The 114781-nt window shown below is 69.4% G+C and carries 96 protein-coding genes and 6 pseudogenes (1 of these 102 cut by a window edge); 45 read left to right on the top strand and 57 right to left on the bottom strand.

What is annotated here, in order from left to right:
• From ACIBF8_RS03805 to prfH, 4 genes are all read left to right on the top strand, one after another.
• Positions 1–410: the 3' portion of a class I SAM-dependent methyltransferase gene (locus ACIBF8_RS03805; RefSeq protein WP_396780815.1), read on the top strand. It extends 244 nt beyond the left edge of the window; 410 of the gene's 654 nt are visible here — the last part of the coding sequence; its start codon lies beyond the left edge, outside the window; the stop codon is at positions 408–410.
• Positions 411–635: 225 nt separating this feature from the next.
• Positions 636–1832, top strand: coding sequence for an ice-binding family protein (locus tag ACIBF8_RS03800; protein WP_396780813.1), 1197 nt, complete (start codon positions 636–638; stop codon positions 1830–1832).
• A gap of 285 nt (positions 1833–2117) precedes the next feature.
• The gene (locus tag ACIBF8_RS03795; protein WP_396780811.1) at positions 2118–3314 is read left to right on the top strand and encodes an RNA ligase RtcB family protein; all 1197 of its coding nucleotides are present in this window, start codon (positions 2118–2120) and stop codon (positions 3312–3314) included.
• Positions 3311–3925 (top strand): peptide chain release factor H, encoded by a 615-nt coding sequence (prfH, locus tag ACIBF8_RS03790; RefSeq protein ID WP_396780810.1) that lies wholly within the window; start codon positions 3311–3313, stop codon positions 3923–3925. Before ACIBF8_RS03795 ends, prfH begins: the two co-directional genes overlap by 4 nt.
• A gap of 4 nt (positions 3926–3929) precedes the next feature.
• On the opposite strand, the gene ACIBF8_RS03785 is transcribed toward prfH, so the two are convergent.
• Complete coding sequence (locus ACIBF8_RS03785) at positions 3930–4835, bottom strand: alpha/beta fold hydrolase (RefSeq protein WP_396780809.1); 906 nt, start codon at positions 4833–4835, stop codon at positions 3930–3932.
• 188 nt (positions 4836–5023) lie between these two features.
• Here ACIBF8_RS03785 and ACIBF8_RS03780 point away from each other — a divergent pair, with 188 nt between their 5' ends.
• The 6 genes from ACIBF8_RS03780 to ACIBF8_RS03755 all read left to right on the top strand — a co-directional run bounded on the left by ACIBF8_RS03780 (position 5024) and on the right by ACIBF8_RS03755 (position 12091).
• A complete protein-coding gene (locus ACIBF8_RS03780) occupies positions 5024–5854 on the top strand; it encodes a PIG-L family deacetylase (protein WP_396780808.1) in 831 nt (276 codons plus the stop codon).
• A gap of 399 nt (positions 5855–6253) precedes the next feature.
• A complete protein-coding gene (locus tag ACIBF8_RS03775) occupies positions 6254–7447 on the top strand; it encodes an endo-1,4-beta-xylanase (protein ID WP_396780807.1) in 1194 nt (397 codons plus the stop codon).
• Positions 7448–7647: 200 nt separating this feature from the next.
• Complete coding sequence (locus ACIBF8_RS03770; protein ID WP_396780806.1) at positions 7648–7989, top strand: ArsR/SmtB family transcription factor; 342 nt, start codon at positions 7648–7650, stop codon at positions 7987–7989.
• 359 nt (positions 7990–8348) lie between these two features.
• Positions 8349–10952 (top strand): hypothetical protein, encoded by a 2604-nt coding sequence (locus tag ACIBF8_RS03765; protein ID WP_396780805.1) that lies wholly within the window; start codon positions 8349–8351, stop codon positions 10950–10952.
• Positions 10953–10991: 39 nt separating this feature from the next.
• Positions 10992–11477 (top strand): nitroreductase/quinone reductase family protein, encoded by a 486-nt coding sequence (locus ACIBF8_RS03760; protein ID WP_396780803.1) that lies wholly within the window; start codon positions 10992–10994, stop codon positions 11475–11477.
• A gap of 179 nt (positions 11478–11656) precedes the next feature.
• A complete protein-coding gene (locus tag ACIBF8_RS03755) occupies positions 11657–12091 on the top strand; it encodes a DUF6223 family protein (RefSeq protein ID WP_396780801.1) in 435 nt (144 codons plus the stop codon).
• 60 nt (positions 12092–12151) lie between these two features.
• Here ACIBF8_RS03755 and ACIBF8_RS03750 read toward each other — a convergent pair whose 3' ends face one another.
• The 4 genes from ACIBF8_RS03750 to ACIBF8_RS03735 all read right to left on the bottom strand — a co-directional run bounded on the left by ACIBF8_RS03750 (position 12152) and on the right by ACIBF8_RS03735 (position 16641).
• On the bottom strand, positions 12152–12814 hold the full coding sequence (locus tag ACIBF8_RS03750) for a response regulator (protein ID WP_396780800.1): 663 nt from the start codon (positions 12812–12814) through the stop codon (positions 12152–12154).
• Positions 12811–13950 (bottom strand): sensor histidine kinase, encoded by a 1140-nt coding sequence (locus ACIBF8_RS03745; RefSeq protein ID WP_396780799.1) that lies wholly within the window; start codon positions 13948–13950, stop codon positions 12811–12813. Before ACIBF8_RS03745 ends, ACIBF8_RS03750 begins: the two co-directional genes overlap by 4 nt.
• A 71-nt stretch (positions 13951–14021) precedes the next feature.
• Positions 14022–15995: an ABC transporter ATP-binding protein gene (locus ACIBF8_RS03740; protein ID WP_396780798.1), complete on the bottom strand. Its 1974-nt coding sequence runs from the start codon at positions 15993–15995 to the stop codon at positions 14022–14024.
• A 154-nt stretch (positions 15996–16149) separates the two neighbouring features.
• The gene (locus ACIBF8_RS03735) at positions 16150–16641 is read right to left on the bottom strand and encodes a MarR family winged helix-turn-helix transcriptional regulator (protein ID WP_396780797.1); all 492 of its coding nucleotides are present in this window, start codon (positions 16639–16641) and stop codon (positions 16150–16152) included.
• Positions 16642–16748: 107 nt separating this feature from the next.
• Here ACIBF8_RS03735 and ACIBF8_RS03730 point away from each other — a divergent pair, with 107 nt between their 5' ends.
• Genes ACIBF8_RS03730 through ACIBF8_RS03720 form a run of 3 tightly spaced genes read left to right on the top strand, consistent with a single transcriptional unit; the run spans position 16749 to position 18758 of the window.
• Complete coding sequence (locus tag ACIBF8_RS03730) at positions 16749–17009, top strand: hypothetical protein (RefSeq protein ID WP_396780796.1); 261 nt, start codon at positions 16749–16751, stop codon at positions 17007–17009.
• Positions 17002–18030 carry an LLM class flavin-dependent oxidoreductase gene (locus tag ACIBF8_RS03725; protein WP_396780795.1) on the top strand — a complete coding sequence of 343 codons (1029 nt, stop codon included), beginning with the start codon at positions 17002–17004 and terminating at the stop codon, positions 18028–18030. Before ACIBF8_RS03730 ends, ACIBF8_RS03725 begins: the two co-directional genes overlap by 8 nt.
• Before the next feature lie 26 nt (positions 18031–18056).
• On the top strand, positions 18057–18758 hold the full coding sequence (locus ACIBF8_RS03720; protein WP_396780794.1) for an NADPH-dependent F420 reductase: 702 nt from the start codon (positions 18057–18059) through the stop codon (positions 18756–18758).
• Positions 18759–18782: 24 nt separating this feature from the next.
• On the opposite strand, the gene ACIBF8_RS03715 is transcribed toward ACIBF8_RS03720, so the two are convergent.
• The 6 genes from ACIBF8_RS03715 to ACIBF8_RS03690 form a co-directional block, all read right to left on the bottom strand.
• Positions 18783–21200 carry a tetratricopeptide repeat protein gene (locus tag ACIBF8_RS03715; protein WP_396780792.1) on the bottom strand — a complete coding sequence of 806 codons (2418 nt, stop codon included), beginning with the start codon at positions 21198–21200 and terminating at the stop codon, positions 18783–18785.
• 185 nt (positions 21201–21385) lie between these two features.
• Positions 21386–21766, bottom strand: a complete 381-nt coding sequence (locus tag ACIBF8_RS03710; protein ID WP_396780791.1) for a hypothetical protein — start codon at positions 21764–21766, stop codon at positions 21386–21388.
• A 279-nt stretch (positions 21767–22045) separates the two neighbouring features.
• Positions 22046–22984: a hypothetical protein gene (locus ACIBF8_RS03705; protein ID WP_396780790.1), complete on the bottom strand. Its 939-nt coding sequence runs from the start codon at positions 22982–22984 to the stop codon at positions 22046–22048.
• 61 nt (positions 22985–23045) lie between these two features.
• Positions 23046–23483 carry a hypothetical protein gene (locus ACIBF8_RS03700; protein ID WP_396780789.1) on the bottom strand — a complete coding sequence of 146 codons (438 nt, stop codon included), beginning with the start codon at positions 23481–23483 and terminating at the stop codon, positions 23046–23048.
• A 187-nt stretch (positions 23484–23670) separates the two neighbouring features.
• Entirely contained in the window at positions 23671–24426 is a 756-nt protein-coding gene (locus ACIBF8_RS03695; protein ID WP_396780788.1) for a tetratricopeptide repeat protein, read from the bottom strand.
• A complete protein-coding gene (locus ACIBF8_RS03690) occupies positions 24423–25121 on the bottom strand; it encodes a GNAT family N-acetyltransferase (protein ID WP_396780786.1) in 699 nt (232 codons plus the stop codon). Before ACIBF8_RS03690 ends, ACIBF8_RS03695 begins: the two co-directional genes overlap by 4 nt.
• Positions 25122–25396: 275 nt before the next feature.
• On the opposite strand from ACIBF8_RS03690, the gene ACIBF8_RS03685 reads away from it, so the two are divergent.
• The 5 genes and pseudogenes from ACIBF8_RS03685 to ACIBF8_RS03665 all read left to right on the top strand — a co-directional run bounded on the left by ACIBF8_RS03685 (position 25397) and on the right by ACIBF8_RS03665 (position 29006).
• Entirely contained in the window at positions 25397–25846 is a 450-nt protein-coding gene (locus tag ACIBF8_RS03685; protein ID WP_396780785.1) for an iron chaperone, read from the top strand.
• A gap of 130 nt (positions 25847–25976) precedes the next feature.
• A complete protein-coding gene (locus ACIBF8_RS03680) occupies positions 25977–26528 on the top strand; it encodes a hypothetical protein (protein WP_396780784.1) in 552 nt (183 codons plus the stop codon).
• A gap of 3 nt (positions 26529–26531) precedes the next feature.
• Positions 26532–27115: pseudogene (locus ACIBF8_RS03675) on the top strand (inositol monophosphatase family protein).
• A 114-nt stretch (positions 27116–27229) separates the two neighbouring features.
• Positions 27230–27634, top strand: coding sequence for a superoxide dismutase, Ni (gene sodN / locus ACIBF8_RS03670; RefSeq protein ID WP_396780783.1), 405 nt, complete (start codon positions 27230–27232; stop codon positions 27632–27634).
• Positions 27635–27695: 61 nt separating this feature from the next.
• The gene (locus ACIBF8_RS03665) at positions 27696–29006 is read left to right on the top strand and encodes a radical SAM protein (protein ID WP_396780782.1); all 1311 of its coding nucleotides are present in this window, start codon (positions 27696–27698) and stop codon (positions 29004–29006) included.
• A gap of 141 nt (positions 29007–29147) precedes the next feature.
• Here ACIBF8_RS03665 and ACIBF8_RS03660 read toward each other — a convergent pair whose 3' ends face one another.
• The 8 genes from ACIBF8_RS03660 to ACIBF8_RS03625 form a co-directional block, all read right to left on the bottom strand.
• The gene (locus ACIBF8_RS03660; RefSeq protein WP_396780781.1) at positions 29148–30227 is read right to left on the bottom strand and encodes a hypothetical protein; all 1080 of its coding nucleotides are present in this window, start codon (positions 30225–30227) and stop codon (positions 29148–29150) included.
• 59 nt (positions 30228–30286) lie between these two features.
• The gene (locus tag ACIBF8_RS03655) at positions 30287–30919 is read right to left on the bottom strand and encodes a hypothetical protein (RefSeq protein ID WP_396780780.1); all 633 of its coding nucleotides are present in this window, start codon (positions 30917–30919) and stop codon (positions 30287–30289) included.
• Positions 30920–30946: 27 nt separating this feature from the next.
• Complete coding sequence (locus tag ACIBF8_RS03650) at positions 30947–33367, bottom strand: family 43 glycosylhydrolase (RefSeq protein ID WP_396780779.1); 2421 nt, start codon at positions 33365–33367, stop codon at positions 30947–30949.
• Between the two features lie 202 nt (positions 33368–33569).
• Positions 33570–36035, bottom strand: coding sequence for a glycoside hydrolase 43 family protein (locus tag ACIBF8_RS03645; protein WP_396780778.1), 2466 nt, complete (start codon positions 36033–36035; stop codon positions 33570–33572).
• 350 nt (positions 36036–36385) lie between these two features.
• Positions 36386–37540 carry a serine hydrolase domain-containing protein gene (locus tag ACIBF8_RS03640; RefSeq protein WP_396780777.1) on the bottom strand — a complete coding sequence of 385 codons (1155 nt, stop codon included), beginning with the start codon at positions 37538–37540 and terminating at the stop codon, positions 36386–36388.
• A 3-nt stretch (positions 37541–37543) separates the two neighbouring features.
• A complete protein-coding gene (locus ACIBF8_RS03635; protein WP_396780776.1) occupies positions 37544–38368 on the bottom strand; it encodes a carbohydrate ABC transporter permease in 825 nt (274 codons plus the stop codon).
• Complete coding sequence (locus tag ACIBF8_RS03630; RefSeq protein ID WP_396780775.1) at positions 38365–39318, bottom strand: carbohydrate ABC transporter permease; 954 nt, start codon at positions 39316–39318, stop codon at positions 38365–38367. The genes ACIBF8_RS03635 and ACIBF8_RS03630 overlap by 4 nt, the downstream gene beginning before the upstream one ends.
• Positions 39315–40670, bottom strand: a complete 1356-nt coding sequence (locus ACIBF8_RS03625; RefSeq protein ID WP_396780774.1) for an ABC transporter substrate-binding protein — start codon at positions 40668–40670, stop codon at positions 39315–39317. Before ACIBF8_RS03625 ends, ACIBF8_RS03630 begins: the two co-directional genes overlap by 4 nt.
• Before the next feature lie 373 nt (positions 40671–41043).
• Here ACIBF8_RS03625 and ACIBF8_RS03620 point away from each other — a divergent pair, with 373 nt between their 5' ends.
• Together ACIBF8_RS03620 and ACIBF8_RS03615 are read left to right on the top strand one after the other, a co-directional pair.
• Positions 41044–42069 (top strand): LacI family DNA-binding transcriptional regulator, encoded by a 1026-nt coding sequence (locus tag ACIBF8_RS03620; RefSeq protein ID WP_396780773.1) that lies wholly within the window; start codon positions 41044–41046, stop codon positions 42067–42069.
• A 53-nt stretch (positions 42070–42122) separates the two neighbouring features.
• A pseudogene (locus tag ACIBF8_RS03615) lies at positions 42123–43097 on the top strand (family 43 glycosylhydrolase); the annotation flags it as partial.
• A gap of 62 nt (positions 43098–43159) precedes the next feature.
• On the opposite strand, the gene ACIBF8_RS03610 reads toward ACIBF8_RS03615, so the two are convergent.
• The 6 genes from ACIBF8_RS03610 to ACIBF8_RS03585 form a co-directional block, all read right to left on the bottom strand.
• Complete coding sequence (locus ACIBF8_RS03610) at positions 43160–45553, bottom strand: ricin-type beta-trefoil lectin domain protein (protein ID WP_396780772.1); 2394 nt, start codon at positions 45551–45553, stop codon at positions 43160–43162.
• A 79-nt stretch (positions 45554–45632) separates the two neighbouring features.
• The gene (locus tag ACIBF8_RS03605) at positions 45633–46484 is read right to left on the bottom strand and encodes a sugar phosphate isomerase/epimerase family protein (RefSeq protein ID WP_396780771.1); all 852 of its coding nucleotides are present in this window, start codon (positions 46482–46484) and stop codon (positions 45633–45635) included.
• Between the two features lie 7 nt (positions 46485–46491).
• Positions 46492–47673 (bottom strand): substrate-binding domain-containing protein, encoded by a 1182-nt coding sequence (locus ACIBF8_RS03600; RefSeq protein WP_396780770.1) that lies wholly within the window; start codon positions 47671–47673, stop codon positions 46492–46494.
• 13 nt (positions 47674–47686) lie between these two features.
• On the bottom strand, positions 47687–48670 hold the full coding sequence (locus tag ACIBF8_RS03595; RefSeq protein ID WP_396780769.1) for an ABC transporter permease: 984 nt from the start codon (positions 48668–48670) through the stop codon (positions 47687–47689).
• Between the two features lie 2 nt (positions 48671–48672).
• Positions 48673–49644 (bottom strand): ABC transporter permease, encoded by a 972-nt coding sequence (locus ACIBF8_RS03590; RefSeq protein ID WP_396780767.1) that lies wholly within the window; start codon positions 49642–49644, stop codon positions 48673–48675.
• Positions 49641–51152 carry a sugar ABC transporter ATP-binding protein gene (locus tag ACIBF8_RS03585; protein WP_396780766.1) on the bottom strand — a complete coding sequence of 504 codons (1512 nt, stop codon included), beginning with the start codon at positions 51150–51152 and terminating at the stop codon, positions 49641–49643. Before ACIBF8_RS03585 ends, ACIBF8_RS03590 begins: the two co-directional genes overlap by 4 nt.
• A gap of 524 nt (positions 51153–51676) precedes the next feature.
• Between ACIBF8_RS03585 and ACIBF8_RS03580 the strand changes: the two genes are divergently transcribed.
• Positions 51677–55228, top strand: coding sequence for a ThuA domain-containing protein (locus ACIBF8_RS03580; RefSeq protein ID WP_396780764.1), 3552 nt, complete (start codon positions 51677–51679; stop codon positions 55226–55228).
• Between the two features lie 123 nt (positions 55229–55351).
• Here the strand turns inward: ACIBF8_RS03580 and ACIBF8_RS03575 are convergent, their stop codons facing one another.
• From ACIBF8_RS03575 to ACIBF8_RS03540, 8 genes are all read right to left on the bottom strand, one after another.
• Positions 55352–56359, bottom strand: coding sequence for an aldo/keto reductase (locus ACIBF8_RS03575; RefSeq protein WP_396780763.1), 1008 nt, complete (start codon positions 56357–56359; stop codon positions 55352–55354).
• Positions 56356–57234 carry an amidohydrolase family protein gene (locus ACIBF8_RS03570; protein ID WP_396780762.1) on the bottom strand — a complete coding sequence of 293 codons (879 nt, stop codon included), beginning with the start codon at positions 57232–57234 and terminating at the stop codon, positions 56356–56358. Before ACIBF8_RS03570 ends, ACIBF8_RS03575 begins: the two co-directional genes overlap by 4 nt.
• Positions 57231–57992 (bottom strand): SDR family NAD(P)-dependent oxidoreductase, encoded by a 762-nt coding sequence (locus ACIBF8_RS03565; RefSeq protein WP_396780761.1) that lies wholly within the window; start codon positions 57990–57992, stop codon positions 57231–57233. The genes ACIBF8_RS03570 and ACIBF8_RS03565 overlap by 4 nt, the downstream gene beginning before the upstream one ends.
• A complete protein-coding gene (locus tag ACIBF8_RS03560) occupies positions 57989–59014 on the bottom strand; it encodes a zinc-binding dehydrogenase (protein ID WP_396780760.1) in 1026 nt (341 codons plus the stop codon). Before ACIBF8_RS03560 ends, ACIBF8_RS03565 begins: the two co-directional genes overlap by 4 nt.
• 105 nt (positions 59015–59119) lie before the next feature.
• Entirely contained in the window at positions 59120–60343 is a 1224-nt protein-coding gene (locus ACIBF8_RS03555; RefSeq protein ID WP_396780759.1) for a mandelate racemase/muconate lactonizing enzyme family protein, read from the bottom strand.
• A 1-nt stretch (position 60344) separates the two neighbouring features.
• Entirely contained in the window at positions 60345–61172 is an 828-nt protein-coding gene (locus tag ACIBF8_RS03550; protein WP_396780758.1) for a carbohydrate ABC transporter permease, read from the bottom strand.
• On the bottom strand, positions 61172–62152 hold the full coding sequence (locus ACIBF8_RS03545) for a carbohydrate ABC transporter permease (protein WP_396780757.1): 981 nt from the start codon (positions 62150–62152) through the stop codon (positions 61172–61174). Before ACIBF8_RS03545 ends, ACIBF8_RS03550 begins: the two co-directional genes overlap by 1 nt.
• Positions 62153–62156: 4 nt before the next feature.
• Complete coding sequence (locus ACIBF8_RS03540; protein WP_396780756.1) at positions 62157–63419, bottom strand: ABC transporter substrate-binding protein; 1263 nt, start codon at positions 63417–63419, stop codon at positions 62157–62159.
• 146 nt (positions 63420–63565) lie between these two features.
• On the opposite strand from ACIBF8_RS03540, the gene ACIBF8_RS03535 reads away from it, so the two are divergent.
• Positions 63566–64336 (top strand): FadR/GntR family transcriptional regulator, encoded by a 771-nt coding sequence (locus tag ACIBF8_RS03535; RefSeq protein WP_396780755.1) that lies wholly within the window; start codon positions 63566–63568, stop codon positions 64334–64336.
• A 109-nt stretch (positions 64337–64445) separates the two neighbouring features.
• Here the strand turns inward: ACIBF8_RS03535 and ACIBF8_RS03530 are convergent, their stop codons facing one another.
• The 3 genes from ACIBF8_RS03530 to ACIBF8_RS03520 all read right to left on the bottom strand — a co-directional run bounded on the left by ACIBF8_RS03530 (position 64446) and on the right by ACIBF8_RS03520 (position 69182).
• Positions 64446–65831 carry an RICIN domain-containing protein gene (locus tag ACIBF8_RS03530; protein WP_396780754.1) on the bottom strand — a complete coding sequence of 462 codons (1386 nt, stop codon included), beginning with the start codon at positions 65829–65831 and terminating at the stop codon, positions 64446–64448.
• A 482-nt stretch (positions 65832–66313) separates the two neighbouring features.
• Positions 66314–67771, bottom strand: a complete 1458-nt coding sequence (locus tag ACIBF8_RS03525; protein ID WP_396781240.1) for an endo-1,4-beta-xylanase — start codon at positions 67769–67771, stop codon at positions 66314–66316.
• Positions 67772–68174: 403 nt separating this feature from the next.
• Complete coding sequence (locus tag ACIBF8_RS03520; protein WP_396780753.1) at positions 68175–69182, bottom strand: PaaX family transcriptional regulator C-terminal domain-containing protein; 1008 nt, start codon at positions 69180–69182, stop codon at positions 68175–68177.
• Between the two features lie 251 nt (positions 69183–69433).
• Here ACIBF8_RS03520 and ACIBF8_RS03515 point away from each other — a divergent pair, with 251 nt between their 5' ends.
• Positions 69434–70753 carry a PHB depolymerase family esterase gene (locus tag ACIBF8_RS03515; RefSeq protein WP_396780752.1) on the top strand — a complete coding sequence of 440 codons (1320 nt, stop codon included), beginning with the start codon at positions 69434–69436 and terminating at the stop codon, positions 70751–70753.
• A gap of 83 nt (positions 70754–70836) precedes the next feature.
• On the opposite strand, the gene ACIBF8_RS03510 is transcribed toward ACIBF8_RS03515, so the two are convergent.
• Positions 70837–72405: an arabinofuranosidase catalytic domain-containing protein gene (locus ACIBF8_RS03510; protein ID WP_396780751.1), complete on the bottom strand. Its 1569-nt coding sequence runs from the start codon at positions 72403–72405 to the stop codon at positions 70837–70839.
• Between the two features lie 183 nt (positions 72406–72588).
• Positions 72589–74418, bottom strand: coding sequence for an RICIN domain-containing protein (locus ACIBF8_RS03505; RefSeq protein WP_396780750.1), 1830 nt, complete (start codon positions 74416–74418; stop codon positions 72589–72591).
• 299 nt (positions 74419–74717) lie between these two features.
• Between ACIBF8_RS03505 and ACIBF8_RS03500 the strand changes: the two genes are divergently transcribed.
• The 4 genes from ACIBF8_RS03500 to ACIBF8_RS03485 all read left to right on the top strand — a co-directional run bounded on the left by ACIBF8_RS03500 (position 74718) and on the right by ACIBF8_RS03485 (position 79508).
• On the top strand, positions 74718–75953 hold the full coding sequence (locus tag ACIBF8_RS03500; protein WP_396780749.1) for an extracellular solute-binding protein: 1236 nt from the start codon (positions 74718–74720) through the stop codon (positions 75951–75953).
• Between the two features lie 125 nt (positions 75954–76078).
• Positions 76079–76942 (top strand): carbohydrate ABC transporter permease, encoded by an 864-nt coding sequence (locus ACIBF8_RS03495; protein WP_396781239.1) that lies wholly within the window; start codon positions 76079–76081, stop codon positions 76940–76942.
• Positions 76939–77763, top strand: coding sequence for a carbohydrate ABC transporter permease (locus tag ACIBF8_RS03490; protein WP_396780748.1), 825 nt, complete (start codon positions 76939–76941; stop codon positions 77761–77763). The genes ACIBF8_RS03495 and ACIBF8_RS03490 overlap by 4 nt, the downstream gene beginning before the upstream one ends.
• 32 nt (positions 77764–77795) lie before the next feature.
• Entirely contained in the window at positions 77796–79508 is a 1713-nt protein-coding gene (locus ACIBF8_RS03485) for an amylo-alpha-1,6-glucosidase (protein WP_396780747.1), read from the top strand.
• A gap of 10 nt (positions 79509–79518) precedes the next feature.
• Here ACIBF8_RS03485 and ACIBF8_RS03480 read toward each other — a convergent pair whose 3' ends face one another.
• Entirely contained in the window at positions 79519–80532 is a 1014-nt protein-coding gene (locus ACIBF8_RS03480) for a LacI family DNA-binding transcriptional regulator (protein ID WP_396780746.1), read from the bottom strand.
• A gap of 205 nt (positions 80533–80737) precedes the next feature.
• On the opposite strand from ACIBF8_RS03480, the gene ACIBF8_RS03475 reads away from it, so the two are divergent.
• Positions 80738–82213 (top strand): arabinofuranosidase catalytic domain-containing protein, encoded by a 1476-nt coding sequence (locus ACIBF8_RS03475; protein WP_396780745.1) that lies wholly within the window; start codon positions 80738–80740, stop codon positions 82211–82213.
• A 308-nt stretch (positions 82214–82521) separates the two neighbouring features.
• Positions 82522–83475: a hypothetical protein gene (locus ACIBF8_RS03470; protein ID WP_396780744.1), complete on the top strand. Its 954-nt coding sequence runs from the start codon at positions 82522–82524 to the stop codon at positions 83473–83475.
• A 19-nt stretch (positions 83476–83494) separates the two neighbouring features.
• On the opposite strand, the gene ACIBF8_RS03465 is transcribed toward ACIBF8_RS03470, so the two are convergent.
• Genes ACIBF8_RS03465 through ACIBF8_RS03455 form a run of 3 tightly spaced genes read right to left on the bottom strand, consistent with a single transcriptional unit; the run spans position 83495 to position 85878 of the window.
• Positions 83495–84277 (bottom strand): MerR family transcriptional regulator, encoded by a 783-nt coding sequence (locus tag ACIBF8_RS03465; RefSeq protein ID WP_396780743.1) that lies wholly within the window; start codon positions 84275–84277, stop codon positions 83495–83497.
• Between the two features lie 45 nt (positions 84278–84322).
• Positions 84323–85084: an ABC transporter permease gene (locus ACIBF8_RS03460; RefSeq protein WP_396780742.1), complete on the bottom strand. Its 762-nt coding sequence runs from the start codon at positions 85082–85084 to the stop codon at positions 84323–84325.
• Positions 85081–85878: an ABC transporter ATP-binding protein gene (locus tag ACIBF8_RS03455; RefSeq protein ID WP_396780741.1), complete on the bottom strand. Its 798-nt coding sequence runs from the start codon at positions 85876–85878 to the stop codon at positions 85081–85083. Before ACIBF8_RS03455 ends, ACIBF8_RS03460 begins: the two co-directional genes overlap by 4 nt.
• Positions 85879–86057: 179 nt before the next feature.
• On the opposite strand from ACIBF8_RS03455, the gene ACIBF8_RS03450 reads away from it, so the two are divergent.
• Positions 86058–87512, top strand: coding sequence for an alkaline phosphatase PhoX (locus ACIBF8_RS03450; protein ID WP_396780740.1), 1455 nt, complete (start codon positions 86058–86060; stop codon positions 87510–87512).
• Positions 87513–87610: 98 nt separating this feature from the next.
• Here the strand turns inward: ACIBF8_RS03450 and ACIBF8_RS03445 are convergent, their stop codons facing one another.
• The 3 genes from ACIBF8_RS03445 to ACIBF8_RS03435 form a co-directional block, all read right to left on the bottom strand.
• On the bottom strand, positions 87611–88042 hold the full coding sequence (locus ACIBF8_RS03445) for a VOC family protein (protein WP_396780739.1): 432 nt from the start codon (positions 88040–88042) through the stop codon (positions 87611–87613).
• A gap of 333 nt (positions 88043–88375) precedes the next feature.
• Positions 88376–88750, bottom strand: a complete 375-nt coding sequence (locus tag ACIBF8_RS03440; protein ID WP_396780738.1) for a cupin domain-containing protein — start codon at positions 88748–88750, stop codon at positions 88376–88378.
• Positions 88751–89058: 308 nt separating this feature from the next.
• Positions 89059–89559, bottom strand: a complete 501-nt coding sequence (locus ACIBF8_RS03435; RefSeq protein WP_396780737.1) for a YcxB family protein — start codon at positions 89557–89559, stop codon at positions 89059–89061.
• A 159-nt stretch (positions 89560–89718) separates the two neighbouring features.
• On the opposite strand from ACIBF8_RS03435, the gene ACIBF8_RS03430 reads away from it, so the two are divergent.
• The 4 genes from ACIBF8_RS03430 to ACIBF8_RS03415 all read left to right on the top strand — a co-directional run bounded on the left by ACIBF8_RS03430 (position 89719) and on the right by ACIBF8_RS03415 (position 92876).
• Positions 89719–90309, top strand: a complete 591-nt coding sequence (locus tag ACIBF8_RS03430) for a DinB family protein (protein WP_396780736.1) — start codon at positions 89719–89721, stop codon at positions 90307–90309.
• The gene (locus ACIBF8_RS03425; RefSeq protein WP_396780735.1) at positions 90306–90590 is read left to right on the top strand and encodes a hypothetical protein; all 285 of its coding nucleotides are present in this window, start codon (positions 90306–90308) and stop codon (positions 90588–90590) included. Before ACIBF8_RS03430 ends, ACIBF8_RS03425 begins: the two co-directional genes overlap by 4 nt.
• A gap of 116 nt (positions 90591–90706) precedes the next feature.
• Positions 90707–91576, top strand: coding sequence for a fructosamine kinase family protein (locus tag ACIBF8_RS03420; protein ID WP_396780734.1), 870 nt, complete (start codon positions 90707–90709; stop codon positions 91574–91576).
• Positions 91577–91622: 46 nt separating this feature from the next.
• Positions 91623–92876 carry an MFS transporter gene (locus tag ACIBF8_RS03415; protein WP_396780733.1) on the top strand — a complete coding sequence of 418 codons (1254 nt, stop codon included), beginning with the start codon at positions 91623–91625 and terminating at the stop codon, positions 92874–92876.
• Positions 92877–92982: 106 nt separating this feature from the next.
• Here the strand turns inward: ACIBF8_RS03415 and ACIBF8_RS03410 are convergent, their stop codons facing one another.
• The 3 genes and pseudogenes from ACIBF8_RS03410 to ACIBF8_RS03400 all read right to left on the bottom strand — a co-directional run bounded on the left by ACIBF8_RS03410 (position 92983) and on the right by ACIBF8_RS03400 (position 95426).
• A complete protein-coding gene (locus ACIBF8_RS03410; protein ID WP_396780732.1) occupies positions 92983–93588 on the bottom strand; it encodes a YdeI family protein in 606 nt (201 codons plus the stop codon).
• Between the two features lie 9 nt (positions 93589–93597).
• Positions 93598–94071 (bottom strand): annotated as a pseudogene (locus ACIBF8_RS03405) (helix-turn-helix domain-containing protein); the annotation flags it as partial.
• 149 nt (positions 94072–94220) lie between these two features.
• On the bottom strand, positions 94221–95426 hold the full coding sequence (locus ACIBF8_RS03400; protein ID WP_396780731.1) for an MFS transporter: 1206 nt from the start codon (positions 95424–95426) through the stop codon (positions 94221–94223).
• 72 nt (positions 95427–95498) lie between these two features.
• Here ACIBF8_RS03400 and ACIBF8_RS03395 point away from each other — a divergent pair, with 72 nt between their 5' ends.
• From ACIBF8_RS03395 to ACIBF8_RS03385, 3 genes and pseudogenes are all read left to right on the top strand, one after another.
• Positions 95499–96341, top strand: a complete 843-nt coding sequence (locus tag ACIBF8_RS03395; RefSeq protein WP_396780730.1) for a LysR family transcriptional regulator — start codon at positions 95499–95501, stop codon at positions 96339–96341.
• A 322-nt stretch (positions 96342–96663) separates the two neighbouring features.
• Positions 96664–96939, top strand: a pseudogene (locus tag ACIBF8_RS03390) (response regulator transcription factor); the annotation flags it as partial.
• Positions 96940–96996: 57 nt separating this feature from the next.
• Positions 96997–97860 carry a TIGR03620 family F420-dependent LLM class oxidoreductase gene (locus ACIBF8_RS03385; RefSeq protein ID WP_396780729.1) on the top strand — a complete coding sequence of 288 codons (864 nt, stop codon included), beginning with the start codon at positions 96997–96999 and terminating at the stop codon, positions 97858–97860.
• A gap of 46 nt (positions 97861–97906) precedes the next feature.
• On the opposite strand, the gene ACIBF8_RS03380 is transcribed toward ACIBF8_RS03385, so the two are convergent.
• Positions 97907–98842, bottom strand: a complete 936-nt coding sequence (locus ACIBF8_RS03380; protein WP_396780728.1) for an oxidoreductase — start codon at positions 98840–98842, stop codon at positions 97907–97909.
• A gap of 56 nt (positions 98843–98898) precedes the next feature.
• Between ACIBF8_RS03380 and ACIBF8_RS03375 the strand changes: the two genes are divergently transcribed.
• Both ACIBF8_RS03375 and ACIBF8_RS03370 read left to right on the top strand, forming a co-directional pair.
• Positions 98899–99342, top strand: a complete 444-nt coding sequence (locus ACIBF8_RS03375) for a MerR family transcriptional regulator (RefSeq protein WP_396780727.1) — start codon at positions 98899–98901, stop codon at positions 99340–99342.
• Between the two features lie 259 nt (positions 99343–99601).
• A complete protein-coding gene (locus tag ACIBF8_RS03370) occupies positions 99602–100687 on the top strand; it encodes a hypothetical protein (RefSeq protein WP_396780726.1) in 1086 nt (361 codons plus the stop codon).
• A 940-nt stretch (positions 100688–101627) separates the two neighbouring features.
• Here ACIBF8_RS03370 and ACIBF8_RS03365 read toward each other — a convergent pair.
• The 3 genes and pseudogenes from ACIBF8_RS03365 to ACIBF8_RS03355 all read right to left on the bottom strand — a co-directional run bounded on the left by ACIBF8_RS03365 (position 101628) and on the right by ACIBF8_RS03355 (position 105148).
• Positions 101628–102995, bottom strand: a complete 1368-nt coding sequence (locus ACIBF8_RS03365) for a pyridoxal phosphate-dependent decarboxylase family protein (protein ID WP_396780725.1) — start codon at positions 102993–102995, stop codon at positions 101628–101630.
• Between the two features lie 55 nt (positions 102996–103050).
• Positions 103051–103392, bottom strand: a pseudogene (locus ACIBF8_RS03360) (glycosyl hydrolase 53 family protein); the annotation flags it as partial.
• Between the two features lie 337 nt (positions 103393–103729).
• Complete coding sequence (locus tag ACIBF8_RS03355; protein WP_396780724.1) at positions 103730–105148, bottom strand: FAD-binding oxidoreductase; 1419 nt, start codon at positions 105146–105148, stop codon at positions 103730–103732.
• 443 nt (positions 105149–105591) lie between these two features.
• Here ACIBF8_RS03355 and ACIBF8_RS03350 point away from each other — a divergent pair, with 443 nt between their 5' ends.
• On the top strand, positions 105592–105765 hold the full coding sequence (locus ACIBF8_RS03350; protein ID WP_396780723.1) for a hypothetical protein: 174 nt from the start codon (positions 105592–105594) through the stop codon (positions 105763–105765).
• Positions 105766–106277: 512 nt separating this feature from the next.
• Here ACIBF8_RS03350 and ACIBF8_RS03345 read toward each other — a convergent pair.
• Positions 106278–106652 carry a DUF4259 domain-containing protein gene (locus ACIBF8_RS03345; protein WP_396780722.1) on the bottom strand — a complete coding sequence of 125 codons (375 nt, stop codon included), beginning with the start codon at positions 106650–106652 and terminating at the stop codon, positions 106278–106280.
• Positions 106653–107317: 665 nt separating this feature from the next.
• On the opposite strand from ACIBF8_RS03345, the gene ACIBF8_RS03340 reads away from it, so the two are divergent.
• Positions 107318–107752, top strand: coding sequence for a hypothetical protein (locus tag ACIBF8_RS03340; protein ID WP_396780721.1), 435 nt, complete (start codon positions 107318–107320; stop codon positions 107750–107752).
• Between the two features lie 172 nt (positions 107753–107924).
• Here ACIBF8_RS03340 and ACIBF8_RS03335 read toward each other — a convergent pair whose 3' ends face one another.
• The 3 genes from ACIBF8_RS03335 to ACIBF8_RS03325 all read right to left on the bottom strand — a co-directional run bounded on the left by ACIBF8_RS03335 (position 107925) and on the right by ACIBF8_RS03325 (position 109856).
• Positions 107925–108380, bottom strand: coding sequence for a hypothetical protein (locus ACIBF8_RS03335; RefSeq protein ID WP_396780720.1), 456 nt, complete (start codon positions 108378–108380; stop codon positions 107925–107927).
• Between the two features lie 269 nt (positions 108381–108649).
• Entirely contained in the window at positions 108650–108904 is a 255-nt protein-coding gene (locus ACIBF8_RS03330; RefSeq protein ID WP_396780719.1) for a hypothetical protein, read from the bottom strand.
• Positions 108905–109193: 289 nt separating this feature from the next.
• Complete coding sequence (locus tag ACIBF8_RS03325; protein WP_396780718.1) at positions 109194–109856, bottom strand: hypothetical protein; 663 nt, start codon at positions 109854–109856, stop codon at positions 109194–109196.
• A 279-nt stretch (positions 109857–110135) separates the two neighbouring features.
• On the opposite strand from ACIBF8_RS03325, the gene ACIBF8_RS03320 reads away from it, so the two are divergent.
• Positions 110136–111065: a MerR family transcriptional regulator gene (locus ACIBF8_RS03320; RefSeq protein WP_396780717.1), complete on the top strand. Its 930-nt coding sequence runs from the start codon at positions 110136–110138 to the stop codon at positions 111063–111065.
• Positions 111066–111154: 89 nt separating this feature from the next.
• On the opposite strand, the gene ACIBF8_RS03315 is transcribed toward ACIBF8_RS03320, so the two are convergent.
• Positions 111155–112102 carry a helix-turn-helix domain-containing protein gene (locus tag ACIBF8_RS03315; RefSeq protein ID WP_396780716.1) on the bottom strand — a complete coding sequence of 316 codons (948 nt, stop codon included), beginning with the start codon at positions 112100–112102 and terminating at the stop codon, positions 111155–111157.
• Between the two features lie 100 nt (positions 112103–112202).
• Here ACIBF8_RS03315 and ACIBF8_RS03310 point away from each other — a divergent pair, with 100 nt between their 5' ends.
• From ACIBF8_RS03310 to ACIBF8_RS03300, 3 genes and pseudogenes are all read left to right on the top strand, one after another.
• Complete coding sequence (locus ACIBF8_RS03310; RefSeq protein ID WP_396780715.1) at positions 112203–113246, top strand: saccharopine dehydrogenase family protein; 1044 nt, start codon at positions 112203–112205, stop codon at positions 113244–113246.
• An 88-nt stretch (positions 113247–113334) separates the two neighbouring features.
• A pseudogene (locus ACIBF8_RS03305) lies at positions 113335–113559 on the top strand (transcriptional regulator); the annotation flags it as partial.
• A gap of 431 nt (positions 113560–113990) precedes the next feature.
• Positions 113991–114781 (top strand): transposase (locus tag ACIBF8_RS03300; RefSeq protein ID WP_396780714.1); only part of this gene is annotated, 791 nt, incomplete at its 3' end.

The following is a 114781-nucleotide window of genomic DNA, read 5'->3' as shown; positions in this document are numbered from 1 at the left end:
CGGTTCCGGTCACTGTCGTCGACGGTCTGTCCGATGCGCTGCCCGCCGGGGACGGCGAGTTCGACGCGGCCGTGGTCGCGTTGGTGTTGTGTACCGTGCCCGATCAGCCGAGCGCGTTGGCCGAGATCAGCCGGGTGCTGCGCCCCGGAGGCCAGGTTCGGTTCTTCGAGCATGTGGCCGCCGAGGAGACCACCGGTCTGCACCGCGCCCAGCGAATCGTCGACGCCACACTGTGGCCGAAGCTGTTCGCGGGCTGCCACACCAACCGCGACACCCTCACCGCCATCAGATCGGCAGGCTTCCAGTTGGAGGAGCTGCGCCGGTTCCGTTTCCCGGCCACCAGCAACAGCCCCTCCTCGCCCTGCGTGCTTGGCCGCGCGATCAGACCGGCCGAGACGGTCCAGCACTAGCTCGACTGCCACGCGCGCTGCCCGGCCTTTCGCGAAACCCGGAAACGAGAACGCGAACGTCCGTCCAATTCGCATAGACGGTTTAGGTTATTGTCCCGTTTTGCCCTCATCTGCCTGCCCGACGTGATGTGGTGGTCACCGCGCTCATCGGCGCCATACAGGCCGTATCACGCAGGACACGGCACGCGAGCCTCTCCTGCGAGTAGTACTCACGGAGGGTGTTCTGTGACAGCTAACCCAAAGTTTCGGCTACGGCGGCGGGCGCTCGTGCCCACGCTCGCCGCTGGCGCCGCCGCCACGGTGGCGGCCAGCCTGCTGCTCTTCAGCTCGACCGCGGCCAACGCGCAGGAAGCACCGGTCAACCTGGGCACCGCGGCTGACTTCTCCGTCCTGGCCGGGGCGGAGCCCACCAACACAGGCCCCAGCTTCCTGGCCCAGAGTCTCGGGCGGTTCCCCGGAAACACCGCATCCGGGTTCGAGACGGCAACCATCGGCGGCGAGGTTCACCTCGGCGACGCGGTCGCCCTGCAGGCGCAGAGCGACCTGACCATCGCCTACAACGATGCCGCCGGCCGGACGCCGTTCACCAACCTTCCGGCGGAGTTGGGCGGCAACACGCTCAACGAAGGTGTCTACCGGATCGGGGCGGCCCAGCTGACCGGAACGTTGACGCTCAACGGCCAGGGTGACCCGTCGGCCGTCTTCATTTTCCAGGTCGACTCCTCGCTGACGACGGCGTCAAACAGCAGCGTCGTCCTGATCAACGGGGCTTCGGCCTGCAACGTGTTCTGGCAGATCGGTAGCTCGGCGACGATCGGCACGGGCACCACCTTCGTGGGCACGATCATGGCTCAGGCCGCGATCACGTTGGCCACGGGCGCGACGCTTCAGGGCCGCGCGCTCGCGCGGACCGCTGCCGTCACCCTCGACACCAACGTCATCACCGCGCCGATCTGCGCTGGACCGACCGGCCCGCCCGGACCCACCGGCCCGCCCGGACCCACCGGTCCACCCGGACCCACCGGTCCACCCGGACCGTCCGGTCCGCCCGGTAGCCCCGGAGCACCCGGCAGCCCCGGAGCACCCGGCAGCCCCGGCGCACCCGGCAGCCCCGGCGCACCCGGCAGCCCCGGCGCACCCGGCGCACCCGGTAGCCCCGGAGCACCCGGCGCACCCGGTAGCCCCGGAGCACCCGGCGCACCCGGTAGCCCCGGAGCACCTGGTCCGTCCGGACCCCCCGGAGCGCCCGGCGCACCTGGCAGCCCTGGCGCTCCCGGTCAGCCTGGTGGCGGTGGCAAGCGTCCCATCCTGCCGGTGACCGGCGGGGGTGTGGTCCCGACCATGACCAGCGTCGGGAGTGCGATGGTCGTGCTGGGTGCGGTCGCGTTCTTCCTCGCACGGCGGCGACGCCTGGAGTCCTGACCGGCGGCCCGGCCGGCGTCGTGTCGGCCGAGCCACGTGACGGCGTCGGCCCACTCCCCATCGGGAGTGGGCCGACGCCGCGTACTCCGGTTACCAGGGCAAGTCCGAGACGGTCGGCCAGCCACGCCGCAGGGGGGTGGAAATCGCTTGTCGTGCCCGGCGCGGTCGGTGAGAGTACGTCCATGACGTACTGACGGACACCACCCCCTGCTCCGCGCCACCGGTGACGCCTCCCGGTGGCCGTGACGCCGTCCGTTCCTCGTTCTCAGCGCGAAGTGAGCCTCCTTGTCCCAGCACCACCTCCCTCGGGAGTCCCTGCCCCCGTCCGCCCCGACCACCCCGGCCACCGTCACGGTGTTCGCCTCTCCCGCGAGTTGGATCGAATCCGAAGCGCTCGCGCAGTGCCAGCAGGTCGCCGCCCTGGACGGCATGCTGCACGTCGCCGGGATGCCGGACCTGCACCCCGGCAAGGGCGCGCCCATCGGCGCGGCCATGGCGTCGACCGTCCTGTACCCGTTCCTGGTGGGCTCCGACATCGGCTGCGGCATCGCCGTGTTCCCGATCAGACTCAAACGTGCCGTACCGGAACGGCTCGCCGCCCGGTTCCCCGACCTCGACCAGGCGCTCGACCCGGTACGGGATGCCGACGATCCCGCCTGGGCCGTCGTCGACGGTGACGTTCCGGCCGGTCACCTGGACGGTCTCGGGACGGTGGGCCGGGGCAACCACTTCGTGGAGCTGGCCCGGGTCGACACCATCCTCGACGTACGGCACGCAACCCGGCTCGGGCTCGACGCGGGCGATCTCGTGCTCATCGTGCACAGCGGTTCCCGTGGTCTGGGCGAGCGGATCCTACGGGCGCACACCGAGGTGCACGGCGCGGGGGCGGCCCCTGACCCGGCCGCCTACCTGGCCGTACACGACGACGCCGTGCGCTGGGGCTCGCTCAACCGCCGGGTGCTGGCCGCCCGGGTCGCGCACGCGTTGGGGGCCGCGCCCGCCGCGCCGATCGTCGACCAGTGCCACAACCTGGTCGAGGTTCGGGACGGGGTCTACCTGCACCGCAAGGGCGCGGCACCGGGTGACGGTCGCGATGTCCTCGTCGCCGGCACGCGGGGGACACCGTCCTACCTGGTGGCCGCCCACGCCGGCCCGGAGGCCAACCATTCCGTGGCGCACGGTGCCGGCCGGAAGATGTCCCGCGCCGACGCCCTGCGGCGGGGCCGGGCCAAGCACACGGTCGAGGAGCTGCGGCGTACGCCCGTGGGTTCGCTGGTGGTGTGCGGCGACCGGCAGTTGCTCTTCGAGGAGGCGCCCACGGCGTACAAGCGCATCGAGCAGGTGATCGCCGACCTGGTCGCGCACCAGCTGGCCACGCCGGTGGTCAGCACGACTCCCCTGGTCACCTACAAGACGCCCGATCTCGGGTCCGCCGCAGGGGCGGACCGGCGGGGCCACCGTGGACGGCGGGGACGGTCGTGAGCGTGCTCCTGCTGCTGTCGGCCGGGCGTGGCCCCCGGGAGTGCGCCTGGGCACTGGGACAGCTGTTGCACCGGCTGCTGCGGGACGGCACCCGCCGAGGTCTGACCATCGAGCGGGTCGAGTCGGTGCCCGGTGACCGTCGCGGCACGTACCGGTCGGTGCTGGTCCGGATCTCCGGCGCCGACGCCGAGGCGTTCGCCACCTCCTGGACCGGAACGCTGTGCTGGCAGGCCCCCAGCCCGTACCGGTCGGGCACCGGCCGGAAGAACTGGTACGTCACCGCCCAGCCGCCGGAACGCGACGCTGAGCCGACGACGTTCCGCGAGGCGGACGTCGACATCGTCGGCTGCCGCACCGGCGGTCCGGGTGGTCAGCACCGGAACAAGGCCAGCACGGCGGTACGCGCGACGCACCGCCCCTCGGGCATCGTGGTCGTGGTGGACGAGGAGCGGCAGTTCAGTCTCAACCGCCGGATCGCCCTGCACCTGCTGCGTCAACGCGTCGAGCACGACGACGAGGCGGCACGGCGGGCGGTCACCACCGCCCGGTGGCGCATCCACGACGGGCTGATTCGCGGCGATCCGGTGCGGGTGGAACGGCCGACGCCCTAGCGGCTCAGACCTCCAGCACCGCGTCGGCGAAGGCCTGCGGCGCCTCCTGTGGCAGGTTGTGCCCAACACCGCCCCCGACGGTTCGGTGCTCGTACCGGCCGGCGAACTGCTTGCCGTAGACGGTGGGCTCCAGGTGCGGTGCCCCGTTGGCATCCCCCTCCAGGGAGATGCTGGGCACCGTGATCTTCGGCTTCGCGGCCAGCCGCTGCTCGATCTCGTCGTACTGCGGCTCGCCGTCGGCGAGGGCGAGCCGCCAGCGGTAGTTGTGGATGACGATGTCGACGTGGTCGGGGTTGTCGAACGCCGCCGCGCTGCGGTCGAACATCGCGTCGTCGAACGTCCACTGGGGCGACGCGGTGTGCCAGATCAGCTTGGCGAAGTCGCGCCGGTTCTTGTCGTACCCTTCGCGACCGCGCTCGGTGGCGAAGTAGTACTGGTACCACCACGCGAACTCCACCTTCGGCGGCAACGGCACCGTGCCCGACTTCTGCCCGTCGATCAGGTACCCGCTCACCGAGACCAGCCCCCGGCAGCGTTCGGGCCACAGCGCGGCGACGACATCGGCGGTCCGCGCGCCCCAGTCGAACCCGGCGAGCTTCGCGGCGTCGATCTTCAGGGCGTCCATCAGGGCGATGAGGTCGAGCCCCATGGCCGCCGGTTCACCGTTTCGCATGGTGTCGTCGGAGCGGAACCGGGTCGTGCCGTAGCCCCGCAGGTACGGGACGACGACCCGGTGACCGGCGGCGGTGAGCAGCGGTACGACGTCGACGAAGCTGTGGATGTCGTAGGGCCACCCGTGCAGGAGGATCACCGCGTCCCCGTCGGGCGGCCCGGCGTCCACGTATCCGACGTTCAGGACTCCGGCCTCGACCTGTCGCAGGTCGGTGAACCCGCCAGCGGCCCTTGCCATCGATTGTCTCCCCGCGTCCGGACCTGCTCAGGGTGCTGATCAGGCCCGAATCTAGCGACCCGCCAAGGGCCTGATCACCGTTCAGACAAGGACCGTTCAGCGGCTGTCGGACTGGGTAGGATGCCCGATCCGCCGGCGTTCCCGGTGCAGGTCGTGGGGCCGTAACCGGCTGACCGTAGGGTGACGGCATGGCTGAGCGACCTCTGACCCTGATGGCGGTGCACGCCCACCCCGACGACGAGGCGACGAGCACCGGCGGCGTCCTTGCCCGCTATGCCGCCGAGGGGGTCACCACAGTGCTGGTGACCTGCACCGACGGGCGATGTGGGGACGGCCCGGATGGGGTCAAGCCGGGCGAGGAGGGGCACGACCCGGCCGCCGTCGTGGCGATGCGCCAGGCCGAGCTGGAGGCCAGCTGCGCGACGCTGAACGTCACCCACCTGGAGACCCTCGGCTACGCCGATTCCGGAATGATGGGCTGGCCGACCAACGACCTTCCCGGCGCGTTCTGGACGACGCCGGTGGCGGAGGCGGCGGGCCGGCTCGCGGAGCTGATCCGGCAGTACCAGCCGGACGTGATCGTCACCTACGACGAGAACGGTTTCTACGGTCACCCGGACCACATCCAGGCCCATCGGATCACCATGGCCGCCGTCGAGCAGACGGACGTCCCGGCGAAGGTCTACTGGACGACCGTGCCGCGTACGGCGTTCGCCGAGTTCGGTCGGATCATGAAGGAGCTCGGTGTCGAGTGGGCCGAGCCGGATGCGGCCGCCGGGCCGGGCCCGCAGCTCGGCCTGCCGGATGACGAGATCACCACCTGGGTCGACACGAGCAAGTACGGCGCCCAGAAGTTCGGCGCGCTGGCCACGCACGCCAGCCAGACCGAGAACATTTTCTTCCTGCAACTGGGCCAGGAGCGGTTCACCGAGCTGATGGGTGTGGAGACCTTCCTGCGGGTCCGGGACCGGACCGGCGCGCCGACCCCCGAGGACGACCTCTTCGCCGGCCTGCGCTGACCGGCCCGCAGCAGTCCCCGTAGCGACACCGGGCGTCGTCGGTCACCGCGTCGACGACGCCCGCTGCCGCGCGCTCCGGGGTGACGTCACCGTGGGCCGGCGCATCCTGCCGCGGCAACCCCGCGCCTGCGCCCCGTCGCCGGTCGCCGGTCGCCGGTCGCCGGTCGCCGGTCGCCGGAAGTTTCGGCTGCAAGCCACCGAGGACCGGGCAGCTCATCCGACCAATTTCCGGAAGTTTTCGGCGTTGACGCCCAGACATCGACCGGCCTAACGTTTCGAGCGGGTTTCCGATTTCCGGCCGGAACTACCGGCGTCACGCAGCCACGTCCCGGTCAGTAGCACCGAACCCTGACCTTCTAGATCGACATCTATCTATTGATCGTTCGGAGAGGAAGGCACATGAGGTTAAGACAGTGGTCGACCGTCGGCCTGGTCGCCGTCGCGACCGTCGCGGCGCTGAACACGGTGCCGGCGACCGCGAGCCGGCCGTACGACCCCACGGCGCAGACCCTCGCCGCCCTCGGCCTGCGCCACGGACTGCACGTCGGCACCGCGGTGAACATGGACGCCCTCAACGACGCCGCCGACCCGCAGTACCGCAAGCTGGCCTCCACCGAGTTCGCCTCGGTCACCGCCGAGAACGTGATGAAGTGGGAGAGCCTGGAGCCCACCCGCGGCACCTACAACTGGGCGCCGGCCGACCAACTCGTCGACTTCGCCAAGCGCAACCGGCAGAGCGTGCGTGGCCACGTGCTGGTCTGGCACAACCAGCTGCCCGCCTGGCTGACCAGTGGCGTCGCAGACGGCTCCATCAGCAAGCAGGAGTTGCGCGAGCTGCTGCGCAAGCACATCACCACCGTGGTCAACCGCTACAAGGGCAAGATCTGGCAGTGGGACGTGGTCAACGAGGCGGTCAGCGACCCGTGGGACACCCCGTCGACCCTGCACTACAAGGGCTTCTGGGCACAGAACCTCGGCCCCGGCTACATCGCCGACGCGTTCCGCTGGGCGCGGGCCGCCGACCCCAAGGCCCTGCTGTTCTACAACGACTACAACATCGAGGCGTTCGGCTCCGGCAATCCGGCGGACGACAAGACCCAGTTCGTCTACGACATGACCAAGAGCCTGCGCGCCCAGGGTGTCCCGATCGACGGTGTCGGCTCGCAGGGCCACCTGGGCACCCAGTACGGCAACTTCGACACCCTCCAGGTGACCGCCGCGCTGAAGAAGTTCAGCGGGCTCGGTGTCGCGACCGCGTTCACCGAGGTCGACGTCCGCAGCCAGCTGACGGAGGCCGTCCAGGCGGGCAACTCGGAGGAGATCAATCCCCGGCTACAGGCGTCGGCCGCCAACTTCAGCGTGCTGATGAAGGCGTGCCTCGCCGTGCGGAGCTGCCTGTCGTACACGGTCTGGGGTTTCAGTGACAACCATTCCTGGGTGCCGGGCTGGTTCGACGACCCGCCGGAGGGCCTGGCCACCATCTACGACGAGAACTACCAGCCCAAGCGGGCGTACCAGGAGCTGAAGTCCGACCTGATCTTCGCTGGGCCGCCGTACGTCCTCCCCCGCATCGCACCCAAACCCCGCCGCTGACGCGCACGACGCCGTAGGGCCGTGTGGAGCTTCGCGGAAGCTCCACACGGCCCGAGCGCCACCACGGACGTCGACGTTCGGCTCACGTTCGGTCGTTCCGGTCGGCCATCCGGACGCCATCGGAGGACTGGTGCCGGTTCTGCCGGTTTATTGATGGTGTTGGTGTCACTATGGCAGGCGTGGGAACTGCGAAAACTGCCATGCCTGCGATCTCGCCGCTCACCGGCGATCCCATCAAGCGGGCCGATGCCGAGCGGCTAGCGGGGGTGCTGAAGGCCTTCGCCGATCCAGCGCGACTCCGACTGCTCAGCCTGATCCAGTCCGCGCCCGAAGGTGAGGCGTCCGTGAGTGACCTCACCTCGGCGCTCAATCTCTCCCAGCCGACCGTGAGTCATCACCTTCGGATCCTCACCGAGGCCGGTCTGCTCGAACGCGACAAGCGCGGCGTCTGGGCGTACTACCGCCTGGTGCCCGCCGCGATCGCGCAGATCGCCGACCTGTTGACGCCGCCCCGGAAGCGGGCGACGAAGAGGGTCCGCTGACCGGCGGGACGCTGACTCGGCCGCTCCGATCTCAGTCGGACGCGCCGCCCACGGCGGGCCTGTCGGCGGCGGAGACGCGGGCTGTGCGCGGTCGTTTCAGGCCACTCGACGCAGGGAACTGCCCCGACGGTCTTCGACGACCAGGGGTGGGAGGGCACCAGCGGCAACGCGGCCATCCTCGACTGGGTGCTCCGTGACGGCGTACGCACCATCGACGCCTGGCAACGGTAGTCGCAACGCCGATCAGCCGAACGGCTCGCTCCAAGGTCGGATCATGGACAACGGGATGCGTTCCGCGATCGTGCCCGGAGACTGGGTTCACGATCCACAGTGCGCGACCGACCTGGATGTGGCAGCTGATGAAGGTTTCTCCCCCGGGCAGCGGCACGCACCGCGACGGCCCACCGCATGCCGGCGAGCTGTTCACCGACCGGGAGACCGAATCCCAGGCGTTCAAGTCGACGCTGAGCCGTTTTCGCCAGCTGCTCGACAGCGACGACGAGGTCGGGGTCGCCCGCCACAACGTGTTGACCTTCTACGGCCTGGGTGGCATCGGCAAGACCGCTCTCTCCGAACGGTTGCAGGCCTGGGTTCGTCACGATCTTCCGCTGGTCAACGGCTGGGGGCCAGCTCCGGCCACCAACGTCGACGCGACTGCCCGCATCGACCTGCACGGCTCGGCCGGCCGCATGGATCCTCCGGCCGCACTGCTCGCGTTGCGGGCCGGTGCGGCCAGCATCCGGCGCCGTTGGCCCCTGTTCGATCTGGCGTTCGCGGCCTACTGGTCGGCCCTGCGTCCCGGCGAGTCGCTGCCACGCTTCCGGGGGCGGGACGAGCTTGAGAACTCCGTGGCGGAGACGGTGGGCGAGGTGCTCAAGGACCTCGGTTCGCTGGCGGACCTCGCCGGTGGCACGGCCGCCTCGCTCGGGGTGCGTGGGGTCCGAAAGGTGGTCGGCGAACTCCGGCGCCGGCGTGACCTGCGACTCGCCGTCGACGCGTTTCCGGGCTTCGCGGATTTCCTGCTCCGTTGCGCCGACGAACCGAGCCCCACCGAGCCTCGACCCGCCCTGGCCTGCGAGCTCGCCGCAGCTCTGTCGTGGGAGCTGGCCCAGATGGCTCCGTCGCCTCTGCTGGCGGTGTTCGTCGACACGACCGAGCGGCTCGCCCTGGACCCGCGACGGGTCTCGGAGGGACACCTCAACCGGCTGATCCACGGCATGCCGAACGTGTTGTTCGTGCTGATCGGGCGCGATCTGCTGGACTGGTACGACGAGGCCCGGGTCGGCCTTCCGTACCGCGGCCCGTGGACCTGGCCAGGGCTCGTGCCGGGCGCTGCGGACAACCCTCGGCAGCATCTCGTGGGCAACCTCTCCCCCTCGGACACCCGGGCGCTGATTCGGCGTGGACGCGCCCAGCTCGACCTGCCGATGAGCGATGACGTCGTCGAACACCTGGTCCGAGCCTCGGCCGGGCTGCCGCAGTATCTGGAACTGGCCCGACAGGTCGCCATCTCGATCAAGGATGCCGGGGTTGGCCGCCAGGTGAAGGCCCCGGACGTCACCGGCTCCCTCGGTTCGCTGGTGATGCGCATCCTCGACGACGTCCCGGCCGACGAGCAACGGGCGATCCGGGCGGCGTGCCTGTTCCGGGTCTTCGACACCCACCTGATGGCCGCCGCGGCGGACGTCGACCACGGGTGCGCCGAGCGGGCCGTTCGGCGTCCGATGATCGACCACCACCACGGCGACCGCTTCCCGTACCGGATCCACGACGCCGTGCGGGAGGCGATCCGCCGAACCGACCACCAGATCGCCGGCGGCTGGGCCGAGCGCGACTGGGAGCTGGCCGCTGGTCGGGCCGCCGCGGCAGTCCGACGTCTGCATGACGACGCCAAGGAGCGCGAGGACAATCGCGAGGTCCTGGACCTGATCGGGGTGGCCATCGTGCTGGTGTGCGAGCAGAGCACGACGCTGGAGCCAGCCCCGAGCGAGAACTACGCGGACTGGCTGTCACGCGCCATCGTGTTCAGCCCGTCGGTGCAGGGCCTACGGTCCCGGGTGCCGGCATCGAGCCGCACCGAGTACGGCCGCCTGGTGCTGAACTTCATCGCGGCCAAGTCCATCGAGACACCGATGGACGAGCGACTGAGCCTGCTCCGCGAGATCTTCGACTCCGATCATCCCCTCCGGGCAGCCGCGGGCCGCCACCTCGGCTACACCCTGCGGTTGCGCCAGCGCTGGGACGAGGCGCTCACCGTCTTCGACGAGCTGGTCGCCGCCAAACCCACGCCACTGCACCGGGGGCAGCGCCCCCAGGTGCTGAGCCTGGCCCGGCGGTTCAGGGATGCCGACCAGGCCGCGCAGGGGCTCCCCGTGCAGAACTTCATCACGCGGGTGGCGGAGTACGCACACGGTCGACCGGAGCGCTACTTCGCCGAGATCGCCGACAAGATGGCACAGCTGCGTGGGGCCGGACGCCAGCGGGAGTATCTGGAAGAGGTCGGCACACTGCTGATGCGGCGGGCGTTCTTCCGCGGCGAGGTGAGCGCCGACGAGATGCTCGCCTTCGCCGATCAGGCCGACCTCTCCGGCCACCTGGTCGCGACCCGCTCCGCGCTGCTGACCACGGTCCTGCTCGGGCGCTCGGACCCGACGGAGATCGCGCTGGCCATCGACCGGCTACGGACCCTGGACGAGGCGTCGATGGGCGAGATCGGATACCGCTACGCACTCGCCGAATGCTGCACCGCACTGATCGTCGGCGCCCGCGACCGGCTGGAGCGACTACGAGACGAGCTCAGCCTGCTGACATCGCGGAGCCGCTCGATGATCCCGGTCGAGTGTTACCTGGAGTCGGTCGGCCTGCCACTGCCCGCCCAGCCAACCCAGTGGCTCGAACCCGCCGAGGACGTGACGCGGCGTTGGGCCGACCACTTCGCGGCGTACGCCGCACGTCACAGGTGATGCCAGCCCATCAACATTCGTCGTCAGGGGAGGTTCGTCATGTCGGACGGTCAGGTAACGAAGACGCCGTGGCTTCCGCCGCGTTGGTTCATCCGTCTGGCCTGGGTGGTGCACCGGGGCCTGTACCGGGTCACCGGCCGCCGGGTCGGGCTGTGGCGACCGCGCGAGAACCGCTGGGGCACGCTGCGGCTGACCACGGTCGGGCGGCGCACCGGTCAGCAGCGCAGCGTCATCATCGCGTACTTCGAGGATGGCCCGAACCTGGTCGGGGTGGCGATGAACGGGTGGGGTGAGGGCGCCCCCGCCTGGTGGCTCAACCTTCAGGCCCGCCCGGATGCGTCCGTCGAACTGGCCGAGGGGCGGCGGCTGGTCCGCGGTCGGGCCGCCACCGCCGACGAGCGGTCGCGACTGTGGCCGCTCTGGCGCGCGGCAGACACGAACTTCGAGGCCCACGCGGCGCGGCGGCGGTCCGAGACCACAGTGGTGGTGCTGGAGCCCAGATCGGATGGCGACACCCTGGCCTGATGGCGCAACCCGTGACCTGGTCGCCCAGCGGATCCGAGGGAGACAACCGCGGCGTTACGACGTGCCGACCGCGTACATCCCGGGTGGTAGGCCCATCGGCAACTCCGGCATGACGACTCACGCCCGGTCCGATACCTAGGCTGCCGCGTGTACCTGTCATGCGACCGAGGGGATCCACGATGTCCGTTCGTCACCTGCTCGCCACCGCCGTAACCGCCCCGCTCGGGGGGATCGCGCTAGCCGCACCGGCAGCCGCGCACGTTTCGGTCCAGCCGACCGCCGCCACTGCTCTCTCCATGAGCTCCGGGCGTTTAGGTGCCAGTGTGGCCGTCCTGCTCGGGCTGGTCGGCGCCGTCATCGGAGGGCTGGCTCTGGCCCGCCCCACCAGTCGCATCGGTACCGGCTCCGGAAACCTCGGGGGCGTCCTGGCCCTGGCGGCGGGGTTGATCAGCATCGGGCTCGGTGGGCTGGTGGTGGCCACCTCCGACAGTGGTATCGGCACGGGTAACGGGCGGGGCGGGGCATTCGTTGCCCTGGCGGTTGGACTGGTCGGCGTGGTCCTCGGCGGGCTGGCCCTGGTCCGCGCCCGCCGTACCCCTCGGCTGACCAGCTGACCGGTCAGGACGCGGGGCGGTGTCCCGGTGGTGGCTCTGCCGGCCCGCCGGAGGCCGTCGTCAGGAGCGGGCGAGCCAACCAGGCACGGTCAGGCCGGACTCATAGGCGAGGATCACCAACTGGGCTCGGTCTCGGGCACCCGCCTTGGTCATGATCCGGCTGACATGGGTCTTGGCGGTGGCCGGGCTCAGCACCAACCGCGCCGCGATCTCGTCGTTGGAGAGCCCGGCGGCGACCAACGTCAGCACCTCACGCTCCCGCTCGGTGAGCACGCCCAGTCGCGGCCCAGGGTCGGGGTGCGTGGCCCGGGCCGCGAACTCGGCGATCAGCCGGCGGGTGATCGACGGCGCGATCAGCGCGTCGCCCCGGGCCACCACCCGCACGCCGTGGATCAACTCCGCAGGCTCGGTGTCCTTGACCAGGAAGCCGCTGGCACCGGCCCGCAGCGCGCCGTAGACGTAGTCGTCCAGGTCGAACGTGGTCAGAATGATGACGCGAGCATCGGACCTCGCGACGATCTCACCCGTGGCAGCCAGGCCGTCCAGCCCGGGCATCCGGATGTCCATCAGGACGACATCCGGTCGCAGTTGCCGGGCCAGCCGCACCGCCTCGATCCCGTCCGCGGCCTCGCCCACCACCTCGATGCCGTCTTCACCATCGAGGATGGACCGGAAGCCGGCGCGTACCAGGGTCTGGTCGTCGACGAGCAGCAGCCGGATCACGTCTGCTCTCCCTTCGGTGCCGGGCGGGGCCGCATCGGCAGACGGGCGTGGACCCGGAAGCCGCCGTCCGGCTGCGAGCCCGTGGTCAGCGAACCGCCGAGTGCCAGTGCCCGGTCACGCATTCCGCGGATGCCGCTGCCGGGCGTACCCGGTTGGCCGGTGCCGTCGTCCTCGACCTCCACGATCACGTCGTCGTGATCGGGCCGGACCCGGACCACCGCGGCGGTGGCGCTCGCGTGCCGCGCGACGTTGGTGAGCGCCTCCTGGACGATCCGATACACCGCCAGGTCGACCTCCGGCGGCAGCGACCGGGTCTCGGCCAACTCGGTGCGGATCTCCAACTCTGGCCGACCAGCCGTCCTGATGAGGTCGTCGAGGCGGGTCAGACCGGGTGCGGGCACGACCGCCGGGGCGCCCTCCTGCCGCAGTGCGCCCAGCGTCGCGCGCAACTCACTCAACGTCTCCTTGCTGGCCTGCTTGATCGCGGTGAGCGCCTGCCCGGTGCGGACCGGATCCGGTCGGTGCAACGCGGCGCTGGCCTGCACATTGATCAGTGACAGGTGGTGGCCGAGCACGTCGTGCAACTCCCGGGCGATGCGCAGCCGCTCCTCGGTGGCCCGGCGCCGAGCCTCCTCCTCCAGCCGCTGCTCGGCGACGACCGCTCGGGCCTGCGCCTCGGCGAGGTAGGCGCGGCGGTTGCGGGTCACGCCGACGATGACCGCGACGAGCCAACCGGCGTGCAGCAGCGTCGCCCCGTTCATGGTGTTCGGGGACCGGTTGTAACTGTCCGCCATGGCGAAGGCGATCACCGAGGCGAGACCGAGCCCGATGGCGACCGTGAGATGTCCCTCGTCGACAACGGTGTAGAGCGCCACGACGAACACCAGCATGATGGGACCGGGCCGGTGCAGCAACGCCCCGTACGCACCGACGGCAGCCAGCGCCACGACGCCCACCGGCACCGGGTAGCGGCGACGGACGTACAGCGCGCTGGCGGAGAGCAGCACCGCCAGCAGCGCGGCCCATTCGGCGGCGGTGTCGATGCCGCGTGACTGCACCACCAGGCCGACGACGGCGACCAGGCCAACGGCGAGCGCCAGGGCCACGTTCGCCGTCCGGCCCCGCCACCCTGACATGCGCCGAAGCCTAGCCCTCCGCTGGTGAGCGGGAGAAGGTCTGACGGGCAGGCTGCCCGGGGCGGTGCGAGTCAGTGGGAGATCGGGCGGTGCCGCTGGCTCGCCGTCAGGTTCGCGTCGTAGCCGGCAGCCTGGAGGGCGAACAGTTCGGCGTACCGGCCGCCGGTGGCGACGAGGTCGGCGTGCGTGCCGGCTTCGACCAGCCGGCCGTGGTGCAGGACGAAGATCCGGTCGGCGTGCCGGACGTTCGCGAGCCGGTGCGTGATGAGGATCGTGGTGGCCCGACCTCTCCGGTCCCGAATGGCCTGGAACAGGGCGTCCTCGGCGCGGGGGTCGAGTGCGGACGACGGCTCGTCCATGATCAGCAGCTCGGCGTCGCGCAGGAAGCCACGGGCCGCGGTGATGCGCTGCCACTGCCCACCGGAGAGGTCCTGGCCTCGCGCGAAGGTCCGGTCGAGCAGCGTCTCGTACCCGTGGGGAAGCTCGTTGATCATGTCGTGGGCGACCGCGCGGCCGGCGGCGGCCTCGATGCGATCCTGCCGGGGTTCGCTGTCGACGTCGCCGATGGCGATGTTCGTGGCCGCGGTGAACGGCCATTTGTGGTATTCCTGCGTCACCACCGCGATGCGGGCCCGCAACCCGTGCACATCCCAGTCGGACAGTGGTCGGCCGTTCCATTCGATACTGCCCTCGGTGGGGGCGCGGAGGCTGGCGATCATCGCGGCGAGGGTCGTCTTGCCCGAGCCGTTCTCCCCGACGAACGCGACCGTCTGCCCGGCGGTGATCGTCAACGTAACGCCGTCGACGGCCGGGGTGTCCCGATCGGGATAGCGCAGACTGACCTCGTTGACGGCCAACTCCCGCAGCCGTTCGGGCTCGGCCGCCGCCACGGGTCCCGTGCCGTCCGGGAGATAGGCGCCGGCCCGGGTCATGAAGCCGGTGTAGTCACCGAAGTGCTGCCCCTCGGTGTAGACGTGGTCGACCTGGAAGGTGGCGATGGCCAGGGAGCGTTGCGCGGACTGCACCGCGATGACGCAGGTCGCCGCCGCGGCGAGCGGGATCTGCCCATTGAGGAGCAGTAACCCGAGCAGGGCGTAGACGGTGCCGGTGGCGACGCCACCGATGATCGCCCCAACCGTGGTGGTCGTGGTGACCCGCCGGGCCAGGGCGAGCTGGATGTCGGTCTCCACCCGCATCACCCGGTCGTACTGGTCGAGCAGGAACCGGCGCAGCCCGTACGAGCGCAGTTCCGGGGCCGAGGCACGTTCGGCCATCAGTTTGTGCAGCAGCCACAGTCGACGCCGGCGCACCGATCCGGCGGTGTACGTCTGGTAGCGCAGATGCCCGGCCCGCAACGACGCCCACGCGGTGGGCACGGTGGCGACCAGCAGCGCCAGTAACAGCAGCGGGTGGATGATGATCACCGCGGCCGCCACGGCGAGCAGCCCGGCCAGCCCGGCGAGCAGGTTCATCGACGCCTGCACCAGCCCGATCGTCGACTCGGTGCCTCGGGAGGCGCGTTCCATGTCATCCGCGAACGCGTCGGCGTCGAACGCCTCCAACCGCACCGCGGTCGACACTTCGAACAGTCCCCGCTCCACCTCGCGGCTCACCCGAGGCGTCAACCCGTTCTGCGCGTACCCGGTGGCGATGCCCATCCCCGCGCGGAGCGCGACCGTCGCGGCCAGCACGGCCAGCGCGGGCAGCGCGGCCCGCACCTTGTCCGCGGTCGGCCCGCCGGCGAACAGCTCCACCAACACCCGCTGGGTGGCCAACAGGCCGAAGGCCGCCATCATCCCCGCGCCGACCGTCGCCACGGCCACCACACCGGTACGGAGTCGGTCCGCGTGCCAACTGATGCCCAGGGCGGTCCAGACGAGCCTGGGCAGCTCCGCGAAGACGGCGAAGACGCCGGCCTCCGCGCGCGCCCGCACTCCCGTTTCCCACCACATCTCCCGCAGTTCGGGCAGCACCGACTCCGTGCGCCCGCGGTGAGACGTACCTGGTGCGAGGCGGTTGGCCGCTGCGGTGGCGGTCTCGGTCATGGGCGTACCTCCCGGGCGGAGCAGCCGTCGCCATCCGTCGGACCGGCGGAGTGGCGGCTTTCTGGAGGATTGGACCACCCGGATGTAGCTCTCGGCAATCGCCTGCACACTCGCAGTCATAGATGTGCTGTCGGCGGGGCGGCGGGGCGGTGCCTCACTCCGCGCGCGGGACGTCGAGGTGCGCTCGCAGTGCCGCGGCGATCTCGCCCGCCGCGACGATCTGGTCCGGGGTGAGGGCGTCGACGAAGAGTTCACGAATGGCGCGCAGGTGCGGAAAGGTGGCCTTTCCGAACGCCTCGGCTCCGGCCGCCGTGAGCAACACCTCCGCCCCACGGGGGACGGTCGCGCACTCCTGGCGGCGGATCAGGCCGCGCCGCTCCATCCGCCCCAGATGGTGGGAGAGCCGGCTCCGCTCCCAGCCGATGTGCGAAGCGAGCTCGGACGACCGCATCGTCTGGCCCTGCGCCTCGCTGAGGGCGAGGAGAACGGCGTAGTCCCCGGTCGAGAGCGAGGAATCGGCCTGCAGGCGGGACTCGAGCCGAGAGCCGAGTGCGGCCGTCGTCTCGATGAAGTCCCGCCAGATCCGCAGCTCGTCGGCGGTGGGGAGTTGACGCCCTCCCCGGCGGGCGGGTGTGGCCTCCGTCATCTCACTCTCCTGGAATTGACGTGTCAATTGCCAAGTTAGCATTATTGACACGTCAACCGGTAGGTCCGCTTCCGTGGGCGCCGGCGGATTGCACCGAGGAGGAGACGATGGCAGCTGCAGACTTCGAGCTGGGGCTCAACTCGTTCGGGGAGGTGGCCACCGATGGCGACCGGGTCCTGAGCGACGCCGAGACCGTACGGCAGAAGATCACCAAGGTCGCTCGCGACCTGCGGCTGAGCCGCTTCGACCTGAAATACGACATCATGCACCTCCCCCGCGACGCACGCGCGCGCACCATCGAACTGCTCGGCAGCGAGGTAGCGCCGCGGGTTCGCGAGTTGCTGGCAAAGGAGCACACCAATGTCTGACCTTCTGTTCGGCCTCGACACGTTCGGCGACGTACCGCAGGACGACTCCGGCAAGCTCGTCTCCCACGCCGCGGCGATCCGGCAGGTCGTCGACGAGGCGGTACTCGCCGACCAACTCGGCGTCGACGTCATCGCCCTGGGCGAGCACCACCGGCCGGAGTACTCGGTCTCGACGCCCGAGACGGTGCTGGCCGGAATCGCCACCCGTACCTCGCGGATCCGGCTGGCCTCCGGCGTGACCGTGCTGAGTTCGGACGACCCGGTCCGGGTGTTCCAGCGCTTCGCCACGGTCGACGCGCTGTCGAACGGCCGGGCCGAGGTCATCCTCGGTCGCGGCTCGTTCACCGAGTCGTTCCCGCTCTTCGGGTACGACCTGCGCGACTACGACACGCTGTTCGAGGAGAAGATCGAACTGTTCGTGAAGTTGCTGGACGAGAAGCCGGTCACCTGGAGCGGCACCCTGCGCGCCCCGCTGGAGAACGCCGACGTCTTCCCGAAGACCGAGTCGGGTCACCTGGACACCTGGGTCGGCGTCGGTGGCTCGCCGCAGTCGGTCGTCCGCACCGCCCAGTACGGGCTTCCGCTCATGCTCGCCATCATCGGCGGCGCACCCGAGCGCTTCGCACCCTACATCGACCTGTACCGGCGGGCGGCCGACCAGCTCGGCACGACCGCGCACCCGGTCGGGATGCACTCACCCGGCTTCATCGCCGACACCGACGAGGAGGCCAAGGAAATTTACTGGCCGCACTACCGGATCATGCGCAACCGAATCGGCAAACTGCGCGGCTGGCCGCCGATCCGCCGGCAGGAGTTCGACTCCGAGGTGGAGAACGGCTCCCTCTACATCGGCTCACCGGAGACCGTGGCCCGCCGGATGGCCCGCGCGATCCGCAGCCTGGGCGTCGGCCGGTTCGACCTCATCTACTCGGCCGGAGCGCAACCAGCGAGCGCCCGGATGCGCGCCGTGGAGCTGTACGGCTCAAAGGTGATCCCCATGGTCCGCGACCTGCTGGCCTGACCGGCACTGCCCAGCGAAAGGACGACATGAACAACAACGATCGGAGCCGGCCGGCGACGCTCGGCATCCTCGGGGCCGGCAAGGTGGGCACAGTGCTCGCCCGGCTCGCCGTCGCCGCCGGCTACCGGGTACGGGTCGCCGGCTCCGGCGACCCGGCGAAGATCGCCCTCACCGTCGAGGTCCTCGCCCCGGGAGCCGAGGCCACCACGGCGATCGACGCGGCGACCGACGCCGACATCGTCATCCTCGCCCTGCCGCTGGGCAAGTACCGCAGCATTCCCGTCGAGGCGTTGCGGGGCAAGCTCGTCGTCGATGCCATGAACTACTGGTGGGAGATCGACGGCATCCGCGAGGACCTCACCGACCCGCGTACCTCGTCGAGCGAGATCGTCCAGGCGTTCCTGCCCGGCTCGCGCGTCGTCAAGGCGTTCAACCACATGGGCTATCACGATCTGGAGGACGAGGCCCGGCCGGCGGGGACGACCGGCCGTAAGGCCATCGCGATCGCCGGCGACGACACCACTGACCTCACCGAGGTCGCGGCCCTCGTGAACGCGCTCGGCTTCGATCCGGTCGTCGCCGGCCCGCTGGCCGAGGGGGTACGGCTCGAACCGGGCAGCGAGTTGTTCGGTGCCAACGTCAGCGCCGACGAGGTACGCGCCATGCTCGACCGCTTCCCGGAGTCGGAGCGTGGACGGACCATCACCGCTGCCCGAGCCTCGACCTGACCCGGCGCCTAGGGCGTCCCGATCTCAACCGCTCACCCGGTCAGCCTGGTCCCGGCTCTGCCGCGCCCGGCTGAGGGTGGCCTTGGCCGTGGCCAGCCAGTAGGGCGAGTGCACCTCGGTCCAGATGGCGACCGCCACCTGGGCACGGCGTTGGGCGAGATCCGGTCTCCCGGCCGACAACTGGGCTTCGGCCAGGCAGTGCAACGCGGCCGCCTCTCCCCAGCGGTTCGCCGCGGCACGGTAAACCCAGAGACATTCGGCCAGAACGCGCCGGCCCTCGGCCTCCTTGCCCTGTTTGACGAGGACATCACCGAGCCAGCACCTGGCGTGAGTCGCGGTCAACTGGTCGCCCAGCGACAGGCTGATCCGCTCGGCGGTGCGGTAATGCCGCTCCGCCGCGGCGTAGTCGGCGCGCAGCCGGCTGATCTGCCCGAGGCAGCGCCAGGCCTGCGCTTGCCCCGGCAGGTAGCCGATGGCCTCGCTGCGCCGCAGGCTCTCGTCGAACACCGCCACCGCTTCGTCGTGGCGGCCCTGCTCCATCAGCGTGACACCGAGGCCGGTCGTCGCGTAGATCAGGCAGTTGTCGTTGCCAGCAGCGCGCGCGAGGTCGATGGCCCTGGCGAAAAGCTCCTCCGCTTCGGCGTACCTGCTCTGCAGCCGGTAGAGGTAGCCGAGCCCGGCCGAGGTACTGGCGATGCGCGCCTCGTCGGCGGGATCAAGCATCGCGATCGCCGCGCGGTAATGGTGTTCCGCGGCCGGGTAGTCGTCCACAATGGTCGACAGTTCACCCAGGTTCCGCCGCAGGCTGGCCCCGACTGGACCATCGGCCACCGAACCCATCGCGCGGGTGTGCAGGTGCAACCAGTCGTCGAAGTAGCCCGACAGTTGCATGAATGGCGCGAGGGCCACGATCAGGCCAGCCGCGGGAAGCGGCACGGACGAGAGCATGTCCTCGGCGAGCGTCTTGAGGAATCCGTACTCGTCCTTGAACCAGGCGAGCGGATCGTCCAGGACCGCGTCTCGCGTCTGCACGCTGAACGACCAGGGCGGGGCAGCGAACGGCACCTCGTCGAAGTCCGTGTTGATACGGATGCCCGCGGCGCACGCGAGACTCAACGCGCCGCCGAGCATCCGCAGCCTCGCCCGCTCGGTCTGCGCCGGCGTGAGGATCTGCGCAGCCTTGTCCCGTGAGAACGCCGCGACCAGGTCGTGCATCTGGTAACGCGGTACCGCGTTGTCGGTGTAGTGCACCAACAGCAGGTGCAACTCCACCAGGTCGTCGAGAAGCTTCGTCGCGTCAGCGGGCGAGGTGTCCATCAGCGCCGCGAGAGCCCACGGGGCGAAGTCGACTGTGTTGATCTGTGCCAGATAGGACAGTGCCTCCTGCTGGTCTCTGGACAGTGCCCCATACGTCAGCTCGATGCTGGCGCGTACCGCCACGTCGCCCACGGTCAGCTCGTCAAGCTTCCGATGCTCGTCGGCAAGGGCCCTGGCCAGAGCGCCCAGCGGCATGTCCGGACGGGCGGCCAGGCGCGCCCCGGCGATCCACACGGCCAGTGGAAGGCGGTCGCATCGATTGACGATCTGAAACGCCGAGGGTTGTTCCCGACCGACCCGCTCCGCACCGATCATGCGTTTGACCATCTCCAACGCTTCCGGCTCACTGAGCAGTCTCAGCGGCACCCGAAAGCCGTCCAGACCGGGTAGGACGCTCCGGCTGGTGACGATGGTGGCGGTCCTCGGCCCCGAGGCGATGAGCGCCTGGACCTCGCGGTCGGCAGCCGCATTGTCGAGAACGATGAGTACGCTTCGCTGCGCGAGCAGGCTGCGGTAGAGGTTGATGCGCTCTTCGAGCGCGGCGGGCACCGAGTGGCTGCTGACGCCGAGGGTGCGGAGAAAGACACCGAGAACGTGCCAGGAGACGCCCGACTGGGGGTGCGGGCCCCGCAGATCGGCGAACAGTTGCCCGTCCGGGAAGTGCTCGACGGCCTGTTGTGCCAGCCGGACGGCGAGGGTGGTCTTCCCCACCCCGGCCGGGCCGGTGATCAGCACCGTACGCGTGCCCTGCCCCTCGGCCTTCAGGATGTGGCCGGCTCTGGCCAGTTCCGCCTTGCGCCCCACGAAGGAGGTGGGCCCGCTGGGCAGCAGATACGGCGTGACGAGGCCCGCCCTGCTGACAGCGGCACCGTCAGCGGTGGGCTCTCCCTCGACCTCCAGCTGAGCCAGTTGCCGACGCAGTCGTACCCACTCCGCCACCTCGTCCGGCGGCAGCTCACACGCCTCTGCGATGGCGATCACGATGTCCATCGACGGCAGCGTTGGTCGGGTGAGGGCCGAACCCAGGGTGCTCGCGGGCAGCACCCGCCCTTTGTCCCGGGCGAGACGGGCCAGATCACGGAAGGAGCGCCCCGACCATGCTTTCAGCTGGCGGAGCGCTGCCACATATTCCTCTGGGGTGGTTGCTCTGCTGGGTACGGGTGCTCGATCTGGCACAGCGAGAAGTGTAACTGGCTCGATCAGCCGCACCGTCGTGGCGATTTCGGACTCAGGCCAGTAGGAGCCCGTTGCCGATCATCGCCCGGTGCGGCGTAGTCACCCTCGCGGTGCCGGTTGTCTCGTCGGCGCGATCAGACGCCGCAGGCCAACGTGGTCGTCGACGTCTTGGACGAGCCGGTGGCGGCGTTGTAGATCGCGCCCTTGAAGGTGGTGCTGGCCGTACCAGAGCACGTGTGACTGACGGAGCGGCTCCTGTTGCCGCCGAAGGTGGAGTAGTTCAGCAACTGCCAGCTCGCGCCATTCCAGACGAAGAGCTGCGTCTCCCAGGTGGAGGAGGCGGCGCAACCCGCGGTGGTGCCCGTGGTGACCGCCCTACCGGAACTCTTGACCGGCGTCGAGATGGTCCAACTACAGGCCGCCTGGGCGGGCTGGACGGCGGCCAGCGACGCCCCGGCTCCCAGAACGCAAGCCCCCGCGACCACGACCCCCCGTTGCCACAATGTGCGCGTCATGGTTCATCCCTTTCAGTTAGCTGATCCGTTCGCTGACGCAGAACTAGTTGTTGTAACGCCCTCCACGGTGACCACCCGGAGCAGCCCGCGCGCCGTGCAACCAGAACCGCACGCTGGTTGTGCCACGTCCCGCCGTGGTAGAGCTGGTTCCTCCACCGCCTGATGGCATGAGGCGAGCCAATCATCACCACTAATCTCCAACAAGACATCAGGGTGTACGAACCTGTACGGAGCTGTACCGAACAAGAGAAGACGGTGGTCGATCAGCGTTTCACCGAATCAGTCGATCGGCGAAGTGCCCAACACCCGCGCGGCGTTACGGGCTCTCGTGTGCAGAAGTGCCGACACGGTTTCGATGTCGGATCTGTGCTCGGCGAGGATCGCGTTCTCGAACTCGGCGACTAGATACCTGAGGATGCCGGTCAAGTTGGTCTCGGTGCGGCAGGCGCGGTCGGCGACCACGGTGGCGACCTCCGCGCTGGACGGCGGCGTGCTCGGCTGCGCACCGCGAGCGTTCCACCGTGGGTCGGAGGCCGCGGCGTCCGGGTCGCGGTAGCGGTGGCCGTCCCGGGCCATGCACTCGCTCCACGAGCGCAGGACCGACTGGTAGCGCGGGTCGGCCATGGCCCGGTCCGCGGCTCGGCCTTCAAGCCATTCGATGGCGAGATGTGGCTCTACGGAAGGATCGACCGCAGCGAGGATGGGTCGCTCTCCGGTGCCGTTGATCTCACGCTCGGCGGCACCGTCGCAGCCGCCGGTGGGCACGGCCAGCGCACCATGCGAAGCGGTCTGACCGAAGTAGACCGAAGTCTGCTCGGCTGGGATGAGCAGGTGCCTCCTACCTCGACGGGCTGCGGTCGACATCTCGTCGGCGAAACCCGGCGGGCCCACATAGCCGTGCTGGCGCACGTCGTACATTCCCTGCCAGTAAAGCTGCGTCGCGTGCACCGGATACTTCAGCGGTGCTGCCTCCGGCACGTCCAGGTGCAGGCCGAACTCCGCCATGCACTCCTCCATCAGCCTGTAGAGCGCGCGCGATACCTGGACGCCACCCGCCGGCGAGAGCTCGTACGCGTCGAACGGCAGACTCAGATCCACGACCGCTCCGGGCTCATGGGATATCACCGGCACGGACGTCACCTCAGCCTCGGGCGCGGAGCAGCCCAACAGCAGGACGGCCGGCAGAGCCAGTGCCACCAGGTGTCTCAGCCTCGACATCGTCCCCTCCCTCGCGATTGGGGTGGCCTGCCCGGTACGGCACCGGGCAGGCCACCAACCACTACTTCCAGGTGGACGCGCCGCCGTAGTAGACGGTGCCGGACCCCGGGTTACGGCTGTACTTGGCCTGCACGATCGAGGTCTCCGTGTCCCGAACCCCGGCGGTGTAGTCGGGGGACCAGCCGGAGCTGCCGTCGCGCCGTCCGCACTGGTAGAGGCTGTTGTTCGGGGTGTACCTCCAGATCAGCGCCACCAGGCCGCTGAACTCGGGGTTGTAGACCTTCGCCCAGGCGAACCAACGTCCGGAGTACTGGCCCTGGTTAACGCGGATATACGCGCCGTTCGCACCCGGGATGGTGTACTGGGTGCCCGAGACGGCGGTGATGTTGCTAGCCAGGTTGGGATTGGACAGCCAGTTCCCGCAGAACGTCGGTTCGTCCGCCATCGCCGGCGGGGCTGCCGCGACAGTGGCGCCCATTGCGAGAAGTCCGGCCGTCACCATTGTCATGATCCTTGTGCGCATCACTGCTCCCCTTCGTCGCACATCGGCGGCGATCGGGCGCACAGCCCGCCCGCCGTGGCTGGAGAACAGTTTTGCCGCTGCTCGAGCCGCACAGTGCTGTCCCGAACGGCCTCGAACGATCACGAACGGCACCGGCGCCCCGGACCATCAGACTCAGCGCGGGTCAGCCGGCGCGGAAAGCCGCCCGCGGTTCGAGGAGTTGGCCTACGGCGTACTCCTGGTCGAAGGTGGTCGGGCCGAGCGCTTCCATCGCGGCGGCGCGCATCCGGGCGAGGTCCGCCGCGTCGTCCGGGTCCGGTACCTGACCGAGCGCCGCGAACGCGGCATCCGCGACACCGATCATCCGCGCCGCGCGCGGGTGGTCACCCTCGGCGGACGCGAGCGCGGCGCCCGCAACGCAGACGTACGGCACGAAGTCGTCCCAGCCGTTGTGGAACACCCGCTCGCGGTTCTCCGCGAACAGCGTTCGCGCCGCGTCGAGGTTGCCCAGCCCCAGCTCGCAGAACGCGAGGTTGTGATACTCGGAGTTGACCGTCTTGGGTTGGCCGAGCGTCTCGTTGAGCGCGATGCTCTCCCGGTACAGGTCCCGAGCACGAACCAAGTCGCCGGACATCCGCGCGATGCCGGCCAGCACGTGCCTCGGCCGTTCCTCAAGGCTGCGGTCGCCGGAGCGCAGCGCCACCTCCAGGGCCTCCCGCGCCCGGGCTTCCCCGCCCGGCAGATCACCGCCGCGAATGGCGACCCGGGCGAGGCTGTACCGGGCCTCCACCTCACCTGCCGGGTCGCCGGCCGCCTGGGCCCGTGCGATCTCGGCCTCGCTCATCCGCACCACCGCGTTGGTCTCGCCCCGCCGGAAGGCCGAACGCACGCTCTCACTGAAGCCCATGGCCGTCTCCCCCATCACGAATAGTTCGGTCACCCCGCCGCGAACATGGTCCAGGTCTCCACGAGCACGAAGCCCATCGACTCGTACAGCGGCCGGCCCATCGGGCTGCTCTGCAGGTAGGCGGCGTCCGCGCCGGCCGCGATGCCATCGCGCAGCACCGTTTCGGTGAGCGTCCGGCCGAGGCCACGGCCCCGGGCGGACGGTACGACGCCGATGTTGAACACGCCGATCACGCCGGGGGTCCGCATTCCGAGGGCGGTGCCGATGGCTCGGTCGGACTCCTCGGCCAGGTAGCCGGTCATGCCGTCGGTGTCGAGCACCGCACCGCCCATCAACGAGCCGAAGGCGCCTTCGGGGACCTCGAAGCTCTCGGTGAAAGCGTCGGTGTACCTGTCGCTCTCATCGGCGCCAACCCGGCGTACCGGGGTCCGCTGGGTCGAGCCAGGCCGGAACACGATGTCGTCCGTGGCGCAGGCCAGGAAGGGCAGGGTGTGGCGTTCGCGCAGCCCGTGCCGGGCCGCGAGGTCGACGAGCGCGGCGCTGGCCTCGCCCCGAACCATGATCGACCAGTGCGGGACCTGCCTGGCGACCTCGGTGGCCAACCCGTCGAGCGACCCGAGATCCGGGTCGGTGGTCAGGTCGTGCACCCCGTTGAGCGACGCGATGCCGGCGTGGGTGATCGCCGCACGAGCGGTGCCCCGTTCGGCGTACCCACCGTTCGGGGTCACCCGACAGAGGGCCTCGATGGCGTCGGAGTACGCCGTCGCCAGCCGGTCGGCGGTGGTGGTGGTGGCTCATGCTTGCTCTCCCCCATGCAACGGTCATCCTGCCAACGCCGCCAACCTAGCCAGCGAGCAGGTACCCGAGCAAACGTGACGATTCGGGCGGCTGACAGGGCTCCGCACCGATCAGGAATCGAGAAGCCCCGGGACCGGGGTCCGGCCTAGCCTTTCCCCAGGCAGCCGGCAGCACGCCCAGCCTGACGACGAGAGGGAGACCGGACATGTCCGCGAAGACCACCGCCACCGCATCCGACGGCTTCAGCGCCGAGGAGCGCGCCGCGATGAAGGAGCGCGCCGCCGAGCTGCGCGCCGAGGGCAAGAAGGGCGCCAAGAAGGCCGACGGGCTGCAAGCGGTCCTCGACCGGATCGCGCAGATGGAGCCGGAGGACCGCGCGCTCGCCGAGCGCGTACACGTGACAGTGACCGCCGCCGCCCCGGACCTGTCGCCCAAGACCTGGTACGGGATGCCCTCCTACGCGAATGAGGACGGCAAGATCGTGGTGTTCTTCCAGGACTCCGGGAAGTTCAACTACCGGTACTCCACGCTGGGCTTCCAGGACACGGCCAACCTCGACGACGGAGACCTCTGGCCGGTGGCGTACGCGCTGCAGAAGTGGAGCCCCGCGGTGGAGAAGAAGATCACCGCGCTGGTGCGGGCAGCGGTTTCCTGAGCTACCGCCGCTGTATCCACCCCTCGGCAGGGCATCGGACGACCCGCACCGGTGGCCCTTCCCTGGCCCGACCGGTCTGCGGTGCGCGATGATCGGGGCCGGCGACCGAGGGAGGCACCGTGCGAACGATGTGGCGCAGGCCACCAGCGGCGACCCGAGTAGCCCGGTGACGGCCCGGGCCGGTCAGGCGTTCGACACCGGTCGGGCGGTGTCCGACGTCGAGACGTTGCTCGCCGAGGACCTACCCAGGGACGGCGCCCCGGTCCGGGAGGGAGTTCCGGCGTCCGGGGAGTGGACCGGCACCCGCGGGGCGGGCTTTCGGATCATTCCGATCTGGGAGGGCGAAGACCTCACGGGTGTGTACGGCATCGAGTGGAACGAGGCCGAGGATGCCGCGATGGCGAACCTGGCCCTCGTCGTCGGCGAGTTGGACCGCCGGTGGGGCCCGCACCGCAAGGTCTCCATGCGGGTACCGCTGTTCCGGAAGCAGGCCGGCACACCGATGCCGGCGCTGTTCCAATCTCTGTCCGACATGGACTGCTACGGCGACCTCACGGTCTGGGGCCCGACTGCGGCCGAAGGTCGGTGGGTCGCGGTCTCGGTCAACCAGTGCGACGGTGACGCCCCGATGATCATGACGGCGGTGGTCAGTCAGTTCACGATCACCGAACTGTCGGAGTGACGAGTGCCAATAACAGATCATGCCTTGGCCGTCGCGGCTGCGGAGGCGGGAGCCGTGGTCGTCCGCGCTCGATACGGGTCGCCGCTGACCCGCTTCGGGAAGATCGGAAACGACTTCGCCACCACCGCCGACATCGAGGCAGAGAAGGCCATCCTCGACGTCCTGCGCCGGGAGCGTCCGCACGACGCCGTGCTGGGTGAGGAGAGCGGGCACACGGGCACGGGCGACAACGGACGCACCTGGCTGGTCGACCCCCTGTGCGGCACGTTGAACTACGCCGCCCGCACCATGCTGGTCTCAGTCAACGTCGCGCTGCACACCGGGGCGGGCAGCGCCGTGGCCGCGTCGGCGGACCCGTTCAGCGGTGAGGTGTTCTGGACCGACGGCAGTGCCGCGTACGTCCGCTGCGCTGGCACGGACGAGCGACTTGTCCCGTCGGCCGAGTCGTTCTCTGCCAAGCAGCCGGTTGCGTGGTCACCGGGCTCGACGGCGAACCGCTGCACACCGGTGGAAATGGTCTCGTCGTGGCCGCCGACGAGCAGACACACGCCGCCCTGCTGACCCTCATCCGGAGACAGCGCTCGTGATCGACTCGACCTTGACATGAAGTGCGGTTGAGGTTCTAGCGTCCCTAGATGATCACGTCAGGGCCTCCGCGTCCGGACGTACGTCACCCGAGCACGACCGTCGAAGGGATTCTGATGTACCTTTCCCGCCTGCTCCGCCCGCGGACCGTCGCGAGCGCCCACTGCGACCTGCCCTGCGGCGTCTACGACCCGGCCCAGGCCCGAATCGAGGCCGAGTCGATCAAGGCGATCTCCGAGAAGTACCAGGCCAGCGACGATCCGGAGTTCCGCACTCGTTCCCTGCTCATCAAGGAGCAGCGAGCCGAGCTGGTCAAGCACCACCTCTGGGTGCTGTGGACCGACTACTTCAAGGCGCCACACTTCGAGAAGTACCCCCAGCTGCACGGCCTCTTCAACGAGGCGACCAAGCTGGCGGGTGCCGGCGGCGCGAAGGGAACCGCGGACCCGGCGGTCGCCGAGCAGCTCCTCCTGAAGATCGACGAGATCTCGAAGATCTTCTGGGAGACCAAGCAGAGCTGACCAGCCGCAACCGGGTGGCGCGGGCCACCCGGTTCGGCGTACCACGTTCGGGAGGAACCGCATGGCGTCGCGCACCGACCTCATCGAAGAGTTGATGGGCCGTTTCCCACACGTACCGCGAGAGGCCGTCCTCAAAGAGGACCTGCTCCGCGGCGGACTCGCCTTCGACGACGCGGCACTGACCGACAACGAGAACGGCACCGTCAAGCCGAAGTCGTACTTCATCTTCTCCTTCGACCACCGGACGCTGCCGGAGCTGGGAACGGCCGCGCTACGCCGGCCACCGGAGGAGATCGTGCTCACCGGGGGCCCGTACGAGCTGCGTCGTACCGTCGTCTCGGTCCGCATCAACCCCAGCTCGCCGTACCGCGTCGGCACCGACAGCGACGGTCGACTGCGCCTGTTCCTGGACGGACGGCCGATCGCCGAGGTCGGGCTGCCGCCGATGCCGGCGTACTACCGCCACACGCTCGCCAACGGCAAGTCGGTGATGGAGGTGGCCCCGACGATCCAGTGGGGATACCTCATCTACCTGACCGCGTTCCGGGTCTGTCAGTACTTCGGCGCCAAGGAGGAGTGCCAGTACTGCGACATCAACCACAACTGGCGGCAGCACAAGCAGGCTGGTCGGCCCTACACCGGGGTCAAACCCGTGGACGAGGTCCTGGAAGCCCTGGAGATCATCGACCGGTACGACACCGACCGTGCGTCGCAGGCGTACACGCTGACCGGCGGCAGCATCACCTCGCAGGTCAACGGGCTGGCCGAGGCGGACTTCTACGGGCAGTACGCGCAGGCCATCGAGGAGCGGTTCCCGGGGCGGTGGATCGGCAAGGTCGTCGCCCAGGCGCTGCCCCGAGCCGACGTGCAGCGGTTCCACGACTACGGGATCCGCATCTACCACCCCAACTACGAGGTGTGGGACAAACGGCTGTTCGAGTTGTACTGCCCGGGCAAGGAGCGGTACGTCGGCCGGGAGGAGTGGCACCGCCGCATCCTCGACTCCGCCGAGGTGTTCGGCCCGCGTAACGTGATCCCGAACTTCGTGGCGGGCGTCGAGATGGCCGCCCCGCACGGCTTCACGAGCGTGGACGAGGCGATCGACTCCACCGCCGAGGGGCTCGACTACTTCATGTCCCGAGGCATCACGCCCCGGTTCACCACCTGGTGCCCGGAGCCCACCACGCCGCTCGGCCGGACGAACCCGCAGGGTGCGCCGCTCGAATACCACGTCCGCCTGCTGGAGGTCTACCGGGCGACCATGGACGCCCACGGCCTGTCCAGCCCACCCGGCTACGGTCCCGCCGGACCGGGGCGAGCGGTCTTCTCGGTCAGCTCCTTCATGGACACCCTGCCGTCCACGGATTCGTGACGGACGTTCGCGGACGGGAGCGGCACACCATGCCGTTCCCGCCCGCGCGCTCCACTAGCTCGCGTACGACCTTCCATTCGTTTGGTGTGCATCGCGGACCTGCCGAACGATCCGGCAGCGCGATCTCGTCGCGTGGTGGGGTCAGCGGTGCGCGTCGCCCGGGTCCGGCTCGCCACCGGCGGGCGTACCCCCGACGAGCACGGACTCCTGGCCCTCCTGCCGGCCCTCCTGCCGGGCGCGGGCGAGCAGCCCGGCCAGCCGACGCCGGCGGTGCCGGGCCGCCGCCCGCAGGCCGAGAAGCAGTACGGCGAGCAGACCCAGCAGTGCGAGCTGTGCCCACGGGACGATCCAGGTGGTGACGGTGGCGGAGACCGGTCGGAGGTCCGCCCCGGCCGGACCGTCACCGAGCAGGGCCGGCGACGTGGTGACGGTCGTCCGTAGGCGTCCCAGGGCCCAGACCCCCTCGACCCGGGTCTGCACCGTCCGACTACCGCCGGGAAGCAACTCCTCGACGGCGCTGGTGGCGTCGTGGCTGGTCCGGCCGAGAAGATCGGACATCGCCACCCGACTCGTGCCGCTGACCCAGACGTTGCCGTCGTTCTCCACGGTGTAGCGGACCCGCACCGTGCCACCGGCGAAGGGATTCCACGACGGCGAGTACGTCGCGGCGAGGCCCCGGACGGCCAGGGCCGCCCGCGCGTCGCCGTTGACCCGCACCATGACCCGGAACCCGACTCGGCTCTCGACGTTGACCGTGCCTCCGGTGCTGGTGACGGTCGCGGCGATGCCGGCCGGGTGGTCGCCCGGTGTGGCGCTTCTGGGCACCGTGATCGTGAACGGCACCACCCTCGTCTCGTTGGGGCCGACGGTGACCTTCTCCTGCACGTCGATCCAGGTGCCGCCGTCGACCGAGGGCCGGTCGGAGGAGAGCATGTTGAAGCGGCCCTTGTCGGTGAGGTAGCCGTCGGCCGCCTTCAGCGAGAAGGCGACAGCGGTGCGACTGAAGTTCCGTACCGCCAGGTGTTCGGTCACGGCCTGCCCCGGGTCGAGGCTGGCGTTGATCCACCGGCGCTGGTCCGGGCCGTTCGCGGTGGCCGGTTGGACCGTCCAGGTCAGGGCCTTCGGGTCCGGTTCCGCAGCCGCCGCGGTCGGCGCGGACGCAACCGTGAGGAACGCGACGGCGAGGACGACGAGCGCCCGGCGCAGCGGGGTGACGGTCATGAGGCGGCCCTTCGGCACGGGGCTGGGCGGGGGCCCAATCCGGGCCCCCGCCCAGGCCACTACTCGAACAGTGACAGCGTGAGCGTGGAGCTGTACTCGCCGGCGGCGACCTCCACGGGGGTCCGCAGATACAGGTCGGCGTTGACCGAGTACGAGCCGCTGACGACGGCCTCCGAGTCGAAGGCCGAGACCAGCAGTTCCTGGTCGACGAGGCCGACGTTGTTGCCCGGCTGGGTTGGCTCGTCCATGCTGGTCACCACCTCCTCGCCCTCGGTGACCAGGCCGGTCTCCCCGCCGTCGAGCAGGCGTGGCTTCCAGCCGAAGTGGTCGGCGGTGATCGGCGCCTGGCCGGCGGCGCCCGCGAAGTCGGTCGCGCTGCCGAGCACCGCCCAGCTGGCGCCGTCGGGCACCTCGTCGGCGACCCGGGTGTCGGTGACCGTCACCGTCGGCAGCGTACCGACGAACTGGCGAACCAGCAGGGTCGAGCCGTCCTCGGACAGCGCGACGGAGTCGCCGGCGATCGACAGGGCGAGCACGCCCGGTTCCCTGATCTCGTCGATGTCGACAGTGACCCGCACGCTGGCGTCGTCACCGGGCTCGGCCAGGGCGGGCGACGGCAGGACCGCCGCTCCGGTCAGGACGGCGCCGGCCGCACAGGCCGCGAGCAGTTGCCGTCGTTTGTATGTGTTCATGTGATCTCCGTTCTCCGCGTGAAGGGGTTATCCGCCGCAGGTGCCGGCGGGGTGTTGCACGGTGCGGACGGTCGTCACGTCCCGCCCGCCGATGGCCCCGGTCACCCGGACCGTCGCCGAACCCGCCGGCACGGACGCGGCCCGGCTGTTGAACGACTGGTAGGCGCTCGCGCCCGGCGCGACAACCGCGAACGACCGCTCGCCGTACGGCGTCTCCAGGGTGATTCCCACCGGCGCGTCATGGTCGTTACGGGCCTGCACCGCCACGTACGCCTTGCCACCCACGCAGCGCGTGGATGCGGTGACGGTGACCGGTAGGTCGACGGTGGCCGCCTGGAAGGCCCAGTTGTCGATCTCGAAGAGGTCGACGCCAGCCGGGCCGGTGTAGGTGAAGTAGACGTCGTGCACGCCGCTGACGCCCGCAAGCTGGGCGGTCACCTCGGCCCACTGGCCGACCGGCGTGTCCACCGCGACCGTGCCGACGACGGGGCCGTTGACGTCGTCCAACCGGACCTGGACCTGCCCACCAGCGGCGAGCGCACGCACCCGCGCCGTCAGGCTCTGCGCGCCGGTGTCGCCGAAGTTCACCGACGACAGCGCCGTCCAGTCGCCGTTGTCGATGTCGCGGACCACCAGGTTCGGCGCCGCGCCACCGAACTGGGCGGAACTGCCGTCGACCTTCGTGGTCGCGACACCCTTGCTCCAGCCGAAGGTCTCGGCCTCGAAGACCCGGTACGGGTCGAAGTCGCGGACCTGGTCCACGCCGGCGTAGGTGCCGACGACCTGCTGGATCGTGCCGTCCGGATTGAACGTCAGTTCCTGGATGTGCGGGCTGCGGTACCCCTGGGTGGTGTTGCCGTTGATGCGCTTGTTCAGCGTCGGGGCGTGGTAGGTGAAGTAGTACTTGCCCCCGAACTCGAACACCGACTGGTGGTTGTTGCCACCGGTGCCGGCCCCGAAGAACTGCGACTGGTTCGGGAAGAGCACGCCGGCGTAGGTCTCCTTCGGCCACGACATCGGGTCGTCGGAGATCATGTAGCCGATCTGACCACCCCCGGGGTAGCCGGGCAGCGGCTGCTGGCTGCCGCCGAAGTCGTTCCCGCCGAAGTGCGAGGAGTACGAGAAGTAGTACCTGCCCTCGCGCTTGAAGACGTGACCCGCTTCGAAGGCGACCGGGGCGTCGACCACCGCCGCCGTCCCCTCGGTCGCCACCATGGTGTCGGCGAGTTCGATCGCCCGGAGGTTCTTCGGGTTGTTGAAGCGCTCGGCCGGCGGCATGCTCGTCGACGCCGGACCACCACCGAAGTAGAGGTACGGCTGGCCGTCGTCATCCACGAACGGAGCCGGGTCGAACTTCCACGCGACGTCCTCGGCACCCGGGGTGCTGCCATTGATCAGCGTGCTGGTGCGCTCGCTGGTCCACGGGCCGAGCGGCGACGCACCCGTGATCACATTGCTGGAGCCACCGCCGTTGGCGTAGTAGAGGAAGAACTTCTCCACACCGTTCACCACCTTCTTGGTGATGCCCGGCGCCCACGAGTTGGCGGTGAACGGCGCCACCCCGTTCGGACCGGCGACCTGGATCTCACCGTGGTCCGTCCAGTTCACGAGGTCCTCCGAGGAGATCACCGTGATCTGGTTGATGTCGCCGTAGTTGATCCCCGGCGAGACGCCCGTGGTGGGGTTCGGGGCGTACCCCTGAGTGTCGTTGGTCAGGTACATGTAGACCCGGCCGTCGTGCACGAAGCCGAAACCGTCAGCACCGAACTTGTGCCCGATCAACGGGTTGTGCTCCCCGGGCAGTTTGCCGACCACCTCGATGGTCTTCGACGCCGGTGGGGGCGGCGCGGCGCCGACCACCGACACGTCGTCGAGCTTGAAGTCCATGAGGTGCAGAGCCGGGTCCGTGGACGGCGTGCTGGTCCAGGGGGTCTCGAAGAACAGGCGCGCCGTCGACACGCTCTGCCCGGCCGGAATCGTGAACGTCCCGTTGAACTGCGCCCACTGGCCCTTCGTCGCGGTCACGCTGACGAGGTTGGTGTAGGTGCCACCGCCGTAGTGCATGGTGGCGAAGAACTGCTTCGTGGCCGGTCCGCTCGCGTTCTCGTACTTGATGCGGGCCGTGAGGGTGTACGCCTGACCCGCCTGCACCTTGCCGCTGAGGTCCTGCATCGGCCCGGATCCGGTGGTCGTACGGCTGGTGACCAGCGCCGCGTTCGCGCCGGAGAAGGCGTCCGAGGTGGCCGACAACTGGGCGCTGTCGGCGGCGTTTCCGTTGTTGACGAACCAGTTGGTCAGGCCGTCCTCAAACCCGCCGTTGACGACGAGATTCGTGTCGGCGGCCTGGACGGGTGCCGCCCCGGTGACGAATCCGGTGGCCAGCATCAGGCCGACTGTGGCGACCGCCGCGACCCGTCCTCGGGTCGCCCGTCGCATTCGGTGTTCCACGAGACATCCTCCTTCATCTCTGACGTGCGGTCATCGGTGTACGGGGGATCGGTGGTGTGCTTCCGTGGGTGGTCCGGACATCAGGGGCCGACCGTCGCCACCGGTCCGACCGGGGCCGGCGGCGCGGGACAGCCCCGCTGCTCCGCGCCGCCCGACCGGGCGCCGGTGGTACTGGTCGGTGAGCCGAGGGCTCGTGGTGGGGTTATCCGCCGCAGGCGCTGGCGGGGTGCGATGCGGTGCGTACCGTGGTCACGTCCCGGCCGGCGACCGTCCCGGTGACCCGGACGGTGGCCGAGCCGGCCGCCACCGACGCCGCACGGGTGTTGAACGACTGGTAGACGCTCGCCCCCGGCGGGACGGCCGCGAACGACCGGTTCCCGTACGCGGTTTCCACGGTGATCTCGACCGGCTCGGTCGAGTCGTTGCGCGCCTGCACCGCCACGTACGCCTTGCCACCCAGGCAGCGCACCTGGGCGGTGGCCGTCACGGGCAGCGCCGCCAGCACTCCGAGTCGGGCCAACTGGTAGCTGAGCGCCCGCTCCGGCGCGTCGATCTGGTTCTGGGTGCCGAACTGGCCGGCCCGTGCCGACGTCGCCGCCGCGAGCGCGGACTGCGTCGCGGCCCAGGCGTCCGCCGGGTAGTGGCGCGCGTCGAGCGCCTGCGCGTGGGCGATGGCCGCGTCGAGGGCGGTGGTGTCCAGCGGCCGGCCCTGCGCGGTCAACACGTCACTGAGCAGGTAGTCGTCGAAGTCGACGTGGCCGCCGCTCTCCTGGGTCGCGTAGTTGAACAGACCCACCCGGTGGCCCATGAAGTGCGCAAGGCTGCCGTCGAGCGCCTGCGGGCCGACCCGGTTGCCGAGCCGGGTCCACTGGATCCCGTCCAGGCTGTAGTAGAACGTCGTCCACAGTTGGCCGACCGGCGAGGAGAAGTCGAGGTCCGCCTTCACGTGCACCTCGGTCGCGGCGCCCAGCGACACCGTCGTGCCCGCCACGAACGTCTCCAGCGTCGACTGGTCGAGGTCGACCGCGAACGGCTGCGACCGGTTCACGACGCCGAGGGTGTTGGCACCGTCGACGCGCTTCACCGCGACGTAGGAGAACCCACGGTTGTAGGCCGCCAGGCCCGCGACGTCGCCGTTGCGCATCCCGGAGATGTCCATCCGGGTCTGCACCGACTGCCGTGGCCCGAACGTCCGCTGCGAGAGCGTGTTGCGGGCCTCCTCGAACCACGCCAGCTCGGCCCGGTTGGACAGCTTCGTGTAGACGTACTGGCCGGTGACGACCTTGCCGGCGGTCAACCGCAACCAGCCGTCGCGGTCGGTGAGCGACCAGTACCGGTTGTCCGGGCCGTGGTTCCACTCCCACGCCAGATCCAGCCGCGATCCGTTGGGGGCAATCTCCGCCGGGTCGAGCGGTGCCGGCACGGTCCACTGCTCGTCCTGGTACGCCTTGTGCGGCGCGTCGTTGGCGAAGTCGTCCGAGGCGACGATGCTCTTCTGCCGCTCGAACGCCTCCTCGGCCGGGCTGAGCCGGATCGGCTTGTCGAACAGGCCGTTGACCGGCACGACCCCGCCTGTGCCGAAGGTCGGCCACCCGTTCTGCCAGGTGGCGGGGATGAGCGCCGGGATCCGGCCGATCGGGAAGGTGTCCCGGAAGAACATGCCGTACCAGTCGGTCCCGCCTCCCGCGCGGCTGATCGGCACCAGGCTGCCCTGCGCGAAGCCGTTGGAGTTGAGCACTCCGCGCGCCTCGTAGGTGTTGACACCACCGGCCGACGTGTAGCGGCCGAGCAGGTCCTTCGACCGGAACATGACGACCTGGCGCCCCTGCCCGGACGGCCAGGTGATGATGACGGCGTAGTACCAACCGTCGATGTAGTAGAACTGGGCGCCCTCGAACAGGCCGCCGATGAACGGCTGCCCGGCGTAGTTGCTCGCCGTGAAGATGTTCGGGTAGTCCTGCGCGATGGCCGTCAGGTCGGCGTTGAGGCGTACGGCGCTGGTGCCGCCGGAGCCGTAGAAGATGTACGGGGTGCCGTCGACGTCGAAGAAGAGCGACGGGTCGTGCAGGCTACGACCGAGCGCGGTGCGCTGCCAGGTGCCGTTCTCGATGTCGTCGGTGCGGTAGAGGTACGCCCCGTTGAGGTTGTTGGTGTTGAAGGCGACGTAGAACATGCCGTCGTGGTAGCGCAGCGACGACGCCCACTGGCCCTGGCCGTACGAGTTCTGGCCGTTGCGCAGCGAGAAGGCGTCGCCGATGCTCGCCCGGTCGAAGACGTAGTTGACGATCTCCCAGTTGACCAGGTCGTACGACTTCATGATCGGCGCGCCCGGGCTCAGGTGCATCGTCGTGCTGATCATGTAATAGACGTCGCGACCCTCGTCGTTCTCGGCGGCCGGTACGCGTTCCACGCTGATGTCCGGCACGTCGGCGTTGAGCAGCGGCACCGAGTAGGTGCCGGCACCGGTGTCGGTCGACGTGTACGACGACCGGGGCGACCACCCGTCGGCACCGTGCGCGACGGCGGGGCCGGTCACCAGGCCCGCACCGACGAGGACGGCGACGGATGCGAGCGCGCACAGTGGACGAAAACGACGGGAGCGCACTGTGGACGCCAGCCGGGTCAACGCATGCACGGCGTGGCGGGTGGCGGCGTTCAGGCTGTTCACAGCAGATGTGCGGGCGGAGTTCAGGACACGCGAGCGGATCGGCACGACCAAGGCGAGCTCCAAACGCGAGAGCGGCGTGAAGGCCATCGTGTTATCGCTAACAACGCCTGTCAAGACTATCGATGAAACGTGCCCGAAGTATCCCCGTAACACCACCCACCCTCCACAGTGGACAGCCCGCCCCACCGCCACCCGCCCCGGCCCCGGCCCGCGCCCCGGCCCCGGCCCCGGCCCCGGCCCCGGCCCCGGCCCCGGCCCCGGCCCCGGTGATCATGAAGTTGTTGCCACCGACCACGGCGTGTCAGGGCAATAACTTCATGATCACCGAGGCCGTACTGGTCCGGTCCGCCTCAGGCTTGGAGGCAGGAGCGGACCGCGGCGGTGAGCCGGTTGGCGCGCTCGTCGCCCATCCCACGCATCTGGTTGACCACGTAGCCGAAGCCCACCCGATGCTCGGCGTCGGCGAAGGCCAGGTTGCCGCCCGCGCCGTCGTGGCCGAAGCTGCGCTCACCCAGCAACGGCCGGGCCGGTGGCGAGTGCAGCAGGAAGCCGGTCCCCCAGCGCTGCCCGGTGTCCGGTGGGCCGTGCCGCTGCTGGCCACGCGACCGTACGACGACCGCGTCGTCCACTGACGCGGGTGTGAGCAGCGGCCCACCCCGGAGGTCGGATACGCAGGCCGCGTAGAGGCGCGCGAGACCGTCGGCGGTGCTCACCGCGCCCGCGCCGGGAACGCCGGCCGCCCGGATGGTCTGGTCGTTGAAGCTCACCAGGCCGTCGGCGTCGGCGGGGAAGGCGAAGGCGCCCCCCATGGTGATGCCCCGTTCGGCGACCGGGTCCACGAACGGCTCGGGGTCCGGCGGCGGCGCCAGGTTCCAGGCGACGGTGTCACTCTCGGCGGCGGACAGCCCGAGCCAGGTGTGCAGGCCGAGCGGTGCCGCGATGGCGTCGGCGAAGAACGCGCCGGGTAGTTGGCCGGTGATGCGGTGGATCACCTCCCCGACCAGCCAGCCGTAGGTCATCGAGTGGTAGCCGTGCGCGGTGCCCGGCTCCCACAACGGGGCCTGTGCCTCGATCGCCTTGATGACCGGGTCCCAGGCCAGGACCTCGTCGAGGGTCAGGGCCCGGTCCACCGCGGGCAGACCGGCCTGGTGCGTGAGCAGCCAACGCACCGGCATCTGCGCCTTGCCGTGCTGCCCGAACTCCGGCCAGTAGCGCGTCACCGGGGCGTCGAGGTCGAGCCGACCCTGTTGGACCAGCAGATAGGCGCAGATCGCCAGGATTCCCTTGGTGCAGGAGAAGACGACGACCGGCGTGTGCACGCCCCAGGGCCGGCCGGTACGGGTGTCGGCCACCCCGCCGTACAGGTCGACGACCTTGCGGCCCCGCACGTAGACGGTGACTGCGGCGCCGACCTCACCCCGGGAGGTGAAGTTGTCGCGGAAGACGTCGGCGACGCGCCCGTAGCGTTCGTCGACGTCGCCGTGGATCTGCGGTTGTGTGCCCACTGCCTACCCCTTCACTGACCCCTGGATCAGGGCCTTGATGAACTGTCGCTGGAAGATCAGAAACACGATGAGGGTGGGCGTGAGGATCAGCAGCGACCCGGCACACAGCAGCACCAGATCGGTGCCCCACTGGCCCTGGAACGCGCCCAGCGCCCCGGCCATGGTGCGTTTGGTGGCGTCGTCGACGAGGACGATGGCGAGCAGGAACTGGTTCCACGTCCAGAGGAACATCAGGATCGTCAGTGAGGCGATCGCCGGCCGGGCGAGCGGCACCTGGACCCGCCAGAACAACTGCCACGTGCTGCTGCCGTCCACCCGGGCCGCCTCGGACAGCTCGACCGGCACGTTGGTGAAGTGCGCCCGCATCCAGAACACCGCGAACGGCATGTACAGCCCGATCAGCGGCAGGATGATGGCCCACCGGGTGTTGAGCAGGCCGAGATCCTGCATCTGGTAGTACAGCGGGGTGACGACGGCCTCGAAGGGCAGGGTCAGCCCGAGCAGGAGCAGGCCGAAGACGAGTCGGCCGCCGGGCACCCGCAGCTGACCGAGCCCGAAGCCGGCCATGGTCGCGATGAGCACCGACACCGGCACCACACCGGCCACGATGAGCAGACTGGAGCGCAGCAGGGCGCCCATGTTGGCGGCGGTGAAGGCGTCGGCGAAGTTCCCCCACTGCGGGTCGGACGGCCACTCAAGGCCGTTGGGCACGGTGCCGCGCGGCTGCAACGCCGCCGAGAGCATGCTCACGAACGGCAGCAGGGTGACGAGGATCAGGGCGATCAGGAAGATCCGGCCGGTCACCTGTTCGCGTCGGCTCAGGTTCACGGCTTCTCCCCTCGGGTCAGTCGCTGGATCGGCAGGACACACGCCAGCACCAGCAGCATGAGTACGACGGCGAGCGCCGAGGCGAGCCCGACCTGCCGCTGCGAGAAGGCCAGCCGATAGATCTCCAGGCCCGGCACGGTGGTCTGGAGACCGGGGCCACCACTGGTGGAGATGTAGACGATGTCGAAGCTCGCCAGGGCCGCGATGATCGTCACGGTGAGGCAGACCCCGATCTCCTGGCGCAGGCTGGGCAGGGTCACGGCGAGGAACTCGCGTACCGGCCCGGCACCGTCCAGCCGGGCGGCCTCGTACAGCGCCGGATCGATCTTGCTCATGCCGGTGACCAGCAGAATCGTGCAGAGGCCGAGCAGGACCCAGGCCCCGATGACACCCACGGCGGGCAGCGCCGTGTCGAAGTCGCCGAGCCACGCGCGGGCGACGCCACCCAGCCCGACCGCGCGCAGCACCTGGTTGACCAGACCGTTCGACGAGAGCAACCAGCTCCAGGCGATGCCCGCCGCCACCAGGGGGATGACCTGCGGCAGGAACAGGATGGTCCGGACGACCGTGCCGAACGCGCCGGTCGTGATCCGCCGGACCATGCTCGCCACCAACAGCCCGAGCGCGACGGGGACGAAGCTGAAGAAGACGATCAGGACGACCGCGTTGCCGATGATTTTCAGCAGGTCGCTGTCGGTGAAGACGGTGAGGTAGTTGTCCAGGCCCACCCAGCGGGCCACCCCGATCCCGTTCCAGTCGTAGAGCGAGTACTGCAGCGTCAGGACGAGCGGACGCAGGACGAACACCGCGTACATCACCAGGGCGGGCAGGACGTACAACCAGCCGGTCCCGGCCGCGCGGGCCCACCGGAACCGGTGAGCCCGCGTGGGGGTCGGACGGGCGCGACGATCGTCGCGCCCGGTTGGTGCGCTGCCGAGGGCAGACGTCATCGGGACAGTTCCTTCTGATACTCGGCCTGGACCGCCTTCACGTACCCCTCGGGCGTCTGCTGGCCGGCGACCAGCTTCTGCAGCTCCGGCGTGATCGCGGCGGCGAAGATGCCGCCGGTCGCGTTGGCGGTGAAGTCCACCGCGCCGTTCTCCGCGCCGAGCTGCTGCGACGCCTTGAGGGTCTCGGCGAGCACGGTGTTCGGGGCCGCGGCCGGCACCGGCAGGTCGCTCGGACCGCCGGGGCTGGAGCCGCCGACCGTCACCGAGATTTCCCGAGCCTTGGCGTTGGTGTGCACCCAGTTCAGGAAGAACGCGGCGGCGTCGGGGTTCTTGGCCTTGGCGGAGACACCGAAGGTGTTGGGGGCGGACATCGCCACGTGCTTGCCGCCGGGGGACTCGGTGGGGAAGAGGAAGAAGCCCACGTTGCCGGGCATCGCCTTGTCGAGGTTGGCCGACTCCCAGTCGCCGTTGAACATGAACAGGCCGTTGCCCTTCTGGAACTCCCCCACCATGCCCGCGTAGTCCAGGGCGTTGGCGTCCTTCGGGAAGTAGCCGGCCTGTGCCCACTTCTGAATGGTCTGGGTGGCCTTCAGCGCGGCCGGGGTGTCGAACGTGGCCCCCGGCTTCTGGAAGATCCAGTCCGCGACCTGGGTCGGGTCACCGAACTGGTTCTGCAGCGCCTGGTGCGGGAAGTTGATGCCCGCGGTGTTCTTGTTGAACTGCATGATCGGCTGGACCCCGCCGGCCTTCGCCTTCGCCAGCAGCTGCTCGAACTCGGCGACCGTGGCCGGCGGCTGGGTCATGCCGATCTGGCTGGCCAGCTTCTTGTTGTAGAACACGCCGGTGACGCTGTAGCCGAGCCCCATCCCGAACAGCGAGCCGGTGCCCCTGGTGTTCTCCCCGACGCGCAGCTGCACGAGCTGCGAGGCGGGGAACTTGTCCCAGCCGTACGCGGTGAAGTACGGGTCGAGGTTCTTGAGCAGGTCGTCCTTGACCAGGTCGACCATGGTGGGGAGTCGGATGATGTCGGGCGAGTTGTCCGAGGCCATCACCCGGGGCGCGTTCTCCACGATCACCGTGAACTGGTCCTCGCGGATGTTGAACTTGACGTTCGAGTGCTGCTTGGAGAACTCGTCGGCCAGCGCCTTGGCCAGCGGGAAGCCGGTCTCCGCGTACATCTCCAGGGTGATCGGGTCGGTCCCCAGCTCGGTCTTGACGGCGGCGTCCGGCTTCGTGTTCGACGACCGGTCCTCCCCCGGTGCGCTGCACGCCGTCGCGGTCATCCCAACCGCCAGCAGCGACGCGAGGATCACCGTTCTCCGTCGCGGAAGCTTTGTCAGCAATTCTGCCATTTCATGACTCCTTGACATCTCCACGCGTCCCGCGGCACAGGGGCCGCGCGACGGCTCCACCGGGACCACCGCGACCGGGTGGCGGCACGACACGTGCGTCGTGACCAGTCGCCCGGGCGCAGCACCCGTACCGTCAGCAAAAAGGAACCCGGCACGGCCACCGAAGGCGCCTCTGGATGCACCAGAAGTGGTCGCTAAACTGATTTAGCAGAGCATGCGCGTGGCACGGGAAGCTGTCAAGGACAACTTGGCAACGGTGCGGAAACGTCGGGTTCACACCACGCCCGACCTGACCGGCGCTGGATCCCCGACGGCGACGCATCATGATGGGCAGGAGCGGCGCCTGTGGCACCGCGCCTGATTCGGAGGACTGATGGGCCGCAACAGAGCAACACTCGCCGATGTCGCGCGCAGGGCCGGGCTGTCCAAGACCGCCGCGTCGATGGTGCTCAACGGCAGAGAGGGCACCCGGCTCTCGGCCGAGGCGCACCAGCGCGTGTTCGCCGCCGCCGAGGAACTCGGCTACCGGCCCAATCTCGCCGCGCGCAGCCTGCGTACCCGCAAGACCGCCACCATCGCGTTCGTCTCCGACATCGTGGCCACCACCCGGTTCGCCGGCGACCTCATCCGCGGCGCCCTCGACGCGGCCCGCGAACGGGACCACGTCCTGCTCATCACCGAGACGCAGGGCGACGCCACCTTCGAGCAGTACGCCATCGAGGCCGTTCTCGACCGGCAGGTCGACGGGGTGATCTACGCGGCGATGGCGACCCGCCGGCTGACCGTGCCGGCGGCCATCCTCGGCGGCCCGGTGGTGCTGCTCAACGCCACGAGTCCCGACGGCCTGCCCAGCGTGCTCCCCGACGACGAGGGGGCCGGCCGCTCCGTCGCCGCCGCCCTGCTGGAGCTTGGCCACCGGGACGCGATCGCGCTCATCGGCCGTAACCGGCTCAAGGAGGACGACCCCGAGGTCTCGCTCGCCGCCCGGGCCCGGCTGCACGGAATCCAGCAGACGCTGGGCGACGCCGGCGTCAGCCTCCTGACCGAGTGCTTCTGCACCGAATGGTTGCCCGAGCACGGTTACGCCGCCATGCGCAGCCTGCTGAGCAAGCCGAAGCGCCCCAGCGCGATCATCTGCATGAACGACCGGCTGGCCTTCGGCGCCTACCAGGCGCTCGGCGAGGCGGGGCTGACCGTTCCGGAGGACATCTCGGTCATCTCGTTCGACGACGACCCGATCGCCGCCTGGCTGCGCCCCAGCCTGGCCACCACGGCACTGCCGCACGAGCAGATGGGACGACGCGCGGTCGAACTGCTCCTGGACGGGGGCGCCACCCCGCCTTCGCTGGTTCCGATGCCCCTGCGCCGACGCCGGTCCCTGGCACCTCCGGCCAGCTGACCACCAGCCCCCGTGCGCTTCCACCGAACCGGCCGTGACCGACGCTAAAACGGTTTAGTGCTAGGTTTCCGACCATGCTTCGTCTACCCGACCACTGGGTGTGGGACAGCTGGTACGCGCGCGACGACAACGGCCTCTGGCACGTGTTCTTCCTGCGCGCATCCCGCGCCCTGCACGATCCGCACCGCCGCCACCGCCGGGCCACGATCGGCCACGCCGTCTCGGCGGATCTGCGCTCGTGGCGCCTGGTCGCCGACGCCGTGGTCCCCGCCGACGCGCCCAGTTGGGACGACCTGGCGACCTGGACCGGCTGCACGGTCCGCGGGCCGGACGGACGGTGGTACCTCTACTACACCGGGGTCGGTCGCGCCGAGGACGGGCTCGTGCAACGCATCGGGCTGGCCGTCTCCGACGATCTGACCACCTGGCACCGACACGGCACCGAGCCGATCGTCCAGGCCGACCCCACCTGGTACGAGCTGCTCGACAAGGACCTGTGGTACGAGCAGGCGTGGCGTGACCCGTGGGTGTTTCCCGACCCCGACGGCAAGGGGTGGCACATGCTCATCACCGCCCGCGCCAACACGGGGCCGGCGAACACCCGGGGCGTCGTCGGTCACGCCACCTCCACCGACCTCGTCACCTGGACCGTCGGGCCGCCGCTGTCGGCGCCGGCCGGCTTCGGTCACCTCGAGGTGCCCCAGGTCGCGGTCCTCGACGGGCAGCCGCTGCTGCTCTTCTCCACCGACGCCAGCGGCAGCGCTCGACGCGACGACCACCGGATCTGGGTGGCGAGCGGCGAGAGCACCCTCGGCCCGTGGGACGTCGCGTCCGCCCAGCCGTTCACCCACCCGCACCTGTACGCGCCCCGGCTGGTCCCCGGCCCTGGCGACGACTGGTCGCTCATCGGTTTCCTCGACCACGTCGACGACTCGTTCGTCGGGGAACTCACCGATCCCATCCCGGTCCGCTACGAGGCCGCGACCGGGTTGATCGTGGACCCGGCGAGGGTGAGCGCCGGGCGGTGAACACACAGGTCCGGGCCGAGGCGTGTCGCCCGGCCCGGACCCGTCGGTGTCCGGTTCCTAGGTCAGCTGCGCACCTGCCACTGCTGGTTCGCCCCGCCGTTGCAGGACCACAGGATCAGCTTCGTGCCGTTCGCCGTCCCGGCACCGTTCGCGTCCAGGCAGAGGCCCGACTGCACGCCGGTGATCGTGCCGTTGGCGTTGATGGTCCACTGCTGGTTGGCCTGACCGTTGCAGTCCCAGATCACCACCGTGGTGCCGTTGCTGGTGCCCTGGCCGGAGGCGTCCAGGCACTTGGTGCCGTAGACCATGAGCTGCCGGCTGGCCGTGTGGGTCCACCGCTGGTTGGTGGCCCCACTGATGCAGTCCCAGATCTGGGCCTGCGTGCCGTTGGTCGTGCTGGAGTTGCCGATCTCGGCACAGCGGCCCGACTGGACGCCCACGAGCTGCACGTTCTGCGGGTTGGTGCTGCCGCCGCTCTGCACCCCGGCCGCGTTGATCACCGTCTGCGCGCCCGACGGCCAGTTGCCGTTGCTGACCGTGACGTTGCCGTTGACGACGTTGCCCCGGTCGCCGTTCGTCACGTTCGTGCTGTTGTTCGTCGACCAGTTGTTGGTGACGGTGAAGTTGCCCATGTTCTCCGCGTACCAGTAGTTGGCGGTGGCCCAGGTGCCGGTGGAGGAGAACACGTTGTTGCGGGCGGTGTAGTAGCGGGAGCCCTCGTCGAAGTAGAGCCCGAACCAGCCGTTGGTCCGCAGGCAGTAGTTCTGGTTGATGGTTCCGCCCGGGTTCGCCGACAGCGTGTAGATGCAGCCGCCGTCGGTCATCTGCTGCATGACGTCGTGGACGTAGTTGCCGATGACCTGGTTGTTGGCCGCGGTGGTGGCCGTCGTGTACCGCGGCTGGTAGTTGTACAGCCCCCGGTTCGCGTAGTGCTGACTGCCGCCGGCGTCGTTGGCACCCCAGCCGTAGCCGACCGACAGGCCGGTGTACGGCATGTTGTAGACCTCGTTGTGCGAGACCAGCGCCGTGTTCACGTACGTGGTCAGGATCGAGACCACGCCCCGGTACTCCAGGCCGAGATCGTGCACCCGGTTGTTGCTGATGGTGATGTTGCGGTTGACCATCCGCTGGTCGCTGGGGTGGTGGGCGTCGGCCCGCACGCCACCGACCACGATGCCGCCGGCGGAGTTGCGGGCGATCTCGGAACGGGTGACGGTGATGTTGCTGGCACCCAGGCCGACACCGCTGGCGTGGGCGTTGGCGTCGTTGCCGATGCCGATGGCCGTCTGCCCGAGGTTCACGAACTGGGAGTCGCTGAAGGTGATGGTGTTGGCCGCGGAGACCTGCACGGCGCCGGGCATCTGGTTCCAGTTCGGGCGGGTGGCCTCGAACTGGGGGCAGCCCGCCTGGCAGGAGGTCAGCGCGTCGGACGGGCGGGACCAGGTGCCGGTGATGTGGGCGCCGGTCTGCTGGTCGGCGAAGCCGTTGCTGCTGCTGGGGCCGAGCCAGCTGGTGCCGGTGAAGGTGATGCCGCTGAACGAGATGTGGTGCGCCGGCGCGTCGTACGTGCCGCCGACGTTGACCAGGGACTGCAACTGCGGCAGCTCGACGCTGACCGAGCTCATGTTCTGCCCGGCGAGCGGGATGTAGTTGAGCTGGCCGCTGCCCGGGTTGAGATACCACTCCCCCGCCGAGTCCAGGAACTCGTACGCGTTGGCCAGGTAGAAGGGGCCGGCGCGGTGCGGGCTGGAGAGGGTGTCGAACCCGAAGGTGTTGTTGTTCCACGCGGGCTGCTGCATCGTCAGGAAGTTTCCGCTGATGCTCTGCACCGGGGAGTACCGGTCGGTGAACGAGCCGACGCTCTCCACCTCGACCCGGTTCTGGTTGCCGAGATTGTTCAGGTAGCTCAGAGCGCTGTTGGTGAACCGCATGCCGGTCGTGGTGAAGGTGAAGTCGGACCGGTTGACGGCGGTCCGCGCCCGCGTGGCGACGGCCCCGTTCACGTAGAGCTGACGGGAGTCGAGCCCGGCGGGAACGCTGGCCCGCCAGATGTTCTTCCCGGAGTCGACGAGCGACCAACCGGTGACCGACCGGGCGCCGGTGATCGTCGGACGCGCGCCGGCGGCCGCCCGCCAGATCACCTGATAGCCGTTGTTGCCCGAGTCGGCGGCGGTGAACCGCAGCGGCGACGAGAGCCGGTACGCGCCACCGGCCAACTCCACGACGATGTCGCCGGACATCGTGCTGTTGATCGCCCGTACCGCGGTCTGCGCCGCGGTCAGCGAACACGGTTGGCTGGCCGAGCAGCTGGTGCCGGTGCCGGTGGGTGACGCGTAGAGGGTGGTGGTGGCCGCGAGGGCCGGGGACGCCGAGGCGGTCACCGCGACCAGGGCGGTCACCGCTGTCGCGGCGGCGCCGGCCAGCAGTCGACGCAGCGGCGGAAGGGACGAGGACACGGGACGGTGCTCCTGACGTGAGAGGGGATGGGGGTGGGCGGACGGCCTCGACGAGCGTGGGGGTGTCGGGCCGTCGCGGTCATCCGAGAAGCTCCCGGAGATAGCGCAGGCCGTCGGTGGCGAGACGGTCCTGCGAGGGGGCCAACGGACGCCAGATCGCGGCGGCGGTGGCGATGGTCTCGTTCTCCGCCGTGAACGACTCGATGCAGATCGAGCCCTGGTATCCGGTGTCCCGCAGAACGGTGAAGAAGCGGGGCCAGTCGAAGTGGTCAGCGCCGGGAGCGCCCCGGTTCGTGCCGCTGACCTGGACGTGCTTGATGTGCCGGCCGGCGACGGCGAGCGCCGCGTAGGGGTCGGCCTCCTCGATGTTCATGTGGTAGGTATCGATCATGATGCCGACGCTCGGTGGCAGACCGTCGATCAGCTCGACGGTCTGCTCGATCGTGTTGACGACGCTCGTCTCGTAGCGGTTCAACGCCTCGACACCGATGCTCACGCCGCACTCGCCCGCCTGCTCGGCCACCGGCGCGAGGGCGCGCCGGAAATCGGCGTAGCAGGCCGCCCGGGCCGCCGGTGACATCCGCCAGGTGCGGCCGACCGAGGCGTACACGGGGCCGCCGACGCATCCCGCGCCGACGGCCGCCGCGCTCGCCACGCAGCCCTTGAGGTACGCCACCGTCGCCTCGACCACGTCCGGTGCAGCGTCGACCAGTTCCCGCCCCGGCGGGGTGACCGCACAGACGCCGACGGCGACGAGGCCGTGCGCCGCCAGCAGGTCCCGGGTACGGATCGGGTCCCAGTCGCCGGGCTGCTCGATCGGCAGTTCGACCGCGTCGAAGCCGAACGCGGCGATCCGCGGGATCAGCTCGGCGAGGGCCTCGTCGTCGACCGGCGAGGCCCACACCCAGGGATTGACACCGATGGCGTACACCAGACCCCTACTTCCAGCGCTGCGGGTAACCGGGCAGGTCGGTGCAGCCGCACATCGCGTAGTGCAGCGGCGGCATGCTCGGGTCGAGGTACTGGTCCAGGTTGTCCTGGGTGACGGTCGGCTGCGGCAGCTTCCACGGGCTGGACACCTGCTGGCCGTCGAGGATCCGCAGCGCCGCGATGATCGGCGTACGCCACTGGTAGGTCGGGTAGGTCGGCGCGATGGCGGTGAGCTTCTTGTCCTTCCAGACCTTCAGGAAGTCGAGCTGGTCCTCGCCGTTCATCGGCGGGACGGGCTTGCCCGCGTCCTGGAACGCCTCGACCGCCGCGACGGCCACCGCCCCGGCGTCCATCCAGACACCGTCGATCGTGCCGTACCGCTGGATGTAGTCGTCGACGATCTTCTTGGTCTTCGCCGGGTCACCGTCGGTGAACTCGACGCCGACGACGTCGACCTTCGCCTTGTCGAACGCCACCTTCGCCGCCGACCAGCGGGTCTCCAGGACGTCGACGCCGGGCAGGATCCGCAGGGCGAGGACCTTGCCGCCGGGCTTCATCTTCTGGCTGACGAACTCGGCCCCGACGTGGCCGAAACCGTAACCGCCGATGGGGTTGATGAACGTCACCGGGCACTTGGTGTTGACACCACGGTCGAAGACCACGACCGGCAGCCCGGCCTGGCAGGCCGCCTCGACGGCCGGGGTGAGCGTGGCGGTGGTGTTCGGCGAGACGATGAGCGCGTCGCAGCCCTTGCCGAGCAGGTCGTTGATGTCCGCGATCTGCTTCTGGTCCTTACCCTCGGCATCGACGTGCACGAAATCCTTGATGCGGCTCTTCTGGGCCTCGACCTCGGCCTGCATGGTCTTGAACCCGACCTGTCGCCACGGGTTGTTCAGGGCCGCGTTCGAGAAGCAGATCTTGTGCGGGCCGGCCTTCTTGAACTTGGCGGTGTCGACCATCGTCGGGTTGAGCACCTGCTCCCACGGCTTGTCGGCCGGGCCCGTCGGTGCCGCGTCGAGCAGCGCGAGCTCGGCGTCGTAGTCGGCCTGCACGAAGAACTTCGACTGGTCCCCGGTGCCCGAACCAGCGGCGGACGCACTCCCCGAAGGACTTGCGGCCGGCTCATCGGTGGCACAGGCGGCGAGGGACAGCAGGGTGACAGCGGCCAGCGCCGCTATGGAACGTCGCACTATGGTTTCCCCTTTATCTCGACGAAGAACGCGTTGCCGAGACCGCCACGGCGAGCAGGATGATCCCGCCCTGGACGGTCGATCTGAGGGCGCCGGAGACGCCGTAGAAATTCATGAGGGCGAACAGCAGTTCCAGGGTCAGCGCGCCCAGCATCGCCCCGACGACCGCGCCGCGGCCTCCACCGAGCGCCACGCCACCGAGGACGACCGCGGTGATCGCGCCGAATTCCAGACCCGCGCCGGCCTGGAACGACACGCCGCTGTAGCCGCCCAGCAGGATCGCCGCCATCGCCGCCGCGAGCCCGCTGAGGATGAAGGCGATGGTCCGGGTACGCCAGACGCGTACGCCGCTCAGCTCGGCGGTGCGCGGGTTGTCGCCGACGGCGACCAGCGTCCGGCCGAAGTCGGACCGCATCAGCAGCACGGCCGCCACTGCCAGGACCACCAGGACCAGCAGCGCGTACGGCACGCGGCCCAGCACCGGAACGTCCTCGAAGGCCCGCCGGCCGAACCGCCGGAACTCCTCGGAGAGCCCACCCTTGGGGGCGCCGTCGGACCACAGGTAGACCGCGCCGACGAGGATCAGGAACATGCCGAGCGTGGTGATGAACGACGGCACCCGCAGCCGTGTCGTGACGAGACCGTTGACGAGCCCGACGAGTGCTCCGAACGCGAGCAGGAGCAGCACCACCGGCCAGGTACGCGCCGGGTCGCTGTCGATCAGCCGGGCGGCGACCACCACCTGCGCGGTGACCAGGGACCCGACCGAGAGATCGAACTCACCGGAGACGATCACGAAGTACTGACCGGCGGCGAGCAGGATGATCGGCGCCGAACGACCGAGGAACGACATCAGCGACGGCGGGGCCAGGAAGTCGGGCTGCCGAATGCCGACGAGCACCAACAGCACCGCGAGAATCGCGAGGATCGGCAGGACACCACCGGGGCGTACCCGCGGCAGACGCAGCGGCAGGGAACGGGACTGGACGGTCTGCATGGCTAGGCCGCCTTTCGCATGGCCCGGCGGGCATAGACGGCGACCGCGGCGATGATGATGACGCCCCGGATCACCTGCTTGAAGAAGGCGTCCACCTCGAGCTGGTTGAAGATGGCGTCGATGCTGGCGAGCAGCAACACCCCGCCGACCGTGCCGACGACGCCGCCACGCCCACCGGCGAGGGCCGTTCCACCGATCACCACCGCGGCGATCGACTCCAGGTCGTAGAGGCCCTCGGTGCCGACGCGCGGAGCGCCCGAGCCGAGCCGACTGGCGAGGTAGATGCCGGCGAGCCCCGCGCACATCGAGCACAGCACGTGCGCGGTGACGAGGATCCGGTCGTTGCGGACGCCGGAGAGCCGGGCCACCTCCGGATCCCCGCCGACGGCGACCAGATGGTGGCCGAAACGGGTCCGCGAGAGCGCGAACCAGGCCGCCGCGGTCACGGCGACCAACAGCAGGAACGACACCGGCACCGGCCCGATGCGCTGGTAGCCGAGCGACTGCACGAGCGAGGGTGCGGTAGCGCCGGCCGGGCCGTCGTAGCCGTTGTCCAGGTAGCCCTTGAGCAGCAAGCCGACGCCGAGGGTCGCGATGAACGCGTTGACCCGGAACCTGGTGACGAGGATCCCGTTGAGCAACCCGACGCCGGCGCTGACGACGAGCACCAGCCCGATCGCCGGCAACACCGCACCGTCGCTGCCGTTCATCGTCTCGGCGGCGACGAGGGTGCTGAGGCTGATCACGTACGCCACCGAGAGGTCGAGCGAGCCGCCCAGGATGACCAGGGTCTGGCCGACCGCGACCAACCCGAGGCCGGCCGCGACGTGCAGCAGACTCACCGTCGTGGACTGGTTGAAGAGCTGACCGCCGTCGAGCAGGACGACCAGCCAGCCGATCGCGAGGGTCAGGGTCAGGGCCACGAAGACGCCCGGTACGGGACGCCGGGCCGGCCGGAGCGACAAAGCAGTCATGCGACTGCCTCCCGTGCGGTCCCGACCGCCAACGCGACGACCTCCTCCTCGGTCGCGCCGGCGGGCAGCTCGCCCGCGACGCGGCCGTCGCGCATGACGACGATCCGGTCACTCATCCCCAGCAGCTCCGGCAGGTCGGACGAGATCATCAGCACGGCCGCGCCATCGCGGGCGAGGCGGCGGACGAGGTCGTGGATGGCTGACTTGGCGCCCACGTCGATGCCCCGGGTCGGCTCGTCGAAGAGCAGGATCCGCGGGTTGAGCGCGAGCCACCGGGCCAGCACGACCTTCTGCTGGTTGCCCCCGGACAGGAAGCGGATCTCCTGGTCGTCACCGGCGGAGCGGACCTCCACGGCGGCCAGCAACTCACGCACCCGGACGGTGCGGGCCGCACGACCGGACCGCGCCGCGAAGACGGCCCGGCTGGCGAGCAGCGCGTTGTCCAGCACCGACTGCCGGGGGACGATCCCCTCGCCCTTGCGGTCCTCGGTGACGTAGGCGATGCCGGCCCGCATGGCGGTGCGGGGCGAGCGCAGTCGGACCGGCCGGTCGTCGAGCGTGACGTCGCCGGTCGTGAACGGCGACACCCCGAAGATCGCACGGGCCAGTGCGGACCGCCCGGAGCCCTGTAGGCCGCCGATGCCGAGCACCTCGCCAGCGCGCAACTGGAGGTTGACGTCGCGCAGCTTCCGGTTTCCGGCGTCGCGGAGGTTGAGCCGTACCGGACCGCGGTCCTCGGGGGTGGCCCGGTCCGGGTAGTAGCTGGACAGTTCCCGGCCGACCATGTGCCGTACCAACTGGTCGGCGGTGGTGTCCGCGGTGTCCACGGTGGTGACCCGGCGGCCGTCCTTGAGGACGGTGATCCGACCGGACAGGTCGAAGACCTCGGCGAGCCGGTGCGAGACGTACAGCAGCCCGATGCCCCGCTGCTGGAGCCGGCGCACCAGGCCGTAGAGCAGCTCGACCTCGTGGTCGGCGAGCGCGGCGGTCGGCTCGTCCATGATGAGCAGCCGCGCGTCCAGGGCGAGCGCCTTGGCGATCTCGACGACCTGCTGCTGCGCGACACCCAACCGCCCCACCCGGGCGTCGGCGGGTAACGTCGTCTCACCGATCGAGGCGAGCAGCCGCGTGGTGCGGTCGAGCATCTCCCGCCGATCGACGAGCCCGCGCCGGACCGGCTCGTGCCCCAGGTAGACGTTCTCCGCGACGGTGCGCTCCGGGAGCAGGTTGAACTCCTGGTGGATGATGCCGATGCCGGCCCGCTGGGCGTCACGGGGGCCACGGAACGTACGCGCCGCGCCCGCGAACTCGACAGTGCCCTCGTCCGGGGCGTACCCGCCCGAGACGATCTTCATGAGGGTCGACTTCCCGGCACCGTTCTCACCGACCACGGCGTGCACCTCGCCCGGCACGACATCGAGGTCGACACCGTCGAGGACGCGGACCCCGAGGAAGGACTTGCCGATGCCCCGAAGGGTGAGTAACGGCGTCGGCGGCGGATCTGACATCCCGAATGCCCTCACAGACAGTAGTCATCTACAAGATTCGATGGAACTTTACGGCGACTTCGAGGAGCTGGGCATCGAACTTTCGTAGCCATCGACGGATGTTCAGTTCTTGCGTTGAGAACATTTCCTTGACATCGAGGAAACATCACACGTATGAAGATAGATGTTTGGATGGAGGTCCGCAATCCTCGACCGGGGCTGATTGCCAGGGCCGCAGCTCGAGCGGCAGCGACGCCGCAGCGAGGGAGTCGATCACGGCCGTCGTCACCTGGGCAGAACGTCGGACGTTACTCCATCAATTGACAGTCACCTATTCCTAGCTCATCCTGACCCCGTGGATCACCGGACGAGACCCACAGTCAACGTCACTGTCTGTGACGCCCCCCGGGTCTGACTGCCGTCTTCGGCGAACGGCACGAGGACCGACCACCACCCTCGTGCCGTCGCGCGCGTCCAGGCACAACCTGACGCACCGCGAGGCCCGTGGTCGCTATCGGAGTTGCCCGTCCAACCTAGGAGACGCCATGCGTCGCAACACATTGCTCATCTCAGTGATCGCCGGCCTGTTGCTGGCGCTCGGACTCGCTCCACCCGCGTCGGCGGCCCCGGCCTTCCGCGCCCTGCTGTTCACCAAGACCGCCGGCTACCGGCACGACTCGATCCCCGCCGGGATCTCGATGTTCCAGCAACAGGCCGCGGCAAACAACTTCGAGCTGGTGCATACCGAGGACTCGAGCGTCTTCACCGCCAGCAACCTGGCGACCTTCGACGTCATCATCATGTTCCAGACCTCCGGCATGGTCTGGACCTCGGCGGCCCAGCGCCAGGCGGTGGAGGGTTATCTCGCCAGCGGCAAGGGCATCGTCGGCATCCACAACGCCACCGACATGGGCATCGAGTCCGAGTACCCGTGGTGGGACCAGACCATCAACGGCGGGGCCCACATGCCCGAGCACTCCCCCGGCGTCCTGCCCGGCACCGCCATCGTCGCCGACAAGAAGCACCCGTCGACGGCCGGCCTGCCGGATCGGTGGAACCGCAGCGAGGAGTGGTACAACTTCGACGCCAACCCGCGCGGCAACGTGCACGTCCTGGTGACCGCGGACGAGCGCACGTACAACCCCGGGCCCCGGGCGATGGGGCCGGACCACCCGATCTCCTGGTGTCGTAACGCCGGTGGCGGGCGGGTGTGGGCCACCGCGATGGGCCATGCGATCGCCTCCTACAGCGAGACGAACTTCCAGAACCACGTCCTCGGTGGCGTGCGGTGGGCCGCCGGCAACCTCGCCGGCGACTGCGGCGGCACCGTCTGGGGCAACTTCGAGAAGCGCACCCTCGACGACAACACCGTCGACCCGATGGCGATGGGTGTGGCGCCGGACGGCCGCGTCTTCTACGTCCAGCGCGGCGGCCAGGTGAAAATCTTCAAGCCCTCCACCAACAGCACCGTGACCGCCGGCACGCTCAGCGTCTACACCGGCGGCGAGGACGGCCTCACCGGCATGGCGCTGGACCCCAACTTCGCCAGCAACGGGTACATCTACCTGTACCACTCGCCGGCCAGCAGCAGCACCGACATCAACCGGGTCTCCCGCTACACGGTCAGCGGCGACACGCTGAACACGTCCAGCGGTGTGACGATCATCGACATCCCGGCGTACCGGGACCGCACGTTCCCGGAGCCCGGCCATACCGGCGGCTACATCGAGTTCGGCCCGGACGGCAACCTCTACATCGGCACCGGTGACGACACGCCGCCGAACCTCGACCCCAACTGGCAGGGCTACGCCCCGCTGGACTGGCGCTCGGGCAAGTCCAACCTGGACGCCGCCCGGACCGCGGGCAACACCAACGACCTGCGCGGCAAGCTGCTGCGCATCCGCCCCTCGGCCAGCGGTGGCTACACCATCCCGACCGGCAACCTCTACCCGCAGGGCACGGCGCAGACCAAGCCGGAAATCTACGCGATGGGCTTCCGCAACCCGTTCCGCTTCTCGATCGACGCGGCCACCGGCTGGGTCTACCTGGCCGACTACGGACCGGACCGCAACCCGCCCACCACGAACCGGGGGCCCGAGGGCCTGGTCGAGCTCAACGTGATCAAGACCCCCGGCAACTACGGCTGGCCGTTCTGCCACGGTGACAACCAGCCCTACGCGCCGTTCAACCCGGACACCGGTGTGGTCGGCTCGAAGTTCAACTGCTCGGCGCCGGTCAACAACTCGCCCAACAACACCGGCCTGACCAGCTTGAAGCCGGTCGTCGCCCCGAACATGTGGTACGGCTACGGCACCTCGCCGACCTTCCCGGAGCTCGGCTCCGGCGGCTCCGCGCCGATGGGTGGGCCGGTCTACCGCTACGACCCGGCGAACCCGTCCCCGACGAAGTTCCCGCCCTACTACGACGGCGTGCACTTCTTCTACGAGTGGGCGCGCAACTACGTCAAGGAGGTGCACTTCGACTCCGCCTCGGCGGTGACCCGCACCAACCCGTTCCTACCCAACACCCGGTTCAACAAGCCGATGGACATGGAGTTCGGCAAGGACGGTTCGCTCTACCTGCTGGAGTGGGGCACCAACTTCGGTGGCGGCAACAGCGACTCCGGGCTCTACCGGATCGACTACATCCAGGGCGGCCGGTCACCGATCGCCAAGGCCACCGGCACACCCACCAGTGGTAGAGCACCGCTCACCGTCCAGTTCAGCAGTGCCGGCACGGCCGACCCGGACCCGGGCAACACGCTGAGCTACCAGTGGACGTTCGGCGACGGCACCACCTCCACCGCGGCCAACCCGTCGAAGGTGTACACCGCCAACGGCAACTACACCGCGCAGTTGAAGGTCACCGACAACACCGGCAAGACAGGCTTCGCCAACGTCCAGATCACCGTCGGCAACAGCGCACCGGTGCTCACCATCACCACCCCGCCCAACGGAGGCATGCTCACCTTCGGTGACCGGGTGCCGTACCAGATCACCGTGACCGACCCGGACGGCGGAACGGTCGACTGCTCGAAGGTGTTCCTCAACCCGGCGCTGGGTCACGACGACCACGCACACGAGACCACCGAGTACCCGGGCTGCTCGGGGACCATCTCCACCGACCTGCTCGGCGGGCACCCCGACGGCGCCAACCTGTTCTACGTGCTGAACGCCCGGTACACCGACAGCGGCGGCGCGGGCGGCGCGGCCCCGCTCACCGGGACGGCCCAGGCGATCCTGCAACCGAAGCACAAGCAGGCCGAGTACTTCACCAGCCAGTCCGGCATCCGGGTCGTCGATCAGGCGGCGGCGGAGAGCACCAAGCGCGTCGGTGACATCTCCAACAACGACTGGATCGCGTTCAGCCCGATGAGTCTGTCGGGCATCTCGACCGTCAGTTACCGGCTGTCGTCGCCCTCCGGTGGCGGCTCGATCGAGCTGCGCGCCGGCTCGCCGACCGGCACGCTGCTGGCCACCACGGCGGTGCCCGGCACCGGCGGGTGGGACAACTACCAGTCCACGACACCGGTGAGCGTCGCCGCTCTCGGCGGAACCCAGACGCTCTACATGGTGTTCAAGGGCAGCACCAACAACTGGTTCGACCTGGACTCGTTCACCTTCGGCGGCAACGGTGTCGGGACACCCACCAACGGCGGCGGCGGTCTGGCGGGCAAGACCTATACGGTCACGGCACAGCACAGCGGAAAGCTGATGGACGTCAGCGGTGTCTCCACCGCCGACGGCGCCCAGATCACCCAGTGGGCCGCCACCGGTGGCAACAACCAGAGGTGGCAGGCGGTCGACGCTGGTAGCGGCGCGGTCTACCTGAAGGCGGTGCACAGCGGCAAGTGCGTCGAGGTGGTCGGCAGTTCCACCGCGGCGGGCGCCTTCCTCCAGCAGGCCACCTGCAACAACGGCAACCAGCAGAAGTTCACCGCAATCGCGACCGGAACCTCCGGCGTGTACACGGTGCGCAACGTGCTGAGCGGGCTGTGCGTGGACGTCAACGGCGCTTCCACCGCCGACGGCGCCCGGCTGTTGCAGTGGACCTGCCACAGTGCCGCCAACCAGCAGTGGCGGTTCACCGCGGTGTGACCCGCAGCAGTTCGCGGTAACAGATGACGTCCCGGTCGGGACCGGTGTCCGAAGATCGGAGCCGGTCCCGGCCGGGACGTCGCCGTCGCATCCGCGGGTGCAGAGCAAAGGTGGGAGTCGTCGTCAGTCGGGCAGGATCGAAGAGTGCCGACCGGCCGGCGCGGCGAGCAGTCCGGCCGCCGCCAGCTCGTCCCACAACTCCTCCGGCACGACGACGCCGGACCGTCGCACCGTCTCGACCACCTGCGCCTCGGTGCGGACGCCGACCACCGTCGACACCACGGCCGGATGCCGGCGGACGAAGGCGAGCGCCGCCTGCGGCAGGGTCACCCCGTACGTCTCGCAGATCGTGGCGATCCGCCGCGCCCGCTCGATCACCGCCGCCGGGGCCTGCTGGTAGTTGTAGACGGCGTCAGCCGGCGGCCGGTCCCGCGAGAGCAGCCCCGAGTTGTAGACGCCCGCGATGACCACGCCCACCCCCCGGCTCTCGGCGGCCGGCAGCAGGTCGACGGCGGCGCCCTGTTCGAGCAGGGTGTACCGCCCGGCGCACATCATGACGTCGACGTCGGTCTCCCGCACGAACCGCGCCAGCATCGCCGACTGGTTCATGCCGGCGCCGATGGCACCCACGACGCCCTGGTCCCGCAGGTCGATCAGGGCGGGTACGGCCTCCTGTGCGGCCTGCTCCCAGTGGTCGTCCGGGTCGTGCAGGTAGACGATGTCGATCCGGTCCAGCCCGGTCCGTTCCAAGCTGGCCTCGATGGAACGGAGCACGCCGTCGTGGCTGAAGTCCCACACCCGCCGGTGGGTCGCGGGCACGTCGAACCCGTCGGAGTCCCGCAGGTGCGCGTCCTCGGGCGACGGCACCAGGAGCCGCCCGACCTTCGTCGACACCACGTACTCGTCGCGCGGCCGTTGGCGCAACGCGGCACCGAGACGACGCTCGGACAACCCGAGGCCGTAGTGCGGTGCGGTGTCGAAGTAGCGGACGCCCGCCGCCCAGGCGGCGTCGACCGCCGAGGCGAACTCCTCGTCCGTCGTCGTCCGGTACAGGTTGCCGCCCTGGGCCGCGCCGAAGCCCAGCTCGGTGAGCCGTACCTCCGGGCGACGCGGCAGTGCGCGGACCATCATGACGCCTCCAACCCGTAGACGCGGCGTGCCGTCCCGCCCCAGACCGACGCCTGGTCGGCCTCGTCCAGCCCGGCCAGCAACTCCGCCAGGGTGTCGACCCACCGCTGGTACGAGCTGGCGAGCAGGCAGACCGGCCAGTCCGAGCCGAACATCAGTCGGTCCGGCCCGAACGCGTCGAGCGCGTCCTCGACGGCGGGTCGCAGGTCCCCCGGCGTCCAGTGCGGGAGCGGCACCTCCGTCACCAGCCCGGAGAGCTTCGCCGTCGTGTTGGGTGAGGCCGCCGACGCCCGCAGGTCGCGGCGCCACTCCGCCAGCTCCGGCCGGCCGAGCGCGGGCTTGCCGAGGTGGTCGAGGACGAAGCGCACCTCGGGCAGGTCGCGCGTGAGACGCGCGGCCATGGGGAGTTGGTGCTGGCGTACCAGCAGGTCGAAGACGAGGCCGGCGGCGCCGACCGCGGCAATCCCCCGACGGACGTCCGGACGGTCCAGGTACGCCGGGTCGCTCTCGGACTGCACGAGGTGGCGGATGCCGACGAGACGCTCCCCGCCCCGGGCGTCCCGCAGCCGGTCGAGACGGTCGGTGACATCGTCGGCGGTCAGGTCCACCCAGCCGACGACCCCACGAACCAGGGTGTCCTCGGCCGCCACGCCCAACAGGTCCGCCGTCTCCGTCTCGGAGGCGATGGACTGCACCACCACTGTCGCGGTGACGCCGGCCGCCCGGGCCAGCGGGGCGAGATCGGCGGGTTCGAAGTCGGCGTCGATGGCCGCCATGGTCACCGGGTCGATCCACGGCTGCGGATGCCGCGCCCGGACCCAGAGGTGGTGGTGTGCGTCGATGATCCCGGGGCGGCCGGGCTCCAGTGCGCCCGTCATCGGCCCAACCAGCCGCCGTCGACGGGCAGCACCACGCCGTTGACGTAGTCCGACGCGGTCGACGCCAGGAACACCGTGGCACCGCCCAGATCGTCGGCCCGGCCCCACCGCCCGGCCGGGATCCGGCCGAGGATCGCCTGGTTGCGGTCGGGGTCGTCGCGCAGCGCCTGGGTGTTGTCGGTGGCGATGTAGCCGGGGGCGATGGCGTTGACGTTCACCCCGTGCGCCGCCCACTCGTTCGCCAGCGCCTTGGTGAGGCCGGCCACCCCCGACTTGGACGCGGCGTAACCGGGGACGGTGATGCCGCCCTGGAAACTCAACAGCGACGCGGTGAAGATGATCTTCCCTCGGCCGCGCTCGACCATCGTCCGGCCGATCTCCCGGCTCAGCACGAACTGGCTGCTGAGGTTCACCTCGATCACCTGGTCCCACATCTCGTCCGGGTGCTCCGCAGCCGGGGTCCGGGCGATCGTGCCGCCGTTGTTCACCAGGATGTCGACCGGCCCGAGCGCGATGATGTCGCGGGCCAACCGGTGCACGGCCGCCCGGTCGCCGAGGTCCGCCCGCAGCGCGGTGAACCGGCGGCCGGCGGCGCGCACGCGGCGCTCGACCTCGCTGCCCTCCGCCTCGAGCTGGGCGGAGACGCCCACGATGTCGGCACCGGCCAGGGCCAGGGCCTCGGCCATGGCGAGGCCGATGCCGCGCCGCGCCCCGGTCACGACGGCGGTCCGTCCGGACAGGTCGAACAACGTCGTCACTGGTTACCCTCCCGCACATCGAGCAGCACCTTCATGATGCCGCCACCCTCCAGCGCCGCGAAGGCCGCGCTGGCGGCCTCGACCGGCTCGACCCGGGAGATGAGCTGCCGTGCCGGGATCGCACCCGACGCGACCAGCCGGATCGCCTCCACCATGTCGTCGCGCTGATAGAGCCGGGCACCGAGGAGTTCCAGCTCACGCCAGAAGAACCGGTGCAGGTTGACCTCCCGGGGCTGGGGATGGATAGCCACCATGACCAGCCGCCCGCGAGTGGTGAGGACGTCGACCGCCGTGGTGACCCCGGCCGCGGCGCCGGACACCTCGAAGGCGATGTCGGCGCCCGCGCCGTCGGTGCGGTCGTTGACCAGCGCCACGACATCCGTCGATCGCGGGTCGACGGTTTCGATCCCGATCCCTTCCGCCACCTCGCGTCGGAACGGGTCCAGCTCGACGAGGAGCACCCGGGCGCCCCGGCTCCGCGCGACGGTGGCGATGAGGACCCCGACCGGGCCACCGCCGACCACGACCACCTGGTCGTCGGCGGTCACGTTCCCCCGGCGTACGTCGTGCACCGCGACCGCGACCGGCTCGACGAGCGCGGCGTGGTCGAGCGGCAACTCCTCCGGCAGCGGCAGGACCAGCTCCACCGGCACCGTCCAGGACGACTGCATGGCGCCCGGTGAATCGATGCCGAGGAAGTTCATCGCGTGGCAGACGTGGGAGTTTCCCCGCTGGCAGGCCGCACACCGTCCGCAGGGACGGGTCGGCATCACGGTGACGGCCTGACCGACGGTCCAGCCGGTCACGTCCTCGCCGACAGCCGCGATCCGCCCGGACATCTCGTGTCCGATGATCGCGGAGCCGCCGACCCGGGCGTCCATGTCGCCGTGGTAGATGTGCAGATCCGTGCCGCAGATCCCGGTGTACGCCACCTCGATGCGTACCTGGCCGCGGCCCGGTGGCTCCGGGTCACGGTCCTCGATTCCGAGGTCTCGCGCGCCCCGGTAGACGACTGCCTTCATCGTTCCTCCGTCTCGACGGTCGGTACGTCGGTCGTGCCGACCGGGCATGGCCGTGGGTGCACCGCCCTCGCGATGCACCCACGCCTTCCGGTTCTGGTGGTCAGCTCAGTGCCGTACGGTCGGCGACACCTCGTTGTGGGAGTTCAGCGGCACGACCGGCACCTGGCGGGCGGGGAGCACGCCGTCCACCCCGCCCAGCAGTCGCCGACCGGCCCGCTCCGGCCGGACGTTGGGGCTCTCGGCCGTCTGCGCCTGCGGGCTGCGGTTAACCGCCCGGATCCGTTCCTCGTCCACCCGGACCCCGAGCCCGGGTGAGTCGCCGAGGATGAAGGCGCCATCCTCGACGTGCAGATCGATGGAGACGCCGACCGGTGGATGCAGGTCCTGCAACTCGCTGGTCAGGTGGTTCGGCACCGAGGTCGCGGCGTGCAGCAGCCCGATCGGGCTGTTGCCGATCGGGCTGACCGGCAGGTCGTGGGCGTGGGCCAGGGCGGACGTCCGCAGGAAGTGGGTGACCCCCCAGACGGCCGCCATCTGGACGACGTCGACCGCGCCAGCGGCGATCAGCGGCCGATACTGTTCGAGCCCGGTGAGGTTCTCCCCGGTGGCTACCGACGCGCAAACTCCTCGGCTGACCGCGGCGAGACCTTCGGCGTCCCAGCGTCGGACCGGTTCCTCGATCCAGATGAGGTCCAGGGTGCGCTCCAGTTCGCAGACGTGCCGGACGGCCTGCTTGCGGGTCCACGCCTCGTTGACGTCGAGCATCAGACCCGGCCGCCGGCCGTGCCCGGCCTGGGTCAGGACGTCCCTGACCAGGCCGAGCCGGTGCCGGTCGCTCTCGATGTCGAGGCCGCCCTTGAGCTTGGCGGCGCGCAGGCCGTGGCTCGCGTAGACCTCGTACTCCGCGACGAGTTCATCGTCGGTGAGCCCGATGTCCAGGCCGGAGGCGTAGGCGTTGACCCGCCGGTCACGTCCGCCCAGCAGCCGCCAGAGTGGTTCGCCGGCGGCCTGCGCCTTGATGTCCCAGAGGGCGGTGTCCAGGGCGCCGATGGTGCCGAAGACCGGCCCTGCGTGGCCCGCCTTGAAGGTGTGCCGCAACATGCGGTCGTACAGGGACGTCACGGCACGGGGATCCTCACCCTCGATTGCTGCGAAGATCCGCTCGATCTCGACGTGCGGCCCGAGGCCGACTCCCGAGATGCCCTCGTCGGTGTCGACGACGACGATCGAGACGGGGACCACCCCATCGGCGAACACCCCGTTGGCATCGCCGACGGGCCGCCCCCATTCCTGAACCGTGCTGAGCGTCCGATATCCCGTGATCCGCATGTCAACCCTTCGTGGAACCGGCGGCGACGCCGTCGGCAATTTGGCGCTGGAGGAACAGGTAGACCAACAGGACGGGTATCGCGGCGATCAGCACCCCAGAGGCGAAGGTGGGGATGTTGTCGGAGTACTGCCCGCGCAACGAGGTCACACCGATCATGAGCGTCCGGTGCTCGGCCGAGGGCATCATCACCAACGCCATGAGGACGTCGTTCCAGCAGAACAGGGCGTTGAGGATGCCGACCGACAACAGTGCCGGGGTGCCCAGCGGCAGCATGATCCGGCGGTACACGCCGTACACGGTGTTGCCGTCGATCCGCGCGGCGTCGACGATCTCCGGCGGGATGCCCCGGTAGTAACTCGTCATGAGAAAGACCGTGAAGGGCAGGAACTGGGCCACGTAGACCAGGATCAGGCCGGGGTACGTGTCGATGAGCGCGGTGTCCGCCATGATCCGAGCGAGCGGCACCATGATCACCTGGAACGGGATGAAGAGCCCCGCAAGGCATCCGAGGAACAACGCCGACGAGCCGCGAAACCGCAGCTGACTCAGGGCGAAGCCGGCCATCGACCCGAACAGCAGCAGCAGGAGCACCGACACCGTCACCACGAGCAGCGAGTTGACGAAGTAGCGGCCCATGCCGACGCTGTTCCACGCCGTGCTGATGTTCTCCCAGCGCACCGCGTCGGTCAGGCCGAACCGGTCGAGGATGTAGTCACGCCGGGTCTTCATCGCGACGTTGGCGGTGAAGAGCAGGGGGTAGATCGTCGCCAGGGCGAGCAGCGACATGGGGATGGCGATCAGCCACCGTCCCAGGCGGAGGCGAGACATCAGTCCTCCTTTCCGGATCGTTCGAGCAGCTTGATCTGGAGAAGCCCCACGACGAGCATGATCATGAAGAGGATCGTCGAGGCTGCCGAGGCGAGAGCCGGACGGTTCATCTGGCCCTGCTGCTTCCAGATGTAGAACTCCGGTAGGTACGTCGACCCCTCCGGCCCGCCGCTGGTCATCACGAAGAGCAGCCCGAACATCGAGGTCAGCATCCCGATCATCGTGGTCACGAAGACGAACTGGATGGTGCGCGAGAGGCCCGGGACGATCACGTGCCAGACCACCTGGCGGAGCGACGCCCCGTCCACCCGGGCAGCGTCCAGCAGTGCGGGGTCCAGCGTGGCGAACCCGGCGAGGAACACGACCAGGGCCATGCCGAAGGTGGCCCAGATATGCACGCCCACCACCATGAACATCGCGATGTCCGGGTCCCCGAGCCAGTCCACCGGCCCGACACCGAACGACCCGAGGACGGCGTTGAGCGGGCCGTCGAAGGCGAGCAGCAGGTTGAAGATCGCACCGACGATGACCGGCGACAGCACCGCCGGGAAGAAGTAGACGCTCCGGTAGAAGCGGTGGCCCGGCACCCGGAGGTAGATGAACGTCGCGAGCAGACCGGGGATCGCCACCGCCACCGGCAGCAGAAGCACCAGCAGCCCGACGTTTTTCAGCGCGGTCTGGAACAGCGGGTCGGCGAAGAGCTCGCGATAGTTGCCGAAACCAACCGCCGTCCCGTTCTGCGCGCCGTCACCGGTGAACGAGAAGTTGACGCCGAGAATCAGCGGGTAGAGCCGCAACAGCACGATGATCAGGACGGCCGGGGCGACCAGGATGTACGGGGCGTAGCGCTCGGCTCCCCGGCCGCCGCGGGTGCGACGGGGTTGTGCGCCACTGCGATGCGCGGCGGGGGTGGCCGCCGCCCCGCCGGCCCGTCCGGCCGAAGCCGGACGGACCGACGGTTGCGTGTTTCCGATCGGCACGAGGTCAGCCCGCCTGGTCGGAAGCGGCCAACTGCTTCACCACCTCGTCGACGGTGATCGAACCGCTGAGCAGCTGCTGGGAGAGGCGCCCCATCAGGTCGATCGTCTTCGAGGAGAGCGCCACGTGCAGCGCCGGCTTACCGGTCTTCAGCTCGCTGACGATCGTGGTGGCGGCCGGACCGGCCTGCGACACGTCGATGGTCGTGTCGGCGGCGATCGCGCCGGCATCGGCGTAGAAGGCCTTCAACGCGTCGGCCGAGCTCAGCGAGCGCACCAGGTCGGCGGCGACCTTCGGGTCCTTCGTCCACTTGGCGACCGCGTATCCGATGCCGCCGTCGTACGGCAGGGTCGGAGTGGTGCCGGCGGTGACGACCGGGGCCTTCATGACGCCGAGCTTCTCCGGGGTCAGGAACTCGTTGAAGTCCTGCCAGTGCCCCACGTCCGACATCAGCCCCATCACGTGGGCGGCCTTACCGGACTGGAAGAGCGCGAAGGAATCGTTGAACATCGCGGTCGAGTTGGCCCCGTCGCTGTTCATCTTCTTGTCGCCGGTCTCCTTCCAGAGCTGGAAGAGCCGCTTGACGTTGGCCGAGTTCCAGTCGCGCTTGCCGGCGATCCAAGCGTCGTACTCCGCGGCGGTGAGGGTCGTCGAGCCCATGCTGGAGAGCCAGAACTGGATGCCGACGCCCTCCTTGTTGCCGAGGGCGAAGCACTTGGAACCGGCCTTGGCGATGGCGGCGCAGTCGGCGACGAACTTGTCCCACGTGGTGGCCGGGCTGGCCGGGTCGAGGTTCGCCTTCTGGTAGATCGTCTTGTTGTAGTAGATGGGGTAACCCTGGAGCGTCACCGGGGCGGCGTAGGTCTTGCCGTCCTTGGCGAAGGCGTCCCAGCCGGCCAACCGCTGCTTGTCCTCGGCCACGTACTCGTCGAGGGGCACCAGCGCGTCCACCCGGTCGCGGATCTGGCCGCCACCGTTGAACAGCATGACGTCCGGGCCCTTGCCGGACTGGATCGCCGCACCGAGCAGGGTGTAGTACTGGTCGAAGGGCTGTGCGACGAACTCGACCTCGACGTCGGCGTGCTTCTTCTTGAAGTCGGCCTTGGCCTTGTCCAGATAGGATTTGGCGAACGGCTCGCCGGACTTCCAGTCCCACACCACCAACTTGCCGTCCGAGCTGGTTGACTTGCCCGAATCGCTAGCACTTCCACAACCGGCCAGGGCCAGGCCCACAACGAGGACGGCCGACCATATTGCGCGCTGTCTCATCAGTTGTCACCTCTATATGGGGGGTGGCCGGCGGGTACCCCGCGAGCCAATGTTGACCGGAAGGTAACTCGTATGACGTGTGACGTCAACACTCGGCCGTACACTGACCCAGACGTCGTGCCACGGCGAGCCATTCGGAGGGGGACATGACGCCACCGCAGGAGACAGCCCTGAACAGCCCGGCAACCCCGGCGTGGGTGCGTCGACCGACCAACCTCGCCAGGGCGGTCACCGCCGAACTGGTGGAGCGCATCGTCCGCGGCGTGCACCCGTCCGGGACGTCCCTACCCCCCGAGCCGATCCTCTGCGAGACCTTCGGCGTGAGCCGGACCGTCGTGCGGGAGGCAGTGAAGATCCTTCAGGAGAAGGGGCTCGTGCAGGTCCGCCAGGGCGCCGGCACCATGGTCACCCCGCCGTCCCACTGGGACATGCTCGACGAGTTGGTCCTCGCGGCCACCATCGCGGTGGACGACAGCCTCGCCATCCTGGACGACCTGGTCGTCACCCGACGGGTGCTGGAGTCCGACATGGCGAACGTCGCCGCCCGCCTCGCCGACGCCGACACCATCGATCGACTGCGGGCCATGGTGGACCGGATGGACGAACTCGTCGACGACCACGTCACCTACCACGACCACGACCGGGCCTTCCATGACACGATCATGCAGGCATCCGGGAACCGCATCGCCCGTGGCGTCGTACGCGCGCTGGAGAGCCAGGTCATCAACACCGCTCGCTACATGGGCCGGACCGAACGCGCGTTGTGCGTCGCGTCCAACCAGGGCCACCGACGCATCTACGAGCGCATCGCCGCCCACGACTCCAACGGTGCCGCCGAGGCGATGTTCACCCACATCACCGAGGCCTGGCTGGTTCGTCGCAGTGGCTCGGGCAGCCCGGTTCGCCTGCAACGCTGACCGCCGAAACAACGCTGACCGTCGAGACAACGTTGACCGTCGCGGGCACCGGCACGGCGCCCACCCCCGAGGCACGGGAGCAGGCGCCGCCACCCGAGACCGACCAGCCCTACGAGAACTGGGCGAAGAATCTCCAGATCTCACCCTTGGTCCAGGTCGTGATGCCGCTCTCGGCGTAGGTGCCGTCCACCGGGCCCGGCATGTGACCGTTGTCGTACGCGGCCCACTGCACCGGGTACCCGGCCCGGCAACCCGAGTAGGCGGTCGTGATGTGGGTACGGCTGCCGGTTGCCGGCTCGCGCGGGCTCTGCGCCGTGCAACCGTTGTTCCGGACGAAGGTGTCGCGCAGCGCCCGACCCTGGGAGATGTTCAGGACGTTGTCCGTGATGCCGTGCAGCCCGAAGTACGCGATCGGCTGCGTACCGCCGCTGCACCCGCTGATCTGCGCACCGGAGATGACCGCGACGGCCCGGAAGACGGTGGCCCGCGCGCACGCGACGGCGTAGCTCATGCCACCACCCCAGCTGAAGCCGAGCGCGAACCGCTGCCGCGGATTGACGCAGAGGCTGCTCTCGATCCGGCTGATCATGTCGTCGACGAAGGTGATGTCCTCACCGCCGGCGTTGCCCCAGCCGTTGCCGAACCCCTGGGGCGCGACCAGGATCGCGCTGTTGTTCGACTGCTCCTGCTGCCCGTAGTAGGACCATGCGGCACCGCTGGTGCCGCCGGAGGAGATGTCCTGCATGGTGCCGCCGCGCCAGTGGAAGGCGAAGATCAGCCGGTAGGGGTTGCTGTTGTTGTAGTTGGCCGGCACCCGCAGGATGAAGGTGCGGCTCTTGCCGTTGCTCTGGATCGTGTGCGTGCCGCTGGACAGCGTCGGCGCCTTGCCACACCCACTACCACCCGACGGCGGCGGGTTTCCGCCGTCGACGGGGACGAGTTGCCACTGCTGGTTGGCGCCGTTCCAGTCGGCGTACTGCACGATGTTTCCGCCGTCGGCGGTGGACGCGCCCTGCACCTCGACGGCCTTGCTGCTGTGCCGGCTGATCAGCCGCACGTAGCCGCCGTCCGAGTCGGCCAGCCGGAACTGCTGGTTCGTCCCGTTGAGGTCGGACCACTGCACGATCGCACCGCCGTCGGCGGTGGAGAAGTTGCTGACATCGAGCACCTTGCCCGAGTGCCGCGACTTGATCCGGTAGTAGCCACTCCCGGAGTCGACGAACTGCCACTGCTGGTTGGCACCGTTGTTGCGCGTCCACTGGCTGATCCGTGCGCCGTCGTTGGTGGCCGAGGCGTACAGGTCCAGGGCCTTGCCGCTGTTGCGGTTGACCAGGGTGTACCAGGCGTTGGTGTCCACGGTCGCTGCCGCCGCGGGCGCCGCGTTGACCGCGACGAGTGCGCTGGCTGCCATGACCGTGGCCGCCGCCGCAGCCAACCCTGACCGCCAGCGACGTCTCTGTCGAGAGGCGGGACGAGCCTCACCGAGGGCATTCATGGTCCACTCCTTCGATCGGGGTCACCACGAGCAGAACGCCCGCGCGTGCCCTGGCGTGTGTGCCGGCGACTTGGTGGTGGCGTCAGCACGTCTGGGGTGTTGTGCGGGCGACCTGCGACCAGCGGCGCGCGTCGATGGCGATGCCACGATCCGGGCTCGAAGCAGGCCCGTGCCGAGCCGCGCGGTGCGACACCCTGGCTCCCGGCAGCCGCGTGGCCCGCGGGTGAAAATTAGCGCTAACGACGTCATACGTCAAACGATTGGTATCGATCCGATCGGTGGCTCGGCGGCGGCCCTACGACATCAGCCTCGGGACCTGGGTCGACTCGATGGGCACGCACCGACACGGCGAAACGGACCACCTGACGCATTGGATGTATCGCTCACAGTGGGTGGGGCCCGAGCCGCTACGACTGCGTGACGGCCGCGGCGGCCCGCCTGATGGGCGGGCCGCCGTTCGTCACCTCTCGCCCGACCGGTCGCTAGCCGATGCGGACCAGTTGCCACTGCTGGTTGTTGCCACCCCAGTCGGTGTACTGGACGACGTTTCCACCGTCGGCAGTGGACGCGCCCTGCACCTCGACGGCCTTGTTGCTGTTGCGGTTGATCAACCGCACGTAACCGTCGGCCGAATTGGCGATTCGGAACTGCTGGTTCGTGCCGTTGAGGTCGGACCACTGCACGATTGCGCCACCGTCGGCGGTGGAGAAGTTGCTGACGTCGAGCACCTTGCTGGAGTTACGGGACTTCACCCGGTAGTAGCCACCCCCCGAGTCGACGAACTGCCACTGCTGGTTGTTGCCGTTGTTGCGGGTCCACTGGCTGATGCGCGCCCCGTCGGTGGTGGCCGAGGCGTACACGTCCAGCGCCTTGCCGCTGTTCCGGTTCAGCAACACGTACCAGGCGCTGGTGTCCACTCCGGTGCCCGGCGGGGGCGTCGTGGGTGGGGTGGAGCCGCCGTTGAGGGCATCCAGAACGGCGGTGTACGCGGCCTTCTTGTTGCCGTTGCAGTCGAACAGCAGAGCGTTGTCGGAACCCCGCCACGAGTCGCAGTCCCGCACACCCCAGGTGGTGATGCCCGTGCAGCGGGACACGGCCAGGCAGGCGCGGGTGACGGCACCGAAGATGTTGGCCTGGTTGCCGCCGGTCATCACGTCCAGCTCGGTGATCTGCACGTCCACACCAAGATCAGCGAAACGCTGCAGGTTCGCCTGGTAGTCACCCGCCAACGAGGTACCCAGGTGCGACTGGAACCCCACACAGTCAATCGGCACCCCACGGGACCTGAAGTCCCGCACCATGTTGTAGATACCGGTCGACTTCGCGTTGATCCCATCGGTGTTGTAGTCGTTGTAACACAACTTCGCACCCGGATCCGCCGCCCGCGCCGCCCGGAACGCCGCCTCGATCCAGTCATTGCCGGTACGCTGCAGGTTCGAATCACGCCGCCCACCGGAACCACCATCGGCGAACGCCTCGTTCACCACATCCCACGAATGAATCTTCCCCCGAAAGTGCGTCGCCACCTGCGTAACGTGATTGATCGCCGCGTTACGCAACGCGCTACCCGACATGCCCTGCGCCCAACCCGGCTGCTGCGCGTGCCACAACAACGCGTGACCCCGCACACTCATCCCATTGGCCTGCGCGTGACTGACCAAACGATCACCACCGGTATAGCTGAACCGACCCTGCTGCGGCTCGGTGGCGTCCCACTTCATCTCGTTCTCGGCCACGACACTGTTGAACTCACGGTTCAAAATCGTCGTGTACGCACTGGTGGACAGCTTGCCCGTCGCGACCGCCGCGCCGAAGTAACGGCCCTTCTCCGCCGCTGCCGCCTTCAACGTCGTGCCGGCGCCGACTGCGGGAGTCAGCGCCACCGTCATGCCGGTGGTGAGGGCGACGGCGAGGGTCGCCGCTGCCAGCATCGTTCTCATGGGTTTCATGTCGTTCCCTTTTCAGTGGTTGCATCGGTGGTGGTGATGTGCCACTTCGCTCGGGACAGCCGGAAGGGACGGTCATCCTGGCCGCCCGGCAACAGCGCGCTGTTCGAGCGGGCTGCCGCCGGCAACTGCCGGGTCCCGAGGTGACGTCCGCATGCCCTGGGGGGACGCCGCGATCCGAGGTATGACCCGCGCGCCTCGCCCGGTGAGCCACGCAGAGGCCGTCCTCTATATCGAGAGTGAGCGATAACATGTCGTTCGTCAAGACGTAACGAGGCGTTCACGACGATCCGCCGGAACGCCCCGTTTCGCCCGGTACACACCACCCACACCAGCCGCTGCGCCGCTTCTGTTATCGCTCACAGGAAAGCCGCAGGAGATCGATGGTGGCCGCTGCTTACAAGCTCTCGGCGGCCGAGCTGCCCTGAGCCGGCTCGGCCGGGTTCTCGTCGCCGCGCACCCCGGCCAGCATGTCGCCGGTGGTGTGGGCCTCGATGCCGGGCTGCGCGCCGTCGGCGAACCGCGCAACGACCGCCCGGACGTGTCGCTCGGCGGACGCGGCGAGCCCGTCGTAGACAGCCCCGAACAACTCCCGTGCCGACCGCCGCAGCCACTCTCGTGGGAGGAGCTCCACGGGCAGCTGTGGATCGAGGACGGGGAAACGCCGGAAGGTGTCCATGACCTCGGTCCGGGCCCGTACCGCCGCCGCACCGTCGACCTGCCCCGACGCCACACCGGGCAGCAGCGGGGTCCAACGCCGGAGGAACGCCTCGTAGCTCCGACTGATGGCCTCGATGTCCCAGGCCTCGATCGGCGCCCGGTGAATGGCCGAGGCGAGCGCGGTCTGCCGCCCGCGAAACACCGTCACGGCACCGAGGGTGAGCCGATCGAGCCGAGCCCGAGCCAGCGGAGTCAGTTCGCGTGGCGAGATCCACAGCCCGTCGTACAGCGGCGCGTAACCGAGCCAGCGGAGCTGCGCCCGCAGGGCCCGCCGCTGCGCACTCCGGTCCTGCGGCAGCGAGAAGGCGACGATCGTCCAGCATCCGTCCCACCGCGCCGTCGAGCTGGTGGAGGCGAGAATCCAGTGGGCCCCGGCGGAAAGGTTGGCTGCGGCCGCCTGGCTGAGCCGATAGGAACTGTGCCGCCCCAGTCGGCTGCCCTCCAGCACGCCGCGGCGGGCCAACCGGCTGATCGCGGTACGCGCTCCGGCCGTCGTCACACCGGTCTCCGCGAGCAACGCAACGATGGCCGCGGACGGGAGGGCGACCCGGGTCCGCAGGGTGTAGTCCGCCAGCAGGGTCACCGCGACTCCCTGAGGTGAGTTGCCGACCTGCCTCCGGGGCAGCCGGAGTGAGTGGTCTCCGTCGTCGGGATAGATCTCGTCGATGTCGAAGGGGCTTGCCACAGGCGCTCCGTGCTCCGCAGGGACGGTATGACGACTGTAGACGGCCCGCCGCAACTCATATTGAATAGAGAAACATCGATTGACACTTGTAGGTCCGAAGGGAACACTAATTGCCACGCGACGCCATCCGAAGCCGGGCAGGGCGAGCCACAGGTAGCGGGCATCGTGCGATCACCGCGGGAGTCGGGCAGACCCGCGACCGGGTCGCGCGGCCAATCCCAGCCTGCACAGGCAATCGAAGGAGTCGTCAGTTGAAAATCAGAAGGAAACTGCTGCTCACCCTCGCCGCGTCGCTGGTGGCGACGGGCCTCGTGGTCCCCACGATCGGGCCCGCGTACGCGGCGTCGCTGGCCGAGGTGACCAGCTTCGGCGACAACCCGGGCCGGATGCGCATGCATGTCTACGTGCCGGACAATCGTCCGAGCCGGCCCGCGGTCGTGGTGGCCATGCACGGCTGCGGAGGGTCCGGCCCCGGCTTCTACTCCGGGAGCGAGTTCGCCAGCCTCGCCGACCGCTACGGATTCATCGTGATCTACCCGTCCGCCACCCAGCAGGCCGGGTTCGGCAACTGCTTCGACGTCTGGTCGGACGCCGCCAAGCGACGTGGCGGCGGCAGCGACCCAGTGTCGATCGTCTCGATGATCCGGTACGTGCAACAGCAGTACGCGGCGGACCCGGACCGGGTCTACGCCACCGGCAGTTCGTCCGGCGGCATGATGACCAACCACATGCTGGCCCTCTACCCCGACCTGTTCAAGGCGGGCGCCGCGTTCATGGGCGTGCCGTACAACTGCTTCCTGAACGCGGCGGACTACCCGCCGACCAGCAGCCAGTGCACCGGCGGAAACATGAACCGGACGCCGCAGCAGTGGGGCGACGCGGTCCGCCAGGCGTACCCCGGTTATTCCGGCCCCCGCCCTCGGGTGCAACTGTGGCACGGCACCAACGACACGCTCGTGCCGTACTCCTTGTTGCAGGAGGCGATCGAGCAGTGGACCAACGTGTTCGGGTTGAGCCAGACACCCACCTCCACCGACACGCCCCAGGCCAACTGGAACCGACGCCGGTACGCCGACAGCAGCGGCACCGTCCAGGTCGAGGCGTACAGCATCCAGGGTGCCGGGCACAGCCTGCCCTCCGGCGGCATGGCCGCGTCGGCCATCGCGTTCTTCGGGCTGACCAACTCCAGCACGCCGCCCCCGACCACGCCACCCCCGACGACTCCGCCGCCGACCACCCCGCCGCCGGCTTCCGGTGCCTGTCGGGTCGCGATCGACGTCAACGCGTGGAACACCGGGCTGACCGAGAACCTCACCATCACGAACACCGGCACCGGTGCCGTCAACGGCTGGTCGCTCGTCTTCACCCTGCCGGGCGGCCAGACCATCACCTCGGGTTGGAACGCCTCCTACTCGCCGAACTCGGGCCAGGTGACGGCCCGGAACGCCGCCTACAACGGCAGCATCCCCGCCAACGGATCGGTGAGCATCGGCTTCCAGGCCACGCACACCGGCAACACCGCCCGGCCGACGTCGTTCACCCTCAACGGCGCGTCCTGCGCGGTCGCCTGACCCCGGGTTGACATCGACGGGAGCGTGCGCCGGTCACCACCTCCGTGGCGACCGGCGCACCACCCGTTCGGGCGTTGCCGGGCTCAGCGGTAACCGGCGGTCACCACGCTGGCCTGCACCGCGTTCTCGGTCGCGTCGGACGGATAACCGGCGACCATCGCCCCCTCGTAGAAGGTGCCGGCGCTCAGGTTGGCGCCACCGTCGGGCTTGCAGCAGTCACCGCCACTGCCCAGGATGATCGCGCCCTGCTTCTTCATCGGGCTGTATCCCGGCGGGAGCGAGCCGTCGTACAGCGTGTAGAGGCTGCCGGACTGGGCGTCGCTGCCCTTGATGGCGAAGCGGGTCGTGCCGTTGTTCTTGAGCGTGGCGGTGACGAACTTGCTGGTGAACGCCCGTTGGTTCGGGTTCCAGGAGCTGCTGCCGCCCGGGAAGAGACCCCATTCGAGGTCGGCCTGCACCCAGGGCCCGCTGCCGGAGCAGCCGCCGAACCAGCACTGCTTGCTGAAGTTGATGGCGTCCATCGCCCCGGCGGCGTCGGCCTTCCTGGTCGTCTCGCTGTTGCCATAGTCGAAGCAGCAGCCGCTGTTGACGTGGGTCCCGCTGGTCACCATGTACATGCCCTCGGGCGCCGCGCCGGTCGGCACACCGGTGAGGTGCCCGTCGCGCCAGTAGCTGTTACCGGGATTGATGTAGAGCGAGTACGCCTTCGCGCCGCCGACGGTCAACGACTCCGAGGTCGCGATTGCCGGCTTGCTCTGGGGGGAGCCCGGGACCACGCTCGACCCCTGGTACCAGAGGTCGTTACCACGCCCGGACTGGTCGAAGATGACCGTGATCACGCAGGTCGTGCCGGAGCAGAACGAGTCCTGGGTCGCCGCGTTGGCCGTGCCGCCCGTACCCGTGAGCCCGATGTTGCGGGTCGTGTTGTCCGACGAGCGCCGGACCTGGTAGAGGTTGCCGGCGTACGCCGCAAAGAGCGCCCGCGTGGTGCTGTGCGCCGCGATGCACGGGGTGCCGCCGGAGGCGTAGATGTCGCACGGGCGCGCACCGGTCGGCGGGTTGGTCGGTGGCGGGGTGGTGGTCGGCGAGGCCCACTGCTGGTTGGCACCGCCGTTGCAGGCCCAAAGGATGATTTTGGTGCCGTTCGCGGTGGCGGCGCCGAAGGCGTCGAGGCAGAGCCCGGACTGCACGCCGGTGATGGTGCCGTTGCTGTTGACGTTCCACTGTTGGTTGTTCTGCCCGTTGCAGTCCCAGATGATCACCTGGGTGCCGTTGGTGGTGCCCCGGCCGGAGGCGTCCAGGCACTTGTTGCCGTACGCCTGGAGTTGCCTGGTCGACGTCCACGTCCAGGTCTGGCCGGCAGTGCCGTTGCAGTCCCAGAGTTGCGTCTGGGTGCCGTTGGTGGTGCCGGAGTTGGGCACTTCGAGGCAACGGCCGGACGGCGTACCGACGATCGGGGTGCTCTGCCCCGGTTGGATAGCGGCCGCCAACACGGCCGCCTCGGCGGTCGGCGCGGGGGCACCGGGGGTGGCGCCGACACCGACGAGAACACCGACCAGAGCACCCGCCAGGGCGGTCAGGCGTCGGGCTCGGTGCCGTCTCGGGATGAGTTCACGGGCCTCTCCTGGCCCGACGGGGAACGGGTTTCGCACGAGGGGCTCCTCGGAGTCGTGGAAGCGCGGGGGCGTCGACGCGCCAGGGAGGGCGGTAGCGGTGGCGAATCGATTCGCAGCGAATGGTATGACCTTTGTTTAATTTATGTCAATGAATGCGGTTGCCGGGTGGTGCGCTGGCCGTTGGGCGGACGACCAGCGCATCTCCTTCCCCCGGGATGTCTACCGCCCCAGGAGCCGCCACGTCTGGTTCAGCGGGCTGCCCTGGTTGGCCGCCCTGCAGGTCCACTGGTGCACCAGCGCGCCGGCCGCCGTGGAGACCGTGCTGACGTCGACACACTTGCCACTGTGTCGGGCAACGAGCTGGTAGTCGTGTGAATCGTTGCCCGAGTAGGTCACCTTGCGCAGCGTGAACTGCTGGTTGAGGCCGTTCAGGCAGGTCCACTGGTGCACGGCCGCGCCGTCGGCGGTGGACACGCCGCTCACATCGAGGCACTTACCGCTCTGCTGGTTGACCACCGTGTAGGTGTTGGCCACGCCGGCGACCGGCCGGAAGTTCCAGAGCTGCTGGTCACCGCCGTCGCAGTAGTTCTGCTGCTGGACGTTGCCGTCGGCGGTGCTCAGACCGGGGTTGTTCAGGCACTGCTGCGAGTGCTGGGCCACCGCCACCGACTGGAAGCCACCCTCCGAGGGGGGCAGCAGCGTGACGGTGTAGGTATCGGTCTGGTTGGTGTACGGCAGAGTCACGGTGGCGTTGTTGTTGGACACCCCGACCACGCTGTTCGAGACGGTGATCGGCCCGGCCACCGCACCGCCACCGTTGTGCGGGATGCGTTGGGTGAGGACCCGGACCTGGTTGTTCTGGACGATGCCGCTGGTGGTGTCCAGGCGTTGCAGGTTGACGGTCAGGTTGCCAGTGGTACGACCGCCGCCGACCAGGACCTTCGCCACCCCGGTCGTCTTCGTGGCGTACGCGTCGTACGACTGGCTGGGGGTCACCGCGGCGATCTCCCCGACCTGGGAGGCGTAGTAGCGGTAGTTCCACCACTCGCCCTTGGGCTGGTGCTGGCCGGCCGAGTTGCGGATCAACAGGTTGCCGAGGTCGTTGTGCAGGCTGCCGCCGCTGGCCCAGTTCGCCCGCAGGCCGTCGGCCCGGGCCCGCTCCAGCCGCGCGATGTACCAGGCGCCGTCGGCCGGGTTCTGCTCGTCGGGCGCGCCGTACTCGTTGATCTGGTAGGGACGCGGGTGGGCGATGCCGCGCGGGTCGAGGGTGGCGTTGGCGGCGTTGACGTTCGCGACCGGGTCACCGGGCAGCGAGTGCCAGCTGATGATGTCCGGCACCGTGTTGGTCGAGCGGACGAAGTCCAGATACTGGTTCCAGAAGGCGTGCGTGGTCGACGGCACGCAGGCACAGCTCGGCCCGACGATGAGCTGGCTGGGGAACTCCGCCCGGATGCGCTGGTAGGTCCGACGCCACAGTTCTAGGTACTGGGAGATCGGCCGGTTCCAGAAGATGGTGATGTTGGGCTCGTTCCAGATGTCCCACTGCACCGACAGCCCGGACGCCCGGACGTCGCTGATCAGCCGGGTCAGGAAATTGTCGTAGTCGGTCCAGTTGCCGTTGTCGCCAGGGAAGCGGGAGATTCCGGCGCCGTCGGCACCCCAGAGATCATGCGGCAGGATGATGAACTTCCCGCCCAGGGCGGTGGTCCGACGCGCCTGGGCGAGGGTGGAGTTCCAACGACGGTCATAGGTGCCACCGACCCAACCACTCCCCGGAAGCTGCGCGCCGCCGGCGCGCATGTACTGGAACTTGACGTCTCGATAGAAGTGGTCGGCGGGACCGCTGGCGTTCTCGGTCATGCCGTAGATCCAGCCGGAAGCGCGGTAGGTCGGCGCACCGCTGGTGCTGGAGAAGTTGACACTGATCGACTCGTCGGCGGCCTGGGCAGGGGACGAGACAGCGGTGACGGCGGCAGCGGCGGCGAGCAGGCCGACGACGAGTCGGGCCACGAACACACGTCCGGACCTGCTGCGGGACGGGGTTTTCACGGGCGGCTCCTTGGTGGGGCGCGGGGGACGCTCTCCGGAGGGCAGCGCTTGCGAATCGATTCGCACGGATCGTAGGACCGAGGACTGAACCATGTCAATGAAGTGACGGCTCGGTAACGACCATGTTGCCCAGCAATGCCCCCGGCGCGACCACCTGTCTCTTGACCCCCGGGCACGGCCAGACCTATCTTCGGGCGAACCGATTCGTCGAATCGATTCGCCTCATGGTTGGACTGGTCCAGCCCGCGACGATCAACCCACATACCCCACCTGACGATCGATTTGAAGTGAGGCAACAGATGACCGGACTCAGTCGTCGGCGGCGCCTGGTCGCCGTCGCCGTGATAGCTCTCGCCGCAGTGACAGGCAGCGCCTGCTCGTCGTCCTCCGACGGTGGCGCCGACGGTGGCGCCTACCTCGTCTGGGACCCGTACCCGCAGTTCGCCGGCGACTCGGAGTGGGTCGCGCTGCTCAAGAAGTGCGGCACCTCCGCAGGCGTGACGGTCGAGCGGACCGGTTACGACACCACCGACCTGACGAACAAGGCGCTGCTCGCCGCCCAGCAGGGCAACTCGCCGGACGTACTGATCGTGGACAACCCGGTCATCTCGACCCTGGCCGAAGCCGGTGCGCTCACCACCACCGACGACAACAAGCTGGACGTGTCGGCCATGGAGAAGAACCTGCTCGGCGCCGGCCAGAGCGAGGGCAAGACCTACGGGGTGCCGATCGGGGCGAACACCCTCGCTCTCTACTACAACAAGGACCTGCTGACCGCCGCCGGCGTCGATCCGGCCGGCATCACGGACTGGACGTCCCTCAACGCGGCGCTGACCAAGGTCAAGGCCAAGGGGAAGAAGGGCATCACCTTCTCCGCGATCGGCACCGAGGAGGGCAGCTTCCAGTTCCTGCCCTGGTTCTGGGGATCGGGAGCCCAACTGACCAGTCTGGACTCGCCACAGGCGGTGTCCGCGCTGGCCCTCTGGACGGACTGGCTCAAGCAGGGCCACGCCCCGAACTCCGTCATCAACAACACCCAGACCACGAGCTGGCAGGAGTTCGCCACCGGCGACTACGCGTTCGCCGAGAACGGCACCTGGCAGTTGGCCAACGCGGAGAAGCTCGGCTTCTCGTACGGCACGATCGCGATCCCGGCCAGCGCGGGCGGCCCGGCGCCGGCACCCACCGGCGGTGAGTTCGTCTCCATCCCCGTGCAGAAGAACACCGGCCGGTACGACAAGTCACGGCAGATAGTCGCCTGCCTCACCAACGCCGACAACCTCCTCACCACGGACACCACGCTCTCCTACGTCGCGCCGGTGGCGGCGGTGCAGGACCGGCAGGCGGCCGACCCCAAGCTCAAGGTCTGGGTGGAGGCGGTCCGGGCGGCGAAGGGCCGCACCGGCGACAACCTCGGCACGAAGTACCCCAAGATCTCCGAATCGCTGTGGACAGCGGTCCAGGCGGCCCTCAGCGGCGGGAAGTCGCCGCAGGAGGCGCTGACCGCCGCGCAGACCGCGGCCTCGACCAGGTAGGCGGGCCGACCCGACACATGCGCCCCACGACAGCGACCTCCACCACCGCACCGAAGCAGGGTGGGGCGGCGACGGCCGCCCCACCCGGGCCTCCCCCGTCCCGCGTACGCCGGCCCGGCCGATGGTTGGCTTGGGGCTTCCTGGCACCGGTGACCGCCTACCTGCTGGCCTTCTACGCCTACCCGCTCTACCGCAACGTCGAGCTGAGCCTGCGGGCGTACACCGTCCGCTCGTTCGTGCAGGGCGGGGCGCCCTTCGCCGGCCTCGACAACTACCGGACCGTCCTGTCCGACCCGGCCTTCGGGCCGACGCTGACGCACACGCTGGTCTTCACCGCCGCGTCGCTCGTCTTCCAGTTCACCATCGGGATGGCCCTGGCGCTCTTCTTCCACCAGCACTTTCCGCTGTCCCGCACGCTGCGGGCGCTGATCCTCGTACCGTGGCTGCTGCCACTGATCGTCTCCGCGTCGACCTGGTCGTGGCTGCTCAACAGCGACTCGGGTCTGGTCAATGCGGCGCTCGGCGTGGTCGGGATCGACGGGGTCAACTGGCTCACCTCGCCGGCCTGGTCGCTCACCTCGGTGATCATCGCGAACGTCTGGATCGGCATCCCGTTCAACCTGGTGGTGCTCTACAGCGGCCTCCAGGCGATCCCCACCGAGGTGTACGAGGCGTCCGCGCTCGACGGGGCATCGGGCTGGCAGCGGTTCTGGGGAATCACCTTCCCGTTGCTGCGTCCCGTCTCCACGATCACGCTGCTGCTGGGGTTGATCTACACGCTGAAGGTCTTCGACATCATCTGGATCATGACCAGGGGCGGCCCCACCGGCTCCTCGGCCACGCTCGCCACCTGGTCGTACCGGCTCGGCTTCGGCAACCTGCTGCCCGAGTTCGGGCCGGGGGCGGCCATCGGAAACCTGCTCATCGTGCTGGCCCTGATCGCCGGGCTCGGCTACATCCGGATCGAGCGGAGGCAGCAGCTGCGATGACCACGTCACCGTCTCGGGCCTGGTGGAAGACCGGCATCGGCCTGGTGCTGACCGGGCTCATGCTCTTCCCCGTCTACTGGATGATCAATGTGTCCTTCACCCGGGACCAGGACATGCGGGCCACGCCCCCGCACCTGTTCCCGGTCAACGGCACGTTGGACGGCTACCGCGCGGTGCTCGACCAGCAACTGCCGTACCTCGGGACCAGCTTCCTGGTCGGTCTCGGCACGGTGGCGCTGACCGTGGCGCTGGCCGCTCCCGCTGGATACGCGTTGGCGAAGCTGCGGCCACCCGGCGGCTCGGCGCTGAGCTTCGTCCTGCTGATCGCGCAGATGATCCCGGGCATCATCATGGCGATGGGCTTCTACGCCATCTATCTCACTCTCGGTGTCCTGAACACGCTGCCCGGCCTGATCCTGGCCGACACGACACTCGCGGTGCCGTTCGCCGTCCTGATCTTCACGGCCTTCATGTCCGGCATACCCGACGAGTTGCTCCAGGCCGCCGTGGTCGACGGCGCCGGTCGGCTGCGGACCTTCTGGTCGGTCGTGCTGCCGGTCAGCCGCAACTCGATCGTCACGGTGTCGCTGTTCGCGTTCCTGTGGTCCTGGTCGGACTTCATCTTCGCCTCGACCCTCGCCGGTGGCGGTGACCATCAGCCGATCACCCTCGGCATCTACCACTACATCGGCAACAACAACCAGCAGTGGAACGCCATCATGGCGACCGCTGTCGTCGCCTCGATCCCCGCCGCCGTGCTGCTGGTCCTCGCCCAGCGGTACGTCTCGATGGGCGTGACGGCCGGCGCCGTCAAGGACTGACCACCCGCACCACAGAAAGGCACCCGCCACCCATGACCGTCGCCCCGTCCGGTCCGGAGTTCCCCATCCAGGACATCCCGTTCAGCTACCGAGGATCCTGGTTCAACATCTCTCCGGTGGTCGCCGAGAAGACGTACGCCGAGGATCTGCACCTGGTCTCCCACCAGACCGGGCTGCACCCCGTGCTGCGTCTCTCCCCCACGGTCGCCGACACCACTGTCGTCGCCACGCCCGCGCTGCTGACCTGGCGCAACGGGGCCGACCGGATCGAGGCTGTCTACGACGGACCGGACACCCTGCGGATCCGGGGTCGACGGCTCGGCCTGCGGGTGGCCGCGGCGGCGCCCACCCTCACCCCGTTCAGCGGCACCTACCTGTACGTCGACCCGGTCGATGGATCACACGTGTTCACCTCGTACGAAACCGGGCGCCGCTACCGGATCACGGTGCTCTCCGGCGCGGTGCGGCGGACCGACGGCGCACAGGCGCTCGGCACCGCCGACCGGTCCCTGGATCTCTCCGGCGACCAACCCTGGGAGATCGCGATCGAGGAGTACGCCACCGCACGCCGCCCGTACCTCGGATCGGTCACCTTCGAGCAGTTGTGCCACGACCGGCTCACGGAGTTCACCGCGTTCGTCGACGCGGTCGCGCCCTGGCGTGGTGCGGAAACCCCGGCCGCCGAGCTGGCCGCGTACGTCCTGTGGTCGGCCACGGTGGCCCCGGCCGGCTTCGTTACCCGGCCGGCCGTCCTCATGTCCAAACACTGGATGGACAAGGTGTGGAGCTGGGACCACTGCTTCAACGCGATCGCCCTCGCGGCCGGCGAGCCGGAGCTCGCCTGGCACCAGTTCCAGCTGCCCTTCGACCATCAGGACGAGACCGGTGCCCTACCCGACTCGGTCACCCACTCCGAGGTCCTGCACAACTACGTCAAGCCGCCCATCCACGGGTGGGCCCTCCGTCACCTGCGCCGACGCCTTCCCCAGTCGCCGAACCGGGTGGCACTGGCGCAGACGTACCACCGGCTGGCCCGCTGGACCGAGTTCTGGCTCGACGCGCGTCGAGCCCCCGGCCACGACCTGCCGCACTATCAGCATGGCAACGACAGCGGCTGGGACAACGCCACCACCTTCGACGACAACCGGGTCCTCGAGACGGCCGACCTCGCCGCGTTCCTGGTCTCGCAGCTTCGCTGCCTCGCCGACCTCGCCGCCGAACTGGGTGAGCCCGCCGACCGTTGGTCCCTGGAGGCCGAGCGGATCCACACGGCCATGCTGCACGACCTGTGGGATGGCGAACGCTTCACCGCCCGCGACCCCCACACCGGCCGCCGGCGAAGGAGCCGCAGCCTGCTCGACCTGATGCCGGTGGCACTCGGGGACGACCTGCCCGCCCCGGTCGCCGGCGCCCTCGCGCGAGGCGTCGAGACCCATCTGACCACGCACGGGCTGGCCACCGAGCCGCCGGACTCGGCCCACTACGTTGCCGACGGCTACTGGCGTGGCCCGATCTGGGCACCCTCCACCGTGCTGGTCGAGGACGGCCTGCGGCGGGCCGGACACACCAGAATCGCCGACGACATCAGTCGGCGATTCCTCGCGCTGTGTGAGAAGTCCGGCTTCGCGGAGAATTTCGACGCCGAGACCGGCGCCGGGCTCCGGGACCGCGCGTACACCTGGACCGCGAGCAGCTACCTCATCCTCGCCGCGGCCCAGGAGGAGCGGAGGGCCGGTGGTGGGTAGCCGATCCGGATCAGCGGGCGCGGACGGGACCGGTGCTGGAGCGCAGCGAGATCGGCGGTGTGTACAGCCGGTGCCGTGGCACGGCGTCGGGTGCCGCGATGCTCTCCAGCAGGAGCGACACCGCCTCGGCGCCCATCTCGACCATCGGGACGTCGGCGGCGGTCAACGGCGGGCGAAAGTCCTCCGCCCAGTGCTGCGCGGCGACCCCGGTGACGGAGAAGTCGCGCGGCACGGACAGCCCGGCCCCGGTCAGCGCGCGCTGCATACCGGGCAGCGCGGCCTCGTTGATGGTGGCCACCGCCGTGACCTCCGGATGTGTCGCGAGCAGCTGTTCCATGCACGCCTCGCCGGAGGCCGTGTCGTCGCCGCAGCAGACCTCCACGCCGGTCAGGCCCCGCTCCGCCGCTGCCGCCCGAAACCCGGACAAGGCGCGATGGCTGGGGCCGTATCCCGCGGCCACCAACTCGGCCGACCGGTTGACGAGCGCGACGTGCTGGTGCCCGAGATCGGCCAGGTGCTGCACGCAGCGGGCGATCAGCCCCGCGTAGTCGATGTCGATCCAACTCATTCCGTGCGGTTCGGCGGTCCGACCGATCGTGACGAACGGCAGACCGGCCTTGGTCAGCCGAGTCACCCGATCGTCCGCCAACCGGATCTCCATGAGGATCACACCGTCGACCCGACGCCCGGTGACGATCCGCTCGAACGACCGGTCGTGGTCACCCCCGGAGGGGGACAGCAGAACGTCGAGGTCATGGCGCGCGGCCGCCTCGACGACGCTGGCGACGAAGCCCAGCTGCATGTCGGTCAACCGCTGACTCGCCGGCGGGATGACCAACCCGAGGGTGCGGGTGCGCCCCTCCTTGAGAGCACGGGCGCTGGCGTTCGGCCGGTAGTCCAACTCGTCGATGACCGACTGGATCCGTTGCCGGGTCGCCTCGGACACGCTGCGTTTTCCGCTGAGCACGTAGGAAACGGTGCTGCGGGACACCCCCGCCCGGCGAGCGATCTCCCCGATGTTCATCAATCGCCCTCGAATCGATTTTTGCCCCGACACGGGGACGCACCTTGCTCCGCTGACCAGCATATCCGTCCTCAGGCTCATCGATCGATGACCAACGCGTGCCAACTAGCGCCAATACATGGACGGCTATTAATGTCACAGGTATGACGTGTGACGTCAATGACGCCATCCGTACCGCACCCCCACCCGCAACGGAAAGGATCCGATGAATGTGAAGAGAAAGCTGGGTCGCCTGCTGGCCGCCGCCGGGACCCTGCTGGCCCTCGTCGTCGGCACTGGCGTCTACGTGGTCTCGGACGCGCCGGGCGTCGCCCACGCCGCCGGCACGGGCCCCTGTGACATCTACGCCTCCGGCGGCACGCCGTGCGTCGCCGCGCACAGCACCACCCGCGCGCTGTACGGGGCGTACAACGGCCCGCTCTACCAGGTCCGCCGCTCCTCGGACAACACCACCCGCGACGTCGGGGCGCTGAGCGCGGGTGGTGTCGTCAACGCCGCCACCCAGGACACCTTCTGCGCCAACACCAACTGCGTCATCACGATCATCTACGACCAGTCCGGCCGCAACAACCGCCTCACCCAGGCACCTCCCGGCTACTGGCCCGGTCCCGGACCGGGCGGATGGGACAACCTCGCCGACGCGAAGGCCGCCCCGATCACCATCGGCGGCCAGAAGGCGTACGGCGTCTACATCGCCCCCGGCACCGGCTACCGCAACAACAACACCAACGGCGTCGCCACCGGCGACCAACCGGAGGGCATCTACGCGGTCGTCGACGGCACGCACTACAACCAGTGGTGCTGCTTCGACTACGGCAACGCGCAGACCGACGGCCAAGCCGACGCGCCCGCGATCATGGAGACCGTCTACTTCGGCGCCAACAAGCAGTGGGGCTACGGAGCCGGTGCCGGCCCCTGGATCATGGCCGACCTGGAGTGGGGGCTCTTCTCCGGGGTGAACGCGGGATACAACAACATCGCCCCGATCAACCACCGCTTCGTGACCGCCATGGTCAAGGGCGAGCCGAACCACTGGGCGATCCGAGGTGGCAACGGCCAGGCGGGTGGTCTGACCACCTACTTCGACGGGCGACGTCCCAACGGCTACCACCCGATGAAGAAGGAGGGGGCCATCCTCCTCGGCATCGGCGGCGACAACAGCGTCTCCGGGCGGGGCACCTTCTACGAGGGTGTGTTGACCTCCGGCTACCCGACGGCGGCCACCGATGATGCCGTGCAGGCCAACATCGCCGCCGCCGGCTACGCGACGGCCGGAGGCGGCAACCCGCAACAGAACGTCCAGATCGTCGGCGGACAATCCGGCCGCTGCGTCGACGTACCCAACGGCACCAGCACCAACGGCACCCAGGTCCAACTCTGGGACTGCCTTGGCAACACCGCGCAGCGTTGGACCTACACCGCCGCCAAACAACTCCAGGTGTACGGCAACAAGTGCCTCGACGCCAACGGCCAGGGCACCGCCAACGGCACCCTGGCGATCATCTGGGACTGCAACGGCCAGACCAACCAACAGTGGAACCTCAACGCCAACGGCACCATCACCGGCGTCCAATCCGGACTCTGTCTCGACGCGAACGGCGCGGGGACCGCCAACGGCACCAAACTCATCCTCTGGGCCTGCAACGGCCAACCGAACCAGCAATGGTCCACCCGCAGCTGACCACCGCCACCCGATCGACCGGTCCTGCCGCCCCCACAACGCAACCGGGGGCGGCACGACCTGGTCGAGACCGCCCAGTATGTCCTACGGCTGGACCGGGTGTCGTCGGTGGACGACGTTCTGCTCAATGCCGCCGGCGCCGGGCTGGCGGCGCTGGCGTCCCGCCGCTGGTGGCGCCGCACTCCCGATCGGTCCAAGGATCGTCGACCTCAACCGACCCCGGTAGCAGGTCGCTGAACGCCGGAGGTGGTACCCGCACGAACCGAGGTCGACCTGATCCGCGGCGGCCGCCCGGCTACCATCCGCTGGTGCTCGAGGAATTGATCAGAAGAGCGGCGGACGAGGACGACCACGCGGTCGAGGAGTTGAGCGAGCTCGCCAACGCCGATCCCGGGAGGTTGTCGCCGTACCACGGGATCCTGCTCGACCTCGACGTGCTGTGGCCGGCGACGTTGTACCGCGCGGCCGGCGCCGACCTGGTCGGCCGGGTCATCGAGCAGATCGACAGCGGACGCACGCCGGACCGACTCAACCATCTGCTCCTGATCCTGGCCCACAGCGCGCACCCGCTCGCCGAGGAGGCTCTGCGTCGCTGGTCGACGCAACCGCCGGCCGGTGCGGAGGATCTGCAGGCGAGCGCGCTGAGCTACGCGGTCGAGGGCGGTTGGGCGATCACCCCGGACGGCGACCGCCGGGACCTGTGCGGTGACGTCGCGTACCGGTGGGTCATGCGGGACGCGCCCGCGCCCACGGACCGACCCGCCTGCCCCTGGTGCGCGTCGCCGCTCTGGGTCGCCGCCGACCTCGACACCGCCGACCCCGCCATCGGCGCGGCGCTGGCACACACCGGCTGGTCCGGTCGTCTGGTCGTGCGGGCCTGCCACTTCTGCGCCTGCTACACCACGTTGTACAGCCGGGTCACGCCGACCGGTGCCAGCGACTGGTGGGCGGACAACACCCGTCCGAGCTACCTGGGGGACGCCGCCGGACCGGAGGACCCGCCGACACTGCTTCCGGTCCCGGGGCCGGCCCTGGCGAGCCCGTACCAGGCCAGCGCCTGGAATCAGGGCGGCTCCACCCTGGGCGGCCGGCCCGACTGGATCCAGGACGCCGAGCACCCCGACTGCCCGGGCTGCGGGCACCCGATGGACTACCTGGGTCTGATCGGGGGTGCGGACCTGGACGAGTGTGGCGAGGGCGCCTACTACCTGCACCTGCACCAGCCGTGCGGGTTCGCCGCCGTGAACTACCAGCAGAGCTGACCGCGGATCGCGTCGACGGTCAGTCGGGTGGTGGCTCCGCCAGTCGCTCCAGCTTGGCCAGACCAGCCCAGCCACGCTCACGCACCAGATCCAACAGCCGCTGCAACCGCGGGTCGGCCTCCACGGCCAGCGCGTCCAGAAGGTCGAACGGCAGATCGTCCTGCGCCACCTCACCGAGGTCGATCTGGCCGGAGGCGTACGCCTGCTCGGCCAGGCCAGCGATGAGGTCGGCGGCTTCCTCCAGACCCGCGTCGTCGCCGCCGTCGCTGTCGAAGATCCGGGACAGGATCTGGTACAGCCGAACGACCTGCGGATCGTCCAGCTGCGCGATCTTGCCGGGCATCCAGTCGCCCACCCGGTCGGGCCAGCGGGCCGCCATCAGGATCCAGCCGTCACGCTCACCCGTCACCACCCGCTCCGAGGCGCCGATCTCCCGGAGCCGGTCGAGATAGGTGATCACCTCGGGCGGCAGCGCCAGACGGTCCCCGGCGGCGAGTTGCGCGATCTGCTTGCGGCTGGCCTCCAGTCGTGCGATCTCGTCACCCAACCGCCTGTCGATCTCCTTGACCGCGGCGGCGAAGGTCGACGCGTCGGCCTCCAACAGCTGGCCGATCTGAGACAGCGGCACCCCGGCATTGGCGAGAATACGAATCCTGATGAGGGACACGACAGCCGTGGCGCCGTACCGCCGGTAGCCCGAGGCGTCCCGCTCGGGCTCCGGCAACAGGCCGATCTGGTGGTAGTGCCGCACCGCTCGCACCGTGACGCCGGCATAGGCCGCCAGTTGACTGATGGTCAGCATGCCCTGATCCTGCCCCCCGAGTCGCCCGGCCCCCTCGAATCCCGCTCAGGAGATCTTGCGGCGGTAGGTCAGGTTGGCGAACACGTAGGCCACGACGAGGATGCCGAGGCACCAGGCGAGGGCGCTCCAGATGCCGGTACCGACCGGCTCCTGGGCGAACAGGCTCCGGATCGCGTTGACGATGGCGGTCACCGGCTGATGTTCGGCGAAGGCGCGCACCGGGCCGGGCATCGACGCGGTGGGCACGAAGGCCGAGCTGACGAACGGCAGGAAGATCAGCGGGTACGAGAACGCGCTGGCGCCGTCCACGGATTTCGCGGTGAGGCCGGGGACCACGGCGATCCAGGTCAGCGCCAGGGTGAACAGGACCAGGATGGCGGCGACGGCGAGCCAACCCAGCACGCTCGTCCCCGTCCGGAAGCCCATGAGCAGGGCGACCAGGACGACGACCACCAGCGAGATCAGGTTGGCGACCAGCGAGGTCAGCACGTGCGCCCACAGCACCGAGGATCGCGCGATCGGCATGGACTGGAACCGTTCGAAGATGCCGCCCTGCATGTCCAGGAAGAGCCGGAAGGCGGTGTACGAGACACCCGAGGCGATCGTGATGAGCAGGATGCCGGGGAGCAGATAGTTCACGTACGACTCGGTACCGGTCTCGATCGCGCCGCCGAAGACGTAGACGAAGAGCAGCATGAAGGCGATCGGCATGACCGCGGTCGTGATGATGGTGTCCGGGCTGCGGGTGATGTGCCGCAACGAGCGGCCCAGCAGCACTCCGGTGTCGCCGAGGAAGTGCTTGTTCATCGTTGTTCCTTCTCCGTGTTGACGCCGACGAGGCTGAGGAAGACGTCCTCCAGGGTCGGCTGCTTCTCGACGTACTCCACCTCGGCGGGCGGGAGGCGCTGCTTCAGCTCGTTCAGGGTGCCGTTCACGATGATCCGTCCCTCGTGCAGGATCGCGATCCGGTCGGCGAGCTGTTCCGCCTCGTCGAGGTACTGGGTCGTGAGCAGCACTGTGGTGCCGCCCCGGGCGAGCTCCCTGACCGCCTGCCACACCTCGATGCGCGCCTCCGGGTCCAGGCCGGTCGTCGGCTCGTCGAGGAAGATGACCGGCGGGTTCCCGATCAGGCTCATCGCGATGTCCAGACGGCGGCGCATACCACCGGAGTACGTCCCCACCCGCCGGGTGCCCGCCTCGGTCAGCGAGAAGCGCCGCAGCAGGTCGTCGGCGATCGCACCCGGGTCCTTGAGGTGCCGCAGCCGGGCAACCAGGACCAGGTTCTCCCGCCCGGTGAGGACCTCGTCGACCGCCGCGAACTGCCCGGTGAGGCTGATCGACTCCCGTACCTTGGCGGCCTCGGAGGCCACGTCGTAGCCGACCACCCGGGCCGTCCCGCCGTCCGCCTTGAGGAGCGTGGCGAGGATCTTCACCACGGTGGTCTTGCCGGCCCCATTCGAGCCGAGCAGGGCGAAGATGCTGCCCCGCGCCACGTCGATGTCGACGCCGCGCAGCACCTTCAACTGCTTGAACGACTTCTCCAGGCCATGCACGTGGATCGCGGGCTGCTCGGCCTGAGCGGTGGTTGGCGGGATGCTCATGGCGTCAGCATGGAGGGTTGACGCAGCGTCAAGGTCAAGCCGGCCGTTTCGACTAGGCGTGCGTGACCCCGATTCTTTACTCCGATGTCACCACCCGATCCCACAGGTGCCGTGTCGCTGTTTGTCCGCGGGGGTTGGCTGCCAGTCGTCGCACTCGCCTTGATCAGGAGTTGATCCGCGTGCCTTCCTCACGTCGTACCTTCCTCGCCGGCGGCGCCGCCGCCGGCGTCGGCCTTGCCGTCGCGGGCGGCCTGCCCTCCCTGGCCCAGGCCAGCCCGGCCCGGCCGCACCCGCCGGTGAAGCCCGGTACCGCGCCGTTCCCGCCGCTCGTGGACGACCCCAAGGGAATCCTGGCCCTGCCCAAGGGCTTCAGCTACACCGTGGTCACCCGGACCGGCGTCACCCGGCTCGACCGCGGCCAGGGCGTCACCCCGTCGGACCACGACGGCATGGCCGTCTACGACGCCGGCCACGGCCGGTACACCCTGATCCAGAACCACGAGATCGACCCGGGTGCCGAGTTCGGCGTGCCGCACGTCAAGGGGACGGTCTACGACGCGGGCGCCGTCGACGCCGGCGGTTGCACCGTGATCAAGACCGACCGGGCGGGCCGCAACCTGGGCGAGTTCGTCGCCCTCTCCGGCACCATCTCCAACTGCGCCGGCGGGCCGACCCCCTGGGGCACCTGGCTCACCTGCGAGGAGACCGAGGACCGGGCCGGCGACACGTGGGAAGAGGACGGCCGGTCCGGCGTCTACCAGAAGGACCACGGCTACGTCTTCGAGGTGTGGGCCGACGGCAGCGCGGACCCCAAGCCGATCAAGTGCCTGGGCCGCTACTCCCACGAGGCCCTGGCGGTCGACAAGGACCGCACGAGGATCTACCTCTCCGAGGACGCCGACGGGCCCAACGGCCTCTTCTACCGCTGGACCGCGCCGCACGGCGTCAAGCTGGGCCCTGGGGTGCTCACCCGGCTCGCACCGAACGCCGGTGTCCTCGCCGCGATGCAGATCATCATGGATGACGGCTCAGTGCTGCCGGACGTCGCCTACCTGACCTCCGCCCAGCTGGGCCGCCCCTTCCCGGTCCGGTGGATCGAGGTGCCGGACCGGGACGCGCGCACCAAGTCGGTGCGCGAGCAGTTCGCTGACGGTCAGGTCACCCGCGGCCGCAAGTTCGAGGGTGTGTGGGGCACCGACGAGGGCGTGTACGTGGTCAACTCGTACGCCTGGGACGAGGGTGACCTGCCGGCGGACGCGGCACCGCACGACGGCATGGTCTGGTTCTACAACTACAAGAACGAAACCATCCAGCTGGTGACGTACTTCCCGCACCAGACCGCCTCCGAGGAGGGGTCACCGGTCAAGTACACCGACCTCACCTTCGACGGCCCGGACAACGTGACCGTCACCCCGTGGGGCAGCCTCGTGCTCGCCGAGGACGGCACGGGCGCCTCGCACGTGCTCAGCACGGTCCCGGGTGGCCCCACCTACGCGATCGCCCGCAACCAGCTCAACGACTCGGAGTTCTGCGGGCCGACCTTCAGCGCGGACGGCAAGGTGCTCTTCGTGAACATGCAGGACCCGGGCCTCACCCTGGCCATCACCGGTCCCTGGGAGAAGTACCTGGGCTGATCGAACTCGGCGGTGTGGGGGCCAGCCGGTCGCCTGGCCCCCACACCGCGTTCGGCTGCGCTCGGGTGATCGGAAGCCGCCCGGTGGATCCCGGCCACTCAGGCGAGGCAGAACTCGTTGCCCTCGACGTCCTGCATATTGAGGCATGACTCGTTCTCATCGTCGGCGAGCAACAGCTGCCCGCGAACCGCACCGAGGGCAACCAGTCGCGCGCACTCGGCTTCAAGAACGGCCAGGCGCTCATCACCCACGAGCCCGGTGCCGACCCGCACGTCGAGATGCACCCGATTCTTGACGACCTTGCCCTCGGGCACCCGCTGGAAGTACAGCCGCGGGCCCGCACCGGTCGGGTCGCTGCAGGCGAACCACGTTCCCTGCTCCTCGGGCGGCTGCGCGCGGTTGAAGTCGTCCCAGGTGGCGAACCCCTCCGGCGTCGGTGGCGGGACGTACCCCAACACCTCGCACCAGAAACGCCCGACTCGCTCGGGATCGGCGCAGTCGAAGGTAACTTGGACCTGCTTGACGGACATCTGTTCACCTTATGGGGTCGTGCTGCCGCCGCTTTTCGCCGGAGCCGGGGTTGCCGCGGCATCGGAGGCGGTTTGGTTGCTGCCCTGGGCTGTGGTCGCCGTGGCCGAGCGCAGCGACGACCGTGGCGAGCGTGACCCACAGTCCTCAGCGTGTGTTCCGTGGTCTGGGCGTCACCCCTGCGGCTTGAGCAGGAACGCCCCGCCAGCGATGAAGATGACGCCGAGGATGCGCATGGTGTAGCCACCGACGGACTTGACCCGTTCACTCGTCATGGCGTGCCTTCTGCCCGACGCGTCTCGATCGCGTAAACGACCCGGTGCGGATCAAGCCGCTCACTCCACCTTGGTGAGAAGTGGTTTCCCCTTCTCGACGACGTAGGTGGCCAGCTCGACCGCGATGCCGTCACCGATATTGCGTGCCTGGTGATGCACACCGTAGGGGACGGTCAGCGCGTCGCCGGGATTGCACACCACAGGCGGCTGGCCCGCAAGCCGATATTCCAGCGTTCCTTGCAGGACGCAGATGATTTCCTCGCCGGGGTGGAAATGCTTGAACGGTGGCGCATCCGGGGTGAACTCCACCCGAGTCTGAATGACCTCCCGCCCGGGGATGCTGAGGTCGTGACGTTGCAGATCGATCCGCCACAGCCCAGGTGCTGACTCCACCGCTGCGGGGCTGATCCCCGCAGGTCGATCCCTGGTGCTCATGACGGCCTCCTGTAAGCCGTCGGGCCGACGGCCACTACTCGGATGTGGTGCATCCCCGTCGAGGATAGGTAGCCGCGGACGATCAGGGGCGCGGACGCCGACACCGGGGGTCGATTCCGCGGAGCCGGCCTGCGTCGGGCGCGTAATCGGCTTGTGTGGTCTCCGGAGGCCCGCTTCGCTGTGGCCCGTGACCGACCTTCGTACGCCCCGACTGCGCTTGCACCCCATCGACACAGCAGAGGGTGAACGCATCGTCGGGCGGTGTGCCGGGGCCGGGGATGACGCGGCGGAGGCGCTCACCGCCCTGCTCAACCTCGCGACCGCAGCAGCCTTCGTTCGGTCATGTGGGCGCGCAACGTCTCGGCATCCTCGGCGGACATCAACCAGCGCGGGATCACGGTCGCCGGCATCCGTCCGACGTACACGACCCAGAACTCGCGGGCGTCGCGCACCTGGGTCACCCCGTCCCAGGCGATGCCGCCGGACTCCGAGCCGCTGCGCATCATGATGTTGTCATCGGTGATGTCGTAGGCGCCGTCGACGGCGTAGCGACCGGAGCGGCGGCGGGCGCGCGCCAGCACCCACGGCCGGTACAGCATCGACAGCACGCCAGCCACGACCAGCGTTGTCCATAGCGGTGCGCTGCGCTCACCCCACCCGAACCCCCGCGAGACGACGAGGCCGAGGACCCCGACCACCGCCAGGACCGCTCCGATATAGCCGAACCTGCGCAACCGAACGGTGCCGAGCGCAGCGGCGACCCGGCCCGGGTAGGCGGGATCGGCGGGGACGTCGAAACGGATGTGCACGCCAGAACGATAACTCCCGCCCCGGCTGGAGAGGCCCCGAGCAGGATGGTGCGGCAATCTGACACCCCGGACAGATCGAGTCGCTCGGCGGGCCGGTGCTTGCGGCACCGGCCCGCCGTGGGTGCGCGACGGCCCGGCGTGTAGGGGAGACTGGCGGGCATGGCTGACTTGAGCGATGCGAAGGCCGCGCTGCACCTCTACCTCCAGGGGAATCGCGACAACCTCATCTGGAAGCTCGACGGGCTCAGCGAACGCGAGGCCAGGCTGCCCCGCACGGCGACCGGTAACAACCTGCTGGGCGCGCTGAAGCACTGTCTCAACGTCGAAGCCGGCTACTTCGGGCCCACCTTCGGTCGCGAGTTCCCGACGCCCGAGGAGCTGGTCCCCATGGCGGCGTTCGAGGAGGACCCGCAGGCCGACTGGTACGCGCGGGAGGACGAGACGAAGGATGGGCTGATCGACCTGTATCGCCGGGTCGGGGCGTTCGCCGACCAGACGATCGACCAGCTACCGCTCGACGCACCCGGGAAGGTGCCGTGGTGGCAGCCCGGTAGGCAGGACGTGACGCTGCAGCGAATCATCATCCACGTCACCTGCGACCTCGCCCGCCACGCCGGGCACGCCGACATCATGCGCGAACAGCACGACGCGACGATCGGCCTGCGGCGGGACAACACCAACGTCCCCGACGACTACGACTGGCCGGCGTACGTCAGCAAGCTGACGAAGATCGCCGACCGCTTCGGATGACCGGGAAAGCCGTCGACGACCTCGACCAGATCGCGGCGACGTTCGTCGACACTCCACTGGCCGGGCTGCCGATCGGGCACGGCCCGTCGGGCGCCATCCTCGTCGGTGACGTCTGCCCGACCGTCTGCACGAGAGCAGGTGCCGTCCGCCGTTGCCGCGCGCGCTGCGGCCGGTCGCCGGGGCTCCGGGGCTCCGGGCCACGGCACCTGCTCGTCGGTGAGCCACCACAGGTGACGCTGAACGCCGTCTCCGGGACATTCGGGTCGCCCAGCCGCTGCTGATCCACCGCCACGAGACCCATGCCCCGCAGTGTCCGACACTGCCGGCACCGGTAGGGGTGGGCCGACCTGCCACATAGGATCGACGTACCCCGTACCGGATCGGAGGAGCGCCTTGCATGACCCTGCTTGAGCGTCTGCGCCGCGCCGGCATGCGCGAGGTCATCGCGGTGGATCCGGTGACGGGCGGCCTCGCGGCGCTCGCGGGCATCGCTACCCGCCGAAACGCGTCGTCGGTGTTCGTCAAGGCATTCGCCGATCCGCCGGCCGACGACGTCTTCGTCGCGGAGGCCGAGGGGTTGGCCGCGCTCCGCGAGCTCGGCGGGGTGACGACACCCGAGGTGATCCTGGCCGATCGGGACGTTCTGGTGTTGTCGCTGTTGCGCGCAAGGCCAGCCAGCGAAGTCTTCTGGGAGCAGTTCGCCCATCTGCTCGCCGGCCTGCACCTGAGCACGACCCATCCCCGCTTCGGATGGCACCGCGACAACTGGCTGGGTCGTCGCCGCCAGGTCAACACCTGGAACGACGACGGCCACGCATTCTTCGCACAGCACCGCCTGCTTCGCTGGCTCGATGAACCCCGCGTCGAGGCGGCACTCGACGCCGGAGACCGAGCGGCGCTGGAACGCCTCTGTCACCGGCTGCCCGACCTGCTGCCGGACCGGCCAGCGTGCCTGACGCACGGCGACCTGTGGGCTCAGAACATCCTGGCCACCCCGGACGGGCAGCCCGCGCTGATCGACCCGGCTGTCTCCTACACCTGGGCCGAGGTCGACCTCGCGCACGTGTGGTCGACCTCGCCCCCACCCGAGGCACAACGGATGTTCGAGGTCTACGCCGAGCTGACCTCGCTCGACCGCGACTGGAGAGCCCGCATGCCGATCATCCAGCTGCGACAACACCTCGCCGTACTGGCCCAGTTCGACGACGACTGGGGCGCCGCCGATCAGGTCCGTGCCGTCCTTGCCCCATTCCGGACTCGATCCTGACCAGAGGCTCGGCGGCCCGCCCGTCGACCAGGCATGGGGGTGGACCATGGCGCCTGAGGTGTCGCCGCGAAGGGCCAAGGCCGTGCTCGTCACGCTCTCCCTCGCCGCGTTCGCGTTCATCACGACCGAGCTGCTGCCCGTCGGCCTGCTGACCCACATCGCACCCGATCTAGACCGGTCCCGCTCGCAGGTGGGTCTGCTGGTCAGCGGGTACGCCGTCGTGGTCGTGTTGATGTCCGTGCCGCTGACCCGGCTGACCCAGCGGATCCCCCGGCGTCACCTGCTCGGCGTCACCATGCTCCTGTTCGCCGCCGCGAACGCCGCGGCGGCGCTGGCACCGACGTACGCCGCGCTGGCCGGCGCCCGCCTGGTGACCGCCCTCGCCCAGGCGCTGTTCTGGTCCATCGCCACGGCGACCGTGATCGGGCCGTTTCCGGTCGCCGTGCGCGGCCGGGTGGTGGCGCTGTTCGCGACCGGGGCGACGCTCGCCCCGGTGCTCGGCGTACCCATCGGCACCTGGCTGGGTCAGCAGGCCGGTTGGCGAGCGGCGTTCGCGGTGCTGGCCGGCGTCGGTCTGGCGATCGCCGCGGCGGTGCTCGTCCTCCTTCCCTCCTATCCCCCGGCTGCCGGGGGCGCCGCCCGGGGCATCGCGCCGGACCTGCGGGGCTTCGCCGTCCTGCTGATCGCGACCGCCCTCGGCATCGGCGGTTTCATGACCCTGCAGACCTACGTGACACCGTTCCTGCTCGACGTCAGCGGCTTCGCCGACGCGCTGCTGGCGCCGCTGCTGTTCGTCTCCGGGGTAGCCGGCGTCGTCGGCACCCTGACCGCGACCCGAACCCTGGACGCCTGGCCGATCGCTTCCCTACTGACCGCGCTCGGCATCGGCACCACCTCGCTGTTCGGCCTGTACGCGCTCGGCGCACTCCGGCCCGGCACGATCGTGCTCCTCGCCGGAATCGGCCTCGCGTACGCGGCGTTCGGCTCGGCCGTGCAGAACCGGATGCTGCACCTGGCCCCGGGCAGCACCGACATCGCGTCCGCCGGCGTGGGGACCGCCTTCAACGTCGGCATTGCCGGTGGCTCGCTGCTCGGTGGTGCTCTGCTGTCCGCCTCGGGGGCACGCCCGCTGGCGCTCGTCGGCGGGTCGCTGACCCTGGTCGCCTTCACGCTGCTCGCCGTAGACACGCGACGTGGCCATGCCGCCGGCCGCAACCAGGGCGACACTCGCAGTGCCGGCCGGTCAGCGGCTACGCCGATACCGAAGCCGACCCGCGCGGGGTCCGACCCGGGTCGTTGATCCGGTGACAGCACTGCGTCCTAGCGCAGGGCCGCGGGCCTGGGTCTCGGCTGGCAACTGACACGGAAGATGGGCGACCACGCGAATCGAGGTGCCGCGCGGCCGACTACGGCGAGGTCGAAGGCTTCGCCTTCTGTGGGTGGATCGTCTCGTGTCGGGCCAGCATGGCGACGAACTCGCCGATCTTGCGCTCGCGGGTCTGCGCCCGCTTCACCGCGTTGAGGCGGTGGGTGAGAGCGAATCGGTTGGCGCTGGTCAGCACGTCGAACATGGCCTGGGCGGCGGGGTTGGCGGCGATGGCGGCGAGGAGGTCGGCCGGGACCTCGGCTTCCGAGGGCGGGGCGTAGGCCGCCTCCCACCGCCCGTCCGCCTTCGCGGCTTCCACCGCGAGGCGACCTGGCGGCAGCATCCGCCCCTGCTCCTCCAACCGGGCCACGTTGGCGACGTTGCGTTGGGACCAGGAACTGCGGGGGCGACGTGGGGTGAACCGGATCCAGGACGTCTCGTGATCCCGTTTACGGGCCTGCCCGTCGATCCAGCCGAAACACAGGGCCTCGTCGACCGCCTGCTGCCAGGTCAGGGTCGTGACCGTGCCGCCCTTCTTGGTCAGGGCGAGCCAGACACCAGGCGACGTGGCGTGGTTTGCCGACAACCAGGCACGCAACCCGTCGGCATCCGCGACGATCAACTCATCCAGCTCTGCGCTCCCCATGACGGCAGACTATCGCTGCGCCGTCGCCGCAGCCCCGGCCCGCTGGCCAGGCGGAGTCGCCTGCGGCCGGAATACCTTGCGGTAGGCGCCCGGCGTGACGCCGACGAGTTGGCCGAACTGAGATCGGAAGTTGCTCGTCGTGGGGAACGCGGTCTGGGCAGCGATCCGATCGACGGTGTGGTCGGACGTTTCGAGCAGGTCCTGCGCGTGACGGATGCGTAACCCGGTGGGGCTCTGCCCTGTCTCGTCCTTGGATCGACGGGTCAGCGTACGCACGCTCGTGCCGGCTGCGGCCGCGATGTCCGCGAGGGTGAGGTCCCGGTACGCGTTCGCCTCGATCCACGAGAGCACTCGGTGCAGAGCCGACGTCCGGTAGGTTGCCCGGTTCCGAACGATGTACTGCGCCTGCCCTCCTGCCCGGTGCAGCGGCGCGACGGCGAGGCGGGCGGCGTCCGCCGCGACGGCCGTTCCGTAATCGTGATGAGCGGACGGCACCGAATCTGGCTGCTCGCCCTCATCCCCGGGATCGGCGGTCTCCTCGCGACGCGTGTCGCGTCGATGGAGCAGTTCGATCGGCGGACGGTGCACGACGGGCGGTAGGCCGAGCGGGTGGCCGGATCGCGGCGCCACGGTCACCATCTGAGGTCCACGGAATCCGGATGGAAGGCAACCGCCGTGCGAGCGGCCGGGCGGCGGGACAGCAGGTATCCGGTCAGGGCGGCGGCGAGGCCGGCGAGCCCGGCCGCCGCGAAGCCGCCCGCCGGCACGGAGAGGTCGATCGCCACTCCGACGAGCGGGGAACCGAGCGCGAACCCGGCGCTCTGCGCTGACGATTGCAGCCCGATCACCTCACCGCGCACGGCGGGTGGCGCCAGCCGGCTCACCGCGTCCGCCACCGTCCCCAGGGTCGGCGCGGTGAGCAGCCCACTGCCGACGACTGCCACGCAGAGCCACGGCCAGTCGTGGGCGAGCCCGGCCGGGATCGTCGCCAGCCCGAGCAGGCCGAGCAGCAGCCAGGTGGGCAGCGGCCGGGTCAGCGCTCCGTAGATCAGTCCGCCGACGACGGAGGACACGCCGAACACCACGACGACCACGGCGGCCCAGGACACCTGGCCTACTTCTCGCAGCGTGGCCACGATGGCGAGGTCGACGCCGCTGAGCAGCGTCGTCGTGCCGAACGCCATGGTCAGCGCGGCGATCATCTTGGCGCCCAGCCACTGCCTGCGTGGGGGTCGTTCCGCCGCGGCGGCATCCGCCTCGTCCGCCGCGCGCATCGGCGGGTTGACCAGGGCGATGCCGACGCCGCCGGCCAGGATCGCGGCCCCCACCCCCCACGCCACCACCTCGGGGGACAACGTCGCCGCGCCCAGGATCACCACCGCCGGCCCCACGATGTACGACAACTCGCCCTGCACCGACTCCAGCGCGAACGCGGCCCGGCGCTGCTCCGCCGTCGTCATCGCGGCGATCGCCTGCCTGCTGACCGCCTGGGCCGGCACCATGAGCAGACCCGCCACGAAGCTGGCGACCAGCAGGATCGAGTAGGGCAGGATCGGCACGCTCAGCCAGAACACGACCTGCACCAGGACGGTCACCAGCAGCACGCTGCGCAGGCCCCGCGAGTCGATCATGCGGCCGAGCAGGGGTCCGCCGAGCGCGACGCCGGCGGTGAGGGCCGCCGCGACGCCGCCCGCTGCCGCGTAGCTCAGCTCCAGGCCCAACACGACATACAGCGTCAGGGCCATCACATCGGCCGTTATCGCGGTGCGGGCGAGCAGCGACACGCCCAGCAGCGGCGCCATCCCTGGCACCGTGAGCACCTGTCGATATCCGGCCACCTCACGGACGCTAATTCACTCCCCCTCCCATAAGTAGTGGTTAATTTGTTGCGGCTGGCATAATGAGCGCTTATGGCTAGGGATCTCGAAACCGCCCTGCTGCGGTCGTTCGTCGCCTCCGTGCGCGAAGGCAGCATCAGCCGCGCCGCGAGCGCGCTCGGGCAGACCCAGCCCGCACTGAGCCAGCAGTTGCGCAGGTTGGAGGGCGTCGTCGGCCGTCCACTGCTGCACCGCTCGCCGTCCGGCGTCTCGCCGACCCGGGCGGGGGAAGAGCTTCTGCCGTACGCCGAACGCATCCTCTCGCTCTCCGCGCAGGCGCTCACCGAAACCGGACGCGCGCTCACCGGCCACTGTGGCGTCGGGCTGCTCGAAGACCTCGCCGCGTCTCAGCTGTCGCAGGCTCTCGCCGACCTCGCCCGGCTGCACCCCGGCGCGACGTTGGAGGTGCTCACCTACTCGAACGCCGCCATGCGGGAGGCCTACGACGCCGGCCGCGTCCAACTCGTCCTCGATGCGGTGCCGGACATTCCGGGGCCACCACGCTGGACGGTGCGCTGCCCGCTGGTCTGGGCGATCGGCCAGGGCGTGGACGTCACCGCCGATCCGCTGCCGGTGGTGCTGTTCTCGAACCCGTGCTTCTGGCGCACCTCGGTGCTGGAAGCCTTGGAACGGGCCGGTCGGCGTTGGCAGGTGACCTTCGAGAGCAACAGTCTGGTCGGGGTGCTCGCCGCGGTACGGGCCGGGCTCGGCGTCTCGGCGCTCATGCCCGCGAACCTCGAACCGGGCATGGCCCGCCACGACGCGGACGCCCTGCCCGTCCTGCCGGACGTCGAGCTGGGTCTCGCCCGGCACCCACGGACCGAGGGCGATCCGCTGATCGATGCCGTGGAGACCGTGCTCCGGCGCATCGTCTGAGCGCGCGCCCCGATCGTTGGGCAGGCGGTCACCCACTCCCCCCGCCGACGACCGCCATCATGATCAGAGTGCGTCGCCGGCGTCGACTCATCAGCGCGAAGCAGGCGGTGAGGGCCACCCGGGGGCCCAGCGCGGCACCCCGCCAGGCACCGGCACGTGCGACCGGTCGAGCCGCACCGCCGCGCCGTGCTCAGCGTGGGCGGTGGCACCGATGCGTCGGTGGTCGGTCGGCTCGACCGTCCACAGGCCCGCGCTGGTGCGGATCTCGCCGCACCGCCAGGTCCAGCCGGTACGCAGCGAGGCGCGCGCCCCGGCACCGGACGTGGGCGAGGCGGCCGACGGCGCCGCGGCGATCACCGCCGTGGATCAGCACCTGCCCGACGTGGTGCTGATGGATATCCGGATGCCCGGCGTCAACGGCATCACCGCCACCGAGCGGCTGCGCCGCCGGCACCGCCCATCCGAGATCATCATGATCACCACGTTCGACACCGACGAGCACGTGCTGCGGGCCCTCCGAACCGGCGCCAGCGGCTTCCTGCTCAAGGACACCCCGCCGGAGCGGATCAGCCAGGCGGTCCGCGCGGTCGCGGCCGGCAACCCTGGCAGCGCGTTGCATAGCGCGGTCAGCGGCTGACGGTCGTAGGGTTCTGGTATGGCACAACGACTTGTCAGCGTGTGGCAACCGTTCTTCCTCGCTAGCGAGAGTCGAGGCGCGGCCATCGATGCCGCGACCGAGTTGGAAGACCTCGGATACTCCCGGATCTGGTTCTCCGGCGGTTTCGGAGAAAACGTCGCCCCCCGCTTCCGGGAGATCCTGGACGGGACCAAGCGCATCGGGGTCGCGTCGGGGATCGTGAGCATCTGGCACTCGTCGCCTGCCGAGGCGGCGGCGTTCGCCCAGGACGCGGAACAGGCGCATTCCGGCCGGTTCCTGCTCGGCGTCGGCGCCAGCCACGCGGTGGTGGTGGAGGGCAGCGGCACCGACTACCGCAAGCCGTACTCGAGAATGGTGCAGTACCTGGACGGCCTCGACGGGGCCGGGCTTCCTCCCGAGCGACGCATCCTGGCCGCCCTGGGCCCGCGGATGCTCGAACTCTCTCGCGACCGATCCGCCGGGGCGCACCCGTACTTCGTTCCCGCCGAGCACACCGTCGAGGCCCGGGCGGCGATCGGGCCCGACCGGTTACTCGCGCCCGAGATCGCGGTGGTCCTCGACGCGGACGCCGCCACCGCACGCGCCACCGCACGGCAGTACGCGAGCGGCTACCTGGCACTGCCGAACTACACCAACAACCTAAGGCGATTCGGCTGGACCGACGAGGACTTCGCCGCGGGTGGCAGCGACCGCCTCATCGACGCCCTGATCCCGTGGGGCACCGTCGAACAGGTAGCGGCCGGGCTGGAGAAGCACTACCAGGCCGGCGCGGACGAGGTGGCGATCCAGGTGCTCAACGGCGGCGACGCCGCGACCTTCCCCTCCGACGCGTTCCGCGCTCTCGCCGCGGTCCTGATCTGACTCGCGAAGCACGGGGTCGGCTTGCCGCGACAGGCCCGGCGCGGGCTCAGTCGATGTGGTCGAGGCCGGTCAGTTCGGCCGATAGCGCCCACAGGCGGGCTGCCGCGCTGCTGTCTGTCGGGCTGCTGTCTGTCGGGCTGCCGCCGGCGATGTGGCAGTCCACGCAGTAGTCGCCGCCGCTCGTGTCGAGCTCGGGTGACGTGGCGGCCCAGACCTGGGTCGCCGCGCCCTGCTCGACGGTCTTGAACAGGCCCGGCGCGGGCGTTCCGGCCACGTCGACCCAGCCGGCGGCGACCATCTCCTCGACTGCGAGGTGTCGTTGCAGAGGGGTGAGGATCCAGCCCGGGTTGACGGAGAACGCGCGGACGCCGTGCGGTCTGCCGAGCAGGTCGAGGTGGCGGGCGAACAGGATGTTCGCGAGCTTGGACTGGGTGTAGGCCTCCCACTTGTCGTAGCCGCGCTCGAACTGCACGTCGTCCCACCGGATACGCCACGCCGGGTCGCGCCCGGAGGCCACCGAGACGACACGAGCCGTGTCGGGGGCGGTGAGCGCGGGCCACAGCAGGTTCGCCAGCGCATAGTGGCCAAGGTGGTTGATCGCGAAGTGCGCTTCCCAGCCGCCGGGTCCAACCCGTCGCTCCGGACCGGCCATGATGCCGGCGTTCGCGATCAGGATGTCGAGGGTGGGGTGGCTGGATAGGAACCGTTCGGCGAACGCGCGGACGGAGGCGAGGTCGGCGAGATCGAGCTGGTCGACCTCGACGCCGGCTATGTCGGCGAGTGCCAGCTGCGCCGCGTCCGGCCGCAGAGCTGGTACGACGACCCGAGCCCCGGCCTGAGTGAGCGCGCGGGTCGTGGCGAGACCGAGGCCGGAGTAGCCGCCCGTGACGAGGGCGGTCTTGCCGGTGAGGTCGATTCCGGCGAGGACGTCGCCGATCGTGCTGTGGGCACCGAACGTGGTGTGGGTCGTGTCGCTGCTCATGCCATGGACGCTAGATGCTAGACCGAGGTCTAGGTCAACGGGCTACGGTCGACGCCATGGCGGACAGGGGCCTGAGCATCGGGCAGGTGGCGCAGCGGACCGGGATGAGCGTGCACACCTTGCGGCTCTACGAACGTAAGGGCTTGTTGGCCAGCGAGGTGCGACGGGACGGGTCCGGCAGGCGCGTCTACAGCGCCTGGGACGTCGAGTGGCTGGCGAACTGCGTGAAGTTCCGGGCCTCCGGGATGCCGCTCACGGCGATCAGCCGCCTGGCCCAGCTCGTCCGCGAGGGCAGCGGCAACGAGGCCGAACGGCTCAAGCTGCTCCGCGAACACCAGCACCGCATCACCGAGCAGCTCACGCAACTGCACGACTGCCTCGAGCTCATCAACGTCAAGGTGGCCAGCTACGAACACCATCTCGCCACCGGCGCCTCTGGTGATCCCTGGCAACTGCAACCCCGGCCCGCCCCGAAAGACGACACCCACCAGCTGGGCTGACGAACTGCCAGCGTCATTGTGCGGTGCTGGCTGGTCGCGGCCATTCGGGCGATGGGTTGTGCTGCCTGCTTGGTGGGTCAACCGCTGATCGCTCGCGAGTTCGCCGCAGACATCGGTCTTCGGCCTGCCGCTGAGCCACGTGGTGCCTCACGTCTCGTGGTGGACAGCCGACACCAGAGCACGAAGTAGCTGACTGTGACCTTGAAGTCACTGCGAGAACACTCCTCCCCGACAATGTTCCCGTCGAATGGAGGAACACATGCGTCTCCGATCGTTCGTCACCGCGGCGCTGGCCGCCGTGCTTGCCGCCGGTGCACTCGCGCCGGCGACACCAACTGCGGCGGCCACTGCCGACCGCTGGGGCTTCGCGTACGTCAAAGACCCCACCGTGCCGGTCTGGACCGTGCTGGACACCAGCCGGCAGTGGGGTAGTTGGAAGACCACGTTCCCGGCCGCCTGGGCCGATGGCGTCAAGCTCGCGCCCGGCCGGTTCCAGGTCCGCTTCCCGCAGGTGGGTGCCAGCTCGCGGGGCGTGCCGCACGTGACCCCGGTGAACCGGACCGGGCACTACTGCGAGGTGGTTCGCTGGTTCCAGTCCGGCGCTGACGAGATCGTCGACGTGCAGTGCCACAAGCCCGGCGGGACGCGCGAGGACACCCCGTTCACCGTGCTCTGGACGACCAGCTCGGGCGTGCTGCCGGCCGGCACCTCGCACGCGTACGTGCAGTGGGGCGGCGGCGTGGTGGCGCAGTCGTACAACTCGACGGGCGTCGTGAACACGGTCGGGCCGTTGGGCGTCGGGCAGTACCTGGTGCGGCTACCCGGGGTGGGGCTGGCCGGAGTGCTCGCCGGCAACGTGCAGGTCACCGCGGTTCAGCCAAACGCCGGTCCCCGCCGGTGCAAGGTCAACTCCTGGAGCGCGGTCGGCAGCGACGTGCAGGTGTACGTCTTCTGCTACGACCAGGCCGGCGCGTTCATCAACACGGACTTCGTCCTCTCGTACCACCGTCGGCGTCCGGTGATCGGCTCCCTCGCGCCACCGTCGCACTTCGGCTACCTGGGTACCGCCGTCGGCGGTCCGACCAACGACAACTCGGTGCTCGGCGTCGGCGCGAACACGGTGGCACCGCTGGCGCCCACCGGCCGCTACCTGGCGACCTTCCCGCAGGTCGGCATCAAGGAGACGCACGCCCAGGTGGTGGCGCAGGGCGCCGGCAGCAACTACTGCCACCTCACCCAGCCCTGGACGTACACCACCGACGCCGACGTCGACGTGATCTGCTTCGACAACACCGGCGCGGTCACCCCACACCGCTTCCTGGCCACCTTCACCTCCCGACTCTGACTCCGCGCCGTGCCGGCGGTGGCCGTTCTCAGGTCGCCGCCGGCACGACGGATGCGGGGGCGGGCCTCGTGCAGGTATGGCGGTTCCGGAGAACCGGATCGTTGAGCTGCCCGATCCTGACGGCTGAAGGCCAGGTGTGCGATCGCGGCCAATAATCGAGGTATGACAATTCGAGGTAGCTGGCGATGGATCGGTGGGGTGGTCCTGGGCCTCGCAATCTTGGCGCTGGGCGTCTTCCTGACATGGTCGGGTTTGGCGGACGCCGATCGATGGGCCAGCGTGATCGGGTTGTTTTTGAACGTCGTGGGGCTCGTTGTCGCCGGTTACGGCGCGGCAGTTGCCCGTCGTCACCATTCCGCGCACGGTGGGGGCCTACCGGGACGGTACGCAACACCGTCGCCGGCGGTGAAGTCAGAGGCCCGACCCTGATGATTCGCGACGGGCAGCACGTGAGCATGTGTTCTTCAGCGCGGTAATCCAGGGCCGCGACATCCAGGTAGTTCTGCCCCCGGAGGTGCGACCTGCATTGACGGGGCTTCCGCCAGCGTCGGCCGTGTTCGCTGGTCGCGACGCCGATATCCGCGCATTACGTGAGGCATTGCGCGCGGACGGCGCTGGTGGCACACGCGCGGTCGCAGGAATGGCGGGGGTCGGCAAGACGGAGCTGGTCGTGCATACTGCCCACGACGTGTTGCGCGAGGGATGGTTTCCCGGCGAACGTATCCCCGTAGCCGAGCAAGACCGAGCCCGATTGTGGCGCAGCGTCCTCGATGCGTACGTCGGCCGGAGTCGGCGCATATTGCTCGTTATCGGGGTTCAGGGGTGACCGCACCGGCCGCCCAGGCAGCAGAGCCTGGCCGTCGGACGGCCGGATAATCGGATCCATCGCGTTGACGCCCACACCAACCAGACCCGGCGGAGGTCCGTAGTCCGTCCGACGTCAGCCAGCGAGACGGGTGATTGCCGCGATCGAGCGGTCGACGTCGGCCTCGGTGGTGGTGGCGTTCGACACCGAGATCCGCATGAACCGCCGCCCCCGCCAGGTCGTACCGCCCGCCCAGCAGGTGCCGTCCGCCTGCACCGCGGCCACCACCCGGTCGGTGTGGGCGTCCGCACCGAAACTGACGAGCACCTGGTTGAGGACCACCTCGTTCGCCACCTCGAACCCGGCCGCGGTCAGACCCTCGGCAAACCGACGGGCCAAGGCGCAGCAACGCTCCACCAGCGCCGCGAGCCCGTCGCGCCCCAGCTCGCGCAGGCCGGCCCAGACCGCGAAACCCCGGGCGCGGCGCGAGGACTCGGCGGTGAGATCTGCGCCGGCCGGCACGCCACCGGACCCCACGAGGTACGCGGCACTGTAGGACAACGCCGCCGCGTGCGCGTCGGGCCGGGCACAGAAGGCAAAGGCGGTGTCGTACGGCAGGTTCAGCCACTTGTGGCCGTCGCAGGCCCACGAGTCGGCCAGCTCCAGCCCGTCCACCAGATGGCGGGTGGTGCGACTCGCGGCGGCCCAGAGGCCGAACGCACCGTCCAGGTGCACCCAAGCCCCGTGTCGGTGGGCCAGCTCGCACGCTTCCCGCAACTCGTCGCAGGCGCCGGTGTTCACGTTTCCGGCCTGGAGGCACACGATGGTGGGGCCCGCAGGACCGGCTCGCAGGGCGTCGCGCAGCGCCCGCAGGTCGATGGCGCCGTTCGGACCGGCCGGCACCGGCTGCACGGCGTTCACCCCGAGGCCGAGCAGGCGTAACGATCGGTCGATAGTGCTGTGTCGCTCGTACCCGGCGATCACCCGGACCGGCGGGGCCCCGAGCAGGCCGCGTCGTTCCACGTCCCAGCCCACGTCCGCCAGCACCTGGTGTCGCGCGGCGGCGATCCCGGCGGTGTTGGCTGCCTGCGCCCCGGTGACGAAGCCAACCGACGCCGTCATCGGAATCCCCAACAGCTCCTTCAGCCAGGCCCCGGCGGTGGCCTCGGCCGCGATGGCGGCGGGCGAGGTGACGGCGTTGAAGGCGAGCTGGTCCCAGCCGGCGGCGAGCATGTCGGCACCGGTCGCCGCCGGCAACGCGCCACCCACCACGAACCCGAAGTAGCGCGGACCGGCGCTGGCGACAAGGCCGGCCTCGGCGGCGGCGACCAGGTCCGTCAGCACCTGCTCCGCCGGGGAGGGCGTGACAGGCAGCGGGCCGGAGAACGCTCGGGTCAACGTCGCCTGATCCGGTGGCGTTCCGACCGGCCGGTCCGGCAAGGAGCGACGGTAGTCGGCGGCGTGGTCAGCGACCAGGCGGAACAGGCGGGTCAGGTCCTCCATGGCCACACCATATCTCCGGCCGCGGCGGCACCGTCGCCGCGCGTTTGACGACGGGTCAGGGCGTCCAGCGCACGTTCGGGTTCACCCGACCGGACCAGTCGACGACGGCCATGTTGTCCCACTGGTTTCCGGTGCCGTTGATGTTGGCCGGGTCCCAGCCGTTGCCGTTGACGGCGTATCAGGTCGATTCCCAGTAGAAGACACCGATGGCCCCCGCGTTGCGGGCCGTGTTCTGGACCCAGTCGAACTCCTGGGCCTGCCCGGACCAGGTCGCGCTGATGCCGTCACAGGTCGCGTCGCCGATGGCGTTCGGGTCGCTGTCCGCGTTGTTCCGGGTGAAGGGGTACGCGGTCTCCACGATGACCACCGGCTTGCCGTAGCGACCGCGTAGGTCGATCGTTGCCAATCCGCACACTGTGAACCCGAACCAGTGCAGCGTTTGTTGGTCACCACCCCACGGCGACACCTCGTCCAGCGGATACAACCCAAGCGGAACCTGATCACCGAGGCAGTCCGTACCCCTCACCGCGTCGCGGACGCCGATAGTGGCCGTCACAACCGGTGGTGGAGTTGGTTTGTTGATCGCGGTCTGGGTGGAAATCGGCGGCCGGCAGCCTCTGCGGGCCGTGCAGGCGCGGGGTCCGCGCAAGCCGATTGCGCGGCTGATGCCGGACAGCGGCGCACATCGGGAAACACCTGTTTCCCGACGTGGCCGCTGCCGGCCCGGTTCAGCTCTACTCGTGCGCGACTGGGACGATGTTGTGGTTGACGCGGAAGATGTTGGTCGGGTCGTAGCTGCGCTTGACCGCGGCCAGCCGCGCGTACGTCTCCGGCGGGTAGGCCGCCGCGACCCCTTCCGCAGTGGCGTCGCTGGCGCCCAGGAAGTTCACGAATCGCCCGCCGGTGCTCCATGGCTGGATGGCCTGGATCAGGCGGGTCAGGTATCCCTGGAACGCCTCGGCCTGGTCCGGGCCACCGATCGCGACCGCGTAGAACGTGAAGGCGGCGTCGCGCAGGTCGATCGCGTTCGTTGCCTCCGGGCGGCGGTCGAAGGCCCCACCGAGGTGCCGGATCTCCAGCACGGTCAGCGGGCTACCCGCGCCAGGGCCGGCCTGAGCGATGATCGTGTCGACCAGTTCCGGGGTGAACTCCCGTAGCAACGCCGAGCGGTCCATGAACGGGATCGGGGTCGGCGGGTCGGCATGGATCGAGCCGACCGCACGGTACGGCATCTCGGTCACCGAGTCGATCAGCGTCGGGCCGACCGCGCGCAGCGGAGCGATCAGCCGCTCGCCGTCCTCCGCCGCACCGACGTAGGCGATCCGGACGTGCGCCACCAGCCGACCGCGGAGCGGCTCGGGCACCCCGGGGAGCGGTGGCAGCTGCAGCAACGCGACCGACGAGGTCATCTCGTCCGGGACGCCGGCTGTCCATTGTCCCCACGCGTTGAGCACCTCGGCGGCCTGCTCACCCGGGAAGAAGAGGCCACCACCGTAGATTCGGCTGATCGGGAAGAGGGCGAACTCCATCGCGGTGACCACGCCGAAGTTGCCCTTGCCGCCGCGCAGCGCCCAGAACAGCTCAGGCTCGTTCGTCGCGCTCACCGTGCGGAGCTCACCGTCTGCGGTGACGAGCTCGATCAGGTGGACGTGATCGGCGGCGAAGCCGAAGGTGCGACCGATCGGGCCCAACCCACCGCCGAGCGTGTAACTGACCGCGCCGACGGTCGGAGCCGCCCCGTTGAGGGGTGCCAGCCCGTGCTCGGCCGCCGCGTCGACGACCTGCTGCCACCGTACGCCGGCCTCGATCCGGGCGGTGCGCGCCTCGACGTCGATGACGACCGCGTCCATCCGCCGCGTGGTGATCAGGAGCGCTCCGGCCGAGGGAAGCGCCGAGTGCCCGGTGGCGAGCACCGCGACCGGCAGGCCCTGCTCGGCCGCGAAACGGACAGCGACTTGGACGTCGGTGGCGTTGGCCGCACCGACCACAAGCGCCGGCTGCTGCGCGATGGCGAGGTTGTACGACGCGCACTCGACGTCGTACCCCTCGTTACCAGGAAGTAGCACTGGCCCAGCCGTCTGGGCGGTGAGCCGCGCTGCGGCATCCTCCGTGCTGGGAGTGCCGCCCTGGGCTGGATCCTGAATGGGGTTCATCGAGCTTTGCCTTCCACGAGATCGGAACGTGCGACCGCATCCAGACGCGATATTGCGCCGATTAGTTCGAAAATCTGGCTAATCCGAGAGCGGCCTCACACCGCCGGTTGTCGCGTCGGCCAAGAGGCGGGGTGGTGGTAAAGCCCCGGGGCCACACTGTTCAGGGGCGGCGCTCGGCGGCCCGAGACGACCAGGTGCAGAGAAGTGCCGGGCTGGGCGCGGCGCAGGCGACGGGCCACCTGACGCGGTCGTTGGCCGTACCGGCTGCTGTCGGCGTTGCTGTCGGGCCACATCCGTTGGCTACCCCCCTGCCCGGAGACGACAGTCACCTTGAGGCCTCCACCCGTCCTGGCGGGCGAGGGATCCCAGGACCGGCCGGGCGGGTACCTGTAGCGGTCACGCCCGGTACCCCTGGGCCCGGTTGCACTGGGCGAGGAGAACTGATGAAACTCGGTTCCGCTGGGCGCAAGGAGTTCTCCGACGTCCTGGATCTTGGGGTCGATCGTGACGAGGAAAAGCCGGCGCTCGTCATCTACGACGGCAATCGGGACAACAGATGGCTCAGCTGGTTCCGTAACTGCGACAAGCCGACGCTCACCGAGTCACCAACGGGATAAGCCGGTACAACAGCTCCGCCTCCGGGCAGCGTGATGATTCGGGCTCGCCTGCCACCCCTTGCCCCCAGGCCACCAACACGCTAGTTGGATGACGACGAAGACGAGAGCCGTCCCCACTATCAGACCGACTTGTCGCTGGCGTCGGGATGGAAGGTCGGGTACTGACGGGGCTAGTCCCTGTCGCTCCGCTGCGCGAAGCGGCCCTAATCGGGAGGAAGTAGGTCTACTTCCGAGTTAGTGCGTCTTCCATCAGCCCTTGAGAGTGAGGGGTGGGTGGATTGGCCGCGCCGGCCCGGACACGACGCCGACCTGATCAGAGAATAGGGCGAAAGCGTGCACATCCGGCCGGGCCGCTACCGACAAGGACTTGACGGGAACTGACCTCAGACGCCGAGGCAGCGACAGCAGCAACGGCCAGCGGCAGACGGCACGGGATGGCAAGACAGCCGCGGCCCGCAGCAGCGAACGATGTGCGTCCATCCCTGCTGCGGGTGGTGCGGAGGGCCGGAACGTTACGCCTGTTCGGCCTTGGCCAGTTCGGCGAGCTGATCGAAGGTTCGGACGAGGTGAGCGCGCCGCTGTTCCTTGTGGTCGGGTGTGGGCTCCAGGTCGTCGATGGCCTCTTCCCAGACGGTCAGGAACTTGACTTTCCAGTCGGCGATGGTGTCCGGGTCGGGCAGGTCGACCCCGACGTAGTTCTGTTGGGCAATGAGGTGGAGCAGTTCGAGGTTGCAGGGCACGGCGACGCCCCAGTATTCATCGGGTTCGATCTCGACTGGGTCGCCGGACATCGCCTCGGCGACTTCGGCGATGAGTCGGTCGGTCAAGATCCCCAGATGGTCGGCCGCGGTGTCGCTGTCGAAGTTGCCGCTGCCCCAACCGCCCATTGGTCCTCCGCCTGTCGTGCCCTCTGGTCCCATGAATTCAACCAGGTCGGTGCGACCTGTGGCAGCGGCGGGGTGGCACCCCCGCAACGACCAACTTGGTCAACGGGGACGACGTAGTCGGCTAATTCGCCACAAGACTGCGCTCTTCAAAGGGTGGTTCGAGGATCGTCAGGTTGAGCCGCTCCGCTGCATTGGCGGATGCATGATCGATTTCAGCTTGGCCGGTGAGGTCGCTGTCTCGTCTCCGGTCCTGGTCTCCGCCGGCGCCCGTGTTCGTCAGCCTCCGGTTCCCGCCTGAGGTGATCGTTCTGGCGGTGCGCTGGTATCGGCGGTTCAACCTCTCCCTCGGCGTGGCGCGACATTGAGCGGCATGCCAACAATCCGATCAACTCGGACTCGACGCGTCACCCGGGACCCGGGTGGCTGCCGCGTTCAGCGAACCGACCCGAGCGATCTGACCAGTGCCCGCTGACGCGGCTCGGCGTGCCCACCGATCCGCCAACGCAACAGCGCCGTATGGCTCGCTCGACGGATCTGAGCGCGGCGCCGGCGCGCTGTCGCACCGCCCAAACCGTAGGCACGCCGAACCAGTGCTGGGTCGATCGGCGCGCAGGCGAGAGATCGCGTCGGAACTCCGTCGTCTCGCTTCTGCGATCATGCTCTTCATGCGGGACGAGAACCTTGTGGGATTCTGGGAGAGCAGTCCGTACGACTACGGTGCGATGGAGTCGAGCTGGGTCTGCCTCCGGCGGGACGGCACTGGCTGGACAGCGGTCGCCAACACCGGCAGCGCGGCGGTGAGCCAACTCACCTGGGATTGCCCCCGCGACGGCGAGGTCGAGCTGCGGTACACCTGGACAGCCTCCGGGAGGTGGGCTGCCGGCACGCCGTTCATCCTCGCCGAATTCGACGAGCAGGGCCCGTACGACGAACTGGTGCGTACGCGATATTCGGTCGGCACCGAGACGCCGCCGATGGCGGATGCGCCAGTCACCGCCCTGCACCTAGACGAGGATGTCGAGTTCGTCCGCTGCTTCGCGCTCGCGAGCCGGGAAACCGATCAGTCGGGCCCGGCAGCTACGTCGGCAGCCGAGGATTGAGCGGCATTGGTCAGGGACTGCCGACCGCCGACCGATCGTGAGCTGCCGGCCCAGTGCCTTGGTTGGCACCAGCGCTGGCTCCCGCAGCCGCATCGGACGATCGGGGAGCACGCTCACGATCGCCGCGCGTTGTCAGCGGCAGACCCGGACGCGCGCCCGGGACTGGCTGACGTCAGATGACGGTGGCCGTCACAGCCGACAGCAACCCGGGGTCGATGTCCACCGGGTTGCCCGTGCGTAGCGTGGCTTCCAAAGCAACCGCTGCGTCACGTTCGGGCGAATCGCCATGGCACTCGCAGTCCAGCCATTCTGATGCGTAGTAGGCGTTGCCGATCACGCCACCGGGGTAGTCGAGGTCTGGGCTCAGTCGCGCCAGTTCCCGGACCGACGCGAACTCGTCAGCGTCTGTTCGCGCAGCTACCGCCTGCCCAACCAAACGCCCGACCAACTCGCTGGCCTCGTCTGCGGACAACTCAGTGATGGCAAGTTCGGACAGCAACTCGGGCACCAACTGGTCCACAAACCAGGGCGACGCCGTCCGAGACAGGCCGGCGATTTCCGCAACCGCTTCCCCTTCCGCCCCTTGCGCGAGCAAGTGAGCGGCCATATCTGGCCATTGACTGCTCACTATGAGCCCACGTTGGTGCGCACAGCCAACGACACGGCGTTCATCGTTAGTGAGCACTATCGCGCTCTCGGCCTCGGCGCGGGTCCAATCCTGCGGAAACAGGTGGAGGAGCGCTACGCCACGGCTCGACGCCGCCGGCAAACGAGCGGACCACCGTGCGACACGCCGACATCATCCGCGCAGTGGCCCGTATACGCCCGCGGCCAACGCGGTTAGTGCGGTGTCCCGCGCAGCGCCAACAACAGTCACGCCCGCTGCGGGGGAGCGCGTCACCCGTCAGCAGTGGGTCGGCTGCGCACCACCAGCTCATCAATCTCCAACCGGCCGACGCGCAGCTCCCGTACCACCGCCCGCCGAACAGCTAGCCGCCCGATGACCAACGCCCCGACGGCCACAGCCCCGGCAGCCAGCGCCCCGACAGCCAGGGCGCCGAGCGACACCGCCCCCGCAGCCCGCGCGCCTGTAGCCACCGCGCCGTTGGCTTGCGTCCCGGTCAACCGCATCACGCGTACCTCTCGCTTCATCCCCCCATTGTCCGCATACCGCCGGCACGCCCGAGGCTGCCCCATTGGCCTGCGGCGGTGACAGCGAGCAGAGAGGAACACAAGGCCCCGAGGACGTTGGCGATCTTCTGAAACCAGGAGCGCTACTCCCGGGTCGTCGGGAACACCTCACGCAGCGCATTCCAGAACCCCAGCGCACCGTCCCCGACGGCCAGGACCATAGTGGCCGTTCCTTGGGGCGTAGTGCGGCTTGCCGTGTCGAACCCGTTCCGCGACAGCTGAAAGTCCGGTAGGTCATCGCGGGTAGTTCTCACATACGTCGGTCTGCCACGACTGCGTCTTGTTGCTGCACTGGGCGACTACGTAGTTCAGTGCCCTCTCCGTTGTCACTGTTATGCATTTCGTGCTGGCGTGACAACGCTGTTGCCGAACCGTCGTTCAGGCCAAGCTCGGCGGGATAGCCGCCGAAGCGCTTCAGGTTGAACTTGCGTACAGCCGTGGCCCACGGGTTGTGCGTGGCCGTGTGGACAAGGTGCTCAAAATGGGACAGGTACGTCTCGCCGCGCTGGGCACGCTCGGCGAGGATGTAGGGCTCCAGGACGCGCCAGGCTTGCCGGGAGCGGTAGCTGACCGTACCCACAAGGAGCCTCGGATCGACTGCCGCAAAAGCGAGCATCTGCCCCAGACCGTTGTAGTACAGGGCCAGCCGGACCACATGGTGGCGGGCTTCGGCCGGCAGGTCACTCACGCTGACACCGGGTGGCGGGTGTCGGAGGGTGAGCGCATTGAGGACGAAGTCCTCGGCGTGTAGAAACTCGTCGCTGGATCGGTCTCGGGTCAGCAGTTCGATCGCGACGAGGGTCTGATTGGCGGTCTGCGCCGAGCGCAGTTGGCGTAACGCGAATACGACCGTCACGACAACCGCGATCGCAGAGCCGCACGCTGCGACGACATTCGCCAGGTCAGATATCACAAGCCCTGAGGGTAGTAGGTCGAGGCAACGAGCAGATAGCCCTGGTCAACGCATTGCCGATGGGAATGATGTCCCATGTGCCGGGAAGGGTGCCGCCGCCGGAACGGCGACGCGCAGAGACGGATACCGATTAATGCTTTCCAGCGCCAATCCGGTCCGACGGCCGGCGCGAACCGGCGTCGAGGTAGGGCAGATCTGTCGCTGTGACGACCGACGACTCGTGACCCGGGGCCAAACCCCGCTTGACCTTCCATCGGGTGGAACCTTCAGGCTCACGGTATGGATCGCGATCCAAAGCTCTACACGATCGGACAGGTCGCGCAGCGCGTCGGTGTGTCATCCCGCACCGTCCGGTTCTGGTCGGACAGGGGCCTGTTGCCACCGGTGGACCGGTCCAGCGGCGGGTATCGACGCTATGACGAGGCGGCAGTCGCCCGCTTGGAACTCATCCGGACGCTACGTGACCTGGGCCTCGGTCTCGACGCCGTCGCTGCGCTGCTGGGACGGCAGATCACCTTGACCGATCTTGCGGTGGCGCACGTCGAGGCGCTCGACGCCCAGATCCGCGCGTTACGGCTCCAACGCGCGGTCCTGCGCGCTGTTGCTTGCCGCCACAGCACGACCGAGAGGATGACCATGGCCAACAAGCTAGCCAGACTGTCCGCCCAGCAACGCCAGGGAATCATCGACGACTTCGTAGCCAACGCGTTCGGCGACACATCGGATCCGGACAGTGCCGTGGTGGCCGACTGGATGCGCGAGCTGCCAGCAACGCTGCCCGACGACCCGGCTGACGAACAGGTCGACGCCTGGTTGGAACTCGCCGAGCTGGTCGCCGACACCGAGTTCCAACACAAAGTCCGAGCCATGGTGCTCGGTGCGGCCGAAGAGTCACGGTTGGAGTTCGGGTTGAACATCCGACCGCTCGTGCTGCTGCACGCCGGAGATGCCGTTGACCGCGATGTCGCCTGTGATTCGACCGAAGGCCGTGAGGCCCTCGACCGGATCGTCCCAACGGACCTGCCCACCGAGGAAACAACCGCGCTCATCGCCTGGCTCGAGCTGGTCGCCGACCTGCGAGTTGAGCGCTACTGGGAGTTGCTCGCCATCCTCAACGGCACCTCGGTAGGGCCACCGGCCGTGCCCGCCTTCGCATGGCTTCTCGCCGCACTGCGGGCGCACCGATCTCCAGACGCGATACGCCGATGACGCAGATACGGACGTACTCGTCTCCACAGATCAGCCAGCGTGGGAGTTCAGGAGCAATACCCCGGGCACGGCCGGGCGAGGACGCAGCGTCACGCCCGGAACGTGCGGCGGTAGGCGTCCGGCGGTACGCCGACCGTGCGGTGGAAGTGGCGGCGCAGTGTGGTCGCCGTGCCCATGCCCGCGGCCGCAGCGATGGTGTCGACGCTGTCGTCCGTGGTTTCCAGCAGCTCCTGCGCGCGGCGGATCCGCTGCGTCAGCAGCCACTGCAGTGGAGTGGTGCCGGCTACCGAGTGGAAGTGGCGGGCCAGGTGGCGCGAGCTCATGCTCGCCTGGCGGGCCAGATCCTCCACGGTGAGCGGCTGGTCCAACCGCCGCATCACCCAGGGGAACAGCTCGGCCAGGGGATGACCGTCCTGGGCGGGCATCGGCGTGGTGACGAACTGGGCCTGGCCACCGGCCCGGTGGGGTGGCACGACCAGGCGGCGGGCGACCACGTTGGAGATCGCCGAGCCGTGGTCGCGGCGGACCAGATGCAGGCACAGGTCCATCGCTGCGGCCTTGCCCGCGGACGTGAGCACGCTGCCGTTGTCGACGTAGAGCACGTCCGGGTCGACCTTCACCCGGGGATAGCGCGCGGCCAGTTCATCGGTGTGGGCCCAGTGCGTGGTCGCGCGCAGCCCATCCAACAGGCCGGCGGCGGCGAGCACGAACACGCCCGTGCACAGGGAAACCACCCGCGCGCCCGACTCGTGGGCCGCGCGCACCGCCTCGACCAGGTCGGCCGGAGGGTCCTCGGTGACGTCCGCTAAGGCGGGGACGATCACGGTGTCGGCGTGCGCCAGCTGGTCGAGCCCGCAGTCCGGCTCCAGCAGGAACCGGCCGACCCGGACGGCTTGGGTGCCGCACATCCTGACGTCGTACCAAGGACCTGGCAGGACGGCCGGGGCGGAACCGAAGACCTCGTAGGCCACCGCCAGCTCGAAGTGCAGCATCCCGTCGGTAGCGGCGACCGCGACGGAGCGCGGGACAGATCCCATGTCGGGAATTGTATGGGTCGTGTCGTTCCGGACACTCGCGCCAACGGGCCAACAGGGACAGGATTTTCGCAGCGGATTACTTCGAGCAGCGGGAGCAGGCATGGGATCAGGTCCGAACGTGGCGGTCTTCGGTGCCTACGGGCACACCGGGCGGTTCGTGGTCGCGGAGTTGCGCGAGCGCGGATACGTCCCGCTGCTCCTCGGCCGCGACCAGGACAAGCTGCTGGCGCTGGTACAGAACCAGCCAGGGCTCGAGGCGCGGCGGGCGTCGGTCGACGATAAAGCCTCGCTCGACCGCGCGCTGAACGGCGCGACCATCGTGATCAACTGCGCCGGGCCCTTCGCCACGACCGCCGCCCCGCTGATCGAGGCGGCGCTGCGCGCCGGCATCCCGTATGTCGACGTGGCGGCCGAGATCGAGGCGAACCTTGACACGTTCGCGCACTTCGCGGAGCCCGCCCGCGCCGCGGGCACCGTGGTGGTCCCGGCGATGGCCTTCTACGGCGGCCTCGGCGACCTGTTGGTCACCGCCGCGATGGGCGACTGGACGGCGGCGGACGAGGCGCACATCGCCTACGGCCTGAGCAGCTGGCACCCCACCGCCGGTACCCGCGTTGCGGGCGCGGTGTCGGGGCAGCGACGGGGTGGCCGCCGTGTCCGCTACACCCGCGGACGGCTGGAGTACCACGACAACGCTCTACCGACCCTGGAGTGGCCCTTCCCGGCTCCGCTCGGCGCCCAGAGCGTCATCGGAGAGTTCACCATGGCCGACGTCGTCACCATTCCCAGCCACCTGGCCGTCCCGGAGGTGCGCACCTACATGACCGCCAAGGCGGCCGCCGACCTGTCCGCTCCCGACGCCTCGGCACCGACAGCCGTCGACGAGCGCGGGCGCTCCGCGCAGACCTTCGTCGTCGACGTCCTCGTCCGCTCCAACGGCACGGAACGCCGCATGGTCGCCGCCGGACAGGACATCTACGCCATCAGCGCGCCGCTCGCGGTGGAGGCCGTCGACCGCATCCTCACCGGCCGGACCAGGACCATCGGCGTCGCCTCCGCGGGCGCGGTCTTCGACGCCCCGGACTTCCTCCGCGCCCTGTCCTCGCACCTCACGCTGCACGTCCCACTCGGAACAAACGGCTGACCGACGACCCGTGCAGGGATGCAGACCGTGGTCAGCCGATGAGCAGGCCGATCACCCGTGCGGGGCGGCCGCCCGAGCACCACCTTGCCGCGTTGGGAACGTGCTGCTGCACCGGCAAGCGTGCTTCCTGGCCGGCATGGGCCCCACCAGGGCAGCAGCAGGTTGGCTCACCCAGACCACCGCCCGAGCACGCCGCACGACCACCTTTCGCACCTGGTCACCGCTGTGGCCCGACGCCCGCTCCGTCGTCACGTCCCTCGCCAACCAGGGCGACCCGGAACCGATACGAGACTTCATCGCTCGCGAGCGCCCTTCGTTGCCGTTGGATGCAATGCAAGGCCTTTCGGGGCACCCTGTTGCTCCCCACCTGCTCCCCCCAAACCGGGCTCACACTGGACCGCCGACCGCCGACCGATCGTGAGCTGCCGGCCCAGTGCCTTGATTGGTATCAGCGCTGGCTCCCGCAGCTACATCGGTCAATCGGGGAGCACGCCCACGATCGCCGCGCCTTGTCAGCGGCTACTTGTTTCATTGACCTGCGACCGTGGCCCGGCCAGGCTTCGGTCGAGGCGCCCGGGCTGTCGCTCTCATTGCGGCTGCCCACGCTGGTCGTGTTCCTCTCATCTGGCCTGCGCGGCCCGGGCGTCGCCCCAGGGCGGGGAGAGGCTCAAGAGGGGTTTGCACTGCTCGAAGTAGCGTTGCCCTCCCGGCTCGACAACTGCTGATCGAGCATCGGAGGACGCGTTGAGTGACACGTCAGAACATGTGGTCATCGGGATGGACCCGCACAAGCGCTCCGCCACGATCGAGGCCATGACCAGCGACGAGAGCATCGTCGGCGGCGGCCGGTTCGACACCGACCGCGACGGCTACACGGCGATGACCAAGTACGCCAAGCAGTGGCCGCACCGGGTCTGGGCGATCGAGGGCTGCCAAGGCATCGGCCGGCACATCGCCAACCGACTACTCGCCGACGGCGAACAAGTCGTGGACGTCCCGCCGAAGCTGTCCGCCAGGGCACGGGTCTTCGCCACCGGCCAGGGCCGCAAGACCGACGCCACCGACGCCCACTCCATCGCACTGGTCGGCACCCGCATGGCAGGCCTGCGCCCGGTCGTCAACGACGAACAGTTGGCCTTGCTGCGGATCCTGGTCGACCGCCGCCGCTCCCTCGGCGAGGACCACACCCGGATGGTGTCCCAGCTGCACCAACTGCTCCTCGAACTCATCCCAGGTGGCGCGAAGAAAAGCCTGTCCGCCGCCCAAGCCAAAGCACTACTGGCCACCGTCCGGCCCCGAGACGCAGTCGGCAAGGCCCGCCGGCGAGTCGCCGCGGAACTGATCAATGACCTCGAACGGATCTACCGGCGTTCCAAGGAAGCCGACAAGGAACTCAAGGAACTAATCGCCTCCACCGGGACCAACCTGATGGACCTGCACGGCATCGGACCCTCCGGCGCCGCCCGCCTCCTGGTCGAGGTCGGCGACATCACCAGATTCCCGAACCGGGCCCACTTCGCCTCCTGGAACGGCAC

The organism is Micromonospora sp. NPDC050276 (assembly GCF_044459545.1).
GTDB lineage: Bacteria > Actinomycetota > Actinomycetes > Mycobacteriales > Micromonosporaceae > Micromonospora.
Note: the sequence above shows the minus strand (reverse complement) of the source record. Positions and strands in the feature narration are given on the sequence as shown.

What these genes read in the sequence shown, in the direction of transcription:
- ACIBF8_RS03455 (WP_396780741.1), bottom strand. Translation starts at nt 85,878, where the DNA reads ATGAGCATCCCGCCAACCACCGCTCAGGCCGAGCAGCCCGCGATCCAC.
- ACIBF8_RS03575 (WP_396780763.1), bottom strand. Translation starts at nt 56,359, where the DNA reads ATGATGGTCCGCGCACTGCCGCGTCGCCCGGAGGTACGGCTCACCGAG.
- ACIBF8_RS03415 (WP_396780733.1), top strand. Translation starts at nt 91,623, where the DNA reads ATGGCGCCTGAGGTGTCGCCGCGAAGGGCCAAGGCCGTGCTCGTCACG.
- ACIBF8_RS03430 (WP_396780736.1), top strand. Translation starts at nt 89,719, where the DNA reads ATGGCTGACTTGAGCGATGCGAAGGCCGCGCTGCACCTCTACCTCCAG.
- ACIBF8_RS03620 (WP_396780773.1), top strand. Translation starts at nt 41,044, where the DNA reads ATGGGCCGCAACAGAGCAACACTCGCCGATGTCGCGCGCAGGGCCGGG.
- ACIBF8_RS03490 (WP_396780748.1), top strand. Translation starts at nt 76,939, where the DNA reads ATGACCACGTCACCGTCTCGGGCCTGGTGGAAGACCGGCATCGGCCTG.
- ACIBF8_RS03560 (WP_396780760.1), bottom strand. Translation starts at nt 59,014, where the DNA reads ATGAAGGCAGTCGTCTACCGGGGCGCGCGAGACCTCGGAATCGAGGAC.
- ACIBF8_RS03355 (WP_396780724.1), bottom strand. Translation starts at nt 105,148, where the DNA reads ATGAACCCCATTCAGGATCCAGCCCAGGGCGGCACTCCCAGCACGGAG.
- ACIBF8_RS03320 (WP_396780717.1), top strand. Translation starts at nt 110,136, where the DNA reads ATGGATCGCGATCCAAAGCTCTACACGATCGGACAGGTCGCGCAGCGC.
- ACIBF8_RS03785 (WP_396780809.1), bottom strand. Translation starts at nt 4,835, where the DNA reads ATGGCAAGGGCCGCTGGCGGGTTCACCGACCTGCGACAGGTCGAGGCC.
- ACIBF8_RS03550 (WP_396780758.1), bottom strand. Translation starts at nt 61,172, where the DNA reads ATGTCTCGCCTCCGCCTGGGACGGTGGCTGATCGCCATCCCCATGTCG.
- ACIBF8_RS03395 (WP_396780730.1), top strand. Translation starts at nt 95,499, where the DNA reads ATGGCTAGGGATCTCGAAACCGCCCTGCTGCGGTCGTTCGTCGCCTCC.
- ACIBF8_RS03480 (WP_396780746.1), bottom strand. Translation starts at nt 80,532, where the DNA reads ATGAACATCGGGGAGATCGCTCGCCGGGCGGGGGTGTCCCGCAGCACC.
- ACIBF8_RS03420 (WP_396780734.1), top strand. Translation starts at nt 90,707, where the DNA reads ATGACCCTGCTTGAGCGTCTGCGCCGCGCCGGCATGCGCGAGGTCATC.
- ACIBF8_RS03765 (WP_396780805.1), top strand. Translation starts at nt 8,349, where the DNA reads ATGAAGGTTTCTCCCCCGGGCAGCGGCACGCACCGCGACGGCCCACCG.
- ACIBF8_RS03525 (WP_396781240.1), bottom strand. Translation starts at nt 67,771, where the DNA reads ATGAGAACGATGCTGGCAGCGGCGACCCTCGCCGTCGCCCTCACCACC.
- ACIBF8_RS03590 (WP_396780767.1), bottom strand. Translation starts at nt 49,644, where the DNA reads ATGACTGCTTTGTCGCTCCGGCCGGCCCGGCGTCCCGTACCGGGCGTC.
- ACIBF8_RS03720 (WP_396780794.1), top strand. Translation starts at nt 18,057, where the DNA reads ATGAACAACAACGATCGGAGCCGGCCGGCGACGCTCGGCATCCTCGGG.
- ACIBF8_RS03710 (WP_396780791.1), bottom strand. Translation starts at nt 21,766, where the DNA reads ATGACGCGCACATTGTGGCAACGGGGGGTCGTGGTCGCGGGGGCTTGC.
- ACIBF8_RS03540 (WP_396780756.1), bottom strand. Translation starts at nt 63,419, where the DNA reads ATGAGACAGCGCGCAATATGGTCGGCCGTCCTCGTTGTGGGCCTGGCC.
- ACIBF8_RS03625 (WP_396780774.1), bottom strand. Translation starts at nt 40,670, where the DNA reads ATGGCAGAATTGCTGACAAAGCTTCCGCGACGGAGAACGGTGATCCTC.
- ACIBF8_RS03730 (WP_396780796.1), top strand. Translation starts at nt 16,749, where the DNA reads ATGGCAGCTGCAGACTTCGAGCTGGGGCTCAACTCGTTCGGGGAGGTG.
- ACIBF8_RS03770 (WP_396780806.1), top strand. Translation starts at nt 7,648, where the DNA reads ATGCCTGCGATCTCGCCGCTCACCGGCGATCCCATCAAGCGGGCCGAT.
- ACIBF8_RS03445 (WP_396780739.1), bottom strand. Translation starts at nt 88,042, where the DNA reads ATGTCCGTCAAGCAGGTCCAAGTTACCTTCGACTGCGCCGATCCCGAG.
- ACIBF8_RS03310 (WP_396780715.1), top strand. Translation starts at nt 112,203, where the DNA reads ATGGGATCAGGTCCGAACGTGGCGGTCTTCGGTGCCTACGGGCACACC.
- ACIBF8_RS03385 (WP_396780729.1), top strand. Translation starts at nt 96,997, where the DNA reads ATGGCACAACGACTTGTCAGCGTGTGGCAACCGTTCTTCCTCGCTAGC.
- ACIBF8_RS03475 (WP_396780745.1), top strand. Translation starts at nt 80,738, where the DNA reads ATGAATGTGAAGAGAAAGCTGGGTCGCCTGCTGGCCGCCGCCGGGACC.
- ACIBF8_RS03440 (WP_396780738.1), bottom strand. Translation starts at nt 88,750, where the DNA reads ATGAGCACCAGGGATCGACCTGCGGGGATCAGCCCCGCAGCGGTGGAG.
- ACIBF8_RS03665 (WP_396780782.1), top strand. Translation starts at nt 27,696, where the DNA reads ATGGCGTCGCGCACCGACCTCATCGAAGAGTTGATGGGCCGTTTCCCA.
- ACIBF8_RS03535 (WP_396780755.1), top strand. Translation starts at nt 63,566, where the DNA reads ATGACGCCACCGCAGGAGACAGCCCTGAACAGCCCGGCAACCCCGGCG.
- sodN (WP_396780783.1), top strand. Translation starts at nt 27,230, where the DNA reads ATGTACCTTTCCCGCCTGCTCCGCCCGCGGACCGTCGCGAGCGCCCAC.
- ACIBF8_RS03740 (WP_396780798.1), bottom strand. Translation starts at nt 15,995, where the DNA reads ATGACCGAGACCGCCACCGCAGCGGCCAACCGCCTCGCACCAGGTACG.
- ACIBF8_RS03655 (WP_396780780.1), bottom strand. Translation starts at nt 30,919, where the DNA reads ATGAACACATACAAACGACGGCAACTGCTCGCGGCCTGTGCGGCCGGC.
- ACIBF8_RS03745 (WP_396780799.1), bottom strand. Translation starts at nt 13,950, where the DNA reads ATGTCAGGGTGGCGGGGCCGGACGGCGAACGTGGCCCTGGCGCTCGCC.
- ACIBF8_RS03345 (WP_396780722.1), bottom strand. Translation starts at nt 106,652, where the DNA reads ATGGGCGGTTGGGGCAGCGGCAACTTCGACAGCGACACCGCGGCCGAC.
- ACIBF8_RS03660 (WP_396780781.1), bottom strand. Translation starts at nt 30,227, where the DNA reads ATGACCGTCACCCCGCTGCGCCGGGCGCTCGTCGTCCTCGCCGTCGCG.
- ACIBF8_RS03735 (WP_396780797.1), bottom strand. Translation starts at nt 16,641, where the DNA reads ATGACGGAGGCCACACCCGCCCGCCGGGGAGGGCGTCAACTCCCCACC.
- ACIBF8_RS03685 (WP_396780785.1), top strand. Translation starts at nt 25,397, where the DNA reads ATGTCCGCGAAGACCACCGCCACCGCATCCGACGGCTTCAGCGCCGAG.
- ACIBF8_RS03425 (WP_396780735.1), top strand. Translation starts at nt 90,306, where the DNA reads ATGACCGGGAAAGCCGTCGACGACCTCGACCAGATCGCGGCGACGTTC.
- ACIBF8_RS03340 (WP_396780721.1), top strand. Translation starts at nt 107,318, where the DNA reads ATGCGGGACGAGAACCTTGTGGGATTCTGGGAGAGCAGTCCGTACGAC.
- ACIBF8_RS03375 (WP_396780727.1), top strand. Translation starts at nt 98,899, where the DNA reads ATGGCGGACAGGGGCCTGAGCATCGGGCAGGTGGCGCAGCGGACCGGG.
- ACIBF8_RS03775 (WP_396780807.1), top strand. Translation starts at nt 6,254, where the DNA reads ATGAGGTTAAGACAGTGGTCGACCGTCGGCCTGGTCGCCGTCGCGACC.
- ACIBF8_RS03330 (WP_396780719.1), bottom strand. Translation starts at nt 108,904, where the DNA reads ATGAAGCGAGAGGTACGCGTGATGCGGTTGACCGGGACGCAAGCCAAC.
- ACIBF8_RS03485 (WP_396780747.1), top strand. Translation starts at nt 77,796, where the DNA reads ATGACCGTCGCCCCGTCCGGTCCGGAGTTCCCCATCCAGGACATCCCG.
- ACIBF8_RS03410 (WP_396780732.1), bottom strand. Translation starts at nt 93,588, where the DNA reads ATGGGGAGCGCAGAGCTGGATGAGTTGATCGTCGCGGATGCCGACGGG.
- ACIBF8_RS03630 (WP_396780775.1), bottom strand. Translation starts at nt 39,318, where the DNA reads ATGACGTCTGCCCTCGGCAGCGCACCAACCGGGCGCGACGATCGTCGC.
- ACIBF8_RS03460 (WP_396780742.1), bottom strand. Translation starts at nt 85,084, where the DNA reads ATGAACAAGCACTTCCTCGGCGACACCGGAGTGCTGCTGGGCCGCTCG.
- ACIBF8_RS03705 (WP_396780790.1), bottom strand. Translation starts at nt 22,984, where the DNA reads ATGTCGAGGCTGAGACACCTGGTGGCACTGGCTCTGCCGGCCGTCCTG.
- ACIBF8_RS03585 (WP_396780766.1), bottom strand. Translation starts at nt 51,152, where the DNA reads ATGTCAGATCCGCCGCCGACGCCGTTACTCACCCTTCGGGGCATCGGC.
- ACIBF8_RS03465 (WP_396780743.1), bottom strand. Translation starts at nt 84,277, where the DNA reads ATGCTGACCATCAGTCAACTGGCGGCCTATGCCGGCGTCACGGTGCGA.
- ACIBF8_RS03530 (WP_396780754.1), bottom strand. Translation starts at nt 65,831, where the DNA reads ATGAATGCCCTCGGTGAGGCTCGTCCCGCCTCTCGACAGAGACGTCGC.
- ACIBF8_RS03760 (WP_396780803.1), top strand. Translation starts at nt 10,992, where the DNA reads ATGTCGGACGGTCAGGTAACGAAGACGCCGTGGCTTCCGCCGCGTTGG.
- ACIBF8_RS03570 (WP_396780762.1), bottom strand. Translation starts at nt 57,234, where the DNA reads ATGACGGGCGCACTGGAGCCCGGCCGCCCCGGGATCATCGACGCACAC.
- ACIBF8_RS03380 (WP_396780728.1), bottom strand. Translation starts at nt 98,842, where the DNA reads ATGAGCAGCGACACGACCCACACCACGTTCGGTGCCCACAGCACGATC.
- ACIBF8_RS03365 (WP_396780725.1), bottom strand. Translation starts at nt 102,995, where the DNA reads ATGGAGGACCTGACCCGCCTGTTCCGCCTGGTCGCTGACCACGCCGCC.
- ACIBF8_RS03595 (WP_396780769.1), bottom strand. Translation starts at nt 48,670, where the DNA reads ATGCAGACCGTCCAGTCCCGTTCCCTGCCGCTGCGTCTGCCGCGGGTA.
- ACIBF8_RS03780 (WP_396780808.1), top strand. Translation starts at nt 5,024, where the DNA reads ATGGCTGAGCGACCTCTGACCCTGATGGCGGTGCACGCCCACCCCGAC.
- ACIBF8_RS03755 (WP_396780801.1), top strand. Translation starts at nt 11,657, where the DNA reads ATGTCCGTTCGTCACCTGCTCGCCACCGCCGTAACCGCCCCGCTCGGG.
- ACIBF8_RS03580 (WP_396780764.1), top strand. Translation starts at nt 51,677, where the DNA reads ATGCGTCGCAACACATTGCTCATCTCAGTGATCGCCGGCCTGTTGCTG.
- ACIBF8_RS03500 (WP_396780749.1), top strand. Translation starts at nt 74,718, where the DNA reads ATGACCGGACTCAGTCGTCGGCGGCGCCTGGTCGCCGTCGCCGTGATA.
- ACIBF8_RS03315 (WP_396780716.1), bottom strand. Translation starts at nt 112,102, where the DNA reads ATGGGATCTGTCCCGCGCTCCGTCGCGGTCGCCGCTACCGACGGGATG.
- ACIBF8_RS03555 (WP_396780759.1), bottom strand. Translation starts at nt 60,343, where the DNA reads ATGCGGATCACGGGATATCGGACGCTCAGCACGGTTCAGGAATGGGGG.
- ACIBF8_RS03725 (WP_396780795.1), top strand. Translation starts at nt 17,002, where the DNA reads ATGTCTGACCTTCTGTTCGGCCTCGACACGTTCGGCGACGTACCGCAG.
- ACIBF8_RS03370 (WP_396780726.1), top strand. Translation starts at nt 99,602, where the DNA reads ATGCGTCTCCGATCGTTCGTCACCGCGGCGCTGGCCGCCGTGCTTGCC.
- ACIBF8_RS03350 (WP_396780723.1), top strand. Translation starts at nt 105,592, where the DNA reads ATGAAACTCGGTTCCGCTGGGCGCAAGGAGTTCTCCGACGTCCTGGAT.